Source organism: Streptomyces sp. NPDC024632 (assembly GCF_055559175.1).
Genome location: NZ_JBVHLD010000024.1, coordinates 1 through 115343, shown reverse-complemented (window position 1 = coordinate 115343; position 115343 = coordinate 1). Strand labels below are relative to the sequence as shown.

General features: G+C 72.0%; 96 protein-coding genes, 2 pseudogenes and 1 riboswitch. Of the genes and pseudogenes, 48 read left to right on the top strand and 50 right to left on the bottom strand.

What is annotated here, in order from left to right; genetic code table 11:
* Nucleotides 1-157: 157 nt before the first annotated feature.
* On the bottom strand, nt 158-688 hold the full coding sequence (locus tag ACZ37P_RS35445) for a Rieske (2Fe-2S) protein (RefSeq protein WP_401854844.1): 531 nt from the start codon (nt 686-688) through the stop codon (nt 158-160).
* Nucleotides 689-764: 76 nt separating this feature from the next.
* On the bottom strand, nt 765-2912 hold the full coding sequence (locus tag ACZ37P_RS35440) for a S9 family peptidase (protein ID WP_467350543.1): 2148 nt from the start codon (nt 2910-2912) through the stop codon (nt 765-767).
* A 30-nt stretch (nt 2913-2942) separates the two neighbouring features.
* Here ACZ37P_RS35440 and ACZ37P_RS35435 point away from each other — a divergent pair, with 30 nt between their 5' ends.
* From ACZ37P_RS35435 to ACZ37P_RS35405, 7 genes are all read left to right on the top strand, one after another.
* A complete protein-coding gene (locus tag ACZ37P_RS35435; protein ID WP_355335654.1) occupies nt 2943-3764 on the top strand; it encodes a HipA family kinase in 822 nt (273 codons plus the stop codon).
* Entirely contained in the window at nt 3761-4144 is a 384-nt protein-coding gene (locus ACZ37P_RS35430; RefSeq protein ID WP_355335651.1) for a DUF3037 domain-containing protein, read from the top strand. The genes ACZ37P_RS35435 and ACZ37P_RS35430 overlap by 4 nt, the downstream gene beginning before the upstream one ends.
* A gap of 165 nt (nt 4145-4309) precedes the next feature.
* Complete coding sequence (gene fabG, locus ACZ37P_RS35425) at nt 4310-5071, top strand: 3-oxoacyl-ACP reductase FabG (protein WP_391051157.1); 762 nt, start codon at nt 4310-4312, stop codon at nt 5069-5071.
* Nucleotides 5072-5128: 57 nt separating this feature from the next.
* Nucleotides 5129-5887, top strand: a complete 759-nt coding sequence (locus ACZ37P_RS35420) for an SDR family oxidoreductase (protein ID WP_391125567.1) — start codon at nt 5129-5131, stop codon at nt 5885-5887.
* A 159-nt stretch (nt 5888-6046) separates the two neighbouring features.
* Nucleotides 6047-7012 carry an aldo/keto reductase gene (locus ACZ37P_RS35415; RefSeq protein ID WP_467350540.1) on the top strand — a complete coding sequence of 322 codons (966 nt, stop codon included), beginning with the start codon at nt 6047-6049 and terminating at the stop codon, nt 7010-7012.
* A 157-nt stretch (nt 7013-7169) separates the two neighbouring features.
* Nucleotides 7170-7850, top strand: coding sequence for a uracil-DNA glycosylase (ung, locus tag ACZ37P_RS35410; protein ID WP_355335794.1), 681 nt, complete (start codon nt 7170-7172; stop codon nt 7848-7850).
* A gap of 27 nt (nt 7851-7877) precedes the next feature.
* Nucleotides 7878-8414, top strand: coding sequence for a hypothetical protein (locus tag ACZ37P_RS35405; protein WP_467350539.1), 537 nt, complete (start codon nt 7878-7880; stop codon nt 8412-8414).
* A gap of 103 nt (nt 8415-8517) precedes the next feature.
* Here the strand turns inward: ACZ37P_RS35405 and ACZ37P_RS35400 are convergent, their stop codons facing one another.
* The gene (locus tag ACZ37P_RS35400; protein WP_467350537.1) at nt 8518-9006 is read right to left on the bottom strand and encodes a hypothetical protein; all 489 of its coding nucleotides are present in this window, start codon (nt 9004-9006) and stop codon (nt 8518-8520) included.
* A gap of 206 nt (nt 9007-9212) precedes the next feature.
* On the opposite strand from ACZ37P_RS35400, the gene ACZ37P_RS35395 reads away from it, so the two are divergent.
* Nucleotides 9213-10133 (top strand): Gfo/Idh/MocA family protein, encoded by a 921-nt coding sequence (locus ACZ37P_RS35395; protein WP_401854830.1) that lies wholly within the window; start codon nt 9213-9215, stop codon nt 10131-10133.
* Here the strand turns inward: ACZ37P_RS35395 and lnt are convergent.
* The 3 genes from lnt to ACZ37P_RS35380 form a co-directional block, all read right to left on the bottom strand.
* The gene (gene lnt, locus ACZ37P_RS35390; RefSeq protein WP_467350535.1) at nt 10105-11631 is read right to left on the bottom strand and encodes an apolipoprotein N-acyltransferase; all 1527 of its coding nucleotides are present in this window, start codon (nt 11629-11631) and stop codon (nt 10105-10107) included. The genes ACZ37P_RS35395 and lnt overlap by 29 nt on opposite strands.
* A gap of 274 nt (nt 11632-11905) precedes the next feature.
* Nucleotides 11906-12454: a DoxX family protein gene (locus tag ACZ37P_RS35385; protein WP_355335630.1), complete on the bottom strand. Its 549-nt coding sequence runs from the start codon at nt 12452-12454 to the stop codon at nt 11906-11908.
* A gap of 182 nt (nt 12455-12636) precedes the next feature.
* Nucleotides 12637-13233 carry a histidine phosphatase family protein gene (locus ACZ37P_RS35380; protein WP_355335627.1) on the bottom strand — a complete coding sequence of 199 codons (597 nt, stop codon included), beginning with the start codon at nt 13231-13233 and terminating at the stop codon, nt 12637-12639.
* A gap of 195 nt (nt 13234-13428) precedes the next feature.
* Between ACZ37P_RS35380 and ACZ37P_RS35375 the strand changes: the two genes are divergently transcribed.
* Together ACZ37P_RS35375 and ACZ37P_RS35370 are read left to right on the top strand one after the other, a co-directional pair.
* Nucleotides 13429-14865, top strand: a complete 1437-nt coding sequence (locus tag ACZ37P_RS35375; protein ID WP_467350533.1) for a dihydrolipoyl dehydrogenase family protein — start codon at nt 13429-13431, stop codon at nt 14863-14865.
* Nucleotides 14866-14946: 81 nt separating this feature from the next.
* Complete coding sequence (locus ACZ37P_RS35370) at nt 14947-15204, top strand: hypothetical protein (protein ID WP_391051174.1); 258 nt, start codon at nt 14947-14949, stop codon at nt 15202-15204.
* A gap of 21 nt (nt 15205-15225) precedes the next feature.
* Here ACZ37P_RS35370 and ACZ37P_RS35365 read toward each other — a convergent pair whose 3' ends face one another.
* Nucleotides 15226-15933 (bottom strand): SDR family oxidoreductase, encoded by a 708-nt coding sequence (locus ACZ37P_RS35365; protein WP_467350530.1) that lies wholly within the window; start codon nt 15931-15933, stop codon nt 15226-15228.
* A 161-nt stretch (nt 15934-16094) separates the two neighbouring features.
* Between ACZ37P_RS35365 and ACZ37P_RS35360 the strand changes: the two genes are divergently transcribed.
* On the top strand, nt 16095-16694 hold the full coding sequence (locus tag ACZ37P_RS35360; RefSeq protein ID WP_391051178.1) for a TetR/AcrR family transcriptional regulator: 600 nt from the start codon (nt 16095-16097) through the stop codon (nt 16692-16694).
* Between the two features lie 217 nt (nt 16695-16911).
* Here ACZ37P_RS35360 and ACZ37P_RS35355 read toward each other — a convergent pair whose 3' ends face one another.
* From ACZ37P_RS35355 to ku, 18 genes are all read right to left on the bottom strand, one after another.
* Nucleotides 16912-17421 (bottom strand): beta-class carbonic anhydrase, encoded by a 510-nt coding sequence (locus tag ACZ37P_RS35355; RefSeq protein ID WP_355335616.1) that lies wholly within the window; start codon nt 17419-17421, stop codon nt 16912-16914.
* Nucleotides 17422-17478: 57 nt separating this feature from the next.
* The gene (locus tag ACZ37P_RS35350; RefSeq protein ID WP_391051181.1) at nt 17479-18609 is read right to left on the bottom strand and encodes an LLM class flavin-dependent oxidoreductase; all 1131 of its coding nucleotides are present in this window, start codon (nt 18607-18609) and stop codon (nt 17479-17481) included.
* A 101-nt stretch (nt 18610-18710) separates the two neighbouring features.
* Nucleotides 18711-19829, bottom strand: a complete 1119-nt coding sequence (locus ACZ37P_RS35345) for an LLM class flavin-dependent oxidoreductase (RefSeq protein ID WP_401854816.1) — start codon at nt 19827-19829, stop codon at nt 18711-18713.
* Nucleotides 19826-21211: an NtaA/DmoA family FMN-dependent monooxygenase gene (locus ACZ37P_RS35340; RefSeq protein ID WP_391051185.1), complete on the bottom strand. Its 1386-nt coding sequence runs from the start codon at nt 21209-21211 to the stop codon at nt 19826-19828. Before ACZ37P_RS35340 ends, ACZ37P_RS35345 begins: the two co-directional genes overlap by 4 nt.
* Before the next feature lie 19 nt (nt 21212-21230).
* On the bottom strand, nt 21231-22421 hold the full coding sequence (locus tag ACZ37P_RS35335; RefSeq protein WP_391162944.1) for an LLM class flavin-dependent oxidoreductase: 1191 nt from the start codon (nt 22419-22421) through the stop codon (nt 21231-21233).
* 167 nt (nt 22422-22588) lie between these two features.
* Nucleotides 22589-22720: a putative leader peptide gene (locus tag ACZ37P_RS35330; RefSeq protein WP_355335606.1), complete on the bottom strand. Its 132-nt coding sequence runs from the start codon at nt 22718-22720 to the stop codon at nt 22589-22591.
* Nucleotides 22721-22754: 34 nt separating this feature from the next.
* Nucleotides 22755-22866: riboswitch (SAM riboswitch) on the bottom strand.
* Nucleotides 22867-22936: 70 nt separating this feature from the next.
* The gene (locus tag ACZ37P_RS35325; RefSeq protein WP_401854814.1) at nt 22937-23728 is read right to left on the bottom strand and encodes a GNAT family N-acetyltransferase; all 792 of its coding nucleotides are present in this window, start codon (nt 23726-23728) and stop codon (nt 22937-22939) included.
* A 44-nt stretch (nt 23729-23772) separates the two neighbouring features.
* Entirely contained in the window at nt 23773-24888 is a 1116-nt protein-coding gene (locus ACZ37P_RS35320) for an FAD-dependent oxidoreductase (RefSeq protein WP_401854811.1), read from the bottom strand.
* Nucleotides 24889-24941: 53 nt separating this feature from the next.
* Entirely contained in the window at nt 24942-25967 is a 1026-nt protein-coding gene (locus ACZ37P_RS35315; protein WP_355335599.1) for a transporter substrate-binding domain-containing protein, read from the bottom strand.
* 131 nt (nt 25968-26098) lie between these two features.
* Nucleotides 26099-26911 carry an amino acid ABC transporter ATP-binding protein gene (locus tag ACZ37P_RS35310; RefSeq protein ID WP_391051191.1) on the bottom strand — a complete coding sequence of 271 codons (813 nt, stop codon included), beginning with the start codon at nt 26909-26911 and terminating at the stop codon, nt 26099-26101.
* Nucleotides 26908-27954: an amino acid ABC transporter permease gene (locus tag ACZ37P_RS35305; protein ID WP_467350527.1), complete on the bottom strand. Its 1047-nt coding sequence runs from the start codon at nt 27952-27954 to the stop codon at nt 26908-26910. Before ACZ37P_RS35305 ends, ACZ37P_RS35310 begins: the two co-directional genes overlap by 4 nt.
* A gap of 541 nt (nt 27955-28495) precedes the next feature.
* Complete coding sequence (locus ACZ37P_RS35300) at nt 28496-30166, bottom strand: glycoside hydrolase family 13 protein (RefSeq protein ID WP_355335592.1); 1671 nt, start codon at nt 30164-30166, stop codon at nt 28496-28498.
* A gap of 111 nt (nt 30167-30277) precedes the next feature.
* Complete coding sequence (locus tag ACZ37P_RS35295; RefSeq protein ID WP_467350526.1) at nt 30278-33268, bottom strand: carbohydrate-binding protein; 2991 nt, start codon at nt 33266-33268, stop codon at nt 30278-30280.
* 82 nt (nt 33269-33350) lie between these two features.
* Nucleotides 33351-34238, bottom strand: a complete 888-nt coding sequence (locus ACZ37P_RS35290; RefSeq protein WP_355335587.1) for a carbohydrate ABC transporter permease — start codon at nt 34236-34238, stop codon at nt 33351-33353.
* A 13-nt stretch (nt 34239-34251) separates the two neighbouring features.
* On the bottom strand, nt 34252-35223 hold the full coding sequence (locus ACZ37P_RS35285; protein ID WP_391051199.1) for a carbohydrate ABC transporter permease: 972 nt from the start codon (nt 35221-35223) through the stop codon (nt 34252-34254).
* A complete protein-coding gene (locus tag ACZ37P_RS35280) occupies nt 35220-36584 on the bottom strand; it encodes an ABC transporter substrate-binding protein (RefSeq protein WP_467350523.1) in 1365 nt (454 codons plus the stop codon). The genes ACZ37P_RS35285 and ACZ37P_RS35280 overlap by 4 nt, the downstream gene beginning before the upstream one ends.
* 399 nt (nt 36585-36983) lie before the next feature.
* Nucleotides 36984-38003, bottom strand: coding sequence for a LacI family DNA-binding transcriptional regulator (locus tag ACZ37P_RS35275; protein ID WP_355335582.1), 1020 nt, complete (start codon nt 38001-38003; stop codon nt 36984-36986).
* A 226-nt stretch (nt 38004-38229) separates the two neighbouring features.
* Nucleotides 38230-39423: a non-homologous end joining protein Ku gene (ku, locus tag ACZ37P_RS35270; protein ID WP_467350521.1), complete on the bottom strand. Its 1194-nt coding sequence runs from the start codon at nt 39421-39423 to the stop codon at nt 38230-38232.
* Nucleotides 39424-39461: 38 nt separating this feature from the next.
* Between ku and ligD the strand changes: the two genes are divergently transcribed.
* Nucleotides 39462-40352: a non-homologous end-joining DNA ligase gene (ligD, locus tag ACZ37P_RS35265; protein ID WP_355335577.1), complete on the top strand. Its 891-nt coding sequence runs from the start codon at nt 39462-39464 to the stop codon at nt 40350-40352.
* A 27-nt stretch (nt 40353-40379) separates the two neighbouring features.
* Here the strand turns inward: ligD and ACZ37P_RS35260 are convergent, their stop codons facing one another.
* The 4 genes from ACZ37P_RS35260 to ACZ37P_RS35245 form a co-directional block, all read right to left on the bottom strand.
* On the bottom strand, nt 40380-40874 hold the full coding sequence (locus tag ACZ37P_RS35260) for a DUF1269 domain-containing protein (protein WP_401308018.1): 495 nt from the start codon (nt 40872-40874) through the stop codon (nt 40380-40382).
* Nucleotides 40875-40971: 97 nt separating this feature from the next.
* Nucleotides 40972-41625, bottom strand: coding sequence for a DinB family protein (locus ACZ37P_RS35255; protein ID WP_401308015.1), 654 nt, complete (start codon nt 41623-41625; stop codon nt 40972-40974).
* 133 nt (nt 41626-41758) lie between these two features.
* Nucleotides 41759-42613: an LmeA family phospholipid-binding protein gene (locus ACZ37P_RS35250; protein WP_467350518.1), complete on the bottom strand. Its 855-nt coding sequence runs from the start codon at nt 42611-42613 to the stop codon at nt 41759-41761.
* 259 nt (nt 42614-42872) lie between these two features.
* Nucleotides 42873-44942 carry a GTP-binding protein gene (locus ACZ37P_RS35245; protein WP_467350516.1) on the bottom strand — a complete coding sequence of 690 codons (2070 nt, stop codon included), beginning with the start codon at nt 44940-44942 and terminating at the stop codon, nt 42873-42875.
* Nucleotides 44943-45314: 372 nt separating this feature from the next.
* On the opposite strand from ACZ37P_RS35245, the gene ACZ37P_RS35240 reads away from it, so the two are divergent.
* Nucleotides 45315-45551, top strand: a complete 237-nt coding sequence (locus ACZ37P_RS35240; RefSeq protein ID WP_467350514.1) for a DUF397 domain-containing protein — start codon at nt 45315-45317, stop codon at nt 45549-45551.
* 162 nt (nt 45552-45713) lie between these two features.
* Nucleotides 45714-46616 (top strand): helix-turn-helix domain-containing protein, encoded by a 903-nt coding sequence (locus ACZ37P_RS35235; RefSeq protein WP_355335562.1) that lies wholly within the window; start codon nt 45714-45716, stop codon nt 46614-46616.
* Nucleotides 46617-46691: 75 nt separating this feature from the next.
* Here ACZ37P_RS35235 and ACZ37P_RS35230 read toward each other — a convergent pair whose 3' ends face one another.
* The 6 genes from ACZ37P_RS35230 to ACZ37P_RS35205 form a co-directional block, all read right to left on the bottom strand.
* Nucleotides 46692-47504, bottom strand: coding sequence for an SAM-dependent methyltransferase (locus ACZ37P_RS35230; protein WP_355335559.1), 813 nt, complete (start codon nt 47502-47504; stop codon nt 46692-46694).
* Nucleotides 47505-47672: 168 nt separating this feature from the next.
* Nucleotides 47673-48071 (bottom strand): DUF779 domain-containing protein, encoded by a 399-nt coding sequence (locus ACZ37P_RS35225; protein WP_467350565.1) that lies wholly within the window; start codon nt 48069-48071, stop codon nt 47673-47675.
* Between the two features lie 193 nt (nt 48072-48264).
* Nucleotides 48265-49416, bottom strand: a complete 1152-nt coding sequence (locus ACZ37P_RS35220; RefSeq protein ID WP_467350512.1) for a cation diffusion facilitator family transporter — start codon at nt 49414-49416, stop codon at nt 48265-48267.
* A 105-nt stretch (nt 49417-49521) separates the two neighbouring features.
* Nucleotides 49522-51336 (bottom strand): APC family permease, encoded by a 1815-nt coding sequence (locus ACZ37P_RS35215; RefSeq protein WP_467350510.1) that lies wholly within the window; start codon nt 51334-51336, stop codon nt 49522-49524.
* Nucleotides 51337-51541: 205 nt separating this feature from the next.
* Nucleotides 51542-52513 (bottom strand): aldo/keto reductase, encoded by a 972-nt coding sequence (locus ACZ37P_RS35210; RefSeq protein ID WP_467350508.1) that lies wholly within the window; start codon nt 52511-52513, stop codon nt 51542-51544.
* 179 nt (nt 52514-52692) lie between these two features.
* Nucleotides 52693-54114, bottom strand: a complete 1422-nt coding sequence (locus ACZ37P_RS35205; protein ID WP_467350506.1) for a ricin-type beta-trefoil lectin domain protein — start codon at nt 54112-54114, stop codon at nt 52693-52695.
* 437 nt (nt 54115-54551) lie between these two features.
* Here ACZ37P_RS35205 and ACZ37P_RS35200 point away from each other — a divergent pair, with 437 nt between their 5' ends.
* The 7 genes and pseudogenes from ACZ37P_RS35200 to ACZ37P_RS35170 all read left to right on the top strand — a co-directional run.
* Nucleotides 54552-54851: a WXG100 family type VII secretion target gene (locus ACZ37P_RS35200; RefSeq protein WP_188285763.1), complete on the top strand. Its 300-nt coding sequence runs from the start codon at nt 54552-54554 to the stop codon at nt 54849-54851.
* Nucleotides 54852-54928: 77 nt separating this feature from the next.
* Nucleotides 54929-59350 carry an FtsK/SpoIIIE domain-containing protein gene (locus tag ACZ37P_RS35195; protein WP_467350504.1) on the top strand — a complete coding sequence of 1474 codons (4422 nt, stop codon included), beginning with the start codon at nt 54929-54931 and terminating at the stop codon, nt 59348-59350.
* Entirely contained in the window at nt 59350-59628 is a 279-nt protein-coding gene (locus ACZ37P_RS35190) for a hypothetical protein (RefSeq protein ID WP_355335544.1), read from the top strand. Before ACZ37P_RS35195 ends, ACZ37P_RS35190 begins: the two co-directional genes overlap by 1 nt.
* A 122-nt stretch (nt 59629-59750) precedes the next feature.
* Complete coding sequence (locus tag ACZ37P_RS35185) at nt 59751-61181, top strand: DUF308 domain-containing protein (RefSeq protein ID WP_467350502.1); 1431 nt, start codon at nt 59751-59753, stop codon at nt 61179-61181.
* A 14-nt stretch (nt 61182-61195) separates the two neighbouring features.
* A complete protein-coding gene (locus tag ACZ37P_RS35180) occupies nt 61196-61924 on the top strand; it encodes a hypothetical protein (RefSeq protein WP_401719906.1) in 729 nt (242 codons plus the stop codon).
* Nucleotides 61921-62646, top strand: a complete 726-nt coding sequence (locus tag ACZ37P_RS35175; protein ID WP_401307989.1) for a hypothetical protein — start codon at nt 61921-61923, stop codon at nt 62644-62646. The genes ACZ37P_RS35180 and ACZ37P_RS35175 overlap by 4 nt, the downstream gene beginning before the upstream one ends.
* Nucleotides 62647-62692: 46 nt before the next feature.
* Nucleotides 62693-63127, top strand: a pseudogene (locus ACZ37P_RS35170) (helix-turn-helix transcriptional regulator); the annotation flags it as partial.
* A 19-nt stretch (nt 63128-63146) separates the two neighbouring features.
* Here the strand turns inward: ACZ37P_RS35170 and ACZ37P_RS35165 are convergent.
* Nucleotides 63147-66083, bottom strand: coding sequence for an AfsR/SARP family transcriptional regulator (locus ACZ37P_RS35165; RefSeq protein ID WP_467350501.1), 2937 nt, complete (start codon nt 66081-66083; stop codon nt 63147-63149).
* A gap of 310 nt (nt 66084-66393) precedes the next feature.
* Here ACZ37P_RS35165 and ACZ37P_RS35160 point away from each other — a divergent pair, with 310 nt between their 5' ends.
* The 6 genes from ACZ37P_RS35160 (at nt 66394) to ACZ37P_RS35135 (ending at nt 74314) form a co-directional block, all read left to right on the top strand.
* Nucleotides 66394-67644, top strand: coding sequence for an ROK family protein (locus ACZ37P_RS35160; protein ID WP_467350499.1), 1251 nt, complete (start codon nt 66394-66396; stop codon nt 67642-67644).
* Nucleotides 67641-68597, top strand: a complete 957-nt coding sequence (locus ACZ37P_RS35155) for a carbohydrate ABC transporter permease (RefSeq protein ID WP_355335531.1) — start codon at nt 67641-67643, stop codon at nt 68595-68597. Before ACZ37P_RS35160 ends, ACZ37P_RS35155 begins: the two co-directional genes overlap by 4 nt.
* On the top strand, nt 68590-69507 hold the full coding sequence (locus tag ACZ37P_RS35150; protein WP_355335528.1) for a carbohydrate ABC transporter permease: 918 nt from the start codon (nt 68590-68592) through the stop codon (nt 69505-69507). Before ACZ37P_RS35155 ends, ACZ37P_RS35150 begins: the two co-directional genes overlap by 8 nt.
* A gap of 78 nt (nt 69508-69585) precedes the next feature.
* On the top strand, nt 69586-70854 hold the full coding sequence (locus ACZ37P_RS35145) for an ABC transporter substrate-binding protein (protein ID WP_467350497.1): 1269 nt from the start codon (nt 69586-69588) through the stop codon (nt 70852-70854).
* Between the two features lie 116 nt (nt 70855-70970).
* Nucleotides 70971-72083: a glycoside hydrolase family 15 protein gene (locus tag ACZ37P_RS35140; RefSeq protein WP_467350495.1), complete on the top strand. Its 1113-nt coding sequence runs from the start codon at nt 70971-70973 to the stop codon at nt 72081-72083.
* The gene (locus ACZ37P_RS35135) at nt 72080-74314 is read left to right on the top strand and encodes a glycoside hydrolase family 31 protein (protein ID WP_467350493.1); all 2235 of its coding nucleotides are present in this window, start codon (nt 72080-72082) and stop codon (nt 74312-74314) included. The genes ACZ37P_RS35140 and ACZ37P_RS35135 overlap by 4 nt, the downstream gene beginning before the upstream one ends.
* A 99-nt stretch (nt 74315-74413) precedes the next feature.
* Here ACZ37P_RS35135 and ACZ37P_RS35130 read toward each other — a convergent pair whose 3' ends face one another.
* The 8 genes from ACZ37P_RS35130 to ACZ37P_RS35095 form a co-directional block, all read right to left on the bottom strand.
* Nucleotides 74414-76213 (bottom strand): glycoside hydrolase family 2 protein, encoded by a 1800-nt coding sequence (locus ACZ37P_RS35130; RefSeq protein ID WP_467350491.1) that lies wholly within the window; start codon nt 76211-76213, stop codon nt 74414-74416.
* Nucleotides 76214-76278: 65 nt separating this feature from the next.
* Entirely contained in the window at nt 76279-76893 is a 615-nt protein-coding gene (locus ACZ37P_RS35125) for a hypothetical protein (RefSeq protein WP_467350490.1), read from the bottom strand.
* Nucleotides 76894-76902: 9 nt separating this feature from the next.
* A complete protein-coding gene (locus ACZ37P_RS35120; protein ID WP_401719931.1) occupies nt 76903-77739 on the bottom strand; it encodes a carbohydrate ABC transporter permease in 837 nt (278 codons plus the stop codon).
* Nucleotides 77736-78707 carry a carbohydrate ABC transporter permease gene (locus ACZ37P_RS35115; protein WP_467350487.1) on the bottom strand — a complete coding sequence of 324 codons (972 nt, stop codon included), beginning with the start codon at nt 78705-78707 and terminating at the stop codon, nt 77736-77738. The genes ACZ37P_RS35120 and ACZ37P_RS35115 overlap by 4 nt, the downstream gene beginning before the upstream one ends.
* On the bottom strand, nt 78704-80038 hold the full coding sequence (locus tag ACZ37P_RS35110; RefSeq protein WP_467350486.1) for an ABC transporter substrate-binding protein: 1335 nt from the start codon (nt 80036-80038) through the stop codon (nt 78704-78706). The genes ACZ37P_RS35115 and ACZ37P_RS35110 overlap by 4 nt, the downstream gene beginning before the upstream one ends.
* A gap of 147 nt (nt 80039-80185) precedes the next feature.
* Nucleotides 80186-80914 carry a cupin domain-containing protein gene (locus ACZ37P_RS35105; protein WP_467350484.1) on the bottom strand — a complete coding sequence of 243 codons (729 nt, stop codon included), beginning with the start codon at nt 80912-80914 and terminating at the stop codon, nt 80186-80188.
* The gene (locus ACZ37P_RS35100) at nt 80908-81828 is read right to left on the bottom strand and encodes a DUF6807 domain-containing protein (protein WP_402713301.1); all 921 of its coding nucleotides are present in this window, start codon (nt 81826-81828) and stop codon (nt 80908-80910) included. The genes ACZ37P_RS35105 and ACZ37P_RS35100 overlap by 7 nt, the downstream gene beginning before the upstream one ends.
* Nucleotides 81825-82973 carry a Gfo/Idh/MocA family protein gene (locus ACZ37P_RS35095; RefSeq protein ID WP_467350481.1) on the bottom strand — a complete coding sequence of 383 codons (1149 nt, stop codon included), beginning with the start codon at nt 82971-82973 and terminating at the stop codon, nt 81825-81827. Before ACZ37P_RS35095 ends, ACZ37P_RS35100 begins: the two co-directional genes overlap by 4 nt.
* Nucleotides 82974-83273: 300 nt before the next feature.
* On the opposite strand from ACZ37P_RS35095, the gene ACZ37P_RS35090 reads away from it, so the two are divergent.
* On the top strand, nt 83274-84317 hold the full coding sequence (locus ACZ37P_RS35090; protein ID WP_355335501.1) for a LacI family DNA-binding transcriptional regulator: 1044 nt from the start codon (nt 83274-83276) through the stop codon (nt 84315-84317).
* Between the two features lie 132 nt (nt 84318-84449).
* Here the strand turns inward: ACZ37P_RS35090 and ACZ37P_RS35085 are convergent, their stop codons facing one another.
* Nucleotides 84450-85709: a Gfo/Idh/MocA family protein gene (locus ACZ37P_RS35085; RefSeq protein WP_355335498.1), complete on the bottom strand. Its 1260-nt coding sequence runs from the start codon at nt 85707-85709 to the stop codon at nt 84450-84452.
* A 70-nt stretch (nt 85710-85779) separates the two neighbouring features.
* On the opposite strand from ACZ37P_RS35085, the gene ACZ37P_RS35080 reads away from it, so the two are divergent.
* The 5 genes from ACZ37P_RS35080 to ACZ37P_RS35060 all read left to right on the top strand — a co-directional run bounded on the left by ACZ37P_RS35080 (nt 85780) and on the right by ACZ37P_RS35060 (nt 91754).
* A complete protein-coding gene (locus ACZ37P_RS35080) occupies nt 85780-87030 on the top strand; it encodes an ROK family transcriptional regulator (RefSeq protein ID WP_467350479.1) in 1251 nt (416 codons plus the stop codon).
* 139 nt (nt 87031-87169) lie between these two features.
* Nucleotides 87170-88453: an ABC transporter substrate-binding protein gene (locus tag ACZ37P_RS35075; protein WP_467350477.1), complete on the top strand. Its 1284-nt coding sequence runs from the start codon at nt 87170-87172 to the stop codon at nt 88451-88453.
* Between the two features lies 1 nt (nt 88454).
* Nucleotides 88455-89462, top strand: coding sequence for a carbohydrate ABC transporter permease (locus ACZ37P_RS35070; protein ID WP_401307944.1), 1008 nt, complete (start codon nt 88455-88457; stop codon nt 89460-89462).
* Complete coding sequence (locus ACZ37P_RS35065; protein WP_355335489.1) at nt 89455-90321, top strand: carbohydrate ABC transporter permease; 867 nt, start codon at nt 89455-89457, stop codon at nt 90319-90321. Before ACZ37P_RS35070 ends, ACZ37P_RS35065 begins: the two co-directional genes overlap by 8 nt.
* A 77-nt stretch (nt 90322-90398) precedes the next feature.
* On the top strand, nt 90399-91754 hold the full coding sequence (locus ACZ37P_RS35060; protein ID WP_391162870.1) for a spherulation-specific family 4 protein: 1356 nt from the start codon (nt 90399-90401) through the stop codon (nt 91752-91754).
* A 64-nt stretch (nt 91755-91818) separates the two neighbouring features.
* Here the strand turns inward: ACZ37P_RS35060 and ACZ37P_RS35055 are convergent, their stop codons facing one another.
* The 5 genes from ACZ37P_RS35055 to ACZ37P_RS35035 all read right to left on the bottom strand — a co-directional run bounded on the left by ACZ37P_RS35055 (nt 91819) and on the right by ACZ37P_RS35035 (nt 97843).
* Entirely contained in the window at nt 91819-93552 is a 1734-nt protein-coding gene (locus ACZ37P_RS35055) for a dipeptide ABC transporter ATP-binding protein (RefSeq protein WP_391051263.1), read from the bottom strand.
* On the bottom strand, nt 93549-94469 hold the full coding sequence (locus ACZ37P_RS35050; RefSeq protein ID WP_355335483.1) for an ABC transporter permease: 921 nt from the start codon (nt 94467-94469) through the stop codon (nt 93549-93551). Before ACZ37P_RS35050 ends, ACZ37P_RS35055 begins: the two co-directional genes overlap by 4 nt.
* Complete coding sequence (locus tag ACZ37P_RS35045) at nt 94466-95422, bottom strand: ABC transporter permease (RefSeq protein WP_467350473.1); 957 nt, start codon at nt 95420-95422, stop codon at nt 94466-94468. Before ACZ37P_RS35045 ends, ACZ37P_RS35050 begins: the two co-directional genes overlap by 4 nt.
* A gap of 12 nt (nt 95423-95434) precedes the next feature.
* Nucleotides 95435-97051: an ABC transporter substrate-binding protein gene (locus ACZ37P_RS35040; RefSeq protein WP_467350472.1), complete on the bottom strand. Its 1617-nt coding sequence runs from the start codon at nt 97049-97051 to the stop codon at nt 95435-95437.
* Between the two features lie 105 nt (nt 97052-97156).
* On the bottom strand, nt 97157-97843 hold the full coding sequence (locus tag ACZ37P_RS35035; RefSeq protein WP_355335477.1) for a response regulator transcription factor: 687 nt from the start codon (nt 97841-97843) through the stop codon (nt 97157-97159).
* 401 nt (nt 97844-98244) lie between these two features.
* On the opposite strand from ACZ37P_RS35035, the gene ACZ37P_RS35030 reads away from it, so the two are divergent.
* The 15 genes and pseudogenes from ACZ37P_RS35030 (at nt 98245) to ACZ37P_RS34960 (ending at nt 115212) form a co-directional block, all read left to right on the top strand.
* Nucleotides 98245-99729 (top strand): FAD-dependent monooxygenase, encoded by a 1485-nt coding sequence (locus tag ACZ37P_RS35030; protein WP_402713286.1) that lies wholly within the window; start codon nt 98245-98247, stop codon nt 99727-99729.
* Nucleotides 99730-99731: 2 nt separating this feature from the next.
* Nucleotides 99732-100058, top strand: a complete 327-nt coding sequence (locus ACZ37P_RS35025) for a TcmI family type II polyketide cyclase (RefSeq protein WP_355335472.1) — start codon at nt 99732-99734, stop codon at nt 100056-100058.
* Entirely contained in the window at nt 100055-101335 is a 1281-nt protein-coding gene (locus ACZ37P_RS35020) for a beta-ketoacyl-[acyl-carrier-protein] synthase family protein (RefSeq protein WP_355335471.1), read from the top strand. Before ACZ37P_RS35025 ends, ACZ37P_RS35020 begins: the two co-directional genes overlap by 4 nt.
* Nucleotides 101332-102552 (top strand): ketosynthase chain-length factor, encoded by a 1221-nt coding sequence (locus tag ACZ37P_RS35015; RefSeq protein WP_467350471.1) that lies wholly within the window; start codon nt 101332-101334, stop codon nt 102550-102552. The genes ACZ37P_RS35020 and ACZ37P_RS35015 overlap by 4 nt, the downstream gene beginning before the upstream one ends.
* A 177-nt stretch (nt 102553-102729) precedes the next feature.
* Nucleotides 102730-103002, top strand: coding sequence for an acyl carrier protein (locus ACZ37P_RS35010; RefSeq protein ID WP_355335466.1), 273 nt, complete (start codon nt 102730-102732; stop codon nt 103000-103002).
* An 11-nt stretch (nt 103003-103013) separates the two neighbouring features.
* Nucleotides 103014-103799: a 3-oxoacyl-ACP reductase FabG gene (gene fabG, locus ACZ37P_RS35005; RefSeq protein WP_355335464.1), complete on the top strand. Its 786-nt coding sequence runs from the start codon at nt 103014-103016 to the stop codon at nt 103797-103799.
* Between the two features lie 153 nt (nt 103800-103952).
* A complete protein-coding gene (locus ACZ37P_RS35000) occupies nt 103953-104891 on the top strand; it encodes an aromatase/cyclase (protein ID WP_391051272.1) in 939 nt (312 codons plus the stop codon).
* 2 nt (nt 104892-104893) lie between these two features.
* Nucleotides 104894-107037: pseudogene (locus tag ACZ37P_RS34995) on the top strand (SDR family oxidoreductase).
* A gap of 54 nt (nt 107038-107091) precedes the next feature.
* Entirely contained in the window at nt 107092-108660 is a 1569-nt protein-coding gene (locus tag ACZ37P_RS34990) for an acyl-CoA carboxylase subunit beta (protein WP_467350468.1), read from the top strand.
* Between the two features lie 13 nt (nt 108661-108673).
* Nucleotides 108674-109636, top strand: coding sequence for an LLM class flavin-dependent oxidoreductase (locus tag ACZ37P_RS34985; RefSeq protein WP_391051276.1), 963 nt, complete (start codon nt 108674-108676; stop codon nt 109634-109636).
* Nucleotides 109637-109697: 61 nt separating this feature from the next.
* A complete protein-coding gene (locus tag ACZ37P_RS34980) occupies nt 109698-111023 on the top strand; it encodes an MFS transporter (protein WP_467350466.1) in 1326 nt (441 codons plus the stop codon).
* Nucleotides 111020-111613, top strand: coding sequence for an NADPH-dependent FMN reductase (locus tag ACZ37P_RS34975; protein WP_355335452.1), 594 nt, complete (start codon nt 111020-111022; stop codon nt 111611-111613). Before ACZ37P_RS34980 ends, ACZ37P_RS34975 begins: the two co-directional genes overlap by 4 nt.
* A gap of 153 nt (nt 111614-111766) precedes the next feature.
* Nucleotides 111767-112411 (top strand): hypothetical protein, encoded by a 645-nt coding sequence (locus ACZ37P_RS34970; protein ID WP_355335450.1) that lies wholly within the window; start codon nt 111767-111769, stop codon nt 112409-112411.
* A 64-nt stretch (nt 112412-112475) separates the two neighbouring features.
* Complete coding sequence (locus ACZ37P_RS34965; protein WP_467350463.1) at nt 112476-113837, top strand: helix-turn-helix transcriptional regulator; 1362 nt, start codon at nt 112476-112478, stop codon at nt 113835-113837.
* 196 nt (nt 113838-114033) lie between these two features.
* Nucleotides 114034-115212 (top strand): acyl-CoA dehydrogenase family protein, encoded by a 1179-nt coding sequence (locus tag ACZ37P_RS34960; RefSeq protein ID WP_355335444.1) that lies wholly within the window; start codon nt 114034-114036, stop codon nt 115210-115212.
* Nucleotides 115213-115343: the final 131 nt, after the last annotated feature.

Below are 115343 nucleotides of genomic sequence, written 5' to 3'. Positions count from 1 at the left end.
CAACACCGTTGCCCCGAAGCGTCGTTGGCCGCCTCGGATTCCGGTCGCCGCACGGCGCCGGACGCGGCACCCACCCGCCGCGCCCGGCACCGCAGCCGACGACGTAAGCCCGTAGACCCGTGAGCCCGTGAGCCCGTAAGTCATAGGTCCGGACCGATCAGCTACCGAGCATCACCTGGTCACCCGACACCGTCACGTTCTCCGAAGGCAGCGGCCTCGTCGCCGGGCCGCTGGCGACGCTGCCGTCGGCCACGTGGAACTTGCTGCCGTGGCAAGGGCAGTTGATCGTGCCGTCGGACACGCTGCCGACCTGGCAGCCCGAGTGGGTGCAGGTCGAGGAGAACGCCTTGTACTGCCCGGCGGTCGGCTGGGTGACGACCACCTTCTGGTCGGCGTAGATCTTCCCGCCGCCGACCGGGACGTCCGAGGTCTTGCCGAGCGCGGTGCCGCCGCCACCGGAGGCCGCGGACGAGGTGGGCGCCGTGCCCGCGTCCGACGTGGTGGGGTCCGCGCCGGCCGAGGTCGTCGGCGCCCCGGCGTCCGACGGCGACGCGGAGTCGGAGGCGGCGTTCGACGAGCCGTCCGAGCTGCCGCAGGCGGCCAAGGCCGCGGCGAGTCCCACGCCGCCCGCCGCCGCTACGAAGCCGCGACGCGTGGGAGGCACGGAGAATCGGGGGGTCTCTGCCATGAGGTGCGTCCTGTCCGTTCGGGGGGCCGGGCGGCGGAGGGACACCGCCCGGCAGCGTGGTGTCACGCGTGCTGTCTCATACGGGCGTCCGCTCCGGAACGTTCAACGCCGCACGCAAGAAGTTCACCTGGTGCCTCAGGAGTCCCTCCACCACCGTCTCGTCCGTCGGCGAGTGCGTGACGTTCGACAGCGGCAGCACCTGGTGCGGGCGGTGCGCCGCGAGCAGGGCCGCCGACATCCGCAGCGTGTGCGCCACCACCACGTTGTCGTCCGCCATGCCGTGCACCAGCAGCAGCGGGCGCCGCAGGTCCGCGGCCTCGCCGATCGGCGACGAGCGGTCGTACGCGGCGGGCTCCTCGTCCGGGTGGCCGAGGAAGCGCTCCCGCCAGTGCGTGTCGTACAGCCGCTGGTCGCTCGGCGCCGCGCCGCTGACCGCCGCGTGGAAGACCTCGGGCCGGCGGATCACCGCCGCGGTGGCCAGCGTGCCGCCGTACGACCAGCCGCGGATCCCGACCCGCCCGAGGTCGAGGTCGGGGCAGTGCTCGGCCGCCGCGCGCAGCGCCGTGACCTGGTCCTCGATCGGCGCGCTGAGCGAGTCACCGCGCACGGTCTTCTCCCAGGCCGGGCCGCGCGCCGGTGTGCCGCGCCCGTCCGCGACGACCACCGCGAAGCCCTCCTCGGCGAACCACTGCGCCTCGTACATCGACCAGCCCCCGCCGCGCGTCACCAGCCGCATCGCGGGCCCGCCGTAGGAGGCGACCAGCACCGGCAGCGGCCCGCCGCCCGGCTCGTACCAGGACGGCAGCAGCAGCGCCGTACGGATCTCCCGCTCGCCGGCCCGCAGCCAGGTCACGCGCGGGGTCAGGACGGGCTCCGCTGCCAGGCAGCCGACCGCGGTCTCCTGACCGCCGTCGCGCAGCAGCGTCGTGCGGTGGCCGCGCTCGGTGCGGGAGTCGAGCAGCAGCGTGCCGCCCGCGCACAGGCCGGTGTGCACGCCGGGACCGGAACTGAGTCGTACGAGGCCGCGCTCGCGGTCGTACGACCACAGGTGCTCCTCGGTCGGCTCGTCGCAGGCGGTGAAGAGCACCGACTCGCCCGCCGCGCCGAGGACTTCGCGGACGTGCAGACCGTCCGGCGTCACCGGCTCGCCGCCGACCGTCAGCCGCCGGGACCCGCCGGTGTCCGCGGTGTGCACCAGCGCGCCGGACGCGGTCCTGGCGGGCGTGCCGGGGATCAGTTGCACCCACGCCGGGTCGCGCTGTTCGTGCAGCAGCCGCGTCCCGCCGCTGCCGGGGTCGGCGGCGAGCACCCGTACCGTCCGCTGGTCCCGGCTCTGGACCGCCAGCAGCGGGCCGTGCGCGTCCCAGTCCGCGCTCGTCAGATATTCGTACGCCGCGCGGTCCCAGCGGACCTCGGTGCGCGTCCCGTCCAGACCCAGCAGGTGCAGCGAGACGTCGGCGTTGGCCGTGCCCGCCGTCGGGTAGGGCACCGCGCGCGGCGGCTTGGCGGGATCGGCCGGGTCGGAGATCCACCAGCGTCGGACGCGGGCGGTGTCGACGCGGGCGGTCAGGACCGCGGCGCCGTCGGGCGACCACCAGTGGCCGCGGTACCGGTGCATCTCCTCCGCCGCCACGTGCTCGGCGAGCCCCCACGTCACGTCCGCGGTCTCCGGCGCGGCGAGCAGCAGATCGGCGCCGCCGTCGAGGTCTGCCACCCGCAGCGCGCCCTCCGTCACATACGCCACGCGCCGCCCGGCCGGGTCCGGCCGCGGGTCGACCACGGGCCCGGCGGTGGCGACCGGGCGCGCCGCGCCGCCGTCGGTCCGCACCGTCCACAAGGCGCCGTCCAGCGCGAAGACGACGGTGCGCGCGGCGGCGTCGGTGGCGTACGCGACGATGCCGCCGCTGCGTTCCCTGGTCCGCTCACGCCTGACCAGCTCCGCCTCCGGCACCTCGCCCGGCGCGGCGCCGAGCGCGTCCGGATCGACCAGCAGCCGCTCCTCGCCGTCCGCGAGCAGCCACAGACAGCTCGTACGGTCCTCGCCGCCGCGGGTGCGCAGGAAGAGCAGCCTCCCGCCGTCGGGGGAGAGGGTGAAGGAGCGGGGCACGCCGAGCGAGAAGCGCTGGGTGCGGGCGAGTTGGCGGGGCAGGTCGCCGGAAGGGGTACGGAGCGGGGCGCGCGCCGGGTCACGCGCGAGGTCAGGTGCCGGGTTATCGGTGTCCATAAGGGGACTCTGGCCCATTAGCCTGGAGCGATGTTGAGAGAAGTGACGGGCATCCGCTATGTGACGCCGCTGCGCGAGGGCGGCTCGGTGCCCGGTGTCGTCGAGGCCGACGATCTCGGTACGTACGTCGTGAAGTTCACCGGCGCGGCCCAGGGCCGCAAGGCGCTGATCGCCGAGGTGATCGCGGGCGAGCTGGCCAGGCGGCTGGGGCTGCGGGTGCCGGAGCTGGTGCGCTTCCACTTCGATCCGGCCATCGCGCCCGGCGAGCCCGACCAGGAGATCCAGGATCTGCTGAAGGCGAGCGGCGGGCTCAATCTCGGAATGGACTTCCTGCCCGGATCTCTCGGCTTCGATCCACTGGTCTTCCCCGTGGACACCGCGGAGGCGAGCCGCATCGTCTGGTTCGACGCGCTCATCGGCAACGTCGACAGATCGTGGCGAAATCCTAACATGCTGGTCTGGCACCGGGACTTGTGGCTCATCGACCACGGCGCCTCACTGATCTGGCACCACAACTGGCGTACGGCGCGCGCCGCTTCCGACAAGCCGTACAACGCCGCCGACCACGCGCTGTCCCGCTTCTCGCCCGATCCGGCCGCGGCGGCGGCCGAGTTGGGGCCACTCGTCACCGACGCGCTGCTCGCCGAGGTGACCGCGCTGGTCCCCGACGAGTGGCTGACCGACGAGCCGGGGTTCGACTCGCCCGACGACGTACGCCGCGCCTACCGCGAGCTGCTGCTGGCCCGCGCCGGGGACGTACACCTGCGGACCACGCTCGCGCCCCGGCAGGAGGAGAAACAGCCGCCGCCGGAGTGGCTGCGGACCTGGGTCGAGGGGAAGAACGCCCAGTGACCGGCCGGGACGTCTTCGAGTACGCGCTGGTGCGCGTGGTGCCGCGGATCGAGCGCGGCGAGATGATCAACGCGGGCGTGCTGGTGTACTGCCGCGCGCAGGGCTTCGTCGGGGCCCGTGTGCACCTGGACGAGGCCAGGCTGCGCTGCCTGGACGCGGAGGTGGACGTGCTCGGCGTGCGGGTGGCGCTGCGCGGCTACGAGGACATCTGCGAGGGCGGCGAGCGGGCGGGACAGGCGGCGGGGGACGACCCCGGACGCCGTTTCCGCTGGCTCACCGCGCCGCGCAGCACCATCGTGCAGCCGGGCCCGATCCACACCGGTCTCACCGCGGACGCGGGCCGGGAGGCGGACCGGCTGCTGGAGCTGTTGGTGCGCTGAGCCATCTCGTCAAAGCCGTGCCCTGAGCCACATCGGCCGTGGTGGCGTTGACACAGGGTCACGGCGCTCCTACGGTTTCGGCAACGGGACCTACTAAGCGGTCGCTCATGTGCCAGGCGCGGGCCGGGCACGGACGGCGCCGCACCACAGGGCTGAGGAGATCAGATGTCCACCACCGAGCAGCGCGTCGCGATCGTCACCGGTGCCGCGCGCGGAATCGGCGCCGCCACCGCGGTGCGTCTGGCCGCCGAGGGCCGCGCCGTCGCCGTACTCGACCTCGACGAGAGCGCCTGCAAGGACACCGTCGAGACGATCACCGCGGCGGGCGGCAGGGCCATCGCGGTCGGCGCCGACGTGTCCGACGAGGCGCAGGTCGAGGCGGCCGTCGCCAAGGTGGTCCAGGAGCTGGGCGCGCCGACGATCCTGGTGAACAACGCGGGCGTGCTCCGCGACAATCTGCTGTTCAAGATGAGCGCGTCCGACTGGGACACGGTCATGAACGTGCACCTGCGCGGCGCCTTCCTGATGACCCGCGCCGTCCAGAAGCACATGGTGGACGCCGCGTTCGGCCGCGTCGTCAACCTCTCCTCGTCCTCCGCGCTCGGCAACCGCGGCCAGGTCAACTACTCGGCCGCCAAGGCCGGTCTCCAGGGCTTCACCAAGACCCTCGCCTTCGAACTCGGCAAGTTCGGCGTCACCGCCAACGCCGTCGCGCCCGGCTTCATCGCCACCGACATGACCGCCGCCACCGCCGCGCGCGTCGGCATGGGCTTCGACGACTTCAAGGCCGCCGCCGCCACCCAGATCCCGGTCCAGCGGGTCGGCGTCCCCGACGACGTCGCGAACGCCATCGCCTTCTTCACCGGCGAGCAGGCCGGCTTCGTGTCCGGCCAGGTCCTGTACGTGGCCGGTGGCCCGCTCGACTGACGCGCGCCGCGCCGACCGAGTGACACCCCACAACCGACAGGCCGGAGGCCCCAGACCATGACCCAGCCCCCCGACAGCGGGCGCGTCGCCCTCGTCACCGGCGCCAGCCGGGGCATCGGCTACGGCATCGCCGAAGCCCTCGTCGCCCGCGGCGACCGGGTGTGCATCACCGGGCGCAACGAGGACGCGCTCAAGGAAGCCGTCGAGAAGCTCGGCGCCGACCGCGCCATCGGCGTCGCGGGCAAGGCCCACGACGAGGCGCACCAGGCCGTCGCCGTGGAACGCACCATGGAGGCGTTCGGCCGCGTCGACTACCTCGCCAACAACGCGGGCACCAACCCGGTCTACGGGCTGCTCGCCGACCTCGACCTCGGCGTCGCCCGCAAGGTGTACGAGACCAACGTCATCTCCGCGCTCGGCTTCGCCCAGCAGACGTGGAAGGCGTGGCAGAAGGAGAACGGCGGCGCGATCGTCAACGTCGCCTCCGTCGCGGGCCTCGCCCCCTCACCGCTCATCGGCGCCTACGGCATCAGCAAGGCCGCGATGATCAACCTCACGGTGCAGCTCGCCGCGGAGATGGCGCCCGGCGTCCGGGTCAACTCCGTCGCGCCCGCCGTGGTGAAGACGAAATTCGCCGCCGCGCTGTACGAGGGCCGGGAGGCGGAGGCCGCGGCCGCGTACCCGCTCAAACGGCTCGGTCTGCCCGAGGACATCGGCGGCGCCGCCGCCTTCCTGCTCTCCGACCAGGCGAGCTGGATCACCGGGCAGAATCTCGTCCTCGACGGCGGGCTCTTCCTCCAGGCGGGGGTCGCGTAGCGGCGGCCGTCCGAGGGGTCCGCGAGCCGGCCCGTACGAACGCGGCCCGGACGCGCGGGCTTGCCTTCGTCCGTACTCCAACGTGCACAGTCCTCGTGTGGGTGACCGCGACGGTCGCCCGCCGAGGACTTCCCACGTTACGGATTACGGAGACCGCACATGCGTTACCGCACACTCGCAGGAGGCGCGGGGCCCGAGGTCAGCGCCCTGTGCCTGGGCATCCTGCCGTTCGGCACGACCGTGGACGAAGCCACGTCCTTCGCGATCCTGGACCGCTTCGCCGAGGCGGGCGGCACCTACGTCGACACCGCCAACAACTACTCGGTCTGGGCCCCCGGCGGCACCGGCGACGAGAGCGAACTGCTGCTCGGCCGCTGGCTGCACAGCCGCGGCGCCCGGGACCGTACCGTCGTCGCCACCAAGGTCGGGGCCCGGCCGCCCGTCGGATCGACCGCCGTGTGGCCCGACGCCTGGGAAGGGCTGTCGGCCAAGGTGATTGAGGCCGGGATCGAGGGCAGCCTGCGGCGGCTGGGCACCGACCACGTCGACGTGTACTACGCGCACGTCGAGGACCGCGACGTGCCGATGGCCGAGACCGTCCAGGCATTCGCGGACGTCGTGCGCGGCGGCAGCACCCGCGTCCTGGGATGCAGCAACCACGCCGCCTGGCGCGTCGGCGCGGCCCGGCAGTACGCCGCCGACCACGGGCTGCCCGGCTACACGTGCGTGCAGCAGCGCTACACCTACCTGTGGCCCGTGCCGGGCGGCGAGTGGGGCGCGCAGTGGTACGCCCGCGACGACATGCAGGACCTGGTCGCCTCGAACGACGACATGACGCTGATGGCGTACGGGCCGTTGATGAGCGGCGCCTACACCCGCACCGACAAGGAACTGCTCGCGCAGTACGACCACCCCCTGTCGCACCGCAGGCTCGAAGTGCTGCGGGAGGTCGCGGCCGAGGCGGGCGCGACGCCCAACCAGGTCGTCCTGGCCTGGCAGATGGGCGGCGCGCTGCCGGTGGTTCCCGTGGTCGGGGTGAGCAGCCTCGCGCAGCTCGAAGAGGCCCTGGGCGCCGTGGAGTTGGACCTGGACCCGGAGCTGCGGGCCCGGCTGGACGCCGTCTGAGCGCGGCGGGCGGGTGAGGCGGCCGACGCCGATCGGCGAGCTGATCGGCGGGCCGGCCGGTGAGTTGGCCGGGAGGTGCGGGGTTGTCAGTGGGTGGCGGTACGTTCTGGGGCAGTAGCAAACGGATCGATTGCCGGAGGTTCCTGACGTGCCCAGCATGCTGCCCGACTCCTGGGAGACCGTTCTCGGCGAGGAGTTGGACAAGCCGTACTTCCAGCAGCTCACCGAATTCGTCGAGGCCGAGCGGGAGGAGCACCGGATCTTCCCGCCGCGCGACGAGGTCTTCGCGGCGCTGGAGGCGACGCCGTTCGACCGCGTCAAGGTGCTGATCCTCGGTCAGGACCCGTACCACGGCGCGGGACAGGGGCACGGGCTGTGCTTCTCGGTGCGGCCCGGCGTGAAGACACCGCCCTCGCTGCGGAACATCTTCAAGGAGATGAAGGAGGAGCTGGGCCACCCCATTCCGGACAACGGCTATCTGATGCCGTGGGCCGACCAAGGTGTCCTGCTGCTCAACGCGGTGCTGACGGTCCGCGAGGGCGAGGCCAACTCGCACAAGGGCAAGGGCTGGGAGAAGTTCACCGACGCGGTCATCAAGGCCGTGGCGGCCCGCCCCGACCCGGCCGTCTTCGTCCTGTGGGGGAACTACGCGAAGAAGAAGCTGCCGCTGATCGACACCGAGCGGCACGCCGTCGTCCAGGGCGCGCACCCCTCGCCGCTGTCGGCGAAGCTCTTCATGGGCAGCCGCCCCTTCACCCAGATCGACAAGGCCGTCGCCGACCAGGGGCACACCCCGATCGACTGGCGCATCCCCGATCTCGGGGCGTCCGCGAGTTAGCTTCGTGGGTGAGGCGAGGAGGCTCGGGTGGAGCGACGGGACGAGCCGGGTGGACCGGACGCGATCATGACCAGGATCGGACAGGTCGTGATGCTGCTGCACGCCGGGGACCGGGAGGAGGCCAGAACCCGGTTCGGCGCGCTGTGGGACGAGATCGGGGAGCGGGGCGACCCCCTGCACCGCTGCACGCTGGCGCACTACATGGCCGACACGCAGGACGACCCCGAGGACGAACTGGCCTGGGACCTGCGGGCGTTGCGGGCCGCCGACGCCGTCACGGCGCGCGGCGGCACCGAGCCCCGCGGGGGCCCCGACAGCCCCGGCGGCCCTGACAGCCCCGGCCGCTCCACCGGCGCCGCGCAGATCCGCGGCTTCTACCCCTCGCTCCACCTCAATCTCGCCGCCTCCTACGCGAAGGTGGAAGAGGACCGGCTGGCCCGCAGCCACCTCGGCCTGGCCCGCAAGGCGTGCGACGCGCTCGCCGACGACGCGTACGGGGACGGGGTGCGGGCCGCCGTGGCCCGGATGGAGTTGCGGCTGCTGGGCTCCGACCAGCTTCCGTAGCCGTGAGCCGTGAGCCGTGAGCCGTCAGGGGGCAGGGGTCAGCGGTCCCCCGTCACCCTTCGGCCGTCAGCCGACGCGAGCCGTGCCGCCCGTCCGGCCCGGCTCACCGGCCGTAGGACTGACGGCAGATCCGGGCCGCGTCCCCGTCCTTCGCCCAGCCGCCGTAGGTCTCGCCCAGCGCGCAGACGTCGGCGGCGCCGGGCAGCGCTGCTGCCGGTCCGCGCGGGAGGGACCTCGGCGGCGGCACCGAGCGGGAGTGCGGCACCGGCCGGTGCCGCGGCTCACGGCCAGGCCGCGGCCCTGAACCCGCGGAGTACGGGCCCGTGCCCGGTCGGCCGCCCGGCCCACCGGCACCGCGCTCCGGCTCGGGCGAGGGTGTCCTGGAAGGGGCCGGATCCGGCTCGGCCGTCTCCAGCAGCACATGGTCGGGCCGCGGCACCAGCGGCCCGCCGTCCGGCGCCGCCACCCGCGGCGCGGCCCTGCCGGGCACGGGAGCGGGGACGGGGACGGGGGCCGGGGGAGCGGAGACGGTGGTGCACCCGGCCGCGGCGGAGGCCGCCACCAGGAACACGACCACGGGTAGGCGGCGCATTCCGACAACTGTGCCGAACCATGGCGGAGCCGGGTATGCCCCGCAGGGGTGAGCGGCCGGGCGGGGCGTACCGCGCGCTCACCCGTCCGGGGCCGGTCCGTCGCGGGTCCGCGCCGTACGCCCGCTCCCCGAAGGCCCCGGAAGCTTCCCCGAACCGTCCCCGTATGCTGCGGGGACACCGCGAGAAGGAACGACAGGAGCAGCGCATGGCATCCGGCAGCGCCCCACGGAAGATCGGCGTGATCGGGCTCGGTGACATCGCGCAGAAGGCGTATCTGCCGGTCCTCGCCTCGCAGCCGGACCTCGAACTGCACCTCCAGACCCGCACCCCGGCGACCCTCGACCGGATCGGCGACGCCTACCGGCTGCCGCACCGCCACACCTCGCTGGACACGCTGCTCGGCCAGGGCCTCGACGCCGCCTTCGTGCACGCGCCCACCGACCTCCACGTCGAGATCGCCGGACGGCTGATCGAAGCGGGCGTCCCCGTCTACGTCGACAAGCCGCTCGCCCGCGATCTGGACGGCGCACGGCAACTGGTGGCCCTCGCCGAGGAGCGCGGCGTCCCGCTCATGGCGGGCTTCAACCGCCGTTACGCGCCCGCCTACGCGCAGTGTCTCGACCACCCGCGCGACCTGATCCTCATGCAGAAGAACCGCGTCGGCCTCCCCGAAGAGGCCCGCGGGATGATCTTCGACGACTTCATCCACGTCGTCGACACCTTGCGCTTCCTGGCCCCCGGCACCGTCCGGGACGTCCACGTCTCCGCCAAGGTCCGTGCCGGCCTCGTCCACCACATCGTGCTGCACCTGTCGGGTGACGGCTTCACCGCGATCGGCTCCATGAACCGGATGAGCGGGTCCACCGAGGAGAGCCTGGACGTCAGCGGTGACGACACCCGCCGCCAGGTGCTGAATCTCGCCGAGGTCATCGACCACAAGGGCCAGCCGACGGTACGCCGCCGGGGCGACTGGGTGCCGGTGGCCCGGCAGCGCGGCATCGAGCAGATCACCCTGGCCTTCCTCGACGCCGTCCGCGCGGGCAAGCACCTCGACGCCCAGGACGCGCTGCGCACTCACGAACTGTGCGAGCGGGTCGTCACCGAGGTCCGGGAGCTGACCGCCTGACCAGCACCACGCGCCGGATCTCGTAGGCGGCGGCCAGCACGACCAGCAGCAGCGCCAGACGCGGCACCCAGTCGCCGAACCGGTCGTACGGGCTGCGGCCGGTGGCCAGCGGCACCGCGTAGACCCGCGCCGTACTGCCGCTCTCGCTGATCCGCTGCCCGACCGGGTGGCCGTTCGCGTCGTAGACGGCGCTGATCCCGGTCAGGGTCGCGTGCACCATCGGCCGCCAGCTCTCCGCTGCCCGCAGTGCCGCGAGCGAGGCGTGCTGCGCGGGCGCCCACGACCCCTGGAACGACGACGTGGACGACTGCGCCACCAGCACCTGGGCGCCCTTGTCCGCGAGATTGCGGCTCATGTCGGCGAAGGCGGACTCGAAGCAGATCAGCGGCCCGATCCGTACCGTTCCGGTGTCCATCACGACCTGGTGGTCGCCGCGCTGCCGGTCCTCACCCGCGGCCTTGCCGACCGAGGTGGCCCAGCCGAGCAGCGACCGGAAGGGGATGTACTCGCCGAACGGCACCAGCCGCATCTTGTCGTACGTGGGTCCGGTGACGCCGTCCGGGCCGATCAGCACCGACGTCTTGGAGATGCCCGTGCCGTCCGCGCGCTCCGCGTCCACATTGACCAGGATGTCGGCGCCGACCTGCTGGGAGAGGGCCGCCAGCTCCTCCGCCAGCTGGGGCCGGGAGGTGAGGTCGAAGCCGACGCTGCTCTCGCCCCAGACCACGAGATCCGGGTGGCTGCCCACCAGGCCGCGGGTGAGCGCCACCTGCCGGTCGACCCGGGCCTCGGGGCCCACGACGATGCCCGGCTGGACGACCGCGACCCGCACGGCGCCGGACTGCTGCGGGTGCGGCGCCCACAGCCACACCATGCCGGTCAGCACGGCGGCCGTGGCCAGCGCGGTCGCCGCGGGCCTGCGGACGGCGGGCACCGCGACGAGCGCGGTCAGCGCGGTGTTGACGAGCACCACCAGGAGGCTGACCAGCCACACCCCGCCGACTGAGGCCAGCCGCAGCGCGGGCCGCACCTGCCACTGGCTGGCGCCCAGCAGTCCCCAGGGGCCGCCGAGATACTGCCAGGAGCGCACCAGCTCCACCATCAGCCAGCCGCACGGCACCAGCACCATCGCCGCCGCGGCCCGCCGCGACCCGGTGCCCTCGCCGAGCAGCCTGCGCACCAGCCAGCCCCACGGCGCCCACAGCGCGCCCAGCAGCAGGGCGAGCACGACGATGAACACGTTCAGACTCGCGAAGAGCCAGTGGTGCACCGCCAGCATGAAGCCCGCGCCGCCCAGCCAGCCGTCCAGCGCCGCCCGCCGCGCACTGCCCGCGGAGCGCACCAGCAGCATCCACGGCACCAGCGCCACGTACGCCAGCCACCACAGCGACGGCGCGGGGAAGGCGAGCGCCGGGAGCGCCCCGGCGGCGGCGGCGCCCAGCCCGCGCGCCCACGGCGAGGACAGCCGTGACCGCTGCTCCTGGGCCGTCACCGTCATGCGTGCTCCCTCGCCGCCGTTCACTGTCGCTCTGTTCCGCCCTGTTCCGTCCGCACGCCGCCATCCGCGCCGAATCCGCTCCGGCGTTCCTGGCTCCGGCCTACCCTGCGCGGATGGCGGCATGCGGACGACGGCGTGTCGTCCGCATGCCGCCATCCCCCGTGCCGCCGTGTCCCTGCCGTCGCCCGCGCGTCGCCGCGCACCCCGCCGGTGGCCGCCGCGCGTGCCGCTGCCCCGGTCGGTACGGCGTTCCCCGCACCGGTCCGCGGGCGGCTCAGCCGTCCTGGTCCTCCAGCACGGCGAGATCCTCGGGCGCGGGACCGTTGCCGACGGCGCGGCGGCGTACGACCGTGAAAGCGGCGGCTGCCGAGCCGGTGAAGGCGGCGGCCACCACCCACGGGCGGTTCAGGACATGGCCGGTCAGATGGTCCAGAGAGTAGCGGCCGGGTCCCGTGACACCCAAAGCGGCGGCGCAGAAGCCGAGGAAGGCGGGGTACTCGTAGCCGCCGGACGTGTTGAAGAAACCGGCGGGGGCGTGGACGGAGACCGCGCCCGCCATGGCGCCGGCCGCCGCCGCGCCCGCGGCCGGGGTGGCGATCCCCAGGGCCAGCAGCAGCCCGCCGCCCGCCTCGCCGAGCCCGGCCGCGACGGCGCTCGCCCGCTCCGGCTTGAAGCCCATCTGCTCCATGGCCGCCGAGGTGCCGTCGATCCCGCCGCCGCCGAACCAGCCGAAGAGCTTCTGCGCGCCGTGCGCGAAGAGCACCCCGCCGGTCCCCGCGCGCAACGCCAGCAGTCCGATGTCCTTGCGGTGCGCGAGTGCCATGACCGGGTCCTCTCCTGGTGCCGGGCCCCGGTCCCGGTCCGACTCCGGACCGCCGGGCTGCTCCCAGTCTTCGCGGACCCCACCGGATGCCGCCGCTCCTGGCGGTCCGTCCGGGCTACACGGCTGACACCGGCCTCGCGGCTCGTCCGGAGGCCACCGCCGTCGCAGACGTCACCGCCCGATCAGGGCAGCCGGTTCCACGCGGTCAGCACATGGCGGCCGTGTTCCAGGCCGAGTCGGCTGACGGTGCCGGTGGCGAGCTGGAACAGGGCGCCGTCGGCCGGGGGCAGCCCCAGTCTGCGGGCGGTCAGCACCCGCAGGAAGTGGGCGTGCGCGACCAGCACCACATCGCCGCCGTCGCTGTTGGTGAACGCCGCGTCGGCGAGGGCCAGCACCCGGTCGGCCCGTTCGCCGACCTGTTCCGCCGTTTCCCCCGGATGGCCCTCGGGGCCCTCGGGGACCCCGTCGGTCCACAGATCCCAGGTGGGACGGGTGCGGTGGATGTCACGGGTGGTGACGCCCTCGTAGCCGCCGTAGTCCCACTCGCACAGGTGGGCGTCGACCCGTGTGCGCTCGAGCCCGGCCAGCTTCGCGGTGTCCCGCGCGCGACGCATCGGGCTGGTGATCACGGTGGAGATGTGCCTGCTGGCCAGCATCGGAGCCAGCGTTCTGGCCTGCTCCTCGCCGTTCGGGGTGAGGGGCAGATCGGTGTAGCTGGTGTGCTGGCCGGTCAGCGTCCACTCGGTCTCGCCGTGACGGATCAGTACCAGTTCGCCCATCGGTACACCTCCCGCGGCGCCCCTCGGCGCCCCGAAGTGATCATACGTCCGCCCGGTCCCGTCAGTAGGATGACGGCCTGGCCACCCCTCTCCGCGCGCGACCCGGATGTGTGAACACCGACATGTGAGTACAGATGTGTGTGCACAGACGTGTGCACACCACCGCGTGATTCAGACAGCAGCCCAGGAGCCGGTATGAACGACGCTGCCCGTACCTACGACGTGATCGTCATCGGAGCCGGACCGGTCGGTGAGAATCTCGCCGACCGCACGCAGGCCGCAGGGCTCAGCACGGTCGTCGTGGAGAGCGAGCTGGTCGGCGGCGAGTGCTCCTACTGGGCGTGCATGCCGAGCAAGGCACTGCTGCGCCCGGTGGTCGCCCGCGCCGACGCGAGCCGGCTGCCGGGGCTGGCCCGCGCGGTCGCGGGACCGCTGGACGCCGCTGACGTCCTCGCCCGCCGCGACGAGTTCACCTCGCACTGGAAGGACGACGGCCAGGTGGGCTGGCTGGAGTCGGTCGGCGTCGATCTCGTACGCGGCCAGGGCCGCCTGGACGGTCCCAAGCAGGTCGCGGTGCTGACGCCGGAGGGCGAGACCGTACGGCTGATCGCGCGGCACGCCGTCGCCGTCTGCACCGGCACCTCCGCCGCGCTGCCCAAGCTGCCGGGCATCGCCGACATCAACCCGTGGACCAGCCGTGAGGCGACCAGCGCCAAGGAGGTCCCCGCCCGCCTGGTCGTGGTCGGCGGCGGTGTGGTGGCCGTCGAGATGGCCACCGCCTGGCAGGCGCTCGGCTCGCGGGTGACCATGCTCGTGCGCGGCGACCGCCTGCTGGAGCGCATGGAGCCCTTCGTCGGCGAATTGGTCACCGAGGGCCTGCGCGAGGCGGGCGTGGAGGTGCACTTCGGTACGAACGTGCCGATCGTCGAGCGCGACGGCGCGGACGGCGAGGTACGGGTCGGCCTGGAGGGCGGCCAGCGGGTCGTCGCCGACGAGATCCTCTTCGCCACCGGCCGCTCGCCGCGCACCGGCGACCTCGGGCTGGAGACGGTCGGCCTGCGCCCCGGGGACTGGCTGGGCGTGGACGTCACCTGCCGGGTCACCGGTGTGCCGGACGGCTGGCTCTACGCGGCGGGCGACGTCAACCACCGCGCGCTTCTCACCCACCAGGGCAAGTACCAGGCCAGGATCGTCGGGGCCGTGATCGCCGCCCGCGCCAAGGGCGAGCCGGTCGACGACGCGCCCTGGGGCCCGCACGCCGCGACCGCCGACGACGCCGCCGTGCCGCAGGTGGTCTTCACCGACCCCGAGGCGGCCTCCGTGGGCCTCACGGCGAGCGAGGCGGAGCGCGCCGGACACCGGACCAAGGTCGTGGACTACGACCTCGGCCAGGTCGCGGGCGCCTCCCTCTACGCCGACGGCTACCGCGGCAGGGCCCGCATGGTCGTGGACCTCGACCGAGGCATCCTGCTCGGCGTCACCTTCGTCGGCCCCGGCGTCGGCGAACTCCTGCACTCCGCGACGGTCGCCGTCGCGGGCGAGGTGCCCATCGAGCGGCTGTGGCACGCGGTCCCGGCGTACCCGACGATCAGTGAGGTGTGGCTGCGCCTGCTGGAGGAGTACCGGGGCTGACCGCGGTCATGGCCGCGGCGGATGTGCCCTGACGTTTGTCAGGAGCGGTGCGGACGAGGGCCTTCCTAATGGTGCGCCACCGTGACGGCCGTCGACCCCGGCTCGTATCTGGCCTCGCACCACGGGCCGAGCTACGGCTCCGGTCAGACCGGGCGGCGCTACTACAACGGCGAGGAGAGGGAACTCGCCTGCTGGACGACCGGTGACGGCGACGCCGACGGGCACGGCGACCGCTACTGGTTCATGCTCGACTTCGACGGCGACAGCGGCTACGTCAACGACTGGTATCTGACGACCGGTTCCGCCGCCCAGTGGCAGCCGCACGTCCCGCACTGCTGACTGACGCATCCTCAGAAGCGTTCAGCGCGCGGCGAGTTCGGCGTAGAGAGCCGAAGGGTCGGCGGCGAGGCCGGCCTTGACCTGACGGCTGGTGTCGTCGGCCAGCACCTCGTACAGCCCGGCCTCGACGCCGTCGAGCGCGATGCGCGCGATCTTGGCGGGGTCCGACTTGGGGGCGTCGACGCGCGCGGCCATGTCGGTGTCCATGTAGCCGACGTGCAGGCCGGTGACGAGGGTGCCCTGGCCGTGCAGCGCCAGGCGGGTGGCGTTGGTCAGGGACCACTCGGCGGACTTGGCGGCCGAGTAGACGGCGCTGCCCGGCGTGGTGAACCAGGACAGGGCCGACAGCACGTTGAGCACCGCGCCGCCGCCGTTGCGGGCCAGGACCGGCGCGAAGGCGCGGCTGACGGCGAGCGTGCCGAAGACGTGGGTCTCGAACTCGTTCCGGACGACGTCCATCTCGCTGGTGAGCAGGTCCACCCCGTTCGACGCGCCCGCGTTGTTGATCAGCAGGGTGACGTCACCGGCCGCCTCGGCCGCCGCCCGTACCGACTCGGGGTCGGTGATGTCCAGCGCGAGCGGTACGGCGCCCGGGACGGTGACCGAGGCCGGGTTGCGGGCGGCGGCGTAGACCTTGGCCGCGCCCCCGTCGAGCAGGGCCTGGACGAACTTCTCGCCGAGGCCGCGGTTGCCTCCGGTGACGAGGGCGACAGCGCTGTTGATCTGCATGGGAGTGCCTTTCGGGAGGAGAGCGGTCCGTGGCCGGTACGCGCGCGGCCCGGGGGTCGCGTGCGGTCCGCACGGATGCGGCCGACCATGGAAACCGATCAGTTTCCACCACCGTATACCGATCGGTTTCCGATGCCAAGCCGGAGCGGTAACCTCGGGGTATGACCACGACACAGAAGTCCGGCGCTACGGAGAAGTCCGGCACGCGCGACCGCCTGCTCGACGCCGCGGCCGGGCTCTTCTACCGGGAAGGCGTCGGCACCGGCATCGACGCGCTGTGCAAGGCCGCCGGGGTGTCCAAGCGCTCGATGTACCAGCTCTTCGCGAGCAAGGACGAGGTGCTGGCCGCCGCGCTCGACCGGCAGGGGCCGCCCGTCGAGGCCCGGCTGCTGCCGCCGCCCGGCGCGCCCGCGGCGCCGCGCGACCGCGTCCTGTACGTCTTCGAGCGGCTGGAGGAGACCGCCGCCTCGGCCGACTACCGCGGCTGCCCCTTCCTCGCCACGCAGGTCGAGCTGAAGGACCCGGAGCACCCGGCGAGCGTCGTGGCCCGCCGCAACAAGCAGGTGCTCACCGACTTCTTCCGCGCGGAGGCCGCGCGCGGCGGGGCCGCCGACCCCGCACTGCTGGCCCGCCAGCTCACCCTGGTCTTCGACGGCGCCAGCGCCCGCGCCGGGATCAAGGCGGAGGTCCTGGACGGCCTGGCGCTGAGCACGGCCGTCGCCGTCCTGGACGCGGCGGGCCTGACGGCTCCTCGGGCCTGACGGCTCCTCGGGCCTGACGGTGCGGAGGGTCTGACAGCGCGGCGGATCACGAACGGCCCCTTCGGCAGCTGGCACGCACGGCCGCCGCGTTGCCGGGATGCCCGAGTAGCTCTGCTATTAGGGCATCCCGGTGCGTTGCGCTCAGCGGGTCCCCCCGGACGGAGTCCGGGGGAGGACCGGGCACCGCCTGGACCGCCCATGATCCGCCGGACAGGCGCTAGTCGGGCAGTGCCACCTCCGCGAGCCTGCCGCTCGCCACGTCGAACACGAAGCCGCGCACCGCGTCGGTGTGCGGGATGAACGGGCTGTTCCTGATCCGGGCCGCGGACTGGCGGACGTCGGTCTCCAGATCGGTGAACGCCTCGGCCGCCCACGGCGGTTTGATGCCCGTCTCCTCGCGGATCGACTCGCGGAAGGCGTCGTCGCCGAAGGTGAGCATGCCGCAGTCGGTGTGGTGGATGAGCACGATCTCCCGTGTGCCCAGCAGCCGCTGACTGATCGCCAGCGAACGGATCGCGTCGTCGGTGGCCACCCCGCCCGCGTTGCGGATCACATGCGAGTCGCCCTCGGCGAGACCGAGCGCCCCGTACACATTGAGCCGGGCGTCCATGCACGCCAGAACCGCCGTGTGCCGGGCGGGCGGCAGCGGCAGCGGACCCTCGAAGGCCGCCGCGTACGCCGTGTTGTTCTCCAGATAGCCGTCGGTGGCGGTGGGGTGGTCGGTCATGGGAGCCTCCTGATCGCGCTGAGCGGTGACGTCATGCGTGACGTCATACGGGTGAGGTCATGCGGTCCGCCGCCAGGCGTCCGCCAGCAACTCGTGGGAACGGACCCGGTCCCGGTGGTCGTGGGTGATGGTGGTGACCAGCAACTCATCGGCGCCCGTGGCCTGTTGGAGCACCCGCAGCCGGTCCGCGACACTTTCGGGTGTGCCGGTGAACTGGGTGCGCACCCGGTCCTCGACCAGCGCCCGCTCGTCCGCCGTCCACGAGTGGACCGCGGCCTCCTCCGGACTCGGGAAGGGGATCGCGCCCTGACCCGAGCGGATGCTGTGCACCCACAGCGCGTACGGCGACGCCAAGTGCCGCGCGGTGGCGTCGTCCTCGGCGACCACGACATCGGCCGAGACCAGCACATGCGGCTCGTCGAGCGTGGCGGAGGGCACGAACGCCTTGCGGTACGCGTCCACCGCTTCGAGGACGGCGGCCGGACTCACGTGGTAATTCGCCGCGAAGGGCAGGCCGAGCGCGCCCGCCGCCTGCGCGCTCGCCCCGCCGCTGCTGCCCAGCACCCACACCTGGAGATCGGCGCCCTCGCCGGGCACCGCGTGCGCGTCGAGTCCCTCCGGGGTCCGGTAGTCCCCGCGCAGCAGCCCGAGGATCTGGTCGAGCTGGTCGCGGTACTCGGGCAGTTCGGCCCCCGGGTACTGCACGAGCTGCGTGTAGCGCGTCAGCAGCGGAGAGCCGATCAGCCGGCTGAAGTCGTACGGCGCGGGGATCAGCAGCCCCTCCGGTGTGTACCGGGCCTCGGTGCGGCGCGGCGCCGGGGGAGCGGCGGGCGCGCCGCCGGACGCGGACGGCTTACGGAATCCGGTACGGCCGAGGCCCAGGTCGATCCGGCCCGGGTACAGCGCGTCGAGCAGCCCGAACTCCTCGACCACCGACAGCGGTGTGCGGTGCCCGAGCTGCACCGCGCCCGCGCCCACCCGGATTCGTGCGGTCGCCGCCGCCACGAGCTGGATCACCAGCGCGGGCGACACCCCGGCGACCCCGGTCGTCAGATGGTGCTCGGCCAGCCAGTAGCGCGCGTATCCGGCGGCCTCCGCGCGCTGTGCCAGGTCCACGGTGTTGCGCAGCGCCTGCGCGGCGGTGGAGCCCGAACTGATCGGCGACAGGTCGAGAATCGACAGCGGCACCGACGCCGAGTTCGAAGAAGCCGAAGAGGCGGAAGGGTCCGGGGAACTCGAAGGGTCCGACGGACGTGAGGGGTTCGATGAGCCGGAAGCTGCGGGAACGCTCATGCGGCGTCGCCCTCCTTTGCGATGGTGCCTGCGCCGACGGTGTCCTTACGCGGAGAGGCCGTGTTCACCGGCCCCCAGTCCCACGGCGGATCGGGTATCTCCGCGCGGAGCACGGGCGCGACCTCGGACTGGAAACGCTCCAGCGACGTACGGTGCTCGGCCTCGCCGAGCCCGCTCGCGTCCGCGTGCAGATGCAGCACGGTGTGCCCGAACTCCTCGTGATAGCGGTGCACTTTCTCGATCACCTGCTGCGGGCTGCCGATCAGCGCCGAACTGCGCTCCACGAAGTCCTCCAGCGTCCCGAAGACCACCGGCAGGCCCACCTCCTTCTGGAACGCCAGATTGCTCTCGAAGATCGGCCGGTAGACCTCCAGCGCCTCCTGCGAGGTGCGGGCCACGTACAGCCCCGCGGAACCCGCGCCCACCGCGATGTCCGCCGGATCGTGCCCGTAGTGCTCCCAGCGCTCCCGGTAGTAGCGGATCAACTCGGCATACGGCTGGATGGGGTTGGTGACATTCGCCGAGAACAGCGGATCGCCGTAGCGGGCGGCGAGGTCCACGGACTCCTTGCTGGTCGCGCTGCCGTGCCAGACCCGGATCGGCCGCTGGTACGGCCGCGGCCAGACCTCCGCGTCCTTCAGCTCGGGGCGGAAGCGGGTCCGCGCGGTCACCTTGTCCTGCCGCCAGATCTGCCGGAACACCTCGTAGCTCTCGGCGTTGCGGTCCCACTGGTCCTCGGGCGTGACGTGGAACAGCTCGCGCTGCGCCGTGCCGTTGCCCTTGCCGATGATCAGGTCCAGGCGGCCCTCGGAGAGATGGTCGAGCGTCGCGTAGTCCTCGTACGCTCTGACCGGGTCCAGCAGGCTCAGCGTGGTGACCGCGGTGAAGAGCCGGATGCGCCGGGTGATCGCCGCCACATGGCTGAGCACCACCGTCGGCGAGGAGGAGATGAACGGCCGCTCGTGCCGCTCTCCCACCCCGAACCCGTCGAAGCCCAACTCCTCGGCGAGCACCGCGTTGTCGAGGACTTCCCTGAAGCGCTCATGAGTGGACTTCAGGACGCCGGTGACCGGGTCGGGCCGGTGCACGATCAGCGTGATGGCGAGGAACTTCATGCCACCGACTCCCGTACGTCCGCGGCGTCGCCCCCGGCGTCCGGGTGGGCCAGGCCGAGGTGGTCCCGCAGCGTGCCGCCCTCGTACTCGGTACGGAACACACCGCGTTCCTGGAGCAGCGGCACGACGGTGTCGGCGAAGACGTCGAGACCGCCGGGGGTGATGTGCGGGACGAGGATGAAACCGTCGCTCGCGTCGGCCTGCACAAAGGAGTTGATGGTCTCCGCGACCGTCGTGGGGGAGCCGACGAACGACTGGCGGTTGCCGGTCTCGATGACCAGGTCGCGGATGGACCACTTGTTGGCCGCCGCCAGCTCCCGCCACTCGCGGGCGGTCGCCAACGGGTCGCGGTACATCCGGACTTGAGCCCGGCCGCGGGCGATGGTGTGCTCGCCGAGATCCGGGTCGATCTCGGGCAGCGGGCCCTCCGGGTCGTACCCGGACAGGTCGCGGTTCCAGACGAATTCCAGGTGCTTGATCGCGGTGGCACCGCTGACCTGCGCGCGGCGCACCTCGCGGGACAGCTCCTCCGCCTCGGCGTCGGTGTCGCCGAGCACGAAGGTGGCGGCGGGCAGGATCAGCAACTGGTCCGCCCTGCGGCCGTGCCGGGCCAGGCGCCCCTTGACGTCCGTGTAGAACTCCCGCCCCTCCTTGAGAGTGCTGTACCGGCTGAAGATCGCGTCCGCGCTCGACGCGGCGAATTCGCGTCCCTCTTCCGAGTCCCCCGCCTGGAAGATCACCGGGCGGCCCTGCGGGCTGCGCGGGACGTTGAACTGCCCCTGGATGTCGAAGTGCTGGCCCTTGTGGACGAAGGCCCCGGCCCGCGCGTCCCGCAGGAACGTCCCGGTCTCCCGGTCGGCGACGATCTCGTCGCCGTGCCATGAGTCGAACAGCTCATTGGCGGTGGCCAGGAACTCCCGCGCCCTGGAGTACCGCTCGTCCTGCGGAAGGAAGCCGCCGCGCCGGAAGTTCTCGCCCGTGAAGGCGTCCCAGGAGGTGACGACGTTCCACGCGGCGCGGCCCGCGGACAGGTGGTCGAGGCTGGCGAACTGCCGGGCCACCTCGTACGGCTCGTTGAACGTCGAGTTGATCGTGCCGGTCAGGCCGATCCGCTCGGTCACCGCGGCCAGCGCGGCGAGCACGGTGAAGGTGTCCGGGCGGCCGACGACGTCCAAGTCGTAGATATGGCCGCCCTGTTCGCGCAGCCGCAGGCCCTCGGCGAGGAAGAGGAAGTCGAACTTGGCCCGCTCCGCGGTGCGCGCGAAGTGGGCGAAGGAGCTGAACTCGATGTGGCTGCCCGCGGCCGGGTCGCTCCACACGGTGGTGTTGTTGACGCCGGGGAAGTGGGCCGCGAGATGGATCTGCTTCAGGGGCTTGCTCATGACGGTCGGATCCTCCGGCTCAGGCGCTGGTGGTGGCGTAACGGTTCGCGGGGCGCGCGAGCCCCAGCAGGCCGCGGAGCGTGCCGGCCTCGTACGCGCGCCGGAAGGCGCCGCGCGCCTGCAACTCGGGCACCAGGCCGCGGGTGATCGCGGGCAGGTCGTGGCCGAGCGCCGCCGGCCGCAGCCGGTAACCGGTGAGCCCGGCGTCCTGCCACTCCAGCAGCAGGTCGGCCAGTTCGGCGGGCGTCCCGGCGAAGACGGTCGCGTCGCTGGTGTACGGCTGGTCGAGCAGCGCGTCCAGCCGGTCCCTGCGGGCCTCGGCCGCCGCGCGGTCGGTGTCGAGGAAGACCACCAGATCGCCGAAGACATGGACCGGTTCGGCCTCCCGGCCCGCGGCCCGCTGCTCGGCGCGGATCTCCGCGACGATCGCCGCCGCCTGCCCCGCGTCGTGCGGGGTCACATAGCCGATGTCCGCGGCGCGCCCCACCAGCCGGTACGGCACGGTCGCGTGCGCGAGCGCGGTCACCGGCGGCTGGCCCTGCGGCGGGCGCGGTGTGATCGAGGGGCCCTTGACGCCGAAGTGGCGGCCCTGGAAGTCGATGTAATGGAGCTTGTCGCGGTCCACGAAACGGCCGGTGGCCACGTCCCGGATCTCCGCGTCGTCCTCCCAGCTATCCCACAGCCGCCGCAGCACCTCGACGTAGTCCGCGGCCTCGTCGAAGAGGTCGGTGACCAGGTCCTGGACGTGCGGCTGGTCGTACTCCTCGATGCGGAACGGCGGGAATTCGCGGCGGCCGAAGTGCGCGGCCTCGTGCTGTCGGGCGGAGATCTGGATGCGCAGCCCGGCCCGGCCGCCGCTCACGTAGTCCAGGGTGGCGATGGCCTTGGACAGGTGGAACGGCTCGGTGTGCGTGGCGATCAGGGTCGGCACCAGACCGATGTGGCTGGTCAGCGGGGCGACCCTGGACGCGATGAGCACGGCGTCCAGCCGGCCGCGCACCTGGTCGGTGCGCTCGTCGGGGTCGCCGTACCCGGTCGACTGGAGCCCGAGGGAGTCCTCGATGGTGACGAAGTCCAGCAGGCCGCGCTCGGCTTCGGTCACGGCGTCCGCCCAGTAGGCGGCGTCGAACAGTTCGCCGGGTCGCGCGTCCGGCTCCCGCCACGCGGCCGGGTGCCAGCCCGCGCCGTCCAGGGCGACCGCGAGGTGCAGCGGCGGACGGGCGGCGGACGCCGACGGAGCGGACGAAGGTGATGAAGCGGGCTCGGGGGAGGCGGAGGAGGACAGGGATGACGGGTGTGCGGACACGGCGAAGTGCCTTCCTGATCGACCGGAGGAGGACACGGCCGCCCCATGGCGGTCGCGTCGGCGGGGTCAGATCAGGCGCAACAGAGCGCGCCGGCGACGCGCTGGAGATCGATGTGCTGGCGCCCGTACAGATGCACGACGGGTCCGCGCGGGACGAGGGTGCGCACGTCGGCGCGGTCGAAGTCCGCTCGCACTGTCGTCACCCCCGTCCGGGCGGTACGGCCGGGGGCCGTACCGGAGTCGCGCTTGCGGGTCCGGTCGGGACCCGCCTGGTTGTCACCTGGAGCACCCCGCCGCGAGGGAGGGTTGCCGGTCAGCCAGCCAGGGCTTGTCGCTGACACTCATCACCTGAATTCGACGCTATCTCGCGGATACCGTCCCGCGCAATGGCGTCCGTCACCGGTGTCCGTCACCGGCGTTCATTCGCCCGCGCCGCCGGTGCCTTCCGCGTCGCCGTCGCCGCCCGGCACCCGTACGCCCCGGAAGTGCGTGGTGCGGCGCAGCGCGAAGCCGATCGACTCGTAGAGCCGGATGGCGTTGACGTTGCTGCCCGCCGCGTGCAGGAACGGGCGGTCGCCCCGGCCGCGGATCCCGGCCGCCGTGTGCCGCACCAGCCGGGACGCCAGGCCCTGGCCGCGGAACGCGTCGTCGGTGCACACGGCGCTGATCTCGGTCCAGCCGTCGAGCCGCAGCCGCTCACCGGCCATGGCCACGAGCTTTCCGTCGCGGCGGATGCCGTAGTAGGCGCCCAGCTCGATGGTGCGCTGCCTGAACGGACCCGGCTTGGTCCGCTCGACCAGGTCCAGCATCTCCGGTACGTCCGCAGGGCCGAGCGGGCGCGCCTCCGGATCGGCCTCGTCCAGCAGCGCGTCGGTCCCGACGAGCTGCACGCCCTCGGCTCCCCACTCGCTGCGCCACCCGTCGGGCGTGGCCGGGACGCCGGCCAGCGCGAAGGTCGCGCCGGGACCCATGAGGGCGGCGAGGTCCGCCCACGCGGCCGGATCGGCGGGGTCGGCGAGCGCCACGAAGGGCGAGACGTCCTCCGGGTAGCGCGCGGCGGAGCCGACGATCTGCGCGAGATGGCGGTGCGCCCCGGTCAGCGCGGCCCAGGCGGGGTTGTCCAGAGGGTGCGGCGACGCGGGAAAGACCTGGTCGCCGGCGGGTCCGGGGTTCTGGGGCTGCTGCTGCGGGTGCTGAAGGCTGGTCGACATGGTCGCCGTGACTCTCCGTTCTGCTGTCGTACGGCGCGTCGCCGTCACTGCGCTGTCGCCGGGCGGTAGGGGCGGCCGATCGCGAACCGTCCTGACCCCGGACGGCCGTCCACGAGGTCGGCGGCGATTTCGCCGACCACTGATGCGAACTTGAATCCGTGCCCGGAAAATCCCGCGAGGACGGTGAAAGGTCCCACACGGTCGATCACGAAGTCATGATCGGGGGTCGTGGTGTACAAGCAGGTCACCGGGGTGGGCCGGGTGTGATCGACACCGGGCAGCCACCGGGCGGCGTACTCCTGGAGCCTGCCGAGGACCACGGGATCGGGCGTGCGGTCCCGGTCGTCCGGGTCCACGACCGGGCCGATCCCGTGGAATCCGGCCTTCACCCCGTCGGCGCTGCCGAGGCCGTACACGCCCGCGGCCTCGTCGATACCGGCCCCGCCGTGGTGGATGAAGGCGGGCCAGTCCGGCGCGTCGGGGGCGGGGAAGTGCACCGGCTGCTCCTGGGTGACGCGCAGCGGCGGCGGGCCCTCGGTGACCTGGCCGAGCGTGCGGGCCGCCCAGCCGCCGACGGCCACGACCACGGCGTCCGCGGCGATCACCTCGTCCTGCGCGGTGACCACCTCGGCGCCCGAGCCGCGCCGCCGCAGCGCGCCGACCTTGACGCCGTGCCGTACGGTCGCGCCCTTGGCCCGCGCGGCCTGCTGGAAGGCGGCCACCGCGTCGTCGGCGTGCAGCCGCCCGGCCTCGGGGTGGAACAGCGCGGTGGTGTCCGCGACGAGCCCCGGCCAGCGCTCGGCGGCGGCCCGCGCGGTCAGCTCCTGGCTGGGCCGCCCGGCCCCGCGCAGCGCGTCCCGCAGCGCCGCGACGGCCCGCGCGGGCCCGTGGTCGACGGCCCCGGTCAGGGTCAGTACGGTGCTGCCCGTCTCGTCCTGGAGCCGCCGCCACAGCGGAAGCGCCCGTACGGCGAGGCCGACGTAGAACGGATCGGCGTACGCGAGCCGGAAGATCCGGGAGCTGCCGTGCGAGCTGCCCCGGTCGTGGCCGGGCGCGAACTGTTCGAGCAGCGTGACCTCGGCGCCGCGCGAGGCGAGGTGCCAGGCCGCGGACGAGCCCATGGCCCCGCCTCCGACGACGACGACTTTCCTGCGTGTCATGGCGGTCGACTTCCTTTCGGTCGGTGCGGGGCCGTGCCGCGGCCGGTACGGGGTCAGGAGTTGGTCAGCGGCAGCCCCGGCGGGTTGACCAGCGAGGCGGGCACCGCTTCGTTGGCCAGATTCCACGCGGCGAGCCACTGCGCGTACTGACCATTCTTGATCAGGTGGTTGATCGCGTCGGCCAGGGGCTTGGCCAGGCCGCTGTCCTTCTTCGCCGTGGCGCAGATCAGCCCTTGCAGGGACGCCCCGGCACCGGAGAACTTGCCCGCGCTGCGGGTGGCGTTCGGCGAGCCCGCGGTCTGCGTGCCGTGGTAGGCGATGCTCGGGTTGGGCGCGAAGTAGGCGTCGATCCGGCCGGAGTTGAGCGCCAGATAGGTGCTGTTGGAGTCCTGGAAGTACTTGATCGTGAGCTTCTTGCCGTCGGCCTTCAGCTCGCTCTGCCACTTCAGCAGGATCTTCTCCTGGTTGGTGCCCGCGCCGACCGCGACGGTCTTGCCCGCCAGGCTGCGGTAGGTGCCGTCGAAGTTCCAGGTGTCGCTCTTCTTCACCTCGAAGCCGAGGTTGTCCTGCCGGTAGCTGGCGAAGTCGTACTTCTCCTTGCGCTGCTCGGTGTCGGTGATGTTGGAGAAGCCGACATCGGTCTTGCCGCTGTCGATGCCGACGAAGAGGTTGTCCCAGGTGGCGTTGGACAGCACGGGCTTGAGGCCGAAGACGGCGGCGATCAGCCGGCCGAGGTCGGGCTCGGAACCGGTGATGGTCTTCTGGTCCGCGCCGACGTAGCCGATCGGCGGCGAGCCGGCGGGCAGGAAGCCCAGGCCGATGACGAGTTGCTTGCTGTCGAGCACGGACTTGGGCAGCTCGGCGCGGATGGCGGCGACCTCAGGGACGGTGAGCGTGATCTCCTTGGCGGCGCCGTTGGACTGCGCGCCGACCACGACGGTGCCCTTGGCGTCCGCGGCGGCCGGTGCCGCGGCGTCCGAGCCGCTGTCGCTGCCGCAGGCGGCGAGGCCGAAGGTGAGGGCGGCGACGGCGATGCCCGCGGCGACGCGTCTGGTGGCGGTGGTACGGATGTCGGGCATGGTGAACCTCGCTGATGGTGAGCGGATGTGCGGGGGTGACGTATCGGGCGCCCGCGGGCTGGCGGCCGTCGCTGTGGAAGGCGCCTGTGTCCGCGCCTTGGCCCGCGGCGTACGGGGGTTCGGAGGAGGGTTCAGAGGACCTTGCTGAGGAATTCGCGGGTCCTGGGGTGCCGGGGGTTGTCCAACACCTGGTCGGGCGGGCCCTGTTCGACGATCCGGCCGCCGTCAAGGAAGACGACGGTGTCGGCGACCTCGCGGGCGAAGCCGATCTCGTGCGTGACGACGATCAGCGTCGTACCGCTGGTGGCGAGATCCCGGATGACGGCCAGTACCTCGCCGACGAGTTCGGGGTCGAGCGCCGAGGTCGGCTCGTCGAAGAGGATGACGCCGGGTTCGAGGGCCAGCGCGCGGGCGATGGCCACCCGCTGCTGCTGGCCGCCGGAGAGCTGCCGGGGATAGGCGTCGACCTTGTCGGCGAGCCCGACCCGGCCGAGCAGCGCGCGGGCCAGTTCCTCCGCCTCGGCCCTGGTCTTCTGCCGGGCCGCGACCGGCGCTGCGGCCACGTTGTCCAGCACGCTGAGGTGCGGGAAGAGGTTGAAGCCCTGGAAGACGAAGCCGATCCGGCGGCGCTGGGCGAGGATCGCCCGCTCGCTGATCTCCTTGAGCCGGCCGCGGTGGTGCCGTACGCCGATCGGCTCGCCGTTGAGGCTGACGTAGCCGATGTCCAGCTTCTCCAGGTGGTTGATCGCCCGCAGCAGCGTCGACTTGCCGGAGCCCGACGGGCCGAGGATCACCGTCACCTGTCCGGGCTGCACGGTCAGATCGACACCGGAGAGCACCTGGTGCGTGCCGTACCACTTGTGCGCGTCGTGGACGGTCACGGCGGCGGGGCGCGCGGTCACCGCGGTGACCAACGTGTCGGCGGGGACGCGGTCGGCGCTCATGCGATCGATCCGATCTCGGCGCGCGCCCGCAGATCGCGCACTGCCGTACGCAGCCGTTGCAACGGCGTCGGCGGTACGGTCCGCAGCGCGCCGCGTGAGAAGTACCGCTCGACGTAGAACTGGACCACCGAGACGACGCTGGTCAGGATCACGTACCAGACGGTCGCCACCAGCAGCAGCGGGACGACGTCACCCGGATACGTACTGCCCATGCTCTCCACCTTGCCGAAGAGGTCGAGCAGGGAGACGTAGAAGACCAGCGAGGTGCTCTTGATCAGCCCGATCAACTGGTTGACGTACGAGGGCACGATCGCCCGCAGCGCCTGCGGGAAGACGATCCGGGTGAACTGGTAGCCGCGCGGCAGGCCGAGCGCGGCGGCGGCCTCGTGCTGTCCCTGGTCCACCGAGAGCACTCCGGCGCGCACCACTTCGGCGGCGTAGGCGGCCTCGTTGAGGCTGATGCCGACCACGGCCACCACCATGTCGGTGGCCAGCCGCGACTCGTCGAAGTGCACGAAGCCGGGACCGAAGGGCACGCCCAGACTCAATGTGGCGTACAGCGAGGAGAAGTTGAACAGGAACAGGAGGATGACGATCAGCGGCACCGAGCGGAACAGCCATATGTAGATCCAGCTCACCGAGCGCAGCACCGGGCTCCTGGACAGTCGGCACAGGGCAAGCAGGATGCCGCCGAGCAGTCCGAACAGGGCGCTCCAGGCGGCGACTTGGAGCGTGACCAGCAGCCCGTCCAGGATCACCGGCCGCAGGAACCAGTAGTGGAAGCGGTCCCACTGGAAGAAGGGGTTGGTGACCAGGCCGTGCGTGATCTGCGCGACGAGCACCAGGGCGACGGCGGTCAGCGCCCAGCGCCAGGGATGCCGCAGCGGGACGACGCGCTGCGCAGACCGGCCGACGCGTCTGTCGTCGGCGGGCGGGGTGCGCGGCGGCGGTGGAGCAGGGGTGGTGACGGTGTCGGTCGTGTCTTCCGGCACGGCGGTGTCGGTCGCGCCCGCGGGCACGGCGGGGCGGGGTGGCTCGCTCATCGGGGAACTCCAGCGCGAAGGGAGACGTCGGCAGCCGCCCCATGAGAAGGGGCGGTGGAGTGCGCGGGGGCCCGATGTGACAACGCGTCAGAAGCGTGCGGCGGGCCCGGGATTCAGCGTCGACACAGAGCGCTGCTGACACGCAGCAGGTCGATGTGCCGGTTGCGGTACGCGTCGTCCCGGAGATGACGGCGCCAGGCGGCGGCCGTCCTCGTAGCTGCGTACACCCTGGTCACCTCCCCTTGTGCCGGCCCGTAGGGGCCTCGCGTCGTGAGTCCGGGCCGGACAGCGGTCCGGCCTGGGCGTAAGTCAGCCAGGTGGCGCGTGCCACGTCAATGAACGCGTTGTGAATTCCGCCAGGTGGGACGCGCGGTCCGCCGACCGCCACGCACGGATCCCCGCGTCCCCCCGGCGGTCGGCCGGGACGGGACACGGGGATCGGCGGGGAGGGGGTCTTCCGCGGGTGGGGAGGGGACGCGGTCTTCCGCGGGATCGGCGGGGACGGGCCGGGGCTCCTGGGATCAGCGCGCGGGCGCGCCGGTCATTCGGCGGTCAGCCAGACGCAGGTGTCGGAGGGCAGCAGGCCGTCCTCCAGCGGGCCGCTGGCCAGCAGCACCCGGAGCCCGGCGGGGAGCGCGACCGGCTCGGCGGACAGGTTGACCAGGCACTGGAAGCCGCCGTCCCGGCGGAAGGCCACCGTGCCGGGACCCGCGTCCACCCACTCCAGCGTCTCCGGCAGCCACCGGAGGTACTCCCCGCGCAGCGCGAGACCGGCCCGGTACAGGGCGAGCACGGAGTGCGGATCGCCCTGCTGGGCCGCGACGGACCGCCCCGACCACTCGGCGGGCTGCGGCAGCCACGGACCGGCGCTCGCGCCGTCCGGCGAGAAGCCCAGCGAGACCGGCTCCGCCGACCACGGCAGCGGCACCCGGCAGCCGTCCCGGCCGCGGTCGCGGCCCCCGGAGCGGGCATACGTCGGGTCCTGGATCAGGTGGTCGGGTATGTCCTCGACCTCGGCGAGGCCCAGCTCGTCGCCCTGGTAGACGTACACACCGCCCGGCAGGGCCAGCGTGAGCAGCGCCGCGGCGCGGGCCCTGCGGCGTCCGAGGACGGTGTCGCTCGGCGAGCCGAGCCGCTTGTCGCCCATGTCGAAGGACGTGTCCTCGCGGCCGTACCGCGTCACGTGCCGGATCGTGTCGTGGTTGGACAGCACCCAGGTGGGCGGCGCGCCCACCAGCCGGTGCGAGGCGAGCGTGGCGTCGACGACCTCGCGCAGCCCGGCCGCGTCCCAAGCGCAGCACAGGAACTCGAAGTTGAAGGCGGAGTGCAGCTCGTCGGGGCGCAGATAGCGGGCGAACTGCTCGGGCGTGGGCAGCCACACCTCGCCGACGAACACCCGCTCGCCGGGCGCCCCGCCGGGCCGGGGGCTGCGCGCGTAACCGTCGGCGATCTTCCGCCAGTCGCGGTAGATCTCGTGCACCGCGTCGCAGTCCTGGTAGGGAAGGTCGGTGACGTCCGGGTCCCGGCCGACGTCGGGCAGCCCCGGCTTCTTGGCCAGGCCGTGCGCCACGTCGATCCGGAAGCCGTCCACGCCGCGCTCCAGCCAGAACCGCAGGATGCTCTCGAACTCCGCCCGCACCTGCGGGTGTTCCCAGTTCAGATCGGGCTGCTCGGGCGCGAACATGTGCAGGTACCAGGGGCCGGGCGTGCCGTCCGCCTCGGTGATCCGGGTCCAGGCGGCGCCGCCGAAGTACGACTGCCAGTCGTTGGGCGGGAGTTCGCCGTCCGCGCCCCGGCCCGGCAGGAACCAGAAGCGCTCCCGCTCGGCCGCGTCCGGACCCGCCGCCAACGCGGCCCGGAACCAGGGGTGCTGGTCGGACGCGTGGTTGGGCACCAGATCCACGATGACCCGCAGGTCCTGCTCGTGCGCCTCGACGATGAGCCGCTCCGCCTCGGCGAGCGTCCCGAACATCGGGTCGATGTCACGGTAGTCGGCGACGTCGTAGCCGCCGTCGGCCATCGGGGAGACGTACCAGGGGTTGAACCAGAGCGCGTCGACGCCGAGATCCCGCAGGTAGGGGAGGCGCTCGCGGACCCCGGCGAGGTCTCCCATGCCGTCACCGTTGCCGTCGGCGAAGCTGCGCAGATAGATCTGGTAGATCGCGGCGTGCCGCCACCAGGCGGGTGCGGTGGGGGAGGCGGGCAGTGTCACGGGAGTCTCCTTGACGGTCGTGGAGAGCCAGGGCCCGGAGGGCCGCAGGGCATGCGCGGGGGCCGGTCCGCCCCGTCAGGGGTGCGGGGCGGACCGGGGTGTGCGGGGGCGTTACCAGCCGGTGTTGCCGGAGCCCCGGTTGATGGTGAAGGTCCCGGTGGTGCTGAGCCCGCCGGAGGCCGCGCCACTGACCGTGACGCCGCCGAAGGTGCCGGAGCCCTTCGAGTCGATCTCCAGGCCGTACGCGCCGGCCGTCTGGATCTTGACGTTGTTCAACGTCAGCCCGGTGACGGTCTTCTGATACGAGATCAGGACCGCGCTGTAGGTGCTGTCGGTGATGTCGAGGTCCTTGACCACGACGGGCGCCGTGATGTCGGAGCCGTCGGCGTAGATCCACAGCGCGCCGAGCTTGCTCTGCCAGTTCGGCTCGTAGCCGCCGGTGCGCAGCAGGGTGTTGCGCGCGACGGTGGTGGTGCCGCTGAACGGGACCGGCGCGGGATTGAAGTTGCGGGTGCTGACCGCGATGCCGGAGGCCCCGGTCACCGTGTCGGCGACGACGCTGTCCACGATCCGGTTGCCGTTGCCGCCGTAGATCGCGGCGGCGTTCGCCAGCAGCGGCATCTGCACGGTGCCGAAGCGGAAGGCGCAGTTGGTGACCGCGCTCGCCTCGGAGTACATCGCGAGACCGTCGTCCCCAGTGTTGCGAACGCTGGTGTTCCACACCTCGGTGTTCGCGGTGCCCTTGTGCAGATTGACGCCGTCGGCGGCGGTGTCGCGGATTCGCAGGCCGCCCACGTACAGGCCGTTGGTCGGCGCGTCGATCCACAGGCCGACCTTGGTGTGCTCGATCCACACGTCCTGGATGGTCGAGCCGTTGCCGAAGTCGCCCTCGATCGCGGCGTCGAAATTCGCGTCGTCGCGGTACGACACGTCACCGGAGATCGTCAGGTCCTGGACGGTGTTGGTGCCGCCCTGCCCGAAGAGCCCGCCCTTGCCGTTGAGGCCCTGGAGCACGGTGGCCCACTCGCCCGCGCCGCGCAGCGCGACCCCGGTCAGATTGACGTGCCCGGAGATGTTGTACGTGCCCGCGGGCAGCCACAGGCCCTTGCCCTGCGACGTGGCCGTCACCACCGCGCTGTTGAGCGCCGAGGTGTCGTCGCTCCCGTCGTTCGGGGTGACGCCGAGCGTCGTCGCGGAGACGAAGCCGGTCGCGGGCATGGCCTGGTCCGCGGCGACCTGCTCGGTCTCCATCAGGTCCAGGGTGTACGAGGCGGCGGTGCTGCCCGCGTCCTTCTGGAGCTTGAGCACCGTCCCGGCCGGGAAGTCCCCGATCTTGAACCGCGACTCGTCGAAGAAGTGGTGCGCCGAGCCCTGCGAGGGGTCGTTGTTGTACGGGTAACCGCCGTACACCCAGGCGTACTTCGACGACAGGTCGAGATCGCGGACCTTGCCGCCGTTGGCGTAGAGGCTGAGCTGCGCCGAGGTGCCGGTGCCCGCCGCGTTGTCCGGGATCGAGTAGCGCAGCGTCATCGCGTTGGCGGGCTTGGTCAGGGTGAACTGCACATACTGGCCGGTGCTGTTGAGCACCACCGCCTTGCGTCCCGACGCCTCGGACGCCACCGTCAGATAGGTGCGGTCGGGGCCGATCGTGCTCGCGTTGGTGGTGCCGCTCTCCGCCTCGTAGGACGTGTACGGCACCGTGGCGCCGCGCGTGGCGTTGGCGACCGAGCCGGTCACCGCGACGCCGTCGATGTCGGGCGCGCCCGAGTCACCGGATTCGGTGCGCAGCGTCAGCGTGTTGAGCCCGGCCCGCAGCGGCGCGCTGACCGTGGCCGTCGACCACGCCCCGCCCGTACCCGGCAGCGCGACCTGCGCCACCTTCAGCCCGTTGGCCGTCAGCGTGATCGACGCGGCGGAACCGCTCCCGGTCCGGTACGCGACCGCCACCGGATAGCTCGCCGCGCCGGGCGCGCTGACGGCGAAGACCACCCGCGCGCCCTGCGCGCCGAAGCCCGTCAGATACCCGCTGCCGCTGAACCCCGAGGCGGTCGTGGCCACGCTCGGCCCGCCCGAGAAGTACGCGTCCTCCGCCTGGTGCGTGAGCGAACCGGCCGGGGGTGTGGTGGGCGGCGTCGTGGGAGGTGTGGTCGGCGGCGTCGTGCCCGTCGGCGTCGTCACCACGACGTTGTCCAGGTTCACGTTGCCGCTGTCGGCGGTGGTGAAGGTCAGGGCGATGGTGTTGGTGCCCGCCGTGTAGGTGACGGCCTGGTCGGTGGTGGTCCAGGTGTCCCAGTTGGCGGTGGCGGGGAGGCTGATCTGGCGGATCTTGGCGCCGTTGACGTAGAGGCTGAGTGTCATGGTGGCGCTGGTGCCGTTGGCGTAACGGATGGTGACGCTTCCGGCGCCCGCGACGGCCGAGCTGACCGTGAAGCCGGTCGAGGCCGTGCCCTTGTTGGCGTCGGTGTAGCCGCCGACGAATCCGCTGCCCGTGTAGCCGGTGTGGTCACTGCTGACGACGGCCCCGCCGCTCAACGACGCGGACTCCGCCTCCAGTTGACCGGTCGCGGCGGGCGGTGTGGTGCTGCCGCTGGGCGTCGTCGCGGTGATGTTGTCGACGTTCACGTTGCCGCTGTCGGCGGTGGTGAAGGTCAGGGCGATGGTGTTGGTGCCCGCTGTGTAGGTGACGGCCTGGTCGGTGGTGGTCCAGGTGTCCCAGTTGGCGGTGGCCGGGAGGCTGATCTGGCGGATCTTGGCGCCGTTGACGTAGAGGCTGAGTGTCATGGTGGCGCTGGTGCCGTTGGCGTAACGGATGGTGACGCTTCCGGCGCCCGCGACGGCCGAGCTGACCGTGAAGCCGGTCGAGGCCGTGCCCTTGTTGGCGTCGGTGTAGCCGCCGACGAATCCGCTGCCCGTGTAGCCGGTGTGGTCGGTGGCGACGACCGCGCCGCCGGACAGCGTCGCGGACTCCGCCTCGACGACCGTGGTCGCGGCGTGCGCCGACGGCGACGCCTGCCAGACCAGCAGTGCGATCAGCACCGCGAGCACCGCGGGCAGCACCGCCGCGAGCGTTCTGGCGCGGTGGGTTGGGGCGCTTGGAGACATGGGTGATCCTTCCCTGAGCACCGCACGACGTCGTGCGGCGGGGGTTGCCATGTGTGGGGGGTGAGCGCGGGCCCGCGCCCGGTCAGCCCTTGAGGCTGCCCGCGGTGAGGCCGTTGATGATGCTGCGCTGGAAGATGAGGAAGAGGACGAGCAGCGGAATGCTCGCCATCACCATTCCGGCCAGCAACTGGTTGGCGGGCATGTCGTCCGCCAACCGGTTCAGGGCGACCGTGATCGGCTGCTTCGCGGGATCGGGCAGCACGAGCATCGGCCAGAGGAAGTCCTTCCAGACGCCGACCACCGCGAAGATCGACACGACCGCGAGCACCGGCCGGGACAGCGGCAGCACCAGCGACACGAGGATCCGTACCGTGCCCGCGCCGTCGATCCGGGCGGAGTCCAGCAGTTCGGTGGGGATCTGGTCGAAGAACCGCTTGAGGATGAAGATGTTGAAGGCGTTGGCGCAGGCCGGCAGCCATACGGCCATCGGCGTGTTGATGAGGTTGACGTGGATCAACGGCACGTCCACGACGGTCAGATACGTCGGCACCAGCAGCGCCGACACCGGCAGCATCAGCGTGGCCAGCATCATGGCGAGCACCACATTGCCCAGCACCGGCCGCAGCTTGGACAGCGAGTACGCGGCGGCCACGTCGACCACGAGCTGACAGGCCCACGCCCCGGCCGCCAGCAGCAGCGTGTTGAGGAAGTAGTGGCCGAGCCCGACCGACGACCAGGCTTCGGAGTACGCCTCCGGATGCCAGGAGTGCGGCACCATCGTCGGCCTCGGCTGGGCCAGTTCCGACGACGACTTGAGCGCGCCCGAGGCCATCCAGTACAGCGGGAAGAGGAAGGCGGCGGTGAAGCCGAGCAGCGTCGCGCCCAGCACGAACCGGTAGAGGAACCTCCCCGTGCGGCGGTTCATCTCGGTCGGCGCGATCAGCGTGCGGACAGCGGTCTGTGCGGCCATGGTCGTTCCCCTCTCAGCCCTTGCTGCGGGTCAGCCGCAGGTACACCCCGGCGAAGATCCCCAGCACCACGAAGAGCACCGTGCTCATCGCGCTGGCCAGGCCGAAGTCGTTGTAGACGAACGCGTAGCGGTACAGCAGGAGCAGTACGGTCACGGTCGCGTCGTCGGGTCCGCCGCCGGTCAGCACGAACGGCTCGATGAACACCTGCATGGTGCCGATCACCTGGAGCAGCAGCGTGATCATCAGGATGAATCGCATCTGAGGGATCGTCACATGCCACAGCCGCTGCCGTACCGTCGCGCCGTCCAGCTCGGCGGCCTCGTACAGCTCGCCCGGCACACCGCCGAGCGCCGCGAGGTAGATCAGCGTGGTGGTGCCCATGTTGGCCCAGGTGGAGACCAGGACCAGCGAGATCATCGACAGATTCTGCGACTCCAGCCACGACTGCGCGGGCAGGTGCGCGATCCGCAGCACGTTGTTGAACAGGCCGGGCCCCGGATCGTAGAACCAGCGCCACAGCAGCATCGTGACGATCGGCGGCAGCATCACCGGCAGATAGACCGTCATCCGCAAGTACGCCTTGCCGTGCCGCAGTTCATTGAGCACGATCGCGGTCACGAACGGCGCCGCGAAGCCGAAGACCAGGGCCAGCAGGCTGAAGTACGCGGTGTTGCGCCACGCGGTGACGAACAGCGGGTCGGCGAACAGGCGGTGGAAGTTGTCCAGGCCCACCCACCGCGCCGGTTCCGCGTAGTTGACCTGCTGGAAGCTGAGCAGCACACCGCGGACGATCGGGTACCAGGAGAACACCGCGAAGGCGGCGACGCCCGCGACCAGGAAGAGATACGCCACCAGGTTGTCGACGACGGCCCGGCGCAGCCGGTCCCGCGAGGGGCGCGACCGGCCGGACCGTCCCGCCCCGGCAGGCGCCTTCGGCGTCCGCGCGGTGGCGGCGCGGGCCGACGTCAGCGGTTCGGCTGTCACTTGACCGTGGCCAGGATGGTGTTGACCTTCTTCTCGGCGTCGCTGAGAAGCTCGTCGATGTCCGCGTCCTTCTTGGTGAGCACCGCCTGCATGACACCGTCGAGCACGGTGTAGATCTGCTGGGCGTTCGGCGGCTCGACCTTCACCGCGACCTCGCCGCTGCGGTCCACGAACGGCTGGTAGTTCTTCTGCGGCACGTTCGCGTACTTCTTGTGCGCCGCGTCGACCTTCGCCTGGCCGGCCCCGCTCCACAGGTTCGGCTGCGGCAGGCCGATCGGTATGTCGGTGCCCGCCGACTTCTTGGTGATCTCCTCCTCGCGGTCCGGGTCGAGGTACTTCCACTGGATCCAGGTGAGACCGGCCTTGATCTTCGCCGGGCTGTCCTTCGGGTTGAACATGAAGCCGTCACCGCCGCCGAGCGTCGCGGTGCCGGGCAGCGCGGCCAGCCCGTAGTCGTCGTACTTCCGCTCGAACTGCTTGACGATCGTGGGGATGTTGTCCGGGCCCGCCATGTACATCCCGAGCTTGCCCGCGCCCATCATCTTCTGCACGTCGGGGATCTCCAGGAGCTGCCTGGTGCCCATCGACCGGTCGGTCCAGCGCATGTCGTGCAGCGTCTGGAGCGCCTTGCGGCCCGCGTCGCTGTTGAACGCGGCCTTCCAGGCGCCGCCGTCCTTCACCGCGACGTCGCCGCCCTCGGAGTAGATCCACGAGGTGAGGTGCCAGCCGCCCTGGTTGTTCTTGCTGAACTCGGCGTAGCCGGTGGTGCCGTCGCCGAGCGCGCTGATCTTCTTGGCGTCGGCGCGGACCTCGTCCCACGTGGTCGGCGGCTTGTCCGGGTCGAGCCCGGCTTTGGTGAACAGCGCCCGGTTGTAGACCAGTCCGAGCGAGTAGTTGCCGGTGGGCAGGCCGTAGACCTTGCCGCCCGCGTCCTTGAAGACGCTCTGCAATTCGGGCCGCACGTCGTTCAGGGCGGGGAAGTCCTTGAGCTGCGCGGTGATGTCGGCGGCCTGGTGGCGCTGGATGAGCCCCGCGGGATCGGTGAAGTAGACGTAGTAGACGTCCTCCAACTGCCCGCCCGCGAGTTTCGCGGCGAAGGTCTTCGGGTCCATCAGACCCTCACGGGCGTCGATCCTGATCTTCGGGTGGCTCGCTTCGAAGGCTTTGATGTCGTCCTCGAAGTTCTTCCGGTCGACGGTCTGGGTGGCCGGAGGCAGCCCGTTCACGCTGATCGTGACCACGCCGTTCTTGTCCGCCCCGGAGGAGTGGGACGAGCCGCCGCCGCATGCGGTGACGCCGAGGACCAGCGAGACGGCGATGGCGGTGACGCCGAGGGCGGGGCGGGTTCTGGAGCCGTCCATGGGGATCGGACCTTCCTGGGAAACGGCAGCGGACGTACCCGTCCCGAGGGGCGAGTGCGCTTGCGTCCGCTTGCGTAACGGCGGGGTTACCAGGACGTCCGGCCGCCTGGCGTTGGCGCCGACAGTAGGATCGGGTCACGCAAGATGTCAATCAATCTGCGCAAGAAAGTAATCCGGAGGATTTGTGTCCGTAACGCAGTGTCATCGACACGCGGGCCGGCCGGGGTGTCCGGACGGGCGGCGGTACGCGTCCGCCCGTCGCCGGACGCGGGCCGGCGCGGGACCGGCGCGGGCGCGAGCGCATACGCGGAGGGCGGGGCTCCGGGACCGTGAACCGGTCCTGGCGCCCCGCCCTCGCGCGGAGTCGGAAAGCCGTCGCCCTACGGGCGACGGTGCAGGTCAGCCGCTTTTCACGACCTTGCGCATCCGGGTGGAGCCGCGCACGATCAGCTCCGGTTCGAAGAGCATCACCTCGTCGGTGACCGCGTGGCCGTCGATCTGTGTGACGAGCGACGCGATGGCCGCGGCGGCCATCGCCTGCACCGGCTGGCGCGAGGTGGTCAGCGGCGGATCGGTCGCCACCATGTACAGCGAGTCGTCGAAACCGATCACCGACAGATCGTCCGGGACTTTCATCCCGTGCCGCCGGGCCGCCCGGATCGCGCCCAGCGCGAGCGCGTCACTCGCGCACACCACCGCGGTGACCCCCTCCGCGAACAGCCGGGGCATCGCCGTCGCCCCGCCCTCCATCGAGAACATCGCGTGCGCCACCAGGGGCCGCCAGTCCGCGGGCGACAGCCCCCGCTGCTCCCAGAAAGCCGCGTAACCTGCGAGTTTGCGGGCCGAGGGGACATGCCCCACCGGTCCGAGCACCAGGCCGATCCGCTCGTGGCCCAGCCCCGTCAGATGCGTCAGCGCCTGCTCGGAGGCCGCCGCGTCGTCCACCGAGACCTGGGATATCTGCCGGTTCTCGTCCGCCGCGTTGATCAGCACGATCGGCACCTGGCGCTCGCGCAGGTCCCGCCCGTGCTCCGGGCCTGCGTCCGCGTAGCTCGCGCCGACGAAGATGATCCCCTCGATGTTCTGCTCCAGCAGCATCTGGATGTAGTGCGCCTCCGAGACGCCGTCCGCGGTCCTGGTGCACAGCACCGGGATCAGCCCCCGCTTGTTCAGCGCCCCCGCCAGCGCCTCGGTGAACGCCGGGAAGATGGGATTTTGCAGGTCAGGGACGACAAGGCCGACCAGCGGCGCCCGCGCGCTGCGCATCCGCGCGGGCCGCTCGAACCCGAAGACGTCCAGTGCGGTGAGCACGGAGTCCCGCGTCGACTGCGCCACGTCAGGGCTGCCGTTCAGCACACGGCTGACCGTCGCCTCGCTGACACCCGCGAACCTGGCCACTTGGGAGAGTCGTTTCGTCACAGAGGCAATCTACAGGATGGTGCGCAAAAACAAAGATCAGTAACGCAAGAAAATGACGCGACTTGCGCAGAGGAAGATCATGCGGGCAGGGGAGCGAGGCCGTACGGAGGCGCGCGGGGCCGTCCGGAGGCGCGGGGCCGCGCGGGAGGCCGGGTCCGGGCGCGCCTCGCGGACGGAGGGCGGATCAGGGGCCGACCGGGGACGGGGTTCGCGCCCCGGCGGCGGATCAGCCCGCCTTCCGCCGGGAGGCGGCCGTCTTCTTCGCGGCGGCGGTCTTCTTCGTGGCCGCGGTCTTCCGCGCGCCCGCCTTCGAGGTGCCGCCCTTCGCGGCGGCCGTCTTCGACGCCGTCGACTTCGTCCCCGCCGACTTGGCGCTCGCGGACTTCGCCCCGGCCGACCGCGTACCGCTCGATCTCGTGCCGCCCGACCCCGTGCCGCCCGACCCCGTGCCGCCCGATCGCGTACCGCTCGACTTCGAGGCGGTCGCCTTCTTCCCGGCCGCCGTCTTCTTCGCGCCGGACCTGCGGGACGACTTCAGCTCGGTGACGCTGGCGTGCCCGCTGCGGTCGTCGCCGTCCGCCGCCTCGTCCGTAGCGGAAGCGCCGGACGCACCGGAAGCCCCCGAGGTGCCCGACCCCGCGCCCTCGCCGCGCCCGCCCTTCGCCTGTTCCACCGACGCGCGCAGCGCGGCCATCAGGTCGACCACCTTGCCCGGTCCGGCCTGTTCGGCCGCCGGAAGCTCGGAGCCCTCCAGCTTCGCGGTGACCAGTGCCTCCACGGCCTGCGCGTACTCGTCGTGATAGCTTGTCAGATCCGCCTCGCCGAGGGCCGAGATGAGGGTGTCGGCGAGCTTCAGCTCCGAATCGCTGATGCTGACACTGCCCTTGGGGGCGGCCTCCGCGGGGGAGTTCAACTCGTCGGGCCAGCGCAGGGTCTGGAGCAGCAGGACGTCGTCGTGGGCGCGGATCAGCGCCAGATGCTCGGAGTTGCGCATGGCGAATTTGCCGACCGCGGCCTTGCCCGCGCGCGCCAGCGCCTCCCGCATCAGCACATACGGCTTGTTCGCGGCAGGGGAGGCGGGGGCCAGGAAGTACGGGGTGTCGAGCTGCATCGCGTCGACGGAGGCCGCGTCGAGGAAACCGCTCACCTCGATGGTCTTCGCGGTCGGCAGCGGCAGCGCCCTGAGATCGGCGTCGGTGATCTCGACCAGCTGCTCGTCCGGCGTCTCGTACGCGCGGCCGATGTCGGCGGCAGTCAGGACCTCCTCGTCCAGCTCACAGGTCTTCTGGTACCGCACCCGGCCCTGGTCGGTGAGGTGGACCTGCCGGAAGCTGATCTTGTGGCTGGACACGGCGGAACCGAGCTTCACGGGTATGGAAACCAGCCCGAAGGCCAGATTCCCCGACCAGACACTGCGCATAGCGAGTCCTTTTTGTCAGGCTATGGGACCTTTATGATATGCCGATCACGGAAGTCGAGGGTCGTCGGATCAAGGTCAGCCACCTCGAACGGGTGCTCTGGCCGGAGACCGGCACCACCAAGGGCGAGCTGCTGCACTACTACGCGAGCGTCGCCACCGGCCTGCTGCCGTACGTCAGCGGCCGTCCCGTCAGCTTCGTCCGCACCCCGGACGGTGTGGACGGCAAGCGTTTCTTCCAGAAACGGCCGCCCGCCGGTACGCCCGACTGGGTGACCGTCTCGCAGTCTGTCAGGCGCAGCGGCGAATTCATGGAGCAGGTCCAGGTCAACGACCTGCCGACGCTGATGTGGGCGGCCAATCTGGCCTGCGTCGAACTGCACACCCCGCAGTGGCGCGCCGACGAACCCGGCGTCGCCGACCGGCTGGTCCTCGACCTCGACCCCGGCGACGGCTGCACGGTCGTGGACTGCTGCCGGGTGGCACTGCTGCTCAGGGAACGGCTGGCGGAGGACGGCATCGAGATCTGGGCCAAGACCAGCGGCTCCAAGGGCCTGCACCTGCTCGCCGCGCTGCGGGACGCGACCCCGGCGACGGCGACCGCCTACGCCAAACGGGTCGCGCAGGAACTGGAGGCCCGGCACCCGGACCGGGTGATCTCCCGGATGACGAAGGCCGCGCGCTCAGGCCGGGTCTTCATCGACTGGTCGCAGAATTCGGGGAACAAGACCACCGCGGCCCCGTACACCGTCCGCGCCCGTCCGACGCCGACCGTCTCCGCGCCGCTGTCCTGGCCGGAGATCGCCGCCGCGCACACCCCGGACGACCTCACCTTCACCCTGGCCGACCTGCCCGCGCGGCTCAGCGTCGAGGGCGACCTGCTCGCGCCGCTCCTCGACCCCGCCCGCGCGGCCCCGCTGCCGCCGCACTGAACGGAGGCGGGGCCGCGCGGGGCGGTGTCACTTCTGCTGGGCGCCCGCCAGGTGCTCCGACAGCTCCTCCTCGTCCTCGTCCGAGAGCGAGGTCTTGAGCAGCGTGCCGCCGTAGGCCTGCATGGCGTCGGCGAACTTGTCCTCGGTGATCTTCGAGGCCATGATCACGACCGCGGTCGTGCCCGGCGTGAGCAGCGCCTGCACCTGGCCGCGGAACTGGTCGTCGATCCCGGACTTGCCCAGCTTGCCGAGCAGCCCGCCCATCGCGGCGCCCATGAGCAGGCCCAGGCCGGGGACGAGGAAGAGGATGCCGAAGACCATGCCCCACAGCGCGCCCGACGCGGCGGACACGCCGACGATCTTGCTCGGGGTGTCGACGTGCGTCTTGCCCTCCTCGTCCACCGAGACGATGGCCAGACCGGTCAGATTGACCACGTAGTCGTTCTGGAGATTCTGCACGGCGGTGTAGGCGTCTTTGGCGACGGACGGGTCCTCGTAACCGATCACGATGAGTTCGGACATCACGGGCCTCCTAGTGGCGTGGGGCGACAGGATGCACGATATGTCCGTTTCGGGGTTCGGGCAGGGGGAGAGGCGCCGCCGGGTACGGGGCGGCGGGTTACGGCCGGGGCGCGCCGTACCAGCGCCAGGACGTGACGCGCGGGTGGTCGGGGAGGTCGATCCGGCCGGTGGCCCACAGCAGGGTGGACCAGGGGTCCGCGGTCAGCGGGACGTGCGGGAACAGCCGGGCCAGCGCCCTCGCGCACACATCGGCGGGCGGATTCCAGGCGAGGCCGAGCCCGGCCGCCAGGTCGTAGGTGTGGACCAGGGTCTCCACGATGCCCATCGCGGCGAAGCCCTCGGGGTCGGAGACGCCGTAGCTGTGGTGGGCGCGGACCTCGGGCGACGCCGTACGCGCCATGGCCACCAGCAGCGCGCCGGTCGCCTCCAGCACCTGCAACAGGCCCTCCGGGCCCGCCTTCCGGTCCGCGTGGATGGCGTTGGGCGGGCCGCCCGGCCGGCGCGGCGACCAGGAGAAGGGCACGTCCGTGCTCAACGGGGGCTGCCTCGGGCCCAGTTGGGCCGCGTACGCGAACAGGTCGTCGGCCAGGTGCTCCACCGTCTCCCAGCAGTCCCACTCCAGCGACCCGGCCTTGCGGTCCTCCCACGCCGAAGCGGGCGCCTCGCGCAGCGCGGCGACGGCGAGCTGGACGGAGCGGTCGAGGTCGTCGGCCGTGACGGGCCCGGTCGTGTGGTCAGCGGTTTCCGGCATGCCAGGCACCGTACCGCGCGGACCAGGCCGCCCCGCGAGGGATTTTCCGCGCGCCGGATACGTGTCGTGGGCGGCTCGCGGAGACGCGGTCCCGCCCGGCGTCGAGGCGCTGGCGCACCGAGCACCGAGGCGCTCACGCGCAGGCGGCGTCCTTGTCCTTGCCCGCCGCGCCCCGCGCGAGCTCCAGGGAGAGCGCGAGCCCCGTACCGTCGGTGCGCGCGCCGGTCAGCCGTACGCCGTCGGGCAGGTCGGGGAGGGCCACGGTGCGCGGGCCCAGGCGCCCGGCCAGATCGCCGCCGCCGGGCAGCGACGCCAGATCGGCGACGGCGACGTCCCGGCCGAGCACGCGGACGGTGGTCGGGGTGACCGTGAGACCGCCCTTCCCGGTCGTGACCCGGGTGTGCACGGTGATCGGCAGGCGCAGACCGCCGATGCTGCCGGTGAGTACGAGCCCGCCGCCGTCGCCGCCCACGGCCAGCCCCGCGACCTTGCCGTCCCGCGCGGCCAGCCGCTTCTGCAACTCGGCGTAGGCGATGGTCGCGGTCGCCGTGCCGCCGCTGGTCGTGCCGTCGGTCGACACGTCGTGCAGGTCGACCGCCACATTCACCTCGGTGTCGCCCCTGCGCACACCGTCGGCGGCGATGTGCGCGCTGCCGAGATTCCCCGTGAGCACCCGGAGCCCGGCGAAGGCGCTGGTCAGCTCGGCGGTCACCGGCCCCGTAGGCTTCAGGCGGCAGGCCACCGCCTCGGCGATACGGCCGCGCGCGGTGTGCTCGACGGCCAGGTCGACGGCGGTCGCGGCGCCGGCGAGCAGCGCGGCCACGACGGCCGTGACGACGAGCCGCCTGCGGCGCGGCGCCGACCGCCGGCCGGCGCCGGATTCCCCGCCGGGCTCCGCGCCGGACGCGCTGGCCGCCGCCGTACGGCCGGGCGGACGTGCCGACGCGCGGTCGGGCGTGGCGGTACGACGTGCCGGGCGGGGCTTCACGATGCGCGGTGTCCGATCCGATGGTGCGGGGGCGGCGGGTGCGGGTGCGGGTGCGGGTGCGGGTGCGGGGCGGGCGGCGGCCGGGCCGGACCCGTGGCCGATCCACCGTGCCGCGCCTGCCGGTCGGCGGCTCCGCCGGACTCAGCCTACGGGCCCGCCCGAATCGTCGGCGCCGCCTGCCGGGCCGTCCCGAGCGCGCCCGCGGTCATGACCCGCCCGCCGTACCCGTCCCGCGCCCCGCCGCGCCCGGGGACACGCCTCATGCCTCCTCCCGGCCCGCGCTCACCCGGCGCCGCACCTGCAACAGGTAGTCCTTGCGGTTCAGCGGGTCGAGGTCGGTCCGGGGCCGCTCCGGCACCGCGCCGACCACCGGCTCGTAGTGGTCGAAGGCCGACTCCAGGACGCCCTCGCCGTGCGTGAGCGTCGGCAACGACTGCTCCAGTTCATGCACCCGCGCGGCCGGGACCACGCCTTCCAGGACGTACGAGTCGCCCTGCGGCTCGGGTGCGCGCGGTACGGCGCGCAGCCGGGACAGGACGGGCAGCAGCGCGCCGAAGGTGTCGGCGGGGATGTCGAGCCGGAAGAGGTGCATCGGCTCGTGCACCCTGGTCCCGGCCCCGCGCAGCGCGTCCATCAGCACCAGCGGCGTCAGATCGCGGAAGTCGCCCGACGTACTGGACATGCTCTTGTCGAACACGGCATGCGCGTGGCTCTGCCGGGGCGAGTAGCCGGAGTGCGTCATCGTCACGACGCAGTCGATCACCTCCCAGCCGTGGACGCCCTGGCGCAGCGTCTCGCGCACGGTCTCCTCGACGGCCTTGAAGAACGAGTAGGGCATGGAGCCGAGTTCGACCCCGAGGCGGAACGCCACCCCTGACCCCGGCGGCGCGGGCTCGACGCGCAGCCCGACCGTCGCGAGGAACGGATTGGCGTCCTTCTTGTTGAACTCGACGGCCTCCCCGGAGCCCACCACGCGCTCGACGCAGATCGTCGTGGTCTCGCGGAAGGTGACATCGACCCCGAACTCGTCGGCCAGCGTGGCCTGGACGACCTCCTTCTGCACCTCGCCGTAGAGCGAGACCGAGATCTCCTGCCGCACTCCGTCCAGCCGCAGATTGATCAGCGGGTCCTGCTCGGCGAGTTGGGCGAGCGCCCCATGCAGCGTCCCCCTGTCGGCCGCGCGGGTGGGGACGACCACCGTCTCCAGCGTCGGCGGCGAGAAGTGCCGGCCGTCCGGGGGAGCGGCGCCCGGATCGCCGACCGTGTCACCGATCCTGATGTCGGCCAGGCCCTTGAGCAGCGCGATCCGCCCGGCCGAGACGGACGCGGCGGGCACGGCGGCGCCCCGCTCGAAGACGCTGATGCCGGTGACCTTGGCCTCGCCGGCCGACCCGGCCCCTTCGGCACCGTTGTCCCCGTGGCCCTTCTCGCTGCCCACCGCGGAGTCCGGGCCGAACGGCAGCCGGTCCCGTGTGCGTACCGTCCCGGAGAACAGCCGTACGTACGCGGTCCGTTCACCGGTCGGGCCGCGCTCGATCTTGAACACCCGCCCCGAGACCGGGCCGTGGGCGTCACCGGCCGCCGCGGGCAGCAGTTCGGTGAGACCGGCCGTCAGCGCGGCGACGCCCGCGCCGGTGATCGCGGAACCGAAGAAGACCGGATGCACCTGTCCGCGCGCGGTCTGCGCCGCCAACTCGGCGCGCACCCGGCCGTACTCGACCGCGGACTCGTCGGCCACGTAGTCGGCGAGGAGCGCGTCGTCGTGCTCGGCGAGCAGGCCGGCCAGACCGGCGACGAAGTCCGGGTCGGCGGCGGTGAACGGGACGCTGCGCGCGCCCCGGGTGCCGGATTGCTCAACCCGGCCCATCGGGAAGGCCGTTGGCGCGAGCTTGCCCCGGACGCTCCGCAGCACTTCGTCGCAGCGGGCGCCGCGGCGGTCGGTCTTGTTGACGAAGATCAGGACGGGGATGCGCAGTCGTCGCAGCGTCCGCATCAGGACGCGGGTCTGCGCCTGCACGCCCTCGACCGCGGAGATCACCAGCACCGCGCCGTCGAGCACGCTCAGCACGCGCTCCACCTCGGCGATGAAGTCCGGGTGGCCGGGGGTGTCGATGAGATTGACGGTGACGTCGTCGACCTCGAAGGAGACGACGGCCGATTTGATGGTGATGCCGCGTCGGCGCTCCAGCGCCAGGGTGTCGGTCCGCGTGCTGCCGTCGTCGACGCTGCCGACCTCGTCGATGACTCCGGCGGCGAACAGCAGCCGCTCGGTCAGGCTGGTCTTACCGGCGTCGACGTGCGCCAGGATGCCGAGGTTCAACGTACGCAAGAAGCTTCAAGTCCTCTAGATCGGTGGGAGTTGCCGTCTGGGTGGGGACTGAAGTTCCGCGCATGATCATCTCCTGGGTACGGTCGGCCGGTCCGGTCGTACGGGGGCCGTTGGACTGTCGTCGGGAGTACAGCAGAGCCGTACGCGACGGACAACCGGTTTTGTCCGCGTACGAGGGCGTCCGCGCCTCGGCCTTCGCCGTTTCTTCACGTACGGGTGGGGCTCAGGAGTCTCGATCACACCTCCGTTGTCAGTATCATCAGCGGGACGACTTTGGATGCAATTGCATCTGGAATTGCATCCGCAGTTGCGGTCGCGGGCATGCTTGTGACTGCGAGCGATCGAGTACAACTCACAGAGGAGTGGTGCCGGATGAAGCGGTTCGACAACGGAGTGCGGGCGGACGAGATCCCGGGTGTCGAGTGGGTCAAGAGCGGGCGGAGCAATCAGAGCGGCAACTGCGTCGAGGCGGCCAAACTGCCTGATGGCGGCGTTGCGTTCCGCAACTCCCGTGACCCGCACGGTCCCGCGCTCGTCTACACGCGCGACGAGATGGTCGCCTTCATCGGTGGCGCCAAGGACGGGGACTTCGACTTCCTCACCGCGTGAGGCGGTTACGCTCAGGCGCGTCCGTCTGAGTGAATGACGACAAGAACAGTTGACGGCTGAGCGCGACGGCGTGAAGTCGGGAATTCGTGACTCCGGTAGGGGCGCGACAGCGCGCCTCGCAGTGCAATACTGGCGTGCGTCCAGTTTCTACCGGGAGCCCGCATGTCCGCTCAGCCGCAACTCGTATCACCGCTGCAACTGCTGGAGCGCCGCCCGGACATGGGCGCCAAGGCGTTGGCACGTGTGCTCGGCAACTATCTGCGTGCCCTGCGCGAGGCCGCCGGGGTCAGCCCGGCACAGGCCGGAGAGCGTATCCGTGGCCACGCCTCGAAGATCAGCCGCATGGAGACGGCGCACGTCTCCCTCAAGTTAAGGGACGTCGACGACCTCCTCGCGCTCTACGGCGTCGCGGAGCAGGAACGGGCGGAGATCGCCTTCCTGGTCCAGCGCTCGGCCAAGCCCGAATGGTGGCAGCCGTACGGCGAGGTCGTTCCCGACTGGCTCCAGGGCCTGATCGGTCTGGAGCGCGACGCCCACGTGATCCGTACGTACGAGACGCAGTTCGTGCCCGGCCTGCTCCAGACACCCTCGTACGCGCAGGCGGTCGTGCGCAGCGGCCACCGGCTCGCCTCGCCCGAAGAGGTCGAGCGGCGCGTGGAGTTGCGGCTGGAACGCCAGCGCAGGATGGCGGAGCCCGGCGCTCCCGTGCTGTGGGCCCTGATCGACGAGGGCGTGCTGCACCGCCCGGTCGGCGGCCCCGCGGTGATGCGCGAGCAGTTGGAGTATCTGCTGGTGGTGCTGCGCCAGCCCGGTGTGCGGCTCCAGATCGCCTCCTGGTCGGCGAGCGCGGCGGCGACGCCCGGTTCCGCGGTCACATATCTGCGGTTCGCCCAGGGCTTCCTGCCCGACGTGGTCTATCTGGAGCACATGACGAGCGCGATGTACCTGGACCGGCTGGAAGAGCTGGACAAGTACCGTGCCGCGCTGGATGAGTTGAGCGCGCTGGCGGCGACGCCGGTGGAGAGCCGCGTGCTGCTGGAAGAGGCGCTGAAGCGCTACAAGTAGAGCGGCCCCCGAGAACGACGCCGGCCCGCATCCCCCTCGCCGGGGGTGCGGGCCGAAGCTCTGCCGTGGGCGTTGCTACACGCGGGCCACGCCGCCGTACTCGATCCATTCCTTGCTGGGCTGCTTGAGGCCGAGGTCGCTGTCGGGGCGCCAGGTGGAGACCTCCACCAGGCCCGGCTCGATGATCTCGTAGCCTTCGAGGAAACCGGCGAGGTCGCTGGGCTTGCGCACCTCACCCCAGTGGCCGCCGGTGGACTGGTCCATGAACTCGGTGACGAAGCGGCGGGTCTCGGGGTCGTCGCTGACGAGCTGACAGACCACCAGGAAGCTTCCCTTGGGCAGCTTTTCGGCGACGCGCCGGACGACGCCCGCGGGGTCGTCGGTGTCGCGGATGCAGTGCAGCACCGACACGAAGAGCGCGGCGACCGGCTCGTTGAGGTCTATCAGCCGCGTCAGTTCTTCGTGCTGCCAGATGCTCTCGGTGTCGCGGAAGTCCGCCTGGATCACCGAGGTGTTCTCGTTCTGCTGGAGCAGCGCGCGGCCGTGGGCGAGCACGATCGGGTCGTTGTCGACGTACACCACGCGGGCGTCGGGGTTGATGCGCTGCACGATCTCGTGCACATTGTCCTGCGTCGGCAGACCGGAGCCGTGGTCCACGAACTGCTTGATGCCGTAGTCCTCCGCGAGCCTGCGCACCACCCGGCGCAGGAACTGACGGTTGTTCAGGGCCAGGATCTTCATGCTGGGGACCTGGAGGAGTAATTGCTCCGTGGCCTCGCGGTCGGCCGGGTAGTTGTCCTTCCCGTCCAGCAAGTAGTCGTACATGCGTGCCACAGCGGGCACCGTCACATCTATCTTGTCGGAAAGCGGTGCGTCCCGGTGCTCCATCGGGCCCCTCACGGTGGTTCGTTGATCGAAAGCTGCGGTGACGACTTCCATCCTAGGGAGACGTGATCGTCCGGTCGAGAGCGCAGACCAGGAGGTTGTGCCGGACGCGCGGCCCGGCTCCGGTCCGGCCGTCTTCGGGCCCGGCCCGGTTCCGGGGCCGCGCCGGTCCTAGCCCGCGGTCTCGGTGTCCTCGGCATCCACGGTGTTCCCGGTGGGCAGCGGCGGCTCGGCCTCCATCCGCTCGACCTCCTCGTCCGTCATCAGCCGGGAGCGCAGGAGGAAGCGGACGCCCTCGGGGGCCTCAAGCGAGAAGCCGCTGCCGCGGCCGGGCACGACGTCCACGGTGAGGTGGGTGTGGCTCCAGTACGCGTACTGGCTCGCGCTCATCCAGAACGGGGTGTCCCCGGCGACCCGGCCGAGCAGGACGTCCGCGCCGCCCACCCGGAACTCACCGCGCGGGTAGCACATCGGTGAGCTGCCGTCGCAGCAGCCGCCGGACTGATGGAACATCAGGGGGCCGTGCTGCCGGGCCAGTTGGTCGACCATCGCTTCGGCGGCCGGGGTCATTTCGACGCGCCCCACGGGACGTCCGGGCGAGGCGGGGCCGGGCAAGGCCGTGTTGGACCGTGCGGTATCGGACCTGGTGGCGTCCATCACGGGGCTCCCATCCGCCGACCGCCGGATGCGTCGGCGTTCTCGTACCAGCCTCCCGCCCGCGACGGCTTTCGTCCAGGGACGGGACCGCGCCCGGCGTCGGGCGTCAGACGGGCTGGTGGTGGGCGAGGAGCGCGTGCGGGTCCCCGGCGCCGTGGACGTGGGCGTGGGCACCGGCCGGTGCGTGGTCGATGTGGACGGTCGCGGCCCGCAGCCGCGGCACGGCGTGCAGCAGCGCGTGCTCGGCCCGCACGGCGACGGCGTGCGCCGCGACGACGCTGATGCCGGGGTCGACCACGACCGCGGCCTCGGCCCGCAGCGCGTGCCCGATCCACCGCATCCTGACCGGCCCGACCCCCTCCACCCCCGGCACCGCGCCGAGCGCCCGCTCGGCCCGGTCGACCAGCTCGGGGTCGACGGCGTCCATCAGCCGCCGGAACACCCCGCGCGCCGCGTCCCGCAGCACCGCCAGGATCGCCACGGTGATCAGCAGCCCCGCGACCGGGTCCGCGAGGCGCCACCCCAGGGCCGTACCGGCGGCGCCCAGCAGGACCGCGAGGGAGGCGAAGCCGTCGGTACGGGCGTGCAGGCCGTCGGCGACCAGGGCCGCGGAGCCGATGTCGCGCCCGACGCGGATCCGGTATCCGGCCACCCACTCGTTGCCCACGCATCCGGCCAGCGCCGCACCGGACACCGCCCACAGGTGGGTGACCGTACGCGGATCGAGCAGCCGGTCCACCGCCGTCCAGGCCGCGAAGGCGCTCGACGCGGCGATGGCCAGCAGGACGGCGACCCCGGCCAGATCCTCGGCCCGCCCGTAGCCGTACGTATAGCGGCGGTTGGCGGCCCGGCGCCCGAGGACGAAGGCGATGCCCAACGGCACCGCCGTCAGCGCGTCCGCCGCATTGTGCACGGTGTCGCCCAGCAGCGCCACCGACCCGGACACCGCGACGATCAGCGCCTGGACGAGCGCGGTCGCGCCCAGCACCGCGAGCGACACCCACAGCGCCCGCATCCCGCGCGCCGACGACTCCAGCGCCGCGTCCACGCTGTCCGCCGCCTCGTGCGAATGGGGCCGCAGGAGATGTCCGAGCCGGTGCCGCAGCCGCGATCCGGGGCGCGTACGACCGCCCGTCGCGTGTGCGTGGCCGTGCGCCCGGTCAGGGCCGTGGCCGTGGTCGTGGTCGTCGGCATGGTCGTGGTCGTGTGGGTGACCGGCGCCGTGCGCCTCGCCGTGGGTGTGCTCAGTCCCCGCCATGTCGGACACCGTGGCACACCGAACCCCTTGCGGCCACTCCCGAAATACCACCTGTGACCAGCTGCGATGCCCTCGCAACAGCCCCGGCTGGGCGACAGGGGCCGCTCACAGGCTCAGCCGGTACGGAATCGTGCACACCACGACGTCGGTACGGGCTCTGAGCGCGGAGGCCAGCAGCAGGCCCCGCTGATTCTGGAGGATCTGGTAGCGCCGGTGGCGCGGCACCACCTCGGGGATGAGGACGGAGACGTGCTGCCCCTTGGCCACCTCGCGCTCGACGTAGGAGACGATCGGCTGCACCAGCGAACGGTGCGGGCTCTCCACGATGTCCAGCCGTACGCCCGGATTCCAGCGGTCCCAACTCTCCCGCAGGGCGCGGGCCTTGTCGGGGTCGCCCTGCACGGCGACGGCGACGACGGCGGTGCCGAGGTTGAGGGCCGCCGTCAGCGCCTGCTGGGTGAGCCTGCTGACCTCGCCGACCGGCACGATCACCAGGGACACGGTGCGCTGGACCGGCGCCGGGACCTCACCGAGCCCCAACTCCTTCCCGACCTCGGTGTAGTAGCGCTGGATACGGGCGAACAGCAGCATTAGCAGCGGCACGGTGACCACCACCACCCAGGCCCCGGCGAGGAATTTGTCGGCCAGCAGGACGACGGCGGCGATCGCCGTCAGCACCGCGCCGAAGCCGTTGAGCGTCGCGCGCTGGCGCCAGCCGCGGGGACGCTCCCCGCGCCAGTGCCGAACGAGGCCGATCTGGCTGATGGTGAAGCCGATGAACACGCCGATCGCGAACAGCGGCAGCATGCGGTGGGTGTCGGCGTCCACGGCGATCAGCAGCAGCGCGGCGAGCAGCGCGAGGGCGCCCACCCCCCAGCGGTACACCGGGCGCTCCGTGCGCAGACCGAACAGGTGGGGCAGCCGGTGGTCGCGGGCCAGCAGGCTCATCAGGACCGGCAGCCCGCCGAAGCTGGTGTTGGCGGCCAGCGCCAGTGCCAGGGTGACGACGAGATTCGTCGCGTCGTACGGCCAGCCGGTCCCGAACGAGCCCGCGGTGAGCTGCGCCAGGACGGTCACGTCGCCGCGCGGCGCCACATGGTCGCGGCGGATCAGCACCGCGAGCCCGACCAGCATCAGGGCGAGCAGGCCGCCCAGCATCAGCTCGGTGCGCTGCGCCCGCCTGACCCGCGGGTCGCGGAATGCGGGCACCCCGTTGGCGATGGCCTCCACGCCGGTCAGCGAGGAGCAGCCGGCCGAGAACGCCTTCAGGAGCAGCAGCAGCCCCAACGACTCGGTGATGTGGACGGGTTGGGGAGTGCCGACGACGGCCACGGGGTGCGAGCGCACCAGGCCGAAGACGATGATCCCGAGGACGCTCGCGATGAACAGCGCCGTCGGCAGCATCAGCACCCGGGCGCTCTCGGCCACACCCCGCAGATTCACGGCCGTGAGCACGGCGAGCCCGAGCAGACACACCGGCAGCAGATGCGGCGCGAGGGAGGGGTAGGAGGAGGCGAGGCTCGCGGCGCCCGCGGCGAGGCTGACGGCGACGGTGAGCACGTAGTCGACGACGAGGCTCGCGGCGGCGAGCAGACTGATGCCCTGTCCCAGGTCCTTCTTCGCCACCGCGTACGCGCCGCCGCCGTCCGGGTGCACGGCGATGACCTGCCCGTACGAGACCACCAGCACCGCGAGCAGCCCGGCGATCACCAGCGTCACCGGCAGTGTCGCGCTGAGCGCCCCGGAACCGGCGGCGATCAGGACCAGCACGATCGCCTCGGGGCCGTACGCGACCGAGCTGAGCGCGTCCAGCGACAGTGCCGCCAGCCCTTCGATGCTGGTCAGGTGCTGCTTGTCCCCCTCGCCCGGCCGCAGGGGGACTCTCGGCCGCAGTTCGCGGCGGGCCAGACCGAAGGTCATCGGTACCTCGGGGTGCAGGGGACGACACGCGGGGACGCGTCATGCCCAGTCTGACGGACCGTCACCGGAGGACGGCTGAGGCGCGGCCGTGGACCCCCGCCCGGCCGTGGACCCCCGCGCGGCCGTCGCACCCCGGCCGGGTGTCGCCTCCCCTGCCGGGTGTCGCTCGCTCCCGTGCGGCCCGTCAGTCGTGCGGCGGCGGGGGTCAGCGCTCCATCATGCGCATCTGGGCCTCGTTGTGGGTGTCTCCCGCGGCCGGGGGGAGGCTGCTGAGCCTGTCGAGCTGTTCCGTGCTGAGCCGGACGGCGTCGGCGGCGGAATTCTCCTCGACGCGGGTGACGCGCCGGGTGCCGGGGATGGGAGCGATGTCGTCGCCCTGGGCCAGCAGCCAGGCCAGCGCGACCTGCGCCGGGGTGGCGTCGATCTCGGCGCCGACGGCGGCGACCTCGTCGGCCAGCCGCAGATTGTGCTGGAAGTTCTCCTTCGTGAACCGGGGGTTGTCAGCCCGGAAGTCGTCGGCGTCGAACTGGTCGGTGGAGCGGATCGCGCCGGTCAGGAAGCCGCGCCCGAGGGGTGAGAAGGGCACGAAGCCGATGTTCAGCTCGCGCAGCACCGGCAGCACGCGCGCCTCGGGGTCGCGGGTGAACAGGGAGTACTCCGACTGGACGGCCGTGACCGGGTGGACGGCGTGGGCGCGGCGGATGGTCTCCGGGCCGGCCTCGGACAGGCCGATGTGCCGGATCTTGCCCTCGGCGACCAGTTCGGCGAGCGCCCCGACGGTGTCCTCGATCGGGGTGCCGGGGTCGACCCGGTGCTGGTAGTACAGGTCGATGCGGTCGGTGCCCAGCCGGGTCAGCGAGCCCTCGACGGAGGCGCGGATGTTCGCGGGAGTGCTGTCCGCGCCTTGGCGGCCGGTGTGCGAGATCAGCCCGAACTTCGTGGCCAGCACGACCTCGTCGCGGCGGCCCCTCAGCGCGCGGCCGACGAGCGTTTCGTTGGTGTAGGGGCCGTAGACCTCGGCGGTGTCGATGAACGTGACGCCCAGTTCCAGGGCGCGGTGCAGTGTACGGATCGACTCCGTGTCGTCGGTTCCCGCGCCGGTGTAGGCGTGGGACATGCCCATCGCGCCCAGGCCGATCCGGGCAACGTCCAGGTCACGCAGGGTGATGTGCTTCATCGCTTCTTCTCTCCTGGCGGACGGCGGCGATCTTGTCCTGTCCGGCCAAGCCTGCCTCTTCCCGCCCGCCGACGACAGGCCGGGACAGGCGGAGGGCCGACAGCGGGGGTGTGACAGGGCCCCTGTCCGCCGTCCGGCCATCGCGGCGGCCGGGCGTCGGAGAGGGGCCGAGGTTCGGGTCAGGGCCGTTTGAAGGCTTCGGGGCCGCCCGCGCCGCAGGGGGCCAGACGGACGCCGGTGCCGTTGTCGACCTCGCTCAGGCACAGGGCCGCGTGAGCGGAGTAGACGGTGCTGCCGCGCAGCGAGAACTTCTGCGCGACGTTGCCGCTGCAATTCGCGACCTGGACGACCGTGCCGGGGGCGGTCCCGCCCCAGGCGGCGTCCATGCACAGGTCGTTGGCGCGGATGGTCCCGTCGGGGCTGATGTGCCACCGCTGGACGAGGCTGTCGTCGCACGCCGCGAGCGCCAGCGGGGTGCCGTCCGTACCCGCGCCCGCGGTGAGGCACGTGCCGGTCGCCGCGTTCTTCAGCGGAGCCCCCGGCGGCTTCGGCGCGTTGGCCGCCGACGCCGGTCCCGAGGCCGGCGCGGACGCGGGCGGTTCGGACGCGGGCGGCGCCGAGCCCGGCGCGGCACCGGACGGCGAGGCCGCCGACGGCGACGGACCGGCCGTGGTCGGCGCGGGCGCCGTCGTGGTGTCGGAGGCGTGCGCGACCGTGGTCGAGGGCGAGGAGGAGCCGTGCAGCGCGAGCCCGAGCCCGACCCCCGCGAGGCAGAGCACGGCGACCGACGCGACGACGACCCGGCCCCGGGTGACGACGGGTTTGGTCCGCGGGCCGGGCTCGGCGGGCCTCCCGGCCGTGCGGCCGACGGGAATGTCGTCGCCTTCCCGGGGCGGGGGCAACTCCGCGTCCGGGTCGAGCCGGTGCGCGACCCGCTCGTCCAGCAGCCCGGTGTCCACGACGCCGGCCGAGTCGATGGTGAAGCGCCAGCGGGGCTGATCGGTGCGGCCGACGACGACGACCGTCCACCGGCCGTCCGGGTCGTCGGCCAGCCGCTGGAAGCGTTCGCGGTCCCGGCCGCCGGGCGAGCCGCCCAGCAGCAGCACCCCGCCCGCCTCGTCCTCCAGCGCCGCGTCGGTGTCGGCCGGGTCCTGCGGCTCGGCCGGCGCCCCCGCGCCGGGGACCGGTTTGAAGCCGACGCGGACCACGCGCACCTCGCGGGACCAGGGGCTGGCGGCCAGTTCGCGGGCCCAGTCGTGGGCCAGGGCCCGCGCCTGCCGGGCGTCGCCCTCCAGACCGATGAGCCCGCCGACCTCGCCGAGGTTGAGCAGCACGAAGCCCTTGCCGGTGTTGCCGAGCGGGACCAGCCGCGGATACGGCTCCGGCAGCGACTCCGCCACGCTCGCGCTCTGGAGCCAGCGCAACTGGGCGTGCCAGGTCCGCCCATCCTGGTCCGCGGTCCACCCGGCCGGTGGCCGCTGATCGGGCGTCCTGAGGTGGAACCAGACGGTCTCGGGCCCGACGACCACCACATGGGCCACCGGAACGGCACGGTTCTCGCGGTCGCAGGCGGTGGCCAGGACGCGGATGACCCGGTCCACGGTCCACAGACCGTGATCGGCACGCGGCGCCGAACCCGGTCGCTGCCCGGACCTTCGCGACCGGCGCAGCCGGGCGCTCCAGTCGGTGCGGCGAGGAAGGCGATCGGCGGATCGGGACGGGGGTGTCACCTGTGTCTCCTTCACTCACGTCTTCACTCGCGTCCGCCCACGCCGTCAGCACGTTCACTCACGTCGTCACAGGGACGGTCGCGCCGCGCCCGCGGTGTGCCGCGCACGCTGTGTCCTGTGAACGGTGGTAGCCCGCCACGGGGGTGTCAACGCCGGGCGCGGGGCGGCGGCGCCCCCTTGGGCCCAGGGGCCCAAGGTCGCCCGCGAGCCCTGGACCAGGCATCGGAGCCGTTCCTAGCATCGACCGCGTCCGGGCCCGGCGTGCCGCCGCGTACCGGCAAGCCCGGCAACGTCAGAAGGGACGCACGATGACGAATCTGAACATCACGTATCAGGAGATGTCGGACAGCGCGAGCAAGATGCGCAACAACAAGGCCGACATCGACCAGAAGCTCACCGAGTGCAAGAACATCGTCGACAACCTCACCGGCTCGGGGTTCGTCACCGACCAGGCGTCCGGCAGGTTCGACGAGGTGCACACCGAATTCGTCACGTCGGCCAACCAGGCCATGGAGACGCTGGACCAGTTGTCGCAGTGGCTCGACAAGGCCGTGGACGCGATGCAGGACATGGACACCCAGCTCGCCAGCTCGCTCAACCAGAAGTAGCGGGCCGCGGCCGGTCCACCGGCGCCGCCCGCACCCCGCGCCGGGCGTGCGGGCGTCCGATCCACGAGGGGGGAACCATGCCCATGATGATCACCATCGCCCGATCCCCCGACTGGTCGGCCGACGTCGCGGTGGACGCCGATCCCACCACCCCGCTCCGCGATGTCGTCAAGAATCTGCTGGACAGTCTCGACGGGTCGCGGCCCCCGGCGCTCGGTGGCCCGGCGGAGGCGGCGGTCTACCTCGCCGACCAGCCGCTCGACCTCTCGCTGCCCCTGGCCGGCAGCGGCATCCACGACGGCACCGTGCTCTGGCTCGACCGGCCCGGACCCGCGGAGACCCCGCCCGTCGGCCTGGTGACCGTCCGGGCCGTCGCGGGCGCGGGCGCGGGACGGATCTGGTTCCTCGGCGCGGGCGAGTACCGCGTCGGATCGGGCGCCGACTGCCAGGTCGACGTGGGCGGCGGGCCGCCGGTGGCCGCCGTCGTCCGGATCTCCCTCGACGCCTCGGTACGGGTGCGCGCCGTCGGGCACTCCGCGCTGCTCGACCGCGTCGCCCTGCCCGACCACGACGTGACCTGGCCCGAGACGGCCCAACTCCTGGTCGGCGAGACCTTCCTGGAGGCGCACCCCCTGCTGCGCCCCGACGCGGTCGTCGAGCCCTCGCCCGACGGCGAGTACCTCGACTACAACCGCCCTCCCCGGCTGCTTCCTCCCGTGCAGCACACCGTGTTCCGGCTGCCGTCCCAGCCCAGGCCGCCCTCCCTGAACGCGCTGCCGTGGCTGACCGCGGCCCTGCCCGCCGTCCTCGGCAGCCTCATCGCGGTGATGTTCCACAACCCGATGTTCCTGATGATGGCGGCGATGTCGCCGGTCATGATGCTCGGGAGCTGGTTCACCGGACGGCGGCAGGGCCGGATCAGCCACCGCCGCCAAGTGGCCGAGTACGGAGCCCAGTTGGAGGCGACCGAGGCCGAGATCGCGACGGCGCTCGAACAGGAGCGCCGCGACCGCCGCGCCGCGAGCCCCGACCCCGCCGAGCTGCTCGTCATCGCCACCGGCCCGCGGTCCCGGCTCTGGGAACGCCGCCGCACCGACCCCGACCACCTGCTGGTCAGGGTGGGCATCGCCGACCTGCCCACGGCCATCGCCGTCGAGCAGGGCGACGGCACGCGGCGCGGCCGGGACCTGCGCGCGGCCCCCGACGTACCGGCCGCCTTCTCCATCGCGGAGGCCGGAGTCGTCGGCGTCGTGGGACCCGAGGGCTGGCCGCGGCACATGGCGCGCTGGCTGACCGGACAGCTCGCCGTCCTCCAGAGCCCCCGCGACGTGCAGTTGTACATCCTGACCGACCCGGCGGGCGAGTCGCTGTGGGAGTGGGCCGCCTGGCTGCCGCACTCCCGGCCGCTGCTGGGCCAGCAGGCCCTGTCCCTGATGGGCGCCGACGCCGAGACCCTCGGCCGCCGGGTCGCGGAACTGAGCGAACTCATCCACGTACGCCAGCAGGCCCGGCTCAACGCCGGGGTCGGCGCCGCTTTCGCGGACCCCGACGTCGTCGTGCTGATGGACGGCGCCCGGCGGCTGCGGGCGCTGCCCGGAGTGGTGGCGATCCTCCAGGAAGGCCCCGCGGTCGGCGTCTACAGCATCTGCGTGGACGCCGACGAGCGGACACTGCCCGAGGAGTGCGCGACCGTCGTCATCGGCGGCGGCTCGCGGCCGGCCACCCTGCGCAGACAGCGCGCCGCGCAGGTCGACGGCATCGTCTCCGACGAGGTCCCGGAGAGCTGGTACGCCTCGGCCGGACGCAGACTGGCGCCGCTGCGCGACGTCAGCGAGAACCAGGGCGACGCCGCCCTGCCCGCCTCCGCGCGGCTGCTGGAGATCCTGGGCCTCGAAGAGCCGACCCCCGCGGCGATCGCCGCCCGCTGGCGTTCCTCCGGCCGTGGCACCAAGGCCGTCGTCGGCTACTCGCTCAACGGGCCGTTCGCCCTGGACCTGGTCAACCACGGCCCGCACGGACTCGTGGCGGGCACCACGGGCTCGGGCAAGTCCGAGTTCCTGCAGAGCCTGGTGGCCTCGCTGGCCGTCGCCAACCGCCCGGACGCCATGACCTTCGTCCTGGTCGACTACAAGGGCGGCGCCGCGTTCAAGGACTGCGTCGACCTGCCCCACACCGTCGGCCTGGTGACCGACCTCGACCCGCACCTCGTCGAGCGGGCCCTGACCTCGCTGAGCGCCGAACTCACCCACCGCGAGCACCAGTTGGCGGCGGCGGGCGCCAAGGACCTGGAGGACTACCTCGATTACGCGGGCCGCAGGCCGGAACTGCCCCCCATTCCCCGACTGGTCATCGTCATCGACGAGTTCGCCTCGATGGCGCGTGAACTGCCCGACTTCGTCACCGGCCTGGTCAACATCGCCCAGCGCGGGCGCTCCCTCGGCATCCACCTGATCCTGGCGACGCAGCGCCCGTCCGGCGTGGTGTCGGCGGAGATCCGCGCCAACACCAACCTGCGGGTCGCCCTGCGGGTGACCGACGCGGGGGAGAGCACCGACGTCATCGACGCCCGGGAGGCCGCGGCCATCACGACGGCCACGCCCGGACGGGCGTACGCGCGGCTCGGGCACAGCTCGCTGATCCCGTTCCAGACCGGCCGGGTCGGGGGCCGCCGTCCCATGGCCGACAGGACCGCCGCGACGGCCGCGCCCTTCCTGCGCCCGGTCTCCTGGCTCGACCTCGGCCTGCCCGCGCCCCAGCGCCCGCGCACCGTCGCCGAGACCGACGAGGTGACCGACCTGTCCGTCCTGGTGTCGGCCATCGGCCAGGCCAACGCCATGCTGGGCATCGCCGCGCAGCGCCGCCCGTGGCTGCCGCCGCTGCCGCTGTCCGCGGTGGTCGACCTGACGGCCGACCCGGTCCGCGGCTCCCGGCAGGACCCGTCCTTCTCGTGGGCCATCCAGGACCTGCCGATGCGGCAGCGCCAGGAGACGGTGACGGTGGACCTGGCCACCTTCGGCCACCTGCACATCGTCGGCGCGCCCCGCTCGGGCCGCTCCATGGCGCTGCGCACCTTCGCCGCCGCGGCGGCCAGCCAGTCCACCGTCGCCGACCTGCACCTGTACGGGCTCGACTGCGGCAACGGCGCCCTGCTGCCGCTCACCCGGCTGCCGCACTGCGGCGCGGTGGTGCAGCGCTCGGAGACCGACCGCGCCGCCCGGCTGCTCAGGCGGCTGCACGCCGAGGTGCAGAACCGTCAACGACTCCTCGGCGAGGGCGGGTTCGCCGATGTGACCGAGCAGCGCGCGGCCCGGCCCGAGGCCGAACGGCTGCCGCACATCGTGCTGCTGCTCGACCGCTGGGAGGGGTTCATGGGCACCCTCAGCGAGTACGACAGCGGGTCGCTGACCAATCTGATCCAGACCCTGCACCGGGAAGGCGCGAGCGCCGGGGTGCACCTGGTCATCGCGGGCGACCACATGCTGCTGAGCGGCCGGATGAGTTCGCTGTGCGACGACAAGCTGGTGCTGCGGCTCTCCGACCGCAGCGACATGGGCCTGGCGGGGCTGAACTCGCGGAAGATCCCGGAGAATCTGCCGCCGGGCCGCGGCTACCGCGCGCCCAGCGCGATCGAGACCCAGGTCGGGCTGGTGGCGGACGACCCGGCGGGCCCCGCGCAGGCCGCCGCCGTGCACGCGCTGGCGGCCCGGCTCACCGAGCGCGAGGCCGGAGTCCCCAAATCGGCCCGCCCCAACCGGATCGCGGTGCTGCCCACCCAGCTCTCCTTCGACCAGGCGTGGGAGATGGTGGAGGAGACGCCGAAGCCCATGTGGGCCCTGGTGGGCGTCGCGGGCGACGACCTCGAACCCGTCGGCGCCGACCTGATGGGCGATCAGCCGACCTTCCTGGTCGCGGGACCGTCCAGGTCGGGGCGGAGCACCGCGCTGACCGTCATGACCGAGTCGCTGCTGCGCGGCGGCGTCGAGATCGTCATCGGCGCACCCATGAACTCACCGCTGCGGGCCTTCGAGGGCAGGACCGGGGTGCGCGGTGTCATCACCGCGGACGCCCCCACCGAGCAGCAGTTCTCCGATCTGCTGAACCCCGGTGACGGGCCCGTCGTCCTCGTGGTCGACGACGCCGAGACCTGGCGCGACCTGCCGTGCCGCGACTGGCTGAAGGCGTTCGTGAAGAAGGCGTCGGGAAGCAGGCGGGGCGTGGTCCTCGGCGGGGACGTCGCCTCGGTGGCGATGGGCTTCTCCGGCTGGCAGTCCGAGGTCAAGCGCAACCGGCGCGGCGTCCTGCTGTCGCCGCCCACCTTGAACGACGGCGACCTGGTGGGGGTGCGGCTGTCCCGCTCCCAGCTCGCCGCCAGGGTCGTACCGGGCTCCGCCCTGGTGCACCTGGGCAGCGGCAGCCTGCTGCCCGCCCAGATCCCGCTGCCGCCGACCGTCGGCGAGCCCGCACGCGACAACTCCGCACACGACAACAGGGAGCAGTGATGGCGGACCTTGTGGTGAAGGACCTCCAGAGCCTCGCGAGCGACCTCAGCGAGCTGATCGGTCAGTTCGAGGGAGCGCTGGACTTCCAGAACGACGACAAGGGCCTGTGGGGTCAGCTCAACGCCAACCTGTCGATGGGCGACTTCGCCGACAACTGGACCGTGCACCGTGACGCGATGGTCAAGTCCATGAAGAGCCTGCGCGACAAGGTCAACAAGGTCGACGAGGCGTGGGCGCAGGCGGACCAGCAGTTGCTGGACTCGTTCGAGGACGGCTGAGCCGATGACTGGGTCCACGGCTGGTTCCACGGCGGGGCCCGCGACTGGGTCCAGGGCCGGGCCCACGGCTGGGTTTACGGCTGAGCGCCAGGACGGCTGACGAGCGTTACAAGGAGAACCGCATGTCCATCAGAAACCTCGACTGGTCGCCACTGGACCGGCACTCGGACCCGATCCACACCGACCTCGACGTGGTGAGCGGCGCGCAGACGCGCTACCAGCACATCGCCGACACCATCGACGACGCGATCACCAAGCTCCAGCGGATCGTCGACACCGACAGCGACAGCCTGGCGGGCCAGTACGTGGAGGGCCTGAGGTCCGAGGCGACCAGCGTCAAGGGCAGCCTCACCAAGGCCGCGGTGCGCTACCACGACGTCGCCGCGGAGATCAAGAAGTACGAGCCCGACCTCGAACAGGGGCTGAACGAGACGGCCGCCGCGCGCACCGACGCCGAAGAGGCCAAGAACGACCAGACCAAGGCGCACGCCATGCCCGACCCGCAGAAGCAGCCGGACGGCACCACCACCCCCGAGGAGCAGCAGAAGGGCTCCGACAAGGACAAGGCGAACGCCGACGCGGACGGGAAGCTGGCGGCGGCCAAGACGCGGCTGACCAACGCGATGGACGCGCTGAACGTCGCGGGCAAGCGCTTCGGCGACGCGGTCAACTGCAAGAAGTACGACGACGGCCTGACCGACTCCTGGAAGGACAAGCTCGACGCCGTCATGGCCAAGATCAGCCAGATCTTCGCCATCATCGGCATGATCCTCGGAGTCCTCGCGATCCTCATCCCCGGCGTGAACGCGCTGATCATCGCCGGAGTGGTGGCAGGCGCGATCACCCTGGTCGCCAACATCGTGCTGTACGCGCACGGCAAGGGCAGCCTGGTCGACGTGATCCTCGGGGCGGTCGGTCTCGGCCTCGCGGGCATCGGCGCCATCGCCTCGCTGGCCGCCAAGGGCCTGGCCAACGCGGCCAAGACGCTCGGCCAGCTGGCCGGCCGGCCCCGCCCGGTGACGACCAACCCCCCGCAACTGCACTGGGGCCCGGGCGCGCCGATCGAGCTGACCCCGATGGGGCCCGCGGCGGGCGCGGGCACCCGCACCGGGCCGAGCGTGATCGGCGGGGTGAACACCGTGCCCGGCGACTTCGTCATGCCGATCAACCCGGCCACCGGCTGGACGAACATGTCGGACTGGTTCAACAACCCCGCCACCAACTGGCTGTTGGGCAAATTCGGGGCCATCACCCCCGAATTGGGCTTCTGGGAGTCGGCGGGACTTCAGTTCAAGGGCGCCGGCGCGATGTGGGGAAAGCTGTTCACCGATCCGCTGAACTTCGCCAAGGACTGGGCGGGTGTCATCGGCGGTCTGAGCGGCTTCCGCGACCTGTCGGCCGTCATGGCGGCCATCGGCGGCAAGATCTCCCCGCTCTGGTACGTCTGGGGCGGCCTCAACGGCGCCTTCGGCATGGGCGGTCTGATCTACACCGGCGGACGCCTGGTCGGCTGGATTCCCGCGGTCAACCCGCCCGGTGTGGCCGCCTCATGACCAGGGGAGACGACATGAGCGACGACCTGGCCGCGCCGGACGGACTGCCCTGGCACTGGGAATGGGTGCCCGACGTCCGGCCGGACGACGAGGAGTACGCGGCCTGGACCGCGCACATCGTGGCGCTGTTCGCCGACTGGACGTCCGAGGGCCTGGACGCGGCGCGGCTGGCCTGGCCCGCCGAGGCGGGCGTCGAATTCCCCTTCACGTCCGACATGGTGGGGCAGGGCGCCGCCGCATGGCTGCTGCACCGGGCGGGCCAACTGCCCGCGTGGTCCCGGCTCGCCTGGGGCGCGGCGTTCGTGCAGGGCAGCGCGCGCTGGGCGCCGGTCCCGGTGGTGGTGGAATTCCGCCGCCCCCGGGAGGAGGACCCCAACTACCTGATGGAGGTCGTCGGTGCCTCCGGCCGCGACGGCGACGCCCGGCAGCCGACGATCGACTACGTGACGACCCCGATCGGCGACGGAGTGCAGGTCTTCGCCCTCGGACGGACCCCGGAGGGCGCGGCGTTCGGACGCGCCGAAGCCGCGATGCGCCTGGACGTGCCGCCGGTCGGCGGCGCCGCGAGCGTCAGCTCCGACGTCGTCCTGACCACGGTCGTCTTCGAGATGGGGCTGATGGCGCTGATCAGCGCGGGCGTGGAGCAGTTGATGCAGCAGATCGCCCACGACTGCGCGCCCCCGGCCGACGGGGGCCCGGCCAGGCTCGGGTTCGCCACCACCACCGAGGGGAGCCAGCGGTGATCGACTTCGAACTCGTCCTGCCCGACGGCTGGGTGCAGATTCCGACCACGCCCGACACGACCGCGCTGCGCCGCAGGACCGTCGACGCGGTGATCCGCCACCATGTGCCGGACTCGCTGCCGCGCGACTCGGCGGGCCCGTGGCGGCGGATGCTGCGCAGGGAGCTGACGGAGGCGACGGAGGAGGCCGCGCGGCAGAACGCCCGCTCGGTGCTGCTCCCGCTCCAGGAGTTCAGCGGCGTCCGGCTGCCCGGATCGATGCTGGTGACGGTCCTGGAGAGCCAGGACGAGACCGAGGACCCGGAGAAGCTGCTGGCCTCCCTCCTCGCCGACGCCGGGGCCGACGGCACCTATCTGGAGATCGGCGGAGCCCCGGCGGTACGGGTCGCCTCGGTGGTGGACAGCAGCCGGGTCGGCCGCAAGGCGCCGTCCTGGCGGGTCTCGTACTACGTCTCGAACCCCGACGCGCCCGGCACCTGGGGGCTGCTGACCTTCACCGTGCTGACCGACGGCGACATCGACGCGGAACCCGTACAGGCCGTCGTGCTGCTCTTCGACATGATCGTCACGACTCTGCGCTGGGCGAACCGCGTCGACGTCCCCACCCAGGACGAGGTGCTGGCCCAACTGGCCGAGATGGACCGGCCCGCACCGGATCAGCAGCCGACCGGCTCGTCGGCCTCCGCGCGGAGCGAGCCGTCGGCCGACGCCTCCGGCGCGTGAACCGAACGCGAAGAAAGTATGAAGCGGCCCCGGCCACGCTGGTCGTATGACAGTCGTCGCCACTTCCGCGCCGATCAGCCCGACCCGGGTGCGGATCGCCATCGTGAGCCCGGACATCCTCGCCCAGATCCGCCAGGTCTTCGCCCGTAAGAATCTCGACGTGGAATTCCTGCGGATGCCCTACGTCGAGGTCGCCGTCGCCCCCGCCGCCGCGCCCGCGGTCCCTCAGGTTGGGCAGGACCCGCGCCGGCTGTGCGCGGAGTACCGGCTGAGCGCGGTCGCGGTGGAGAGCCTGCCGCCTGCGGGGCAACCGGCCCTGGAGGTACGGCCGCACGCGCCCGCGGCCCCCGAGGACACCGCCCCCGAGGACCCGGCCCCGGCCCTGTCCCGCCGTCAGCACGAAGTGATGGCCCTGGTCTCCCGAGGCGCGCGCAACGCCGAGATCGCCGCGCGCCTGCACGTGAGCGAGAAGACTGTGAAGAACCACATCAACCGGATCTTCAGGTCGCTGGGTGCCGAGAGCCGGGTCGAGGCGGTGCTGATCTGGCAGCGGGGACAGCGCGGACCGTGGGACGGTACCGACCGGCGCGCGGTCCTGGCTGCTCGGCCGGAGCTTCCTGCGGTCCCGCGTCCAGAGCGCGCAGGAACTCCGTGACGTCGCCGACCTCCTCCGCGCCCAGCTCCCTCAGGCGCGACAGCGCCCGGTCCGCGAGGGCGCGGGCGGAGTCCGGTTCCGCCCTGGCCCGCTTCACCTTGGCGAGACCGAACAGCGTCAGCGCCTCGTGGTAGTGGTCGCCGCTCGACTCGCACAGCGTCAACGCCTCCTGGAAGTACCGCAGCGCCTTCTCGTCGTGGGCGAGCCCGTACTCGGCGCCGCCCAGATTGATCAGGATGTTGGCCTCCAGCAGGACGTTCCCGCAGCGCCGTGACACCGCGAGGCCGAAGGTGCCGTACCAGAGCGAGTCCTCGAACTCGCCCAGCTCGGCGTGGAGTTCGCACAGCACGTCCAGGCAGCCCGCCTCGTAGTACTCGTGGCCGCTGTGGCGGGCCAGGTCCAGGGCCTGACTGGCGTAGGACAGCGCGGCCCGGTACTCCTTGGCCTCACGGAGCGTGGACGCCAGATTCCCCAGCAGGCTGGTGCGCAGGACGTCGTCGCCCAGGTCCTCCAACAGCCGCAGACCGCGCCGCTGTTCGTGCACCGCGGCCTCGTTGTCCCCCAACCGGGAGTAGGCCACGCCCAGATGGTTGAGCAGCACCGCCTGGGCCCGCCGGTCCTCGACCATCTCGGTGCTGCGCACCCCGAGCCGCAGCACCTCGACCCAGTCCTTGGTCTGCCCGGCCGCGTAGAAGTAGTCGAAGAGCAGATAGGCCAACTGCCACGCCTCGTCGTGGCAGCCGATGCGCTGCGCGGTGCGCAGGAGCGGGGAGATGTTGTCCCACTCCTGCACGCACCAGGTCACCAACTCCTTCTGGTCCGCGAAGCGCAGCGGCGCGTGCGGGGCCACCGGGTCGAGGGTGAAGGGGAGTTTGACCGCGTTGGACTTGTAGTCCTGCGTGAGGGTCCGCACATACCAGTGCAGCACCCTGCGCAGCGCCCCCTTGCGGGACTCGGCGCTCTCGCCGTCGCCGGAGACCTCCTCGGCGTAGATACGGGTCAGGTCGTGCATCCAGTAGCCGTTGCCGGTGGTCTCCATCAGGTGCTGCGCGGCGAGATTGCGCAGCGCGGCGGCGGCCACCGGCGCCGGGACGTCCAGCAGCGCGGTGGCCGCCTCCGCGCGGATGCTCACCCCGGGGAACAGCCCCAGTGTGCGGAAGGCGTGCGCCGCCCGCGCGTCCAGCCGGGCGTAGGACCAGGAGAGCACGCCGCGCACCGAGTACAGCTCGTCGTCCGGGATCTGGAGCGCGTCGAGCCGGTACCGCACGTCCTCCAACTCGGCCGCCAGGTCGGCGATCCGCACCTGGGACGAACCGGAGGTCACCTGCTCCGAGGCGATCCGCAGGGCCAGCGGCAGGCGGTCGCACAGCTCGGCCAGCCGCCGGGCCGCGGGCAGTTCGGCGCCGACCCGCGCGTCCCCGATCGAGGTGCGCAGCATGCTCAGCGACTCGTCGGCGGTGAGCGGGGAGAGCGTCTCGCGGTGCGCCGAGTACCGCACCGCGAGGCCGCTGAGCCGGTTGCGGCTGGTCACGACGACGAAGGAGGGGCCGTCGCCCGGCAGCAGGTCCTCGACCTGGTCGGCCGACTCGGCGTTGTCCAGCACGATGAGCATGCGCTTGTCCCGGACGATGCTGCGCCACAGCGCGACCCGCTCCTCCTGGTCGGTCGGGACCGTCCCCGCGTGCGAGGAGGCGAGTAGGTGGTGCAGGGCGTCGGCGGGGGAGCGGGCCGGGCGCTTGGGGTCGAAGCCGCGCAGGTTCACATACAACTGGCCGTCCGGGTACGCGTCGGCCAGCAGGTGGGCGCACCGCACCGCCAGCGCGGTCTTGCCCACGCCCCCGACCCCGACGACCATCACGATCCGCGGCGGCGCGGCCTCGCCCCCGCCGTCGGGCGCGGCGTCCCGCGCCGCGTCCAGCACCCGGCGCACCGCGTCCTCCCGGCCGATGAAGTCGGCGACCTCGCGCGGCAGTTGCGCGGGGCGCACCGGGGCCGCGGCGGCAGCGGGGGCGGCGGGCGCGGTGTCCGCACCGGCGCTGTCGGCCAGCAACGACGCGTACAGCGCCCGCAGTTCGGCCGACGGGTCGATGCCCAGATCCTCGGCGAGGAGCTTGCGCAGATCGTGATAGCGGGCGAGCGCGTCGGCGGTCCTGCCGCTGCGGCTCAGGGCCGTGATCAGCAGGGCGCGCAGGCGCTCGTCGTAGGGATGGTCGGCCACGTGGAGCGCCAACCGGTCGGCCGCGGCGGCGGGTTGGGCCAGTTCCAGGAGCAGTTCGGCGTGCTCCACCACCAGCCGTAACCGAAGGTCGGCCGCCCAGGCGCGGTGCTCCGCGCCGAACGGTCCCGGCAGACCGCCGAGCGCCGTGCCCGAGCGCCACAGGGCCAGCGCCTCCTCGAAGACGGTGACCGCGGCGGCCGGTTCCCGCCCGGCGGCCAGGGACCTGGCCCGCGCCGCCAGCCGCCCGGCCACCGTGACGTCGAGGCCGTCGGGGTCGAGCAGCAGCGAGTAACCCGCCGCCGAACTCGTCAGCGGCTCACCGAGACCGTCCAGCGCCCGGCGCAGACCGGACACGTAGGTGTGCAGGCTGCCGACGGCCGTGGTCGGGGGCGACTCGCCCCACACCCCGTCGATCAGACGGTCGCGCGAGACGACCGCGTTGCCGCTCAGCGCGAGGACGGCGAAGACCGCGCGCTGCTTCGGCGGGCCGAGAGCGAGTTCCCGTCCCGCCGCGTACGCGCGCAGCGGCCCGAGCGTCTCAACCCTCAGACGACCGTTGTCCATCACGGAACTCCCAGGAGGCGGTGCCCCGGCCCCGCACGGCACGCGCGCGGTTCCACGACTGCGATTCACGTCGTGGTTTCCTCCGCGTCGCATCGTCGCAACCGCACTATAGGCCGCGCCAACACCGTCCGACAGCCCGCACTCCGGCAGCACTGACGCCCCAGGCGTCCCACCGGGCGCGCCGGTGCGCGGGCCGCGGCGGACGCGCGCCCGGCGGTGGCCGAAACGCCATGGAAACCGGGGGTTGACGTGGTCGTGAGCCCGCTCTAACGTTCAGGCAGTTTATTTATCCAGTAAAGAAAGAGTGCGAATGAACGGGTCGTCGGGCGAGGATCTCACCAGCACCGCCGTGCTGGCACTGCTGGGCAGGGCAGGGCCGATGTCGCGGGCCGCGCTCGCGCGGGACCTCGGGATGAGTCCGGCGACGCTGACCCAGGTGACGCGGCGGCTGCTGACGCAAGGAGTGATCGAAGAGCTCGACCGGCAGGAGCCCTCCCGGGGCGGCCGTCGCGGTCGGCTGATCGGTCTGGTCGGCAGCGCCGGCCGGGCGCTGGGCGTCAAGGTGGCCGTCGACCACGTCGCGCTGGTCGACATGCGGCTGGACGGACGGGTCACGGAGACCATGACGGTCCCCTTCGACGCCACGGCGCTGGAGGCGGTGCCCGCGATCGCCGAACTCCTGCGTCCGTTCACCGAGTCCGCGCAGGGGGTGCCCCCGCTGCTGGGGATAGGAGTGGGCGTGCCCGGCACCGTCGACCGCCCGGACAGCGGGGTCGTGGACGCGGCGATGCTGAACTGGGAGAACGTGCCGCTCGGCACCATGCTCGGCGCCTCCTTGGGGCTCGCCGTCCTGGTGGAGAACGACGTCAACGCCCTGGGCAGCGGTGAGCGCCTGTACGGGCGGGGACGCAGTCTCAACGACTTCCTGGTGGTCACCATCGGCCGCGGCATCGGCCTGGCCGTCGTCGCGGGCGGCCATGTCTACCGGGGCGCCCACGGGGGCGCCGGAGACTTCGGCCACGTCCCGGTCGATCCGGACGGGCCGCCGTGCACCTGCGGGAATCGCGGCTGCCTGGAAGCCCTGATCAGCGATGACGTCCTGCTCCGTACGGCGCGCTCGGCCGGCATCCTCGGCGAGGGCGCCACGCCCGCCGACCTCGCGGACCTCGCGAACGGCTCGGGCGGCGCCAACGGCTCGGGCGGCGCCGATGACCGTACGGCGACGGCACGTCGCATCCTGCGCGAGGCCGGACAGCTCCTGGGCCGCCAACTGGCGGGACTCGCCACGCTCCTGGACCCGCAGGAGATCGTGGTCATGGGGGAGGGGACCCGCTCTTGGCCCTGGTGGGAACCGGGTGTCCGGGAGGCGTTCGAACGCCACGCCCCCCGCCGCGCCCGGGAACTGGCGATCACCGTCGAGCCGTACACGGACACCATCTGGGCGCAGGGCGCCGCCGCCCTGGTGCTCGCCGCGTCCCTGGACGGCGGCGTCGGCAGCGTCGATCCGCGCCGACGGATCCACGGGCTCGGCGGCGCGGCGGTCGAACGGAGCGCCAGATGACCATCGGCCCCCTTTCCGTACGCCCTGGCCGGGGACCGGTGTCCGCCCCGGCGTCCGTCCCGGCAGCCGCCGCCGCCCGACGGCGGAAGTGGCGCAACCGCGGCGCGGTGCTGTTCTTCCTGGCACCGAGCGCCGTCCCGCTGCTGCTGTTCACCTTCGCGCCGATGGTCTCCTCGCTGTGGATCAGCCTCCACTCCTGGGACCTGATCTCCCCGATGCGCTGGGTCGGATTCGCCAACTACCGCCACCTGCTGGGCGACGGCGACACCCGGGTCGCGTTCCTGCACACCGTGTACTTCATCGCCGGCTACCTCCCGCTGGTGTACGTGGGCGGCCTGGTCCTGGCGCTCGCCCTCAACCGCCGCATGCGGGGCCGCGGCGTCCTGCGGTCGGTCTACTTCCTGCCGGTCATCACCAGTTGGGTGATGGTCTCGCTGACCTGGAAGTGGATCCTCAGCCCCGACGGGGGACTGCTCAACCGGGTCCTGGGCGGCGTGGGCCTGCCCACCCCCGACTGGTGGGCCTCACCGACCTGGGCGCTGCCTTCGGTGATCCTCGCCTCGGCGTGGAAGGACCTCGGCTTCGTCATGGTCATCCTGCTGGCAGGGCTCCAGGCGATCCCGCGGGAGCTGTACGAAGCGGCCACCATCGACGGAGCGAACGCCTGGCAGCGGTTCCGGCGCATCACGCTTCCGCTGCTCTCGCCCTCCACCTACTTCGTCGTCCTCATCTCCCTGATCAACGGCTTCCAGGTGTTCGACCAGGTCTTCGTGATGACCGGCGGCGGCCCCGCCGGGTCCTCGCGCACCGTCGTCGAGGAGGTCTACGACCTGTCCTTCCGGTACGGGCAGGTCGGCGGCGGCTCGGCCCTGTCCTGGCTGCTCTTCGCCGTGATGATGGCGGTCACCGCGGTCATGACCCGAGTCCAGCGGCGGTGGGTGACCCATGCCTGAACTGACCACGACCCCCGCCCGACAGCCCGTGCCCGCAGCGGACCTCCCTCGCGTCCCGCCGTCCCGTACCGCGGACCGGGGCCCGCGCACGAGCACCCGCCGACGGCTGCGGGCCGCCGGCGTCACCGCCCTGGTCGTCCTCGGGGCGGCCGGAATGCTCTTCCCGTTCCTGTGGGTGCTGATCACCTCGCTGCAACCGCACGGCAGCGGGATCTCCGCCCCTTCCCTGATACCCGACACCGTCAGCGCGGACGGCTACCGCAGCCTCTTCCGCGCGATGCCCTTCACCCGGGTCGCCGTCAACAGCCTCTGCCTGGCCCTGGTCTCGACGGTCGTGCAGCTGATCACCAGCTCCATGGCCGCGTACGCCTTCTCCCGGCTGCGCTTCCGCGGCAGGGGCCTGGTCTTCGCCCTCTACCTCGCCACCATGATGATCCCGCTCCAGGTCCTGATCGTCCCGCTCTTCGCGGAGATGAAGGCCCTGAATCTGGTCGACACCTACTTCGCCCTGCTCGCCCCGACCCTCGCCTCGGGCTTCGGAGTCTTCCTGCTGCGCCAGGCCATGGACGCCGTACCCCGCGAACTGGACGAGGCGGCCCGGCTGGACGGCGCGGGACACCTGCGGATCTTCGGCTCTGTGGTGCTGCCGCTGGTACGCCCGTCGCTCGCGACCTTCTCCGTCTTCGCCTTCATGGCCAGCTGGAACAGCCTCCTGTGGCCGCTGGTCATCATCCGCTCGCCGGAGTTCAAGACCCTCCCGCTGGCACTGGCCGACCTCCAGGGCCAGTTCGGCACCCAGTGGAACGTGGTGATGGCCGGATCGGTCCTCAGCACCCTCCCGATCATGGCCATCTACCTCTTCGCCCAGAAGCACGTGGTCCAGAGCGTCGCCCAGTCGGGCCTGAAGTAGCCGGCCGCCCGAGCGGCCCCGCCCCCCGGCACACCTCCCGAACACCCTCCCACTCGCCACCACCCCGAGGAATCCGCCATGCGCACCCGCCACATCACCCTCGCCACCGGTCTCGCGGCACTGGCCCTGACCAGCGCCTGCTCCCAGGGCTCCGCCACCAGAACGACCTCGGACAACGGTGTGACCACCGTCCGCTACATGACGTTCTCCTCCGCCCCCGACCACACCAAGGACCTCGACACGATCGTCGCCGCGTTCGAGAAGCAGAACCCCACCATCAAGATCCAGGTCCAGGCCGTCCCCTACGCCAACTACGCCACGACGCTCCAGACCTCGATCGCCGGCGGCACCGCGCCCGACACCTTCGAACTCGACCAGCAGAGCCTGGTCACCTACGCCTCCTCCGGCGCCCTGCTCGACCTGACGGACCCCGCCGCCGAGGAACCGGCCTACAAGGCGTCGGCGTACGCCCCGGCCAACCTCGAAGCGGCACAGTACAAGGGCAAGCAGTACGCGCTGCCGGAGTCCTTCTCCACCGTGGTCCTCATCTACAACAAGGACCTCTTCGCCAAGGCCGGCGTCCCCGTCCCCACCGCGGACTGGACCTGGAAGGACGAGCAGGCTGCCGCGCTCAAGCTCACCGACCGCGCCAAGGGCGTATGGGGCGACTACCAGCCCATCAGCTTCAACGAGTTCACCAAGGCCCTCGACCAGGCGGGCGGCTCCTTCTTCTCCGCCGACGGCGCGAGAGCGACCTTCGAGAGCCCACAGGGCGTCACCGCCGCGAGATGGCTGATCGGCAAGAACAACCGGACGATGCCCGACGCCGCGAAGAGCGCGAGCACCCCCGACTTCGACACCAACCTCTTCAAGGCCGGCAAGCTCGCCATGTGGCACAACGGCAACTGGCAGTTCAGCGCCCTGAAGGACGTCCCCTTCGGCTGGGACGTGGCCGTCGAACCCGGTGACACCCACAAGGCCAGCGCGGTCTTCCAGAACTCCGTCGCCGTCTCCAAGGCCACCGCGCACTCCGGCGCGGCCTTCAAGTGGCTGAACTACCTGACCACGTCCGACATCACCGCGAAGACCCGCGTCGACTCCTCCTGGGAGCTCCCGCCGCTGTCCGACACCGGCAAGGTCGCCGGATACCTCACCGCGGGCAAGCCGGCCAACCGCCAGGCCGTCTTCGACTCCCTGAAGAACCAGGCCGCCTCGCCCGTCATCGCCAAGCAGCAGCAGATGCAGGACATCATCAACAACGCCCTCACCAACGCCGCCGCCGGCCGGACCGACGTCGCCAAGGCGCTGTCGCAGGCGGCCACGCAGGTCACCGCCCTGCTGAAGTGAGACTTCGGGCGCCCGCGGGAGACCTGACACTCACGCGGGCGCCCGAACCCCCCGCTCCCCGCACCCCTCCGCCACACCCGGCGACACCCGTATCGCCCGCTTAGGAGACACCAGCCTTGTCCACCTCCACGACGCAGTCACCCGGCCACGCGCGCCTCGCCCGCCGCAGCCTGGAGGTGATCACCGCCCACCAGGCCGCCTCCGGGGCGTACCCGGCCTGTCCCGGCTACGAGGTCTACCGCTACTCGTGGTTCCGCGACGGCTCGTTCGTCGCGGAGGCCGCCTCGCGGTACGGCGCGACCGGTTCCGCCGACGCCTTCCACCGGTGGTGCGCCAAGGTGATCACGGACCGCGCCTCCCGTATCGAGCGGATCATCACCGTACGGGCCGCGGGAGGACAGCCCGCCGAGGCCGATCTGCTGCCCACCCGGTACACCCTGGACGGCGCGGACACCGGGGACGTCGGCTGGTGGGACTTCCAGACCGACGGCTACGGCACCTGGCTGTGGGCGCTCACCGAGCACCTGCGCCGGCACGGCGGCGACCCCGCCCCCTACCGCGAGGCGATCCGCCTCACCGTCGGCTACCTCGCCGCGACCTGGGACCTGCCCTGCTACGACTGGTGGGAGGAGTCCAAGGAGCACCGGCACGGGGCCACGCTCGGCGCCATCCGCGGCGGCCTCGCGGCAGTCGGCGCGGCAGGACTCGACACGGCGGGGCGCTGCGGACCCACGGTCACCCGGATCGACACCCTCGTCCGCGAACAGGGCCTGTACGGCGGCGGCCTGGCGAAGTGGCTGGGCGGCGCGGCGGTGGACGCGAGCCTGCTGGCCTGCCTGACCCCGTTCGGCTCTGTGGACCCGGCGGGACCGGTCGCGCGCGCGACGCTCGCCGCGATCGAGCGCGACCTGGTGGAGCCCGAAGGCGGCGTGCACCGCTACCTCCAGGACGTCTTCTACGGCGGCGGCCAGTGGCCCGTGCTCGCCGGGCTGCTCGGGTGGCACTACGCACGCGTCGGCCGTACCGGCGACGCCCTGCGCGAGCTGGAGTGGATCGCCTCGCGGTCCACCGCCGACGGACTGCTGCCGGAACAGGCCCCGGGCGTACGCCTGCTGGCGCCGGAACACCTCGCGGAGTGGGAGGAGCGGTGGGGGCCGAACGCCACCCCGCTGCTCTGGTCCCACGCCATGTACCTCATCCTCGCCCATGAACTCGGAGTCTCCGTATGATCCGCCACCGTCCGCACGGCTCGGGCCACCCCTACGAGCCGACCGACGACCAGCGCGTGCCCGTGATCCCGTCGGCGGGTGAGCCGTTCGAGGTACGCGCCTCCACCGGAGCCGATGTCGAGGCCGTGGTGTGCGAGTGGGACGCCGGTGACGGCGTCACCGCGCTGACCGCCGCCGTCGAAGGCCGGACCGACCCGGCCGGTGACAACGGCGGAGACTCGGACAGTCACCTCGCGGCGGCCGCGAGCGGGCGCGGCGAACGTACCCGCTGGGTCGTCCGCCCCGCCCCGCTCGCCGAGGGCACGGCCGCCCGCTACCGCTTCGTGGCCACGCACCGCGACGGCCGCACCCGTGCCACGTCCTGGCACACCGTCGCCCCCGCGGTGTGGCGCGAGGGGGCCGCGCTGCTGCGGGTCACCGCGGACACCGGCCGACTGGTCGAGGGGTCCGCCTCCCGCCTGGTGGCCGCCGACGGCACGGTGCTGCGGGTCCGCTTCGCGCTGCGGCTGGCGCCCGACGCGCATGTGGTCGGCTTCGGCGAGCGCTACAACGCCGTCGACCAACGCGGACACACCCTGGACGCCCAGGTCTTCGAGCAGTACAAGGGGCAGGGCTTCACCACCCGTACGTACCTGCCCATGCCGTTCGCGATGGTGCTCGGCGGGGACGGCGCGGACAACTGGGCCTTCCACGTCCGCACTTCGCGGCGCACCTGGTACGACATCGCGGCGAGCGACCCGGACCTGCTGTGGATCGAGGCGCAGACCCCGCCGGACGGCGCGGTCGAGACGGTCTGCTTCGGCGGCGCGCCCCACGAGTTGCTGTCCGCCTTCCTCGACGAGGCCGGACGCCCCGAGGAACTGCCCGACTGGGTCTTCCGCCTGTGGGCCAGCGGCAACGAATGGAACACCCAGCAAAGGGTGATGGCCGAGATGGACCGCCACCGCGACGAGGACATCCCGGTCGGAGCGCTGGTCATCGAGGCGTGGAGCGACGAGGCGACCTTCACCGCCTTCCGGGACGCGCGGTACCCGGTCACGGAGGACGGCGCCCCGCACCGCCTGGCCGACTTCACCTTCCCGCCGGACGGCGCCTGGCCCGACCCCAAGGGCATGGTCGACGAGCTGCACAGCCGCGACATCAAGGTGCTGCTCTGGCAGATCCCGCTGATGAAGACGCGCCCGGCGCCGCGCGGCCAGGCCGCCGCCGACGCCCGCGCGATGATCGAGCACGGGTACACCGTCATGGAGGAGGGCGGCACGCGGCCCTACCGCAACAGGGGCTGGTGGTTCCCCCAGGCGCTGATGCCGGACCTGACCCACCCCAAGGCACGCCAGTGGTGGCTCGCCAAGCGCCGCTATCTGGTGGAGGAGGTCGGCGTCGACGGCTTCAAGACGGACGGCGGCGAACACGCCTGGGGCGACGACCTGCGGTACGACGACGGCACGACAGGCGCGCTGACCAACAATCTGTTCACCGTCGAATACCCGCGCGCGTACGGCGAGTTGCTGCGGGAGTGCGGCAAGGCGCCGGTCACCTTCAGCCGTGCCGGGTTCACCGGCTCGCAGAACGCGGGCGTCTTCTGGGCGGGCGACGAGGACTCCACCTGGGACGCCTACCGGCACTCCCTCACCGCCGGCATCACCGCCTCGGCCTGCGGCATCGTCTACTGGGGCTGGGACATCGCCGGGTTCTCCGGGGACGTCCCGGACGCCGAGCTGTACGTCAGGGCCCTCGCGGCGTCCTGCTTCATGCCGATCATGCAGTACCACTCGGAGTACAACCACCACCGGCTGCCGCTGCGCGACCGTACGCCGTGGAACATCGCGGACCGCTCCGGCGACCCGCGCGTGCTGGAGATCTCCCGGACGTACACGCACCTGCGCGAGCGGCTGGTGCCGTACCTGGCGCAGGAGACCCGCACCGGCCTCGCACAGGGGAAGCCGCTGATGCGCGGGCTGTTCTTCGACGATTTCCGGGACCGGCGCATCTGGGACTTCCCCGACCAGTTCCGGCTCGGCTCCGCGCTCCTGGTCGCCCCGGTCACCGAGCCGGGCGCCACCGGCCGTGAGGTCTATCTGCCGCACGGCGACTGGGTCGACGTCTGGACCGGGCGGACCCACACCGGCGGCCGGGTCGTCGAACGGGCCGCGCCGCTGGACCTCATCCCCGTGTACGCGACCGCCGACCGATGGGCCGATCTGGAACCGGTCTTCACGACCGGCGGCTGACCGACGCCGCAGAACGGTGGCGCACCCGACGCCTGCCCCGACGCCGCCCCGGCTCCGGTTGAGCGGCGTCGGGGCGGCGTCAGGGCGGCGCCCTCCGTCTCATCCGAGCGTCCGCGGCCGTCCCACGATCGCGCGCACCGTCTCCGTCGGCACCTTCGGCTCGCGGTCCGCCGTGAGCAGGCCGTTGGTCTCCTGGAGGGTGTCGGTCAACTGGGTGTAGCAGAAGCCGGCCAGGCCGGAGTCGACGGCGGCGGTCACCAGGGCGTCGAGGCGCGCGGTGAAGTCCTCCTCGGTGGCCACCGTGTCGTACCCGAACCAGTTCTCGCCGTCGGCCGGTTCGAAGGTGGCGCCGCCGAATTCGCTCAGCACCACCGGCTGGCCCTGGTGGCGTACGCCCTCCAGGGTGAGCCGCTTGCCCGCGGGCCACCGCTCGGTGAACGCGCCCTGGCGCAGGGCCGCGTGGCCGTAGCGGTCGGCCAGGACCGAGGCGTGCTGGGTGTAGTCGTGGACGCCCCAGATGTCGGCCGCCGACAGCTCCCAGCCGTCGTTGGAGACGGCGGGCCGGGTCGGGTCGAGCGCCTTGGTCAGGTGGTACAGCGCGTCCATGAAGTGCCGCTGCTCCGGCACCAGCGCCGGATTCGGCACCGACCAGGATTCGTTGACCGGGACCCAGGCGACGATCGCGGGATGGCTGAGGTCCCGGCGGATCGCCTCGGTCCACTCGTGCGCCACCCGCTCCACGGTCGGCGCGCCGAACACGTAGGCCGACGGCATCTCCTCCCAGAGCAGCAGGCCGAGCCGGTCGGCCCAGTACAGGAACCGCGGATCCTCGATCTTCTGGTGGATCCGCAGCCCGTTGAGCCCCAGTTCCTTGGCGAGTTCCACGTCCCGGCGCAGCGCCTCCCCGGGCGCGGCGAGGTGGGACTCGGGCCAGTAGCCCTGCTGGAGCGCCATGCGCAGGAAGTACGGCCGGTGGTTGAGCAAAAAGACGCCGTCGTCCCAGCCGAGGTCGCGCAGGCCCAGGTAGGAGGAGACCTGGTCGAGGCGGGCCCCGTCGGCGGGGTCGGTGACCGTCACGGTGGCGTCCACCAGGTGCGGCTTCTCCGGGCGCCACAGCAGGTCGTCGAGGTCCTGGCCGTGCCGCAGCGCGGGGACGGAGATGTCGAAGGCGGTCTCCTGGCCCTCGGTACGGATCCGCTGCTCGGCCAGCACCCGCTCGCCGACGGTGAGGCGGACCGTGAGGTCGCGCGGGCCGCGCGGCCAGCGGCTGAGGCGGACCCGGCAGCCGACCCGGGCGTGGGCGACGTCGGGCAGCCAGTGCAGGACGGTGACGTGCTCCTCGGGGACCTCTTCGAGCCACACCGGCTGCCAGATCCCGGTGGTGCGCTCGTACCAGATGACGTGCGGGTCGCGCCGCCAGTCCTGCTTGCCCCGTGGCTGCGCCGCGTCCAGCGGCTGGTCCTCCGCGCGGACCACGAGCACATGCTCGCCGTCGCCGTCGAGAACGTCCGTCAGGTCGCAGGTGAACCCGGTGTGCCCGCCCTCGTGCCGCCCTGCCGGCCGCCCGTCCAGCCACACCTCGGCGCGGTAGTCCACCGCGCCGAAGTGCAGCAGCAGGCGGCCGGAGGCGGGCCGGCGCAGATCGAGGGAGCGGCGGTACCAGACCACCGGGTGGTGGCCGGTGTCGTGGACGCCGGACGCCTTGGACTCGGGCGGGTACGGGACGGTGATCGTCGTGGTGAAGGGCTCGGTGACCGCCGGGTCCATCCAGCGCTCGGCGCGCCCGGTGTCGGCGTCGTCGTGGGCGAAGAGCCAGGGGCCGCACAGGTCGTGCCAGTCGGGGTCGCGGACCAGTTGCGGCCGGGGGTGACCGGCCGCGTCGAGGTGTGTGTGGGGCATGGGGGAGTGCTCCGGAGGTGAGTCTTGACGGATGGCGGGACGCGGGCGGCGGGCGGGTGCGCCGGTCAGCGGTCGTACGGGTCGGCGGGGCGCCGCACGTCCACGGCGGTCGCGGCGAACGCCAACGGGCCGGGCAGCAGCGGCAGGAGGACGGGCATGGCCCACAGCAGCAGCGCCGCCAGGACGACGGCTCCGGCCAGCAGGGCGGTGCCGCGCGGGTCGGCCAGGGAACGTGCCAGGGCCTCCCGGCCCGAGAGCCGGTGCGGTCCGTCCAGGGCGACCGCGCGCAGGCCGACGGCCGCCGCGCCGAGGGCGAGCAGCATCAGGACCGGCGCCATGAGGGCCGCGCCGGGCAGCCCGGAGCGCAGCAGTTCCTCGTCGAGCAGGAACAGCACGGCGAACGCGGGCGGCACCAGGCCCTTGAGCAGCGCGGGCAGCGTCAGCCGGGCTCGTGCCTCGGCCGCCAGGTCGCCGAGCCGGACCTGCACGCCGTTCGCCGCGGTCCGGCGGAGTACGGCGCAGGCGGCGGAGAGTGCCGCCGGGGCGGTGACCACCGGCAGGCAGGCCACGGCGGTGACCACGCCCACCAGCAGCATGTCGGCGAAGAGGGTGAAGCCGGAGCCGAACACCTCGCCCGGCTCGCGGTGGGCCCGGCGGGAAACGACGGGTGGGTGACTCATCGGTCCTCCTCAGCTCTTCAGTCCCGAGGTGGCCATGCCCTGCACCAAATAGCGCTGGAACACGAGGAAGAACAGCACGATGGGCAGCACGGAGATCACCGACATGGCGAACATGGGCCCGTAGGCGGAGGTGCTCGACTGGTCGACGAAGCTCCGCAGCGCCAGCGTGATGGTGGCCTTCTCCGGCGAGAGCAGGTAGATCATCTGGGCGAAGAAGTCGTTCCAGGACCAGATGAACGAGAAGATCGCGGTGGTGATCAGCGCGGGCCGGCTCAGCGGCAGGACGATGTGGAAGAACGAGCGGAACGGGCCGCAGCCGTCGATCCTGGCCGCTTCCTCCAGGTCCCTGGGCAGATTGCGCATGAACTGCACGATGAGGAAGACGAAGAACGCGTCCACCGCGAGGAATTTGGGCAGGATGAGCGGCCAGTAGGTGTTCATCATGCCGAGCTTGTTGAAGATGATGTACTGCGGGATCAGCACCACGTGCTGCGGCAGCATCAGCGTGGCCACGGTGAAGGCGAACATCGGGCCGCGCATCCGGAACCGCAGCCGCGCGAAGGCGTACGCGGCCAGCGAGCAGGACGTCACCGTGCCGATCACCGAACCGAGGCCGATCAGCATGCTGTTGCCGAGCAGCCGGGTCACCGAGACGCCCGAGACACCGTCGAGCGCGGTGGTGTAGTTGCTCCACTCGAAGTGCCGGGGCCACAGGTCGACGCTGGTCACCACCTCGTCGGCGGGCTTGACGGACGTCACCAGCAGCCAGAGCAGCGGGTAGAGCAGGGCGAGCAGCGCGATCAGGGCGACCGTGTGGGGCAGCCGGCGGCGCAGGGTCAGATTCATCGTTCCGCCTCGTCCGCGTAGAACACCCAGGACCGGGAGGTCTTGAACAGCACCGCGGTGACGGCCGCGATGGCGAGCAGCATCAGCCAGGCCATGGCCGAGGCGTAGCCCATGTGCGAGGCGGTGAAGCCGCGCTCGTACAGATAGAGCGTGTAGAAGAGCGTCGAGTCGGCCGGTCCGCCGTTGCCGCCGCTGACGACGAAGGCGGGCGTGAAGACCTGGAAGGACTGGATCACTTCGAGCACCAGGTTGAAGAAGACCACCGGCGAGAGCATCGGCACCGTGACGGACACGAACTGCCGCCAGGCGCCGGCCCCGTCGAGCGCCGCCGCCTCGTACAGCTCCGGCGAGATCTGCTGGAGACCGGCCAGGAAGATGACCATGGGGGCGCCGAACTGCCAGACGGTCAGCAGCACCACGACGTAGGTCGCCAGATGCGGATTGCCGACCCAGCCGCCGATGTGGATGCCGAAGGTGCCGAGGACGTTGTCGATCGTGCCGCCGTCGTTGAACAGCGCCCGGAACACCAGCGCGATGGACATGCTCGCGCCGAGCAGGGACGGGGCGTAGAACGCCGACCGGTAGAAGCCCCGGCCCCGGCTGCTGAGCCGCTTGAGCAGCATCGCGGCGCCCAGCGCGAGGGCCAGCTTGAGCGGGACGGCGATCACCACGTACTTCAGGGTGGTCAGGACCGACCGCCAGAACCGCGGGTCGGCGGTCAGCATCTCCGAGTAGTTGCGCAGGCCCACCCAGCGCGGGGTGGAGAGCATGTCGTAACTGGTGAAGGAGAGATAGAGGGAGACCGCCATCGGCACCAGGGTCACCGCGACCGCGCCGATCATCCACGGGGTGAGGAACACATACGCGGGCCAGCGCGCCTCCCGGCCGCGGCGGGTGCGCCGGTCCGGTCCCGGCGTGTCCTCGGCCCGCCCGGCGGCCTCGGCCGCCTCGATCCGCGCGACGCTCATGACTCCAGCTCCTGCTTCGCCTGGACGACCAGCTCATGGGCCGCCTTCGCGGGCGACGCCAGGCTGAACTCCACCCGCTGGTACTCGCGGACGAAGGCGCTCTGGATCGCGACGTCACCTCTGGGAGGCGCGGACGGCGGCGGCCGTACGCCGTACTTCTGCATCACCTCGTCGAACTGCCAGACCTTCAACTCCGGTCCTGTCAGCTTGCTGTTCACCTCGGCGGCGATCTTCTGATTGGGCGGCTGGGAGCGGGTGACGCCCAGAATGTCGCCCGCCTGCGGGTCGTTGAGGAGGAAGTTCATCAACTGGGCCGCTTCCTGCGGGTGTTTCGAGTGGGCGCCGATGCCGATCAGCATCGTCGGCTTGAAGTACGACCCCGCCTTGCCGTCGATGGTGGGCACCGGCGCGAAGCGCATCGCGTGCCCGGTCGGGCTGGTGAAGCCGGTGAAGGTCGCGTCCCAGGAGTAGTCCATGGCGTCCAGACCGCGGCTGAAGGCGCTGATGCCCGTCGCGTCGGCCTGCGCGCTGTCCTTGGCCGAGACCACCGCCCCCGCCTTCTGGAGTTCGTGGAAGAAGGTCCAGAAGTCGGCGAGGTCCTTCTCGGTGTAGCCGAGCTCGGTGGGGCTCGCGTAGAGCTGCTTGCCGTGGCTGCGCAACCAGTCCTCGAAGACGTCCTCGTTGCTCCCGCCGTCGTTGCCGCCCGCCACGGTCCGCCCGTCGGGGGACTTCAGCTTCAGCCCGGCGATCCTCGCACTGGCGTCGGCCCAGTCCTGCCAGGTCCACGAGGGCTGCGGCGCCGGGACACCGGCGGTGTCGAAGACGTCGGCGTCGTAGACGTAACCGGTGATTCCGCGGCCCATCGGCAGCGCGTACTGCTTTCCCGCCAGGTAGCCGGTGCGCACCAAGGACGTGTCCATCTCGGCGGTGTCGAGGGTGCCGTCCTTGACGTACCGGTCCAGGGGGAGCAGCGCGCCGCCGGTGGAGAACTGGGAGATCTGGCGGTAGTCGAGCTGCGCCAGGTCCGGTATCCCGCCGCCCGCGGCCTGGGTGGACAGCCGCTGCTTGTAGGAGCCGAAGTCGGCGTTGGACATCTGGACGCTGATGTCCGGGTGCGCCTTCTCGAACAGGCGCACCGCCTTCTCGGTACGGGCCTGGCGTTCGTCGTTGCCCCACCAGGAGAAGGTGAGGGTGAGGTGACCGCCCGAGGCGCCGGAGGCGCCGCAGGAGGTGAGCGCGGCCAGCAGAACGGTGCTGCAACCGGCGGCGACCGCCGTGGCGACCGCTCGGCGGCGGAGGAACCGACGCCGGCCGCTTCGGGGCTCGGGCATGGTGGCCTTTCCGGGGTGGGTGGGCGGGTGGGTGGGTGGAGCGGTGGCACGAGGCGCCCGCCGCCGCACGGGGGCTGGGAACGGCGACGGGCCGTACGGCTCACCCGTCGTGGGCGGACGTCGAGGGGCGGGGACGGGCCGGTCGGCTCACCCGTCGTGGTAGACGTCGAGACGGCCGCACATCCCGAACCGTCCGGTCGCGGCGGGTCCGCTCGCGTGGGTACGGGCGTCGGCCAGATGGCGCGCGTCGCCGTCACCGAGAGCGGCCAACTGGTCGTGCGTGGCGGTCACCGCCGCGTGGGCGCCCTCGCGCCAGCGCCGCTCCCAGTCGGCCAGGCGTGGCCGCACCAGCTCGGCCGCCGCGCGGTGGAAGGCGGCCAGCGGCTCCGGATCACCCGCGGCGACCGCGTCGCGCAGCTCGAGGAACCGGCGGGTGGCGAGGTCACGGCGGGCCCGCGCCGCGCCGACCAGCTCCCGCTCGCTCCCGCTCGTCGGCAGCCGGACCGCCGCCGCGTACACCTCGGGGTCGGTCAGCCGGTCGGGGGGCAGGGTGAGGACGGCGTCGCCCGCCTCGGGGAGTCCGCCGTTCTGCATCACGACGGTGATCCGCAGCCCGCCGCCGTTGACCAGCCGGTGGATGGTGCCGGGGGTGAACCAGGCCACGGTGCCCGCGCGCAGCGGGGTCTCCTCGAAACCGGAGGCGGTCAGGGTCTGCACGGCGCCCTCGCCGTCGGTCACCACGTACCCCTCGCTGCACGTCAGATGGAGGTGCGGGGTGCCGCCGCCCGGCCTGCCGTCCACGGTCGGCCAGTCGTAGACGCTCAGCCGGGAGACCGCGACCGCCCCGGGGAACCCGTCGTAGCCCGCCGTCACCACGGGTGCCGCTCCAGATGGGCGGTGACCGCCGCACGGTCCCAGGCGCCGTCGGCGACATGGACGCGGTACGTACGGTCCAGGACCTCGCCGGGCGCCAGGACCAGCTCCTCGTGGAAGGCGAAGGACGGGGCGACCGCGGCGAACGGGTCGGTGCGCACGAACCAGTGCGCGGGGTGGGTGCCCTTCTCGCCCGCGTGGTCGTTGCCCGGCGCGTGCTCGAAGACGACGGTGGCGTGTCCGTCGCGTCCGTCGTGCTCGCCGCTGTAGGCGAGCCAGGGCGCCTGCTCACCCATGAGGTCGCGCTCGGCGCTGTCGCCGTCCGCGGTGAAGGCGTGCCCGTCGCGGAAGGCGCGCGGCCCGCGCCAGAACAGCCCGGTGTAACCGGCGTCGGGCCGCCCGGCGGTGGTGGGGCTGCCGAACCGCAACGGCTCGGCGCGCCGGTTGGTGACGGCCGAGGACCAGGTCAGGGTCCAACTGCCCTCCTCGGCGGTGACCTCGATCCTGCGGTCCTCCTCGGCCCAGAGCGAGCCGTCGTACGGGTGCCAGGTCAGGCGCTCGGCGATCACCACGCCGTCGGGACCCGCCGACACCTCGTCGAAGCCGACGTGCGCCATCGAGCCGATCCGCTCGGGCAGCGCCACGTACCCCTCGCCGTGCACATACGTGTTGCCGCCCCACAGATTCTGACCCGACAGGTGCGAGGCGGTGAGCTGGAGGCCCTTGTGCCAACGGTGGTCGTTCGGGCGGTAGTCGGTGACCAGACCACCGCCGAGGGTGCGGATCGGGTGGAGGTACGGCTTCGGCGCCTCCCAGGCGGCCTCCGGGCGGTACACGTAGGCGAACAGCTCGGTACCGGTGGCCCGGTGGGTCACGGTGATCCGGTCGTCGTGGACGTGGGTCAGCGACAGCGTCATGCGGCCTGCTCCTCCTCGCGGGCGCCGACCGGCAGCCGGTCGGGTTCACCGCCGTGCATGGCGGTGTAGAACGGGTCGTCGGGGCCGATCTCGCCCGCCCGGACGGTGGCGTCGGTGAAGGCGGACTTGTAGAGCGCGGCGGTGAACTCCACGATCCCGCGGCCGCCTTCGCCGCCGGTCGGGTGCGGGGTTCCGGCCCGGATGTCGGCGACGAGGGCGCGTAGTTGGGCCAGGTGGGAGCTGGGTTCGTCGGGGCCGAAGTCGTTCCAGGCCCGTGCCGTCCGCGCCGGGACGCCGAGGGCCGGGGTGATCCGCCAGTCGGCGTTGCGGTAGCCGTAGAGATGGGTGAGCTCGACGGTCGCCAGCTCGCAGTCGATCCGTATCCGGCTGACCTCGTCGGGGCTGAGCACGCTGTTGACGACGGTGGCGACCGCGCCGCTCGCGAACCGGACCTGGGCGGTGGAGACGTCCTCGGTCTGCACGTCGTGCACCAGCCGGGCGGCCATCGCGCGGATCTCCCGCCACGGGCCCAGCAGGTCGAGCAGCAGGTCGTTCTGGTGGATGCCGTGCCCCATGGCGGGACCGCCGCCCTCGGTGTCCCAACGGCCGCGCCACGGCACGGCGTAGTAGTCCGCGCCCCGGTACCAGGTGGTCTGGCAGTGCGCGACCAGCGGCCGTCCGAAGGCCCCCTCGCGCAGCAGTTCGCGGACGTGGCGGGCGCCGGAGCCGAACCGGTGCTGGAAGACGAAGGCCGCGGTCGGGGCGCCGGGGCCCCGTTCGGCGGCGGCCGTCACCGCGTCGTAGTCGGCGAGCGAGGGGCACGGCGGCTTCTCGCACCACACATGGGCGCCGGTCCGCAGCGCGGCGACGGCCTGCTCCCGGTGGAGCGAGGGCGGTGTGCAGAGGACGACCAGGTCGGGGCGCACCTCGCCGAGCATGGTGTCGAGGTCGGTGAAGGCGCCCGGCACGGAGAACTCCTCGGCGGCGGCGCGGGCCGCCTCCTCGGCGACGTCGACCACGGCGACGATCTCCACCGAGCCCTCCGCCGCCACAGCGGCGAGCGCGGGCAGGTGACTTCCTCGGGCGATGGATCCGGTGCCCACCACGGCGGTGCGCAGCGGGAGATTCGGGCGGTGCGGGGACATGCGGGCCCTCTCGTGAGGCTGGCGGTACGTCACGGGCGGTGGCGCGGGAACGGGCTGTCCGGCCGCCGCTCGACCGCCGGGGGCGCGACGGCGGTCCGCCACGCGCCCACGGCGTCCGGGCGCACGGAGACCCCGGCAGGGTCGGCCAGTGGTTCCTTCGCCCGGCTGTTCCAACGTTGTAACCAGTGTGTGTCCTGGCGGTCAACCCTTTGGGCGCGGACGACTGCCGCCTGCACGCGTCTGCGGGACGCTCTGCGTTGAACTGCCCTACAATGAGGCGTCTCCGAGAAGGGCGGGTACGTGACAGCAGTGCGGCTCAAGGACGTCGCCGATCGTGCGGGCGTCTCAGTCAAGACTGTTTCCAACGTTGTACGCGGAATGTCGAGAGTGGCCCCCGCCACCCGAGAGCGCGTCATGGTCGCGGTGAGCGAACTGGGGTACCGTCCGAACCCGTCGGCGGTACGGCTGCGCACCGGCCGCAGCGGGCTGATCGCCCTGGCGGTGCCGTTCCTGGCCACGCCCTACTTCGCCGAACTCGCCCACCACGTCAGGACCGAGGCGTCCCGGATCGGACTCACCGTCCTGATCGAGGAGACGCTGGGCGACCCCCGCGAGGAGCTGCGGCTGGCCACCGGGCTCGGCGCGGCCCTGCTCGACGGCGTGATCCTCTCCCCGCTCCGGGTGCCCTTCGACCAACTCGCCGCCACCACCGCCGGTTTCCCGCTGGTGCTGCTGGGCGAGCGCGAGGACGGCCGGGAGCAACTCCACGCCGACCACGTCCTGATCGACAATGTGGCCGCCGCCCGTGAGGCCGCCGCCCACCTGGTCTCGCTCGGCCGGACCCGGCTCGCCGTCGTCGGCGTGGACCGGCAGGGCTCGGCGACCAGCAGGCAGCGACTGGAGGGCTTCCAACTCGCCCTGCACGCGGCGGGTCTGTCCTTCGACCCCCGACTCGCGCCGCAGGTCGAGGAGTTCGACCGGCGCAGCGGGCTGCGGGCGGGCCGCGCGCTGGCCGCCCTGCCCGCCGGAAGCCGCCCGGACGCGGTGTTCTGCTTCAACGACATGCTGGCCGTCGGCGCGATCCGCGCCTTCCACGAGGCCGGTCTCGCCGTGCCCGGGGACATCGCCGTCGCCGGCGTCGACGGCAGCGAGGAGGGCCGTTACGCCACTCCCTCGCTGACGACGGTGGTGCCCGACAAAGCGGCCATCGCCTCGCTGGCCGTCACGTCATTGGCCGGCCGGATCGGCGCGGCGACCCCGCCGGGGCACGCGGTGCACGTGGCCCCGTACCGGCTGGAGGTGGGGGAGTCCACGACGGGGGTGCGGCGTCCGGTGGCCGACTGACCGGCGGTGGCGCGCGGGCCGGTCGTGTCCGGGGGCGCCGTGCGGTTTTCTACGGGGCGCGGGTCGGCGTGCTCCGGGGCGCGGGCCGGTCTGCTCCGGGGCACGGGCCGGTTTTCTCCGGGGCGCGGCTCCTCAGACCGCGGACGCGAGCGCGACGACGGTGCCGGTCGTCCTGGCCTCCTCCGCGGCCCACACCACGCGGTGGCTGGCCAGACTCGCCGCCGCGTCGGACTTCAGGACGCCGCCGTCTCCGGTGGCGACCGCCTCCAGGAAGGCGTCCATCAGCGCCTCGTCACCCCCGCCGTGACCGTCCGCGGCCGAGGCGCCCGCGGTGGTGCTGGTGTCCACGACGCCCTCCTCGCCGGTACGGAAGTCGACCGTCCTGATGGTGACGCCGTCGCCGTCGAGATAGCCGTGGGTGCCCAGCAGCCGGGTCCTGCGGTGCTCCTGCGGGGTGAAGGCGCTCATCGTGAACGAGCAGGTGGCGCCGTCGTCGAACTCCATCGAGACCACCTGGTGGTCGACGACGTCGTTGTCGCACGCGTAGACGCAGCGCCCGTAGGGACCGGTGCGCAGCGCCTGAAGGACACCGGCCTCGGTGTGGTCCTCGGTGACCGCGGACAGCGGCCAGTAGCGCCGCTCGGGGTCCTCCAGACAGTCCAGGTACAGGCGCTTGGCCGAGTACGGGCAGGTGCTCTCGATCGGGCAGTCGGTGCAGCGCGCGGCGGCGCCCGCGGGGGCGGCCTCGGCCCGGAAGTGGGTGAGACTGCCGAAAGAGCTGACCCGGCGCGGCGAGCGGCCGAAAAGGTAGACCAGCCAGTCGATGTCGTGGCACGACTTGGTGAGCAGCATCGGCGCCGAGGTGTCCGAGCGCCGCCAGTTGCCCCGGACGAACGAGTGCGCCTGGTGCCACCAGCCGACCGGCTCCAGGTGCTGGACGCTGACCAGTCGGCCGATCGCGCCCTCGTCCAGCATCCGCTTGAGCGTCTGCGTGTACGGGGTGTACCGCAGGACATGGCAGACGGCGAGCATGATCTTGTTCCGCTCGGCCGCCTCGGCGATCTCCGCGGACTCGGCCTCGGTGGTGGCCATCGGCTTCTCCAGGAGCACGTGATAGCCGAGGTCCGCCAGCGCGACGGCCGGTTCGGTGTGCTGTCTGTCCTGGGTGGCCACGATCGCGGCGTCGGCGAGCCGTCCCGCCGCCGCCAGTTCCGACCAGTCGGCGTACACCCGGTCCTGCGGGACGGCGAACTCCTCGGCCGCGGCGGCGCGCCGCACCGGATCGGGTTCGGCCAGTGCCACCACCCGCCCTGTGCCGGTGACCTGCGCGTGGCGTGCGTAGGTCTGTCCGCGCAGCCCGGCGCCGACGAGAGCTAGAGTCACCCGAGACATAGGATCCTTTCCTATTTATCATGGACTCTCTCATTATTAAGCGCGCAGCAACCAAACTCAAGGGGACGTCGTGACCGAGACTCCGAGCGGCGGCGACCTCTCCCGGCTCCGGCAGCTCAACTCCCTCGCCGTGCTGGGGGAGCTGAGGTCCGCACCGGCGATGACCCTGACCGAGCTGTCCCGGCGGACCGGGCTGTCGCGCGCCTCCACGGAGGACGTCGTGCGCGAGTTGCTGGACAACGGCTGGCTGGCCGAGGTGCCCGCAGCGGCCGGGATGGTGGGCAGGCCCGCCCGGCGGTTCCGGTTCCGCGCCGACGCGGGCCGTGTGCTCGGGGTGGACATCGGCGGCCACAAGATCCTGGCGCTGGTGGCGGACCTGGACGGAACGGTGCTGCACAGCGCCCGGGTCGCGGTGGCGCCGGCCATGGGCCGCAAGGAGCGCCTGGCCGCGCTGGACGGCGCGGTGGCAGGAGCGCTCGCGGGCGGCGGCCTGACCACCGGCGACCTGTGGGCGACGGGCGTGGCCACCACCGGACTGGTGGACGGCGCGGGCAGGGTGATGCTCTCCGAGGCGCTGCCGGAGTGGACCGGCGTGGACGTCGGAGCGCATCTGCGCCGCCTGGTCGGCGGCCCGGCGCTGGTCGAGAACGACAGCAAGCTGGCCGCGCTGGCCGAGTCGTGGTGCGGGGCGGCGCGTTACGCCAAGGACGTGGTGGTGATCCTCGCCGGTCTGCGGACCGGCGCCGGGCTGATCATCGACGGCAAGCTGCACCGCGGCTTCGGCAACGCGGCCGGAGAGATCGGAGCACTGCCCGCCGCGGGCTGGATCAGGGCGCAGGAGCACCTGCGCGCGTGGCCGCCGCAGGCCGGTCCCGCGCCGGAGCGGACCGGGTCGTCGGGGCAGGGGCAGGGGCAGGGACAGGGGCGGGGCGCGGGAGCGCACGCGGACACAGCGGTTGACCAGGAGGCCGCGGCCGAGGCGGTGTTCGAGGCGGCGCGGGCGGGCGACCGCAAGGCGGCGGCGGTGGTGCGGCGCTATGTGCGGGACGTGGCCGTCGGGACGGCGGCGCTGGTGCTGACCCTGGACCCCGAACTGGTCGTGATCGGCGGCGGTTTCTCCCGGTCGGCCGACCTGATCGCGGAGCCGCTGCGGCGCGAGCTGGACCGCTGGTGCATCCGCACGCCCGAGGTGCGCATCTCCGAGTTCGGCGACGAGGGGGTGGCGCTGGGCGCGCTGCGGCTGGCCCTCGACCACGTGGACCGGCAACTGCGCGAACGGCACGAACTGGGCGGCGTGGAGCACTTCTCCCGCCGCGTCTGACCGGGCGCGGAGACCGCTGAGAGGAATTCTTCATCTCACGGGTCTTGACTTAATTTCCATGGACTCCATGATTAATGCCACTCGACGACTCCGGCTGACGGTCCACCGCCGGGGCGTGTGGATCCTGGGAGGGCCCGGTATGCGGAAGTCGGTGCGATGGTGTGCGGTGGCGCTCGGGGTGGTGCTGGCCGCCTCGGCCTGTTCGTCGGGCGGGAGCGGCTCGGACGCGGGCGGTTCGGGCGCGGGCGGTTCGGGCGGCAAGGTCACCTTGTCGTACGGGGTGTGGGACGCGACGCAGAAGACGGCCATGGAGCAGCTCGGCCGCGAGTTCACCCGCACCCACCCCGGCATCACGGTCAAGGTCCAGCTCACCCCGTGGGCCGACTACTGGACCAAGCTCAAGGCGGCTGCCACCGGCGGCGCCGCCCCTGACGTCTTCTGGATGAACGGCCCCAACTTCCAGCTCTACGCCTCCAACGGCGTGATCCGCCCGCTGGACGACGGCATCGCCAAGGACAGGACCGACCTGTCCGCCTACCCCAAGCAGTTGGTCGACCAGTACACGTATCAGGGCAAGCACTACGGACTGCCGAAGGACCTGGACACGGTCGGCGTCTGGTACAACAAGACGCTCTTCGACGCCGCCAAGGTCCCCTACCCGAAGGCCGGTTGGACCTGGGGCGACTTCCGGAAGGCGGCCGCGGAGCTGACGGACGCGAGCAAGGGCCAGTACGCCACCGGCGCGGAGCTGACCAGCTTCCAGGAGTACCAGTACAACACCATCGCCCAGGCCGGCGGCTATGTGATCTCACCGGACGGCAAGAAGTCCGGTTACGCCGATCCGAAGACGATCGAGGGCCTGCGCTTTTGGACGGACCTGATCCAGAAGAAGCAGTCGCCCGACCTGAAGACCATGACGGACACCGCGCCACTCCAGCTCTTCGAGGCGGGCAAGCTCGCGATGTACTGGGGCGGCTCCTGGGACTCCCTGGAATTCGGCGGCAACGCCTACACCAAGGACCGGGTCGACGTCGCCCCGCTGCCCACGGGCGAGAAGCGGGCCACGATCATCCACGGCCTCGCCAACGTGGTCTCGGCGCGGACCAAACACGCCGACCAGGCATGGCAGTTCGTGAACTTCCTCGGCTCCGAGCCGGCCGCCGAGATCCTGGCCAAGTCCGGCGCGATGCCGGCGTACAACGGCACGCAGGGCGCCTGGATCGCCGCCTACCCGCAGTTCCACCTCCAGACCTTCCTCGACGAGGTGCCGTACGGCGTCCCGTACCCGGTCTCGAAGAACACCGCCGCCTGGAACGAGGCCGAGTTGACGTATCTCACCAAGGCGTGGAACGGCCAGGAGCCGGTGGACCAGGCGGCGCGCGGGCTGGCCGCGGCGATGGACGACCTGCTCGCCAAGGAGTGACATGACCCTCACGTCCACCCCCGGCGCCGCCGCCGGGGACGTGCAGGCGGCCACCGGCGCCCGGCCGCGGACCGGGCGGCTGTCACGGCTGCCCGGCCGGTTCCGGCGACCGCGCCGCGACCGCGTCACCGAGGCGCTGTGGGGCTACGCCTTCATCGCGCCGACCGGACTGGGCCTCGCGGTCTTCTACCTGTGGCCGGTCGTGCAGACCGCGTACTTCTCGTTCACCCGCTGGGGCGCCTTCGGCGGCCACACCTGGAGCGGGCTGGACAACTACCACCGGATGCTGCACGACGGCGAGTTCGGCCGGGCGCTGGTCAACACCCTCGCCTACACCGGGCTCGGACTGCTGTCGATCCCGCTGGCGATCGTCTTCGCGGCGCTGCTCAACCGCCGGGGGCTGCGCGGCGTCGGCGTCTACCGCACCTTGTTCTTCCTGCCGGTGGTCACCATGCCGGTGGCGATCGGCATGGTGTGGCGCTGGCTCTACAACGGCGACTACGGCCTGATCAACTACCTGCTGTCGCTGGTCGGCATCGACGGCCCGAACTGGGTGGCCGACCCTCGGGTGGCGCTGTACGCCCTGGTCGTGGTGGGCGTGTGGAGCAGCATCGGCTACAACCTGGTGATCTTCCTGGCCGGGATGCAGGCGATCCCGCGCGAGTACTACGAGGCCGCGGAGATCGACGGCGCGGGCCCGCTGCGGCAGTTCCGCTCGGTCACCCTGCCGCTGCTGTCGCCCACCGCGTTCTTCGTCTCGGTGATCTCGGTCATCGGCTCGCTCCAACTGTTCGACCTGGTCTACGTCATGGCCGGATCGGGCGCCGCGGCCCGCTCCAACCCGGCGTTCCCGCGCCTGGAGACGGTCGTGCAGCTCTTCTACGACCGCGCGTTCGTCACCAACGACCGCGGCTACGCGGCGGCGATCGTCATGGTCCTGCTGCTGATCATCGTCGCGCTGACGGCCCTTCAGTTCCGCATGCAGAAGAGGTGGGTGCACTATGGCTGAGGTCCACACGGCCGGCCGGGCCGCGGACCGGCCCGCCCGCCGCTCCCGGCGCGGACGTCATCCGCTGGTGCACACCGTGCTGATCGCGGCGTCGCTGGCGATGGTCGCGCCGTTCCTCTGGCAGATCGTCACCTCCCTGAAGTCGCTGAGCGACGCGACCCATGTGCCGCCGTCGCCGCTGCCCGGCGGCCACTGGGACAACTACGGCAAGGTCTTCGACCTGCTGCCGTTCGGCCGGCAGTTCCTCAACACGCTGCTGATGTCGCTCGGGCGCACGCTCGGCCAGGTCGTGCTGTGCCCGATGGCCGCCTACGCCTTCGCGCGGCTGCGCTTCCCCGGCCGCGGGATGCTCTTCGGACTGTTCCTGTCGGTGCTGATGGTGCCGCCGCAACTGTTCATCATCCCCCAGTACCAGATCATGTCCGACCTCGGCTGGCTCAACAGCCTCCAGGCGCTGATCCTGCCCGGCATGTTCAGCGCGTTCGGCGTCTTCCTGCTCCGGCAGTCGTTCCTGGCCCTGCCGAAGGAGCTGGAGGAGGCGGCGCGCATCGACGGCGCAGGGCCCTGGCGGATCTACTGGTCGGTGATGCTGCCGCTGGTCCGCCCCGGACTCGTCGCGCTGGCGGTCCTCGCGCTGCTGTGGTCCTGGAACGACCTGTTCTGGCCGCTGGTGGTCAACACCGACCCGGACAAGATGACCCTGTCCGCCGGACTGGCCTCGCTCCAGGGGCAGTTCCAGACCGACTACCCCGTGCTGATGGCCGGATCGCTGCTCGCCTCGCTCCCGGTCATCGCCGTCTTCGTGCTCCTGCAACGGCAGTTCGTGCAGGGAATCGCGCACACCGGGGTCAAGGGCTGACGCTTCCTGTCCCCCTGGTCCCACCCCCTGATCCCACCCCCTGTTCACGCAACCCCCCACCGTCGAAAGGGGATCACATGTCCCTCATCCGATCACTCGCACACACCCGGTCGCGGCATCGCCTCACCGCCGCGCACCGGACCAGGGCCGCCGTGAGCGCGGCGGTCGCCGCCGCGCTCGCGCTGACCATGTCCGGCACGCTGTCCGGCCGGGCGAGCGCGGCAGCCGGGGCGCAGCATCTGGCCGTACCCGCGTACTTCAACCCCTCGGACGCCGCCGGCCGCGCCTTCTGGACCCAGATCGACCAGGCGGGGTCCCGCGTCGGCATCGCCGTCGCGAACCCCTCCAACGGGCCCGGCACCGCGGTCGACAGCGGCTACGCCTCGGCCGTGAGCGCGGCGGCCGGGGCCGGGGCGAATGTGCTCGGCTACGTCGACACCGGCTACTTCGGCACCACAGGGCGTACCACCCGCGGCGGGCAGACCAGCGTCGCCGCGTGGACCGCGCAGATCAACGCCGACGTGGCCAACTGGTACTCCTGGTACGGCTCTTCGGGCCTCGCGGGCATCTTCTTCGACGACGCCCTGGGCGACTGCGGCTCGGGCAACGCGCACGTGAACCTCTACACCGGCATCAACTCCACCACCAAGCAGGCCCACCCGGGCGCCCTCACCGTCGACAACCCCGGTTCGCCCGCCGAGTCCTGCTACGCGTCGGCGGCCGACGTCCTGGTGATGTTCGAGAACACCTACAGCGTCTACGCCTCCTGGACCGCGCCCGACTGGGAGCTGCACTACGCCAACCCCGACAAGTTCTGGCACCTGGTCTACGACACGCCGGCGCAGGCCGACATGGAGAACGCGGTCGCACTGAGCAAGCAACGCAACGCCGGTTATCTGTACGTCACCCCGGACAACCTGCCCAATCCGTGGGACACCCTGCCCACCGGCGCGTACTGGTCCGACGAACTGGCGAAGGCCGCTGCCGCCGGATCGGGCGGGTCCGGGGGCACCGGCGGCTCCGGCGGGGGCACCGGGTGCACCACCACCGCGGGCTCCGGCGCCATCACCTCGTACTCGGCGTGCGCCTCGGCGGGCACGGCCGTATTCAAGGCGACCTTCAACAGCTCCGAGAGCTTCCACCACGTCTTCATCAACACTGACGGCAACACCGCGACCGGCTACCAGGCGCCCGCGCCGTCGTCCTCACCGCTCGGCGCGGACTACATGATCGAGAACGGCTCCCTCTACCGCAGCACCTCGACCGGCTGGGCGTGGGCCGCGGCCACACCGGCCCCGACCACCACGATCAGCGGCTCGACGTACACCTGGACGCTGCCGCTGACCGCCCTCGGCTCACCCCGGGGCACCCAGCAGGTGGAGTTCAACGCCGGTACCGCCTACACGCCGGTGGTCTCCTTCAGCGCGGGCTAGAACCGCCCGCGCCAATGTCCGTGCCCGGCCCGCGACGAACCGCGGGCCGGGCACGGACGACCGGTCACCGGACGAGGCTGCCCGGCACGGAGGCCAGCAGTTCCCGTGTGTACGGGTGGGAGGGCGCGGCGAAGACCTCCTTCACCGTGCCGCTCTCGACGAGCCGTCCCGCCCGCATCACGCCGACCCGTGAGGCGATCTGGCGGACGACGGCCAGATCGTGCGAGATGAAGAGATAGCTGAGACCGAGCTGGTCCTGGAGACCGGCGAGCAGATCCAGGATCTGCGCCTGCGACGACACGTCGAGCGCGGAGACGGGCTCGTCGCAGACCACCAGATCCGGGTCCAGCGCCAGCGCGCGGGCGATCGCGACCCGCTGGCGCTGGCCGCCGGACAGCTCGGAGGCGCGGCGGCCCAGGAACGCGGCGGGCAGCCGGACCAGGTCCAGCAGATCCGCCGCCCGCCGGGCGCGCTCGGCGCGGGAGCCGATCCGGAAGGCCCGCAGCGGCTCGCAGACGATCTCCGCGACGGACATCCGCGGGGACAGCGAGGCGTACGGACTCTGCTGGACGATCTGCATACGGCGGCGCAGTCGGCGCAGCTCACCGCCGTCGAGGCCGGTGATGTCCCGCCCGTCGAAGGTGATCCGCCCGGAGGTCGGCTCGGTGAGCCGTACGAGCATCCGCGCCGTCGTCGACTTGCCCGAACCCGACTCGCCGACGAGGGCGACGGTCTCGCCCCGGCCGACCCGCAGGCTGACGCCGTCGACGGCCCGTACGCCGAGGCGCCGGTCCCCTCGGCGGCCGGGGTACTCCTTGACCAGGTCCTCGGCCACGACCAGGTCGTCCGCCGCGCCCGGCTCCCCGGCCACGAGCGGCGCTTTCCCGGCGACCGGGCCGGCTCCGTACGCCCGCTCCCGAACGGACCGGAACGCGGCTCGTGACCGGGCCGGAGCCGGTACCGGCGACCGGGCCAGACTCGGGGCCGCCGCGAGCAGGCCGCGGGTGTAGGGGTGCTCCGGTTCTTCGAGCACCTGCCGTACCGGTCCGGTCTCGACGACCTCGCCGCGCGACATGACACTCACCCGGTGCGCCCGGTCCGCCGCGACCCCGAGGTCGTGGGTGATCAGCAAAACCGCGATGCCCCGGTCCCGGGTCAGCGTGTCGATGTGGTCGAGGATCGTCCGCTGGACGGTGACGTCCAGCGCGCTCGTCGGCTCGTCGGCGATGACCAGCCGGGGCCGCGCGGCCAGCGCGATGGCGATCAGCACCCGCTGGCGCATGCCGCCGGACAGCTCGTGCGGGTACTGGCGCGCGACCCGGACCGGGTCGGGCAGCCCCGCCTCGCCGAGCAGGTCGAGGGCCTGCCGGGCCGCCCCCGCCCGGTCGGCGAGCCGGTGGATGAGCAGCGCCTCGGCCACCTGGGACCCGACCCGCCGCACGGGATTGAGCGACAGCATCGGGTCCTGCGGGATCAGGCCGATCTCCCGGCCCCTGAGCCCGCGCAGTCCCGTCTCCCCGGCGCGCGCCACGTCGGCGCCGTCGAAGAGGACGGACCCCGCGTCGAGCGAGCCGCCGCGCGGCAGCAGCCCCGTCACCGCGAGCGCCGCCGTGCTCTTGCCCGAGCCCGACTCGCCGACCAGGGCGACCACTTCGCCCGGCTGGACGGTCAGGTCGACGCCGCGGACGGCGGGCACGGTTCCGGTGCGGGTGCGGTAGGAGATCCGCAGCCCCCGGATGTCGAGCAACGGACCTGCGGACGGCGGGGATGCGCCGTCCGTCGGTGTCGTGTGCGTCATCGGTCCTCCGTGTCTTCGCCGTCGAGGGAGCGGGCGATGCGATTGGCGGCGAGCACGGTGGCCGCGATCACGAGCCCCGGCAAGGTGGTGAGCCACCAGGCCGTGGCGAGGTAATTGCGGCCGTCCGAGACCAGCGAACCCCACTCCGGCGCCGGGGGCTGCGCGCCGTAGCCGAGGAACGACAGCGAGGACACCTGGAGGATGACCGCGCCGAAGTCGATGGCCGCGTAGACCAGTACGGGACCGGCCGCGTTCGGCAGCACGTGCCGCCACAGCACCGCGGGCCATCGGGTGCCCGAGGCCCGCGCCGCCTCCACATAGCCGGACCCCGCGACCTTCAGCACCTCGGCGCGCATGATCCTGGTGAAGGTCGACACGCTGGTCACCCCCACGGCGAGGGCCACCTTGACAGTGCCGAATCCCAGCGCCGTCACCAGCGCGAGCGAGAGCAGCAGGCCGGGAATGGACAGCAGGACGTCGGTGAGCCGCATCAGCGTGTCGTCCACGACCCCGCCGAGGTAGCCGGCGAGCAGCCCCGCCAGCGACCCGACGACGAGTCCGACCAGCACGGCAAGCCCGCTCGCCTGGAGGGTGAGCAGGGCGCCGTGCACGACACGGGCGAAGACGTCGCGGCCCAACTGGTCGGTGCCGAAGAGGTGTTCCGCGCTCGGCGCCGCGAGCTTGTCCCGCGGCGCCGCGGCCAGCGGATCGCGGGAGGTGAGCAGCCGGGGGAAGAACGCGGTCGGCAGCAGCACCGCGATCAGCAGCGCCGACAGCAGCAGCCCCGGCCGCGTCAGCCAGAACCGCGCGTACCGGCGGAGCCGGGACCGCGGGTGCGGCGACCGCGCGGGCTCGGCGCGGGTCAGGTCCGCGCCCGGCCCCGCGGTGTCCGCGTCCGGGAGGCTCAGTTCGGTCATGTCCGCACCGTCGGCTTCGTCGTCGCGGTGATCCGCGGGTCCAGCAGGGGCAGGAGCAGGTCGACGGCGAGAGTCGTCAGGACGAACGTGACGGCGCCGAGGACGACGACGCCCTGGACGACCGGGATGTCCTGGGCCGTCACCGCCGCGGCCGTCTCACGCCCTATCCCGGCACGGGCGAAGACGGTCTCCACGACCACCGCCCCGGCCAGGAGATTGCCGATCATGATGCCGACCAGGGTCAGCGGGGCGATCGACGCGTTGCGCAGGGCATGTCCGAACAGCACCCGCCGCCGGTTCGCCCCCTTGGCCAGGGCCGTCTGGACGTACGGCTCCGCCAGTGCCGTGCGCAGACTCTTGGCGAGAACCTGCGCGATGAGCGCGGCACCGGGCAGCGCGAGCGTGACCGACGGCAGGACCAGGGAGTCGAAGCCCTCGTCGCTGAAGGCCGGGAAGACATGCCAGCGGAACGAGAACAACTGGACCAGCACCAGCCCCACCCAGAAGGTCGGCGCCGACACCCCCAACGCGGGTAAGGAGAGCAGGAGCTGGCGCAGCGGCCCGCTCCTCGTCCAACTGGCCAGCAGCGCCACGGCGCTGCCCAGCACCAGGGCCAGCAGCAGGGCGCTGGCGGCCAGTTGGACGGTGGTCGGGAGGTCGTGGGAGAGCAGCCGGGTCACCGGGACACCGTTCTGCACCGACCGCCCCAGATCACCGTGCAGGGCATGGAGCAGCCTGGTGCCGTACTGCTCGGCCAACGGCTGGTCCAGGCCGTACTGGTGGCGCAGTGCCTCGGTCTGCGCCGGGGTGACCGTACTGGCGTCACCGCCGCCCGCCGCCATGATCGTCGCCGGGTCGCTGGGCAGCAGGTACAGCACACCGAAGGACACCGTGTAGGCGGCCCACAGCACGAACACGGCCTGGAGCAGCCGCCGTAGGAGATAGGTCCTCATCGTCGCCTTCGTTCAGGAGAGCCAGGCGTCGTGGAACTGCGCCTGGGACGACGAGCCGAGGGTGATGTCGTGCACCTTGCCGCTGAGCGCGTACACGCTGGTCATCTCGAACACCGGTATCTGGTAAGCCTGTTCGAGAACGCGGCGCTGCGCCGAGGCGACGATGGCGGCGCGCTTGGCGGGGTCGGCCGCGGCGGCCTGGGTGTCGAGCAGCGTCTGCAACTCGGGGTCGTCGATGTGCGAGAGGTTGAGCAGCTTGCTGGAGAAGGCGGTGCGCAGGATGTCCGGGTCGGCCCTGGTGCCGTTGCCCCAGGACAGGTCGTAGTCGCCGCTCTTCTGGGCGACCTGGTAGTCGGCGATGCTCAGCACCTTGAGGGTGAGGCCGATGCCGGCCTTCTTCACCTGCTGCTGCACGAGTTCCAGGACGGATTGGTTGGGGCCGAAGTTGGGCGCGAGAATGACCTTGAGGTCGAGCTTCGCGCCGTTCTTCACGCGGATGCCGCCGGGCCCCGGCTTCCAGCCCGCCGCGTCCAGGATCCGCCCCGCGGCGGCCGGGTCGTGGGCGAGGAGCTTGGAGTTGTCCCGGTAGCCGTCAGTGGTGCTGGACAGCGAGCTGGTGGCCGGGTGGTAACTGCCGCTGAGGACGGTGTCGACGACCTCCTTGCGGTCGATGGCGACCTCCAGCGCCCGGCGTACCGCGATGTCGCCCGCCTGGGGCCGCGAGGTGTTGACGCTCAGCGCGACCGGAACGCCGGGGTTGGAACGGGACAGCAGCTTCGCGCCCTGGCCGGTGACGCCCGCCTCGTCCTGCGGCGCGACCCCGGCGATGGCGTCGACCTGCCCGGATTCCAGGCTGCCGGTGCGCACGCCCGACTCCGGTACGACCTTGAAGGTGATCTTGTCCAGGTAGGCGGGGCCGCTGTGCTTCCACAGGGCCGAGCCCCCGGTGTAGTCGGCGCGCCGGTTGAGTTCCACCGAGCGTCCCGGGGTGTAGCTCGCCAGGGTGAAGGGGCCCGAGCCGATCAGCGGCCCCGCGCACAGCTTCTCGGCGCTGCCCTTCAGGCTCGCGGGGGCCAACAGGCCGAGCGTGGTGGTGGAAGTGGCCTGGAGGAACTGGGCGTTGGGGTGGTCGAAGGTGACCTTCGCGGTGTGCGCGTCGATGACCTCGGTACTCCGGTAGCCGCTGAGGTAGCCGGACCCGAAGATCGACTTCGCCCCGAGCTTCACCACGGCGTCGAAGTTGGCCTTCACGGCGTTCGCGTCCACCGGGCTGCCGTCACTGAAGGTCGCGCCGTCGCGCAGATGGAAGGTGAACGCCGAGGCGTCCGGGCTCACGTCCCAGGAGGTGGCGAGCCAGGGGGCGATCTTCCCGGTCGCCGCGTCCTGGTCGGTGAGCGAGTCCACCAGCCCGCGCGCGGCGTAGACCGCGTCGTTGGTGGCCGCTTGGTGCGGGTCGACGCAGATCGGGTCCGAGCCCAGCGCGAAGGTCAGATGACCGCCCGCGTGGGGCTTGGCCGTCTTCCCGTCGGTCGACGGGGACGTGGAGTCCGACGACGAGCAGGCCGCCAGCGTCAGGGACAGGACGACGGCCGTGGCGAGCAGGTGGGCTTGGTGGCGTGAGCCGGGCATGAGGCAGGGCCTTCCGGGCGAGATGTACCGGACACAAGTTCCGGGGTGCGAGATACCGGAACGGGTGTTCCGGCGGTGAAGTGAGGTGGGGGCGGCGGGAGTCGTTCAGCCGTGTCCCATCCGGAACCCGATCCCGCGGAGCGTGACGACCCAGCTCGGGTCGCCCAACTTCTTCCGCAGCGCGCTGACATGGGTGTCGATGGTGCGGCTCGCCCGCGCACTCAGCGGGCGGCCGTCGTGCTGATAGCCCCACACGTCGGCCATCAACTGCGTACGGGTGAAGACCGTCTGCGGCTGTGACGCGAGTTGGAGGAGAAGGCAGAACTCGATCCGGGTGAGCCTGATGAGCCGGCCGTTCACCCGGACCTCCCGGGTGTCCGGGTCGACGCACAGCGAGCCGATCATGATCGGCTGCGACCGGACGGCGGCCGAGAGTTGCGGTCCTGAACGCCGCAGGACGGCCTCGATACGCGCGTGGAGTTCGCGGTATCCGAAAGGCTTGGCCATGCAGTCGTCGCAACCGGCCTGTAAGCACAGGATCCGGTCGAGTTCGGTGTCGGGGTCGGTGAAGGCGATGATCGGTATGTCGCTCGCCGACCGGAGCAATCGGCACACTTCGAGACCGTCCATGTCGGGCAGCGCCAGGTCGATGAGGAAGAAATCGAACTTGGAGTACTTCTCCAGCGCCTCCGCACCGGTGCCGCACTGCTCGATGTCGAATCCGTGCCGCTGCAACTCGGTACTCAGGCTGCCGACCCCAATCGTGTCGGAATCCGCTACCAGCACCCGCATGACTTTCCAACCTCGATGGGGATCGCTCAAATTTCTTTGGCAGATTAGCGGCCGCCGGGCCCGCTTTGAAGATCCGGCGGGACATTTCATACTCCTGCAAGGTTCCCGCAACTATCCGGCGCATACGCGCAGTTGGGGCGGAGCGGCCGGTCGTGCTCGGTCAAGAAACCTGTACATCCCTTGACGGTTTCTTATGAATCGCCGTCGAGCGGCGTGGTGCCTGACGTCGGCTTCATGGTCGGAGTGTCAGGAACCTGAAGACACGGTTTGACGTTCCTCTGACGGTCATTTTCAGATACCCTTTAGATTTTTGCTTGAATTCTGGGCAGGGCGTGACGGACGATATTTGCGTCCAACGGAAACCCGGCGGACGCGATTGCCCTTTCAGATGGGAGAGGTGTATGAGCGCTTCGGTCATCATTGCGGGAGCCGGACCGGCCGGGCTCGTACTCGCCGGGGAACTGCGGCTGGCCGGTATTGACGTCATTGTTTTGGAGCGCCTTTCCGGACCCACCGCGGAATCACGCGGAATAGGATTGGCGATTCGAACAGTCGAGACTTTCGCCCAGCGCGGACTGCTCCGCCGCTTCGGTGAGCTCACGACCAGCGAGCAGGGCCACTTCGGCGGGGTCCCGCTGGACCTCGGCGTGCTCGACGGCCCGTACCGCAGCGCCAAGACCGTGCCCCAGTCCGTCACCGAGACCGTTCTGCAGAACTGGGCGCTCGAACTCGGCGCCGAGATCCGCCGCGGTCACGAGGTCCGCTCCTACCAGGAGGAGGACGCGTCCGTCGCCGTACGCGTCGGCACCCCGGACGGGGAGCGGACACTGCGGGCGGACTACCTGATCGGCGCCGACGGCGGGCGCAGCACCGTCCGCAAGGCCGGAGGCTTCGACTTCCCCGGCACCGCGGGCGCCACCGAACTGCTGCTCGCGGACATCCGCGGCATCGACGTGGCGCCCCGCATGACCGGTGAACTGTCGGCCGGCGGCATGGTGATGTCCGCCCCGCTGGCGGGCGGCGTGCACCGCGTCATCGTCGGCGAGCGCGGCACACCGCCGCGCAGGCGGAGCGGGCCGCCGCTCTTCCACGAGGTCGCCGACACCTGGAAGCGGCTCACCGGGGACGACATCTCCGGCGCGGAGCCGGTGTGGATCAGCGCCTTCACCGACGCCGCACGCCAGGTCTCCGACTACCGCAGGGGCCGGGTCCTGCTGACCGGCGACGCCGCCCACATCCACTTCCCCGCGGGCGGCCAGGGCATGAACACCAGCATCCAGGACTCGGTGAACCTCGGCTGGAAACTCGCGGCGGTCCTGCGCGGCACCGCGCCGCAATCCCTGCTCGACACGTACCACACCGAACGGCACGAGGTCGGCAGGCAGTTGCTCGCCAACACCGGCGCGCAGAGCCAGTTGATCCTCGGCGGCAAGGAGGCGCAGCCGCTGCGCGACGTGCTCGCCGAGCTGACCGCGTACCAGGACGTGACCCGCCATCTCGCGGCGCAGGTCAGCGGGTTGGCGATCCGGTACGACGTGGGACCCGGCCCCAATCCGCTCCTCGGGGCGCGGATGCCGCATGTGGAACTGAGCGTGCGGGGCCGCCCGACCAGCAGCACCGCGCTGCTGCACGCCGGCCGCGGCGTCCTGCTCGACCTGGCCGACAACCCGCACGTGCGCCGCCGCGCCGCCGACTGGCGCGAACGGATCGACATCGTCACCGCCGTCCCGCGCGGCGAAGGACCCGACCCGCTCGACGGCACCACCGCGGTGCTGATCCGCCCCGACGGCTATGTGGCGTGGGCCGGACCCGGCAGCCACTACGACCTTCCGGCGGCACTGGACCGCTGGTTCGGTCCCGCCCGACTCGATTCGCGAGAGAGGTAGAGATGCACAGCACACTGATCGTCGCCCGAATGAACCTGGGCTCGGCCGAGGAGGTGGCCCGGATATTCGGCGCCTTCGACGGGACCGACATGCCGCATCTGATGGGCACGCGCCGCCGTGAGCTGTTCTCGTACCGCGGTCTGTACTTCCACCTCCAGGATTTCGACGCCGAGAACGGTGGCGAGCGCATCGAGACCGCCAAGAACGACCCCCGGTTCATCCGGATCAGCGACGACCTCAAGCCGCACATCGAGGCGTACGACCCCGCCACCTGGCGCTCGCCGGCCGACGCGATGGCCCAGCGCTTCTACCACTGGAGCGCTTCGTGAGCAGGTCGACCGGCCGCCGCGTCGTGATCACCGGAGTCGGTGTCACGGCCCCCGGCGGCATCGGGGTCAAGGACTTCTGGCAACTGCTGGCCGACGGACGCACCGCGACCCGCAGGATCTCGTTCTTCGACCCGGCGCCGTTCCGCTCCCAGATCGCCGCCGAGGCGGACTTCGACGCCGAACTGTCCGGGCTCACCCCGCAGGAGATCCGCCGGATGGACCGCGCCGCGCAGTTCGCGGTGGTCACCGCCCGCGAGGCGGTCGCCGACAGCGGACTGGACTTCGACTCCGTCGACCCGCACCGCGTGGGCGTGACCATCGGCAGCGCCGTCGGCGCCACCACCGGCCTCGACCAGGAGTACCGCGCGGTCAGCGACGGCGGACGGCTGGACCTCGTCGACCACGAGTACGCGGTCCCGCACCTCTACAACTTCCTGGTGCCCAGTTCCTTCGCGACCGAGGTCGCCTGGGCCGTGGGCGCGGAGGGGCCCGGCACGGTGGTCTCCACCGGCTGCACCTCCGGCCTCGACGCCGTCGGCTACGCGACCGACCTGATCCGCGACGGGGCGGCAGACGTGGTCGTGGCCGGGGCGAGCGACGCCCCGATCTCGCCCATCACCGTCGCCTGCTTCGACGCGATCAAGGCCACCACGGCGCGCAACGACGACCCGGAGCACGCCTCCCGGCCGTTCGACGCCAGCCGCACCGGCTTCGTACTCGGCGAAGGGGCGGCCGTGTTCGTCCTGGAGGAGTTGGAGAGCGCCCGCCGCAGGGGCGCCCACATCTACGCCGAGGTCGCCGGTTACGCGACCCGGTCCAACGCCTTCCACATGACCGGACTGCGCCCGGACGGCGCGGAGATGGCCGAGGCGATCCGGGTGGCGCTCGACGAGGCCAGGATCGATCCGCAGGACATCGACTACATCAACGCGCACGGCTCCGGCACCAAGCAGAACGACCGCCACGAGACCGCCGCCTTCAAGCGCAGCCTCGGGGACCACGCCTACCGGACGCCGGTCAGCTCCATCAAGTCGATGGTGGGCCACTCGCTCGGCGCCATCGGCTCGATCGAGATCGCGGCCTCCGTGCTGGCGATGGAGCACAGCGTCGTACCGCCCACCGCCAATCTGCACCACCCGGACCCGGAGTGCGACCTCGACTACGTGCCGCTGACCGCGCGCGACTGGCGTACGGACACGGTGCTGTCGGTCGGCAGCGGCTTCGGCGGCTTCCAGAGCGCGGTAGTGCTCGCCCGACCGGATCGGAGCGCTCGATGAACGCCCACCCCGTGGTGACCGGACTCGGTGTCGTCGCGCCCAACGGCCTCGGCGTCGAGGAGTACTGGGCCGCCACCCTCGAAGGACGCAGCGGCATCGGACGGATCACCCGTTTCGACCCCTCGGACTACCCGTCGCGGCTCGCCGGTGAGATCGGCGGCTTCGACGCCCGCGAGCACCTGCCCAGCAGGCTGCTGCCGCAGACCGACCGGATGACCCAGTTGGCCCTGGTGGGCGCGGACTGGTCGCTGAAGGACGCCGGGATCGACGCCGACGACCTGCCCGCCTACGCGGCCGGGGTGATCACCGCCAGCCACTCCGGCGGCTTCGAGTTCGGCCAGAACGAACTCAAGGCCCTGTGGAGCAAGGGCGGCCGGTACGTCTCCGCCTACCAGTCCTTCGCCTGGTTCTACGCCGTCAACAGCGGGCAGATCTCCATCCGCCACGGACTGCGCGGCCCCAGCAGCGTGGTCGTCAGCGACCAGGCGGGCGGCCTCGACGCGCTCGCCCAGGCCAGGCGCCAGATCCGCAAGGGGACGTCGGTCGTGGTGGCCGGCGCCGTCGACGCGTCGATCTGCTCCTGGGGGTGGGTGGCGCAACTGGCCGGCGGACGGCTGGCCACCGGGGACGACGCCGAGAGCGCCTACCTGCCCTTCGACGCGTCCGCCCGCGGCCATGTGCCCGGCGAGGGCGGCGCGTTGCTGGTCGTCGAGGACGCCGAGCACGCGCGGGCCCGAGGCGCCGGGAACATCTACGGCGAACTCGTCGGCCACGCCGCCACCATGGATCCCCGGCCGGGCAGCGGCCGGGCGCCCGGCATCGAACGGGCCATCGAGGAAGCGCTGTTGGACGCGGGCACCGGCCCCGACGAGGTGGACGTGGTCTTCGCGGACGCCGCCGCGATCCCCGAACTCGACCGTATCGAGGCCGAGGCCATCACCAAGACCTTCGGCCCGCACGGGGTCCCGGTGACCGCGCCCAAGACCATGACCGGCCGGCTCTACTCCGGCGCCGCGCCGCTGGACGTCGCCGCCGCGCTGCTGAGCATCCGCGACGGCGTGATCCCGCCGACCATCGGCACGGCCCTGGCCGACCGGTACGACATCGACCTGGTGGTCGGCGCCCCGCGCCCCGCGCCCGTACGCACCGCCCTGGTGCTCGCCCGCGGCCAGGGCGGATTCAACTCGGCCCTCGTCGTACGCGCCGCCGACCGCTGAACCCACCCGGCGCCGACGGTTGTTGTCGCCCGCCCACGACGGCTGAAGCCACCTGCCGCCGACCGCTGTAGTCACCCGCCGCCGACCGCTGAGGCCGCCCGCCGCCGGGACCACCGGCCACCGCGGGCTCCGGCCTTCGCGCCCCGGCCATCATCCCCACCACGAAAGGCACCGGACATGTCCACCACCAGCCCGTTCACCCTCGACGACCTCCGCCGCATCCTGCTGGAGGCCGCGGGCGAAGAGGAGGGCGTCGACCTGAGCGGCGACATCATCGACACCGAGTTCCAGGCGCTCGGCTACGAGTCGCTCGCCCTGCTGGAGACCGGCAGCCGGATCGAGCGCGAGTACGACATCTCGCTCGACGACTCCGCCCTGACCGACGCGGTCACACCGCGCGGCCTCATCGACGCCGTCAACTCGCAGCTCTCCGCTGCCCCGAGCGTCTGAGGAGACGGCACATGTCGCAGAACACGGAGCGGGTCGCCCTGGTGACGGGCGCGACCAGCGGTATCGGCCTGGCGGTCGCCCGCCTGCTGGCCGGCCAGCGGCACCGGGTCTTCATCGGCGCCCGCAACGCCGACAACGTCGCGGCCACCGTCAAGGAACTGCGCGCCGAGGGGCTGGAGGTCGACGGCGCGGTCGTCGACATCCGCAGCGACGAGGAGGTCAGGTCGTTCGTCCAGGCGGCCGTCGACCGCTTCGGCACCATCGACGTGCTCGTCAACAACGCGGGCCGCAGCGGCGGCGGAGTGACCGCCGACATCACCGACGAGCTGTGGTACGACGTGATCGAGACCAACCTGAACAGCGTCTTCCGGGTCACCCGTGAGGTGCTGAACACGGGCGGTCTGCGCGACAAGAGCCGCGGCCGGATCATCAACATCGCCTCCACCGCCGGGAAGCAGGGTGTGGTGCTCGGCGCCCCGTACTCCGCCTCCAAGCACGGCGTCGTCGGTTTCACCAAGGCCCTGGGCAACGAGCTGGCGCCGACCGGGATCACGGTCAACGCGGTCTGCCCCGGCTACGTCGAGACGCCGATGGCCGCGCGGGTCCGGCAGGGATACGCGGCGGCCTACGACACGAGCGAGGACGCGATCCTCCAGAAGTTCCAGTCCAAGATCCCGCTCGGCCGCTACTCCTCGCCCGAGGAAGTGGCGGGACTGGTCGGCTACCTCGCCTCCGACACCGCCGCCTCCATCACCTCGCAGGCGCTCAACGTGTGCGGCGGCCTCGGCAACTTCTGAACCCTGGCTGATCCCCGGCTGATCTCCGGCCGATCCCGTTTGCCCTTTGCCCGACCGCTGCCCGACCCCTGACCGGCCCCTGACCGACCCCTGACCGACCGCGGACGACCGCCCGGTCCCGCGGTCCTTTCCACCACCGATCGGAGCTGTGACATGACGACCCGTGAGGTCGAACACGAGATCACCGTGCGGGCCCCCGCCGCCGACGTCTACCGGCTGCTCGCCGAGGTCGAGAACTGGCCCCGGCTGTTCCCGCCGTCCGTCTACGTCGACTACCTCGAACGCGACGGGAACGAGGAGCGCATCCGGATCTGGGCCACCGCCAACGGCGAGGCCAAGAACTGGAGTTCGCGGCGGACGCTGGACCCCGATGCCCTGCGTATCCGTTTCTGGCAGGAGGTCTCGGCGCCCCCGGTGGCCGAGATGACCGGCACCTGGATCATCGAGCGGCTGGGGGAGCGGGAGTCGCGGGTACGGCTGCTGCACAGCTACCGCGCGATCGACGACGACCCCGAGGGTCTGCGATGGATCGACGAGGCGGTTGACCGCAACAGCCGGGCCGAACTGCCTGGCCTGAAGACCAACTTGGAGCTGTCGGCGCAGGACGCCGGGCTGAGCCTGTCCTTCGAGGACAGCGTGCGGGTCGAGGGCGCGGCCAAGGACGTCTTCGACTTCGTCAACGAGGCCCACCTGTGGACCGAGCGGCTGCCGCACGTCGCCAAGGTCGAACTCACCGAGGACACCCCGGGCCTCCAGACCCTGCGGATGGACACGCTCACCAAGGACGGCTCGACCCACACCACCGAGTCGGTCCGGGTCTGCTTCCCGCACCACAAGATCGCCTACAAGCAGACCACGCTGCCCGCGCTGCTCGACCTGCACACCGGCTACTGGACCTTCGAGGAGGGCGAGGACGGGGTCACCACCGCCACCTCACAGCACACCGTCGTGCTCAACGCCGAGAACATCGGCAAGGTGCTCGGCCCCGAGGCGGGGGTGGAGGAGGCGCGCCGGTTCATCCGTGAGGCGCTCGGCAACAACAGCCGGGCCACGCTGAACCACGCCAAGGAGCACGCGGAAGCGCGGCGCTGAGCATGGCGGGCCCACTGGACACCGATGTCGTCGTGGTCGGAGCAGGACCCGTCGGGCTGCTGCTCGCCGGTGAACTGCGCCTCGGCGGAGCGCGGGTGACCGTGCTGGAGCAGCTCACCGAACCGACCACCGAGTCCCGGGCGTCCACGCTGCACACCCGCACGATGGAGATCCTGGACGAACGCGGGCTGCTGTCACGGCTGGGCACGCTGCCCAGCGGCGGCCCCGGGCACTTCGGCGGCCTGCGCCTCGACCTGACCGCGGCGGCTCCCGGCCACCGCTGGGCCGGGCAGTGGAAGTGCGCCCAGGCGCGTCTGGAGGCCGTGCTGTACGCCTGGGCCACGGAGTTGGGCGCGCGGGTGCTGCGCGGGCACGCGGTGACGGGCCTGCGTTCGCGGACCGACCGGGTGGAGGCCGGGTTCATCGAACTGGGCTCCCAACCGGGCGTCCTGACCGCCTCCTACGTGGTCGGCTGCGACGGCGAGCGCAGCACCGTACGGCAGTTGGCCGGATTCGAGGTGGACGGCGGGGACGGCACGCTGGAGATGCTCCGGGCCGACCTCGCGGGCATCGACATCCCCAACCGGCGCTTCGAGCGGCATCCGAACGGGCTCGCCACCGCCTTCCGCTGGCCCGACGGCAGCACGCGGGTGATGGTCCATGTGCACGGCGAAGGCAGCGGTCCGTCCGCCGAAGCCGAAGCCGAAGCCAGCACCGGCCCCAGCACCGGCACCGGCACCGGTCCCAGCACCGGCACCGGAACTGGCACCGGCCCCGGACGGCGGACCGGCGCCCCGAGCCTGGACGAGGTCGTCCGGGCCTGGGCCCTGGTGACCGGCGAGGACATCGGCGCCGGCACCCCGGTCTGGCTCAACGCCTTCGACAACACCACGATCCAGGCCACCCGCTATGTGAAGGGCCGGGTGCTCCTCGCGGGCGACGCGGCCCACGTGCAGATGCCCGTCGGGGGCCAGGCGCTCAACCTCGGCCTCCAGGACGCCGCCGACCTCGGCCGCAAGCTCGCGGAACAGATCGCCAAGGGCGACGGGGGCAGCGAGGACAGCGGCTCGGCCCTGCTGGAGAGCTACCACGACACCCGGCACCGGATCGGCGCCGCGACGCTCACCAACATCCAGGCGCAGGCCCGGCTGCTGCTCGGCGGTCCCGAAGTGGACGGCCTGCGGTCGGTCTTCGGCCAACTGCTGGAGATCGACTCGGCCCGGCGCCATCTGGCCCGCGCGATCAGCGGCCTCGGCGCCGCCGCCCCCGACCCCGCCGAACCCGGTCCGGCCGACCGCGACCCCGTCGGCCCCGACGCGTCCGGCCCCGCGGCACCACACCAGACCACCACAGATGACGTCACCCCAGGAGAGGCATCATGAGCAGGCTCATCGGCAAGACGGCGCTCGTCACCGGCTCCAGCCGCGGCATCGGCCGCGCCATCGCCGTACGGCTGGCCCGGGAGGGCGCGCTGGTCGCCGTGCACTACGCCGCCAACGAGGCGGCGGCCCAGGAGACCGTCGAACTCATCGAGAAGGACGGCGGCCAGGCGTTCACCGTCCGCGCGGAGTTGGGCGCGCCCGGCGATGTGCACGAACTCTTCCTCGGCCTGGAGAAGGGCCTCAAGGAGCGGTCCGGCGGCACCACCCTCGACATCCTGGTGAACAACGCCGGTGCGACCAGCGCGAGCGGCATCGCACCCGAGGACGTGACCCCGGAGCAGCTCGACCTGTTCTTCGCGGTGAACGCCAAGGCCCCGTACCTCATCGTGCAGCGGGCTCTGGCGCAGATCCCCGAGGGCGGTCGCATCATCAACATCTCGTCCGGCCTGACCCGGGTCGCCAACCCCGACCAGGTCGCGTACGCGATGACCAAGGGCGCGATCGAGCAGCTCACCCTGCACCTCGCCCGCCACCTGGCGCCGCGCGGCATCACCATCAACAGCGTCGCGCCCGGGATCACCGACAACGGCAGCGCCGTCTTCGACATCCCCGAGGCGGTCGAGCAGATGGCTCAGCTCTCGGCCTTCAAGCGGGTCGGCAAGGCCGGCGACGTCGCGGACGTGGTCACCTTCCTCGCCACCGACGAGGCCCGGTGGATCACCGGCGCCTTCATCGACGCCACCGGCGGCACGCTGCTGGGCTGACTGCCCGGCGGAGCAGGAACCAACCGAATCGAACGGGAGAGGAGGTGGCCCGGCATGCCGACAGACGTCCCGGGAAGCATCGCGGACCGCACGTCCGAACTCGGCGCCCTGAAGGAACGGGTCCGGCAGGGACCCGATCCGCGGGCGACCGAACGACAGCACGCACGCGGCAAGCTCACCGCGCGGGAGCGGATCGAACTGCTCCTGGACAAGGGCAGCTTCACCGAGGTCGAAGGGCTGCGGCGGCACCGCGCCAGCGGCTTCGGCCTGGAGGCGAAGAAGCCGCACACCGACGGTGTGGTCACCGGCTGGGGCACGGTCGAGGGCCGGACGGTCTTCGTCTACGCCCATGACTTCCGGATCTTCGGCGGCGCGCTGGGAGAGGCGCACGCCGAGAAGATCCACAAGATCATGGACCTGGCCATCGCGGCCGGCGCCCCGCTGGTCTCGCTCAACGACGGGGCGGGCGCCCGTATCCAGGAGGGCGTCTCGGCGCTCGCCGGTTACGGCGGGATCTTCCGGCGCAACACCAGCGCCTCCGGGGTGATCCCGCAGATCAGCGTGATGCTCGGCCCGTGCGCGGGCGGAGCCGCCTACAGTCCGGCCCTCACCGACCTGGTGTTCATGGTCCGGCAGACCTCGCAGATGTTCATCACCGGCCCGGACGTGGTCCAGGCGGTGACCGGCGAGGAGATCACCCAGAACGGCCTCGGCGGCGCGGACGTGCACGCCGCGACCTCGGGGGTCGCCCACTTCGTCTACGACGACGAGGAGACCTGCCTGGCCGAAGTCCGCTATCTGCTCTCGCTGTTGCCCGCCAACAACCGCGAACTGCCGCCGCGCGCCATCACCGCGGATCCGCCCGACCGCGAGTCCGAGGCACTGCTCGACCTGGTGCCCGCCGACGGCAACCGGTCCTACGACGTCCGGCGGGTGATCGAGGAGATCGTCGACGACGGCGAATTCCTCGAAGTGCACGCCGCGTTCGCGCCCAACCTGGTCTGCGCGCTCGCCCGGCTGGAGGGCCGGGTGGTGGGCCTGGTCGCCAACCAGCCCGCGGCGATGGCGGGCGTACTGGACATCGACTCCAGTGAGAAGGGCGCCCGGTTCGTCCAGTTCTGCGACTCGTTCAACATCCCGCTGGTCACCCTCGTCGACGTCCCCGGCTTCCTGCCCGGCGTCGACCAGGAGCACAACGGCATCATCCGGCGCGGCGCCAAACTGCTCTACGCGTACTGCAACGCCACCGTGCCGCGGGTCTCACTGATCCTGCGCAAGGCGTACGGCGGCGCGTACATCGTCATGGACTCCCGCTCCATCGGCGCCGACCTGGCCTTCGCCTGGCCCACCAACGAGATCGCCGTCATGGGCGCCGAGGGCGCCGCCAACGTGGTCTTCCGGCGCGAGATCGCCGCCGCCGAGGACCCGGCCGCCATGCGCGCCCAGAAGATCGCCGAGTACCGCGACGAGCTGGTCCATCCGTACTACGCGGCCGAACGCGGCCTCGTCGACGACGTGATCGACCCGCGCCTGACCCGGCCGGTGCTCTGCCGCGCCCTGAACATGCTCAGCGCCAAGGGCGCCGACCTGCCGCACCGCAAGCACGGCAACCCACCCCAGTGAAAAGGATCGTGGCATGGACGTCGGACTCCTCTTCGACCTGCGCAACCCCGAGCAGTGGCACCGGCCGTGGGCCGACCACTACGCGCATACTCTGGAACTCTGCGAAGAGGCCGACCAACGCGGTGTCGGCGGCCTGTGGTTCACCGAGCACCACCGCTTCGAGGACGGCTATCTGCCGCAGCCGCTGACCGTCGCGGCGGCCGTCGCCGCGCGCACCCGGCGGGCCCGGATCGGCACCTCGGTGGTGCTGCCCGCGCTGCACCACCCCGTCGACCTCGCCGAACAGGCCGCGCTCGTCGACCTGATCAGCGGCGGCCGGCTCGAACTCGGCCTGGGCGCCGGGTACCGGGTGCCCGAATACGAGCTGTTCGGCGCGGACTTCGGCCGCCGGTTCGCGGGCACCGGCCGCAACATCCGCGAGATCCTGCGCCTGTGGCAGGAGCGGGTGATCTCGCCGCTGCCGATCCAGGACCCGCCGCCGCTGTGGGGCGGCTTCTACGGTCCGCGCGGCGCGAAGCTCGCGGGGGAGCTGGGCATCGGGCTGCTGCACATCTCGCGCCCCATGTTCAAGCACTACCGCAAGGGCCTGGTCGAGGCGGGCCACGACCCGCAGGCGGCCCGGGTCAGCGACCTGATGCCCATCATCCTCGCCGAGGACCCGGAGAAGGCGTGGCACCAGGTCGCGCCGCACCTGGCCCACCAGGTCAACTCCTACCGGCAGTTGTCGGTGGAGGGCCGGGAGAAGTCCGAACCGCTGCTCACCGCCGAGGATCTCCGCGACCCGAACGCCGAGGACACCCGCGGCCTGCTCGACATCCTCACCCCCGAGGACGCGGCCGTCCGGATCAAGGAACTGACCGGTGACCTGCCGGTCAAGCACCTCATCTTCTGGGCGAGCATCGCCGGGATGCCGGACGAGCTGGTCGCCGAGAACATCCGGCTCGTCACCGAGAAGCTGCCCGCGCTGCTGCCGTGAGCCGGACCCGACGCCGAAGCCGACACCGCGACCCCATCCGACACAGACACGGCGGCCCCTCATGACAGCTCCCTCGTGGACCGACTCTTCCGATGCCGATGCCGATGCCGATGCCGAGGCCGACCCCGAGGCCACGGGAACGGCCACGGGAGCGGGAACGGGCACGGGAACAGGACCGGGAACAGGACCGGCGGCGGAATCGACGCGCTGGGACGCCCGGCTCTGGACCGTCCTCCTGATCCTGTCGGCCAACATGATCCTCGACGCGATCGAGGTCTCCCTGGTGCTCGTCGCGCTGCCCTCCATCGGCGCCGCGCTCGGCCTTGACCTGTGGACGGCGCAGTGGCTGATGAGCGGCTTCGCCGTCGGATTCGCCACGCTGCTCGTCCTGGGCCCCCGGCTCAACGCCCGACTGGGCCGCAGGCGGGTCTACCTCGCCGCGATGCTGCTCTTCGCCGCCGCCTCGGTGGTCGGCGGACTCACCGACAGCGCGGCCCTGCTGATCACCACCCGGGTGGTCAAGGGGCTCAGCGCGGCGCTCACCGCACCGACCGGTCTCGCCATCATCGGCACCACCTTCCCCAGCGGACCGCAGCAGCGGCGGGCGGTCTCCGTCTACGCCCTGTTCGGCGCGGCCGGTTTCACGGTCGGACTGCTGCTGTCGGGCGCGCTGCTGACCGAGAGCTGGCGCTGGACCTTTCTCTTCCCGGCGCCCGTGGCCCTGATCCTGCTGGTCTTCGCCCTGCGGATCATCCCGCGCGACCGGGGCGCCGTCCCGGCCCCGCGCGTCACCCCCGCGCTGCTGCGCAACCGCCAACTGCTGCGCTCCGCCGTCGGCGCGGCCTGTCTCAACGGCACGTACCAGAGCCTGTTGCTGCTGCTCGTCTTCCAGACCCAGCGCCAACTGGGCTGGTCTCCCTGGCAGTCGGCGGTCGCCCTGCTGCCCGCGTGCGTGCCGCTGGCCGTGACCGTGCCCTTCGCCGGAGCCATGACGGCGCGGTGGGGCACCGGGCGGCTGATCGCCCTCGGCGCGACCGCGCCGCTGCTGGGCTACGCCCTCTACCTGTGGCGGCCCGACAGCGGTTCCTACCTCACGGGAGTGCTGCCGACGCTCCTTCTGGTCGGCGCCGGGTTCGTGCTCTCCTTCGCCGCCCTCAATCTCCAGGCGACCGGGGCGCTGCCGCCCGCCGAACGGGCCGCGGCCGTCCCGCTGTTCCAGACCGCCGTGCAGGTCGGCGCCGTCGTGATGCTCCCGGCCACCGCGGCGCTGCTCGGCTCCCACCACGGTCACCGCCCGGCGCTGACCCTGATCACCGCCGTCTCCGGGATCGGCCTGCTGGCCGCACTGACCGGACTCCGTACCCCTCACAGACAGGTCGCACCATGACGGATGACCAGCTCTCCCTCGCCATCATCACCGCCAGCGTCCGCGACGGGCGGCTCGGTCCCGCCGTGGCCGACTGGTTCCTGTCCCAGGTCAAGGAACGCCCCGAATTCACTGTGCAGAGCGTCGATCTGATCGACCATCCGCTGCCGCTGGTCCTGCCGGGGCCCGGCAAGGACGTGTCGCTGGAGACGGCCAGGACCCGCGAAGCGCTGCGTTCCGTGCTCGTGGCGGCCGACGCCTTCGTCGTGGTCACGCCCGAGTACAACCACAGCTTCCCGGCCGCGCTGAAGAACACCGTCGACTGGTTCTACGAGGAGTGGACCGCCAAGCCGGTCGGCTTCGTCTCGTACGGCGGCCTCAGCGGCGGCATCCGCGCCGTCGAGCAGCTCCGGCAGGTCTTCGCCGAGGTGCACACCCTGACCGTACGGGAGAACGTCGCCTTTCCCCTGGCGGGAAACCGTTTCGACGAGGCGGGCCGGCTGATCGACCCGGAGCCGAGCGTCCTGTCGGCCGGACTGCTCCTGGACCAACTGCACTGGTGGGGCAACGCGTTGCGGGCGGCCCGCGCCGAGCGCGCGTACCCGCGCTGAGCCCGCGCCCGATCCGTACCCGCGCTGAGCCCGCGCCCGATCCGTACCCGCGCTGAACCCGCGCTGAGCGCGCGCCCGGCCGGTGACTCCCCACGCACCGGCCGCTTCCCGCCCCGAACCCCCGGACCCCGGTCCTCTGGAAGGACGACGGCAATGACCCAGCAGATCTCCTCCGCACCGCCGGACATCCGGCGCGCCGACAGCACGGCCGCGCACGTCGCGCAGTGGCACGTCCCCGACCGCGAGTCCGGGGTCGAGGCCGTGGCCGAGACCGTCGAGCAGTGGCGCGCCGCCGACTGGCCGACCGGGCTCCTGTCGGCCTCCGCGTATCTCAGCACCGAGGACGACACGGTGCTGACCTACCTCCAGACCTCGCGAGCCTCGGCCCACCGCGACTTCACCTCGGGGCTGACGGGACTGGCGGGCGCCGCGACGGTCGCGTACACGCTGCGCCGCGCGATCGTGCTGCACAAGGGGCCGCTGGTGCCGTCCAGCTTCGTGGTCGCGACCTTCGACGTGGACGGGCCCGCCCCGCAGGAGCACATCGTCGAGTCGATCGCGGGCGCCCTCGAAAGCGCCCCCGGCGCGCAGCACCCCGGCCTGCTCTCGGCCAACTTCCACCTCAGCACCGACGGCACCCGCGTCCTGAACTACGCCGAGTGGACCAGCGACGAGGCGCACATCTCGTTCCTTGAGGGCGCCACGCGGGCGGCCACCCTGCGCGCCACCCACGACACTCCCGGCGTCCGGCCGATCGGCTTCAAGCGCTACCACCTCCTGCACAGCCTCACCGCCTGACACCACGTCACATCCGCGCGCCCATCGGCCCACCGGCCCACCGACCTACCGAACGGAGTCCACCGTGCAGGGCGGAAGGAACGAATCCGCGCCGCTGCGTCTCGCCGAGGCACCCTCGGCGGTCGCACGGTGGCGTCACGAGGAATACGCGGCGGCGCACCCGCCCGCGCCGGGCATCCGTCGCGCCGACGACGGCGAGCGCGCGCGTCCCGACGCGACCGAGGTGTCCGCGGCCCCCCGCGTCCTCGAACTGGCCCACCGCGGGGTGAACCGCTCCACGGCGATGCGCCAGGCCGAGCGCCTGCTCGCCGCGGACGAGCGGCGAGCCGACGCCGACAGCGTGTGGCAGGCCGTACTGACCCTGCTGTACGCGGGGGACACCTCGTCCGCGAGCGCGCACTGCGCCCGGCTGGCCCGCGAACCGCTCTGGTCGGGTTCGGTCCGCCACCGCCAGACGCTGGCCCTGCTGCGCGCACGGATCAAGCTGCTCGGAGGGGATACGAGCGGGGCCGTACGCATTCTGCGCGCGGTCCTCGCCCGGGGCCGGTCCGGTACCCGCGTCCCCCTCGCCGCGGTCTGGCTGACCGAGGCGCTGGTCGGGACCGGCGATCTCGACGGCGCGTGGACGGTGCTCCAGGAGAACGGCATGGTCGGCGCGCTCGACCTCGAAGGCCACGACCGGGCCCACGTCCTGGCGGCCCGCGGCGCGCTGCACCTGGCCGCGGGCCAGTTCCGGCAGGGGATCGACGACTGCCTGAGCAGCGGCCGGCTGCTGGCCTCGTACGGCATCGACAATCCCGCGGTGGTCGCCTGGCGTTCGGCGGGCGCGCTCGGGGCCGCGGTCGCGGGCCGCCGTGACCTCGCCGTCGCCCTGGCCGAGGACGAACTCGTCGCCGCGCGGAAGTGGGGGTCGGCGCGCGTCCTGGGGACGGCCCTGCGCGCCGTCGCCGTGGCGCGCCGCGACAAGACCTCCCTCGTACTGCTGGAGGAGGCCGTCGATCTGCTCCGCCTGGCCGACGCCCAGGGCGAGGTGGCTCAGGCCCTCTACGACCTCGGCTCGCTGCGGGCCGAACGCAAGGACGCGGCCGGGGCGCGGAGCCGGTTCACGGCCGCCGCCGCGGTCGCGCGCACCTGCGGCAACACCTTCTGGGCGCACCGCGCCGAGTCCGCGCTGCGCCGGCTGGGCGGACCGGGCGCCCCGCGCGGACTCACCCCGCAGGAGGCCAGAATCGCGCAGCTGGCCCGCGCCGGATACAGCAACCGGCGCATTGCGGAGGCCCTTTTCCTCAACGTCAGAACCGTCGAATTCCATCTGTCGGGCGTCTACCGCAAACTCGCCATCTCCGGCAGAGGCGAACTCGTCATGGTACTGAGCGCGGTCGGGGAATCCCCGGCAGTGCGACACAAACCTGCGGGCGAACCGTAGGTTTCCCCGGCTCCTTCGCCGCCGCTTCGCCGAGGGTGCGAGGATCGGGAAAACGGTCGGTCGGTGATCAGAGCACCGACCGCATTCCGTTCTCAACTCCCCTTTCCCGCCGGCGATGTCAGCGCGCGGACCGTCCGGAATACCGGTGCCCGGCAGCGGGCGCGTCAAGTGCTACCCACATTGGGAGGAACCCATCATGACCACCACCGCGCCGTCCCGGGACGATCTCGTCGAGGCCGCGGGGAAACTCGTGCCCCTGCTGCGCTCCCGGGCGCTGTGGATCGACGAGAACCGCAGGCTCCCGCAGGACGTCATCGAGGCGATCGAGGCGTCGGGTCTGCTCAAGATGCAGGTGCCCACGCAGTACGGCGGATACGAGTCGGACGCGCGCGCCTTCGTCGACGTGCTGGCCGAGGTCGCGAAGGGCAACAGCTCGGCCGCCTTCGTCCTGTCCATCTACGCCTCGCTGACCTGGATGGTCGGCCTGTGGCCCGACGAGGCGCTGGACGAGGTGTTCGCCGAGCCCCATGTCCGCGTGACGGGCACGACGGCCGCGTCCGGCAAGGCGACCCGGGTCGACGGCGGCTATCTGTTCAACGGTAGCTGGGGCTACAACAGCGGCGTGCTGCACGCCCATTGGAAGATCACCGCGGCGATGCCCGAGGGGCCCGCGGGGGAGACCCTGCCGGTCTTCGCCCTCATCCCGATCTCCGAACTGGAGATCGTCGACGACTGGAACACCATCGGCCTGGCGGGCTCCGGCAGTGTGACCACTGTGGCGAAGGACGTCTTCGTCCCCGACCACCGGGTGATCTCCGGCGCCGACTTCTACCAGAACGTCTCGAAGTCGCAGGCCAACGCGGCCAAGGGCGCCTACCGGGTGCCGATGCTGGTCAGCGCCACGGTGATACAGACGGGCCAGCTCGTCGGCGCCGCCAAGTACGCCCTGTCCAGCTTCCTGGAGCGGCTCCCCGGCCGGCCGCTGACGTACACCAGCTACCCCAGCCAGTTGGAGGCGCCGATCACGCATCTCCAGGTCGGCGAGGCGGCCCTGCTGATCGAGGACGCCGAGGCCCGAGCCCACCGGTTCGCCGATCTGCTGGCCGACAAGATCCGGCGGGACGAGCCGTGGTCCCAGGACGACCGGGTCTTCTCCCGGGTGCAGATCGGCTGGATCGCCAAGCAGACCAAGCAGGCCGTGGAGATCCTCGCCGCCGCCAGCGGCGGCTCCTCGATCTTCCGGGACGTGCCGATCACCCGCATCCAGCGGGACGTGCACGCGACGTCCCTGCACGCCCTGATCACGCCGAGCACCAACATCGAGCTGTACGGCAGGTCCCTGACCGGCCTTGAGCCCAACTCGCTGTACCTGTGAGCGACATGCCGCGCTGAGCGGAGCGTGACGCGGGCGCGGGGGGGGGGGGGGGGGGGGGGGGGGGGGGGGGGGGGGGGGGGGGTGGGTGGTGGGGGGGGGGGGGTGGTGGGGGGGGGTGGGGGGGGGAGGGG

What these genes read in the sequence shown, in the direction of transcription:
- ACZ37P_RS35445 (WP_401854844.1), bottom strand. Translation starts at nt 688, where the DNA reads ATGGCAGAGACCCCCCGATTCTCCGTGCCTCCCACGCGTCGCGGCTTC.
- ACZ37P_RS35440 (WP_467350543.1), bottom strand. Translation starts at nt 2,912, where the DNA reads ATGGACACCGATAACCCGGCACCTGACCTCGCGCGTGACCCGGCGCGC.
- ACZ37P_RS35435 (WP_355335654.1), top strand. Translation starts at nt 2,943, where the DNA reads ATGTTGAGAGAAGTGACGGGCATCCGCTATGTGACGCCGCTGCGCGAG.
- fabG (WP_391051157.1), top strand. Translation starts at nt 4,310, where the DNA reads ATGTCCACCACCGAGCAGCGCGTCGCGATCGTCACCGGTGCCGCGCGC.
- ACZ37P_RS35420 (WP_391125567.1), top strand. Translation starts at nt 5,129, where the DNA reads ATGACCCAGCCCCCCGACAGCGGGCGCGTCGCCCTCGTCACCGGCGCC.
- ACZ37P_RS35415 (WP_467350540.1), top strand. Translation starts at nt 6,047, where the DNA reads ATGCGTTACCGCACACTCGCAGGAGGCGCGGGGCCCGAGGTCAGCGCC.
- ung (WP_355335794.1), top strand. Translation starts at nt 7,170, where the DNA reads ATGCTGCCCGACTCCTGGGAGACCGTTCTCGGCGAGGAGTTGGACAAG.
- ACZ37P_RS35400 (WP_467350537.1), bottom strand. Translation starts at nt 9,006, where the DNA reads ATGCGCCGCCTACCCGTGGTCGTGTTCCTGGTGGCGGCCTCCGCCGCG.
- ACZ37P_RS35395 (WP_401854830.1), top strand. Translation starts at nt 9,213, where the DNA reads ATGGCATCCGGCAGCGCCCCACGGAAGATCGGCGTGATCGGGCTCGGT.
- lnt (WP_467350535.1), bottom strand. Translation starts at nt 11,631, where the DNA reads ATGACGGTGACGGCCCAGGAGCAGCGGTCACGGCTGTCCTCGCCGTGG.
- ACZ37P_RS35385 (WP_355335630.1), bottom strand. Translation starts at nt 12,454, where the DNA reads ATGGCACTCGCGCACCGCAAGGACATCGGACTGCTGGCGTTGCGCGCG.
- ACZ37P_RS35380 (WP_355335627.1), bottom strand. Translation starts at nt 13,233, where the DNA reads ATGGGCGAACTGGTACTGATCCGTCACGGCGAGACCGAGTGGACGCTG.
- ACZ37P_RS35375 (WP_467350533.1), top strand. Translation starts at nt 13,429, where the DNA reads ATGAACGACGCTGCCCGTACCTACGACGTGATCGTCATCGGAGCCGGA.
- ACZ37P_RS35365 (WP_467350530.1), bottom strand. Translation starts at nt 15,933, where the DNA reads ATGCAGATCAACAGCGCTGTCGCCCTCGTCACCGGAGGCAACCGCGGC.
- ACZ37P_RS35360 (WP_391051178.1), top strand. Translation starts at nt 16,095, where the DNA reads ATGACCACGACACAGAAGTCCGGCGCTACGGAGAAGTCCGGCACGCGC.
- ACZ37P_RS35355 (WP_355335616.1), bottom strand. Translation starts at nt 17,421, where the DNA reads ATGACCGACCACCCCACCGCCACCGACGGCTATCTGGAGAACAACACG.
- ACZ37P_RS35345 (WP_401854816.1), bottom strand. Translation starts at nt 19,829, where the DNA reads ATGAAGTTCCTCGCCATCACGCTGATCGTGCACCGGCCCGACCCGGTC.
- ACZ37P_RS35340 (WP_391051185.1), bottom strand. Translation starts at nt 21,211, where the DNA reads ATGAGCAAGCCCCTGAAGCAGATCCATCTCGCGGCCCACTTCCCCGGC.
- ACZ37P_RS35325 (WP_401854814.1), bottom strand. Translation starts at nt 23,728, where the DNA reads ATGTCGACCAGCCTTCAGCACCCGCAGCAGCAGCCCCAGAACCCCGGA.
- ACZ37P_RS35320 (WP_401854811.1), bottom strand. Translation starts at nt 24,888, where the DNA reads ATGACACGCAGGAAAGTCGTCGTCGTCGGAGGCGGGGCCATGGGCTCG.
- ACZ37P_RS35315 (WP_355335599.1), bottom strand. Translation starts at nt 25,967, where the DNA reads ATGCCCGACATCCGTACCACCGCCACCAGACGCGTCGCCGCGGGCATC.
- ACZ37P_RS35310 (WP_391051191.1), bottom strand. Translation starts at nt 26,911, where the DNA reads ATGAGCGCCGACCGCGTCCCCGCCGACACGTTGGTCACCGCGGTGACC.
- ACZ37P_RS35305 (WP_467350527.1), bottom strand. Translation starts at nt 27,954, where the DNA reads ATGAGCGAGCCACCCCGCCCCGCCGTGCCCGCGGGCGCGACCGACACC.
- ACZ37P_RS35295 (WP_467350526.1), bottom strand. Translation starts at nt 33,268, where the DNA reads ATGTCTCCAAGCGCCCCAACCCACCGCGCCAGAACGCTCGCGGCGGTG.
- ACZ37P_RS35290 (WP_355335587.1), bottom strand. Translation starts at nt 34,238, where the DNA reads ATGGCCGCACAGACCGCTGTCCGCACGCTGATCGCGCCGACCGAGATG.
- ACZ37P_RS35280 (WP_467350523.1), bottom strand. Translation starts at nt 36,584, where the DNA reads ATGGACGGCTCCAGAACCCGCCCCGCCCTCGGCGTCACCGCCATCGCC.
- ku (WP_467350521.1), bottom strand. Translation starts at nt 39,423, where the DNA reads ATGCGCAGTGTCTGGTCGGGGAATCTGGCCTTCGGGCTGGTTTCCATA.
- ligD (WP_355335577.1), top strand. Translation starts at nt 39,462, where the DNA reads ATGCCGATCACGGAAGTCGAGGGTCGTCGGATCAAGGTCAGCCACCTC.
- ACZ37P_RS35260 (WP_401308018.1), bottom strand. Translation starts at nt 40,874, where the DNA reads ATGTCCGAACTCATCGTGATCGGTTACGAGGACCCGTCCGTCGCCAAA.
- ACZ37P_RS35255 (WP_401308015.1), bottom strand. Translation starts at nt 41,625, where the DNA reads ATGCCGGAAACCGCTGACCACACGACCGGGCCCGTCACGGCCGACGAC.
- ACZ37P_RS35240 (WP_467350514.1), top strand. Translation starts at nt 45,315, where the DNA reads ATGAAGCGGTTCGACAACGGAGTGCGGGCGGACGAGATCCCGGGTGTC.
- ACZ37P_RS35235 (WP_355335562.1), top strand. Translation starts at nt 45,714, where the DNA reads ATGTCCGCTCAGCCGCAACTCGTATCACCGCTGCAACTGCTGGAGCGC.
- ACZ37P_RS35230 (WP_355335559.1), bottom strand. Translation starts at nt 47,504, where the DNA reads ATGGAGCACCGGGACGCACCGCTTTCCGACAAGATAGATGTGACGGTG.
- ACZ37P_RS35225 (WP_467350565.1), bottom strand. Translation starts at nt 48,071, where the DNA reads ATGACCCCGGCCGCCGAAGCGATGGTCGACCAACTGGCCCGGCAGCAC.
- ACZ37P_RS35220 (WP_467350512.1), bottom strand. Translation starts at nt 49,416, where the DNA reads ATGGCGGGGACTGAGCACACCCACGGCGAGGCGCACGGCGCCGGTCAC.
- ACZ37P_RS35215 (WP_467350510.1), bottom strand. Translation starts at nt 51,336, where the DNA reads ATGACCTTCGGTCTGGCCCGCCGCGAACTGCGGCCGAGAGTCCCCCTG.
- ACZ37P_RS35210 (WP_467350508.1), bottom strand. Translation starts at nt 52,513, where the DNA reads ATGAAGCACATCACCCTGCGTGACCTGGACGTTGCCCGGATCGGCCTG.
- ACZ37P_RS35200 (WP_188285763.1), top strand. Translation starts at nt 54,552, where the DNA reads ATGACGAATCTGAACATCACGTATCAGGAGATGTCGGACAGCGCGAGC.
- ACZ37P_RS35195 (WP_467350504.1), top strand. Translation starts at nt 54,929, where the DNA reads ATGCCCATGATGATCACCATCGCCCGATCCCCCGACTGGTCGGCCGAC.
- ACZ37P_RS35190 (WP_355335544.1), top strand. Translation starts at nt 59,350, where the DNA reads ATGGCGGACCTTGTGGTGAAGGACCTCCAGAGCCTCGCGAGCGACCTC.
- ACZ37P_RS35185 (WP_467350502.1), top strand. Translation starts at nt 59,751, where the DNA reads ATGTCCATCAGAAACCTCGACTGGTCGCCACTGGACCGGCACTCGGAC.
- ACZ37P_RS35180 (WP_401719906.1), top strand. Translation starts at nt 61,196, where the DNA reads ATGAGCGACGACCTGGCCGCGCCGGACGGACTGCCCTGGCACTGGGAA.
- ACZ37P_RS35165 (WP_467350501.1), bottom strand. Translation starts at nt 66,083, where the DNA reads ATGGACAACGGTCGTCTGAGGGTTGAGACGCTCGGGCCGCTGCGCGCG.
- ACZ37P_RS35160 (WP_467350499.1), top strand. Translation starts at nt 66,394, where the DNA reads ATGAACGGGTCGTCGGGCGAGGATCTCACCAGCACCGCCGTGCTGGCA.
- ACZ37P_RS35155 (WP_355335531.1), top strand. Translation starts at nt 67,641, where the DNA reads ATGACCATCGGCCCCCTTTCCGTACGCCCTGGCCGGGGACCGGTGTCC.
- ACZ37P_RS35150 (WP_355335528.1), top strand. Translation starts at nt 68,590, where the DNA reads ATGCCTGAACTGACCACGACCCCCGCCCGACAGCCCGTGCCCGCAGCG.
- ACZ37P_RS35145 (WP_467350497.1), top strand. Translation starts at nt 69,586, where the DNA reads ATGCGCACCCGCCACATCACCCTCGCCACCGGTCTCGCGGCACTGGCC.
- ACZ37P_RS35135 (WP_467350493.1), top strand. Translation starts at nt 72,080, where the DNA reads ATGATCCGCCACCGTCCGCACGGCTCGGGCCACCCCTACGAGCCGACC.
- ACZ37P_RS35130 (WP_467350491.1), bottom strand. Translation starts at nt 76,213, where the DNA reads ATGCCCCACACACACCTCGACGCGGCCGGTCACCCCCGGCCGCAACTG.
- ACZ37P_RS35125 (WP_467350490.1), bottom strand. Translation starts at nt 76,893, where the DNA reads ATGAGTCACCCACCCGTCGTTTCCCGCCGGGCCCACCGCGAGCCGGGC.
- ACZ37P_RS35120 (WP_401719931.1), bottom strand. Translation starts at nt 77,739, where the DNA reads ATGAATCTGACCCTGCGCCGCCGGCTGCCCCACACGGTCGCCCTGATC.
- ACZ37P_RS35115 (WP_467350487.1), bottom strand. Translation starts at nt 78,707, where the DNA reads ATGAGCGTCGCGCGGATCGAGGCGGCCGAGGCCGCCGGGCGGGCCGAG.
- ACZ37P_RS35110 (WP_467350486.1), bottom strand. Translation starts at nt 80,038, where the DNA reads ATGCCCGAGCCCCGAAGCGGCCGGCGTCGGTTCCTCCGCCGCCGAGCG.
- ACZ37P_RS35100 (WP_402713301.1), bottom strand. Translation starts at nt 81,828, where the DNA reads ATGACGCTGTCGCTGACCCACGTCCACGACGACCGGATCACCGTGACC.
- ACZ37P_RS35095 (WP_467350481.1), bottom strand. Translation starts at nt 82,973, where the DNA reads ATGTCCCCGCACCGCCCGAATCTCCCGCTGCGCACCGCCGTGGTGGGC.
- ACZ37P_RS35085 (WP_355335498.1), bottom strand. Translation starts at nt 85,709, where the DNA reads ATGTCTCGGGTGACTCTAGCTCTCGTCGGCGCCGGGCTGCGCGGACAG.
- ACZ37P_RS35075 (WP_467350477.1), top strand. Translation starts at nt 87,170, where the DNA reads ATGCGGAAGTCGGTGCGATGGTGTGCGGTGGCGCTCGGGGTGGTGCTG.
- ACZ37P_RS35070 (WP_401307944.1), top strand. Translation starts at nt 88,455, where the DNA reads ATGACCCTCACGTCCACCCCCGGCGCCGCCGCCGGGGACGTGCAGGCG.
- ACZ37P_RS35065 (WP_355335489.1), top strand. Translation starts at nt 89,455, where the DNA reads ATGGCTGAGGTCCACACGGCCGGCCGGGCCGCGGACCGGCCCGCCCGC.
- ACZ37P_RS35060 (WP_391162870.1), top strand. Translation starts at nt 90,399, where the DNA reads ATGTCCCTCATCCGATCACTCGCACACACCCGGTCGCGGCATCGCCTC.
- ACZ37P_RS35055 (WP_391051263.1), bottom strand. Translation starts at nt 93,552, where the DNA reads ATGACGCACACGACACCGACGGACGGCGCATCCCCGCCGTCCGCAGGT.
- ACZ37P_RS35050 (WP_355335483.1), bottom strand. Translation starts at nt 94,469, where the DNA reads ATGACCGAACTGAGCCTCCCGGACGCGGACACCGCGGGGCCGGGCGCG.
- ACZ37P_RS35045 (WP_467350473.1), bottom strand. Translation starts at nt 95,422, where the DNA reads ATGAGGACCTATCTCCTACGGCGGCTGCTCCAGGCCGTGTTCGTGCTG.
- ACZ37P_RS35040 (WP_467350472.1), bottom strand. Translation starts at nt 97,051, where the DNA reads ATGCCCGGCTCACGCCACCAAGCCCACCTGCTCGCCACGGCCGTCGTC.
- ACZ37P_RS35035 (WP_355335477.1), bottom strand. Translation starts at nt 97,843, where the DNA reads ATGCGGGTGCTGGTAGCGGATTCCGACACGATTGGGGTCGGCAGCCTG.
- ACZ37P_RS35030 (WP_402713286.1), top strand. Translation starts at nt 98,245, where the DNA reads ATGAGCGCTTCGGTCATCATTGCGGGAGCCGGACCGGCCGGGCTCGTA.
- ACZ37P_RS35025 (WP_355335472.1), top strand. Translation starts at nt 99,732, where the DNA reads ATGCACAGCACACTGATCGTCGCCCGAATGAACCTGGGCTCGGCCGAG.
- ACZ37P_RS35015 (WP_467350471.1), top strand. Translation starts at nt 101,332, where the DNA reads ATGAACGCCCACCCCGTGGTGACCGGACTCGGTGTCGTCGCGCCCAAC.
- ACZ37P_RS35010 (WP_355335466.1), top strand. Translation starts at nt 102,730, where the DNA reads ATGTCCACCACCAGCCCGTTCACCCTCGACGACCTCCGCCGCATCCTG.
- fabG (WP_355335464.1), top strand. Translation starts at nt 103,014, where the DNA reads ATGTCGCAGAACACGGAGCGGGTCGCCCTGGTGACGGGCGCGACCAGC.
- ACZ37P_RS35000 (WP_391051272.1), top strand. Translation starts at nt 103,953, where the DNA reads ATGACGACCCGTGAGGTCGAACACGAGATCACCGTGCGGGCCCCCGCC.
- ACZ37P_RS34990 (WP_467350468.1), top strand. Translation starts at nt 107,092, where the DNA reads ATGCCGACAGACGTCCCGGGAAGCATCGCGGACCGCACGTCCGAACTC.
- ACZ37P_RS34985 (WP_391051276.1), top strand. Translation starts at nt 108,674, where the DNA reads ATGGACGTCGGACTCCTCTTCGACCTGCGCAACCCCGAGCAGTGGCAC.
- ACZ37P_RS34980 (WP_467350466.1), top strand. Translation starts at nt 109,698, where the DNA reads ATGACAGCTCCCTCGTGGACCGACTCTTCCGATGCCGATGCCGATGCC.
- ACZ37P_RS34975 (WP_355335452.1), top strand. Translation starts at nt 111,020, where the DNA reads ATGACGGATGACCAGCTCTCCCTCGCCATCATCACCGCCAGCGTCCGC.
- ACZ37P_RS34970 (WP_355335450.1), top strand. Translation starts at nt 111,767, where the DNA reads ATGACCCAGCAGATCTCCTCCGCACCGCCGGACATCCGGCGCGCCGAC.
- ACZ37P_RS34960 (WP_355335444.1), top strand. Translation starts at nt 114,034, where the DNA reads ATGACCACCACCGCGCCGTCCCGGGACGATCTCGTCGAGGCCGCGGGG.